The organism is Streptomyces sp. NPDC001508 (genome assembly GCF_040298665.1).
GTDB lineage: Bacteria > Actinomycetota > Actinomycetes > Streptomycetales > Streptomycetaceae > Streptomyces.
Genome location: NZ_JBEPAP010000029.1, coordinates 1 through 105,602 on the forward strand (window position 1 = coordinate 1; position 105,602 = coordinate 105,602).

Sequence of the window (105,602 nt, forward strand, 5' to 3'; positions counted from 1 at the left end):
CACGTGCCCGCACAGCGCGGTGAAGCAGGAAGCCACCGGAAGAGTCAGACGACCCAGGCCGGAATCCCTGGACTTTAGGCCAGGGAGCACGTCAAGAGGTTCCCCTCTCGCCTATGTCCACGGCCAGGTGCCTCCAGCACCGACCGGCGAGGCACCTCCCTGTTCAACACCTACGACGGACTGGGCCGCAAGACCGAGCTGCGCGAAGGCTTTGCCACCGGCAATCTCCGGGGTCAAGTGGACCTACGGCACCGTCACCAACTCGCCGAGTCCACCCGCTTCGCCAACGGCCAGGCGTACACCACCGTGGTGACCGCCTACGACAAGCTGTACCGGCCCACCAGGACAGCGACGGTGATCCCGGCGTCCGAGGGCGCGCTGGCCGGCACCTACCGGTCCGGCACCACCTACAAGCCCTCAGGTCTGGTTGCGTCGCCAAGCTACTCCGCGGCTGGTTCGCTGCCGGGCGGATCGATCAACTACACCTATGAGGACCAGACCCTCCGGCCGATCTCGGTCTTCGGCCAGGGCATGACCTCGACCGCCACCTACAGCCACACGAGTGAACCCCTCGTCTACACCTTCGGCCTGACCAGTGGCGGCAAGAAAGCACAGGTCACCAACGCCTACGAGTTCGGTACCCAGCGGCTGTCGACCACACGCGTCGACCGCGAGAAACAGGCCGACGTCGACCAGAACGTCACCTTCCGCTACGACGAGGCCGGCAACGTCCTTTCCCTGCGCGACGTCTCTGGCACCGGCACCGACAACCAGTGCTTCACCTACGACTACCTGCGCCGGCTGACAGAAGCATGGACCCAGGGCGACCAGACCTGCGCGGACTTCCCGTCAGCAGCCAAGCTCGGCGGCCCCGTCCCTTACTGGCAGTCGTACACCTATGACAAGGCCGGCAACCGGCTGACCGACACCCGGCACGACATCGGAGGCGACACCGCCAAGGACATAGCGCACACCTACGAGTACCCCACCCCAGGCGCGCCCAAGGCTCACCAGCTGACTTCGCTCACCACCGAGGGACCTGCGGGCACCAGCCGGACCGACTACCTCTACGACGCGACCGGCAACACCACCGACCGCGGCACGCAGCACCTGGACTGGGACGCCGAGGGGCTCCTGGCCAAGGTCACCGAACCCGTCGACGGCAAGCCGGACAAGGTCACCGAGTACCTGTAAGAAGCGAACGGCAACCGGCTCACCGACCGCACGGGCGACCGGACAGTCCTGCACCTCGGGCACACCGACGTCACCCTCGACAAGGGCACGACCAAGGCGAAGGCGACCCGCTACATCGACCTTGGCAGCGGCCACCAGGCCGTCCGCGCCGACGACAACAGCTTCTCCTTCACCCTCGCCGACCACCACGGCACCGGCCTGCCAGCCGTCGCCGCCACCCACCTGGCCCTCACCCGGCGCCGGGTCACGCCCTTCGGTGAGACCCGCGGCACGGCACCGGCCGCCTGGCCCGGAACCAGGGGCTTCGTCGGCGGTATCGACGAGACCAAGGACACCGGCTTCACTCATCTGGGTGCCCGCGAGTACGACCCCCAGACCGGTCGGTCCCTGTCCGTCGACCCGGAGATGGACCTGGCCGACCCTCAGCAGATGAACAGGCGATCCTGTGGAAAGCGCGGACGGCGAAGACATGGAACGAGGCTGCTTCGCGGATGGCTCATGGCGTGGGCAAGTCCCTCATGAGCCGCTGGACCCGTTGGGGCGCGGACGGCACAGGGGAGCGCGTGGTGGAGGCGTTGGCGGAGGTTCAGGGGATTCAGACGGTTCCGGTGCCCGAGCCATCGAAAGAGGCGCCGTTGCCTGAGAAGCTGGTCGAGGGTGTGGTCGACCCCCGCTTGTTCCACACGGGCGATGGCGATGTTGAGGATGGTGAAAGACGCGATGGAACCGGCGCGTCGAGTACCACCATGAGTTGGCAGGCGGCGATGACAGTGAGCGCGATACCGGAGTGCCCCGTCCGGTCGGTCGCTCCTCGCGCTTCGCGTCCCCCGCAGTCGCCGTGTGATGCGCCCCCTGTGCCGGAATCCCCGCCTCCCCTTGTCTGTTGGAGAAATCCAGATGGTTACCTCGCACTGGAGGGCCGCCCCCGCTCAGGCGGCCTCCCTTCGCCGGCGCGGCGCCGTACTCGAAAGCGCGATCCTCGACGCCGCCCTGGAGCAGCTCAGCACCGTCGGCTGGAACGGCCTCACGATGGAGGGGGTCGCGGCCGGTGCTCAGACCGGCAAGGCCGCGGTCTACCGTCGCTGGCCGTCCAAGGAGGACCTCGTCGCCGACGCCCTGCAGGCCGGTCTGCCGCGGATGGACGAGGCCCCCGACCTCGGGAGCGTGCGCGAGGATCTGCTGGCCCTGTGCCTCCAGGCACGCGACGCGATGTTCTCCCGCCCTGGCTTCGCATTGCGCTCGGTGATTCACGAATGCGACACGATGCAGGCGGAGCGCTTCCACAGTGTGATCACCGGGGGCGTTGTGGAACCGGCGATCAAGCTGCTGCACGAGATCATCACCCGCGGAATCGCGCGCGGAGAGGTGCGCCCCGACGCAGTGAACAGCTATGTCTGCGACGCCATCCCGGCGATGATGATGTACCGCACCAAGATGTGCGCCAGTGAATGGCCCGATCGTGACATCCAAGAGATGATCGACCAGTTGATGCTGCCGCTGCTCCGGCCCGAGGGAACCTGACTGCGGGGTGTGGCCGCACCCCGGCCGGAGTGGCGGGCCGGGGTGTCGCCGGGGGATCCGGGCGGCGTACGCTAAGGGCGCCATGCCGTACGAACCGCCTACTCACACCGTCGAGCGCTCCCTCCGCGCCACGACCGGAGCGAAGGTCATTGCCGGTGTCGACGAGGTGGGGCGCGGCGCGTGGGCCGGGCCCGTCACCGTCTGTGCGGCCGTCACCGGACTTCGCCGGCCCCCCGAAGGTCTCACCGACTCCAAGCTGCTCACCGTCAGACGGCGCACAGCGCTGGCCGAGACGCTGCGGACCTGGGTGACCTCCTACGCCCTGGGGCACTCCTCCCCGCAGGAGATCGACGAATTGGGGATGACGGCGGCCTTGCGGCTCGCGGCCGGGCGCGCCCTGGAGGACCTTCCGGTCCGCCCCGACGCGGTGATCCTCGACGGGAAGTACGACTACCTCGGTACGCCCTGGAAGGTACGTACGGTGATCAAGGGCGACCGTTCCTGCGTGGCGGTGGCGGCGGCCTCGGTGATCGCCAAGGTTCAGCGCGACAAAATGATGGCCGAACTGGGTATCGACCATGCAGACTTCGGTTTTGCGGCCAACGCGGGGTATCCGTCCCCCGTGCACAAGGCCGCACTGGAGGAGCGGGGCCCCACCCCGTACCACCGGTTGTCGTGGGCGTATCTTGATGCGCTGCCCCAGTGGCGGCACCTCAAGAAGGTCCGCAGTTGGGCGGATGGAAGCGTTCCGGAGATCGAGGGCCAGCTCGGCTTCGACTTCTGACGCTTCCACTCGCACTGTTGTGCCACCCGGTCGTGCGTGCCAGACCGGCGTTTGATAAATATCAGCTCATGCCTCTCATTCCCGAGGAGCCTCAGATTCACGAGAGTGCCCAGGGTCCCCGCGCCACGCCGTCCAGCGGCCGCACCGCGCCGACCCCCCGTCCCGTACCCGGCCCCCGCCCCGCGGCTCCGTCGCGTCCCGGTCGCCCAGGCCCTCTCCGGCCCGCGCCGCCGACGCAACGTACGCCGCGTGACGCGGCCGCAAGCAAGCCGGGCCCGTCGGGTCCGGCCGCCTCCGCCGCCTCGGCGGCGAACCCGCAGATCCAGCTGATTCCGGCCTCTGCCGAGGGAGCGCTCGATGCCGCCGACGAGGCGGTGGACCTGCTCCTGGAGTCGGGCCGCGCCCCCGGTGATGTGCTGGTGATCACCACCGGCCTGCCGCACCCGTGGGCCGAGCACGAACTGTCCTTCGGCGATCCCTCCTACTGGGCGCAGCACGATGCCGGCGACGACGTCTTCTACGCGGACGCCGCCGTCGCCTCCCGTGCGGCATCCCGTCCGGTGGTCGTGGTCGCGGTCAACGGCGGCCCTGGCACGGCTGCCGCCGCCGCCCTCCCGCTGGCCCATGCCCGGGCCGGTGCCCTGTTGATCGTCTGCGGTGACCCGCAGCAGATCAACGGGGTGCTGGGCACGGGCGTCTGAGCCGGGTCCGGTACCCAGCCGGAACACCAAGAGCGGCGAGGGCGTCGAAGGTACCGCTTCGGCGGCACATGCACGGTGGTGCCTTTGGTGTGTGCGGAAACCGGAGGACGGCCCTTTCTGCCGGGAAGGCGCCGCACCGGGACCGGGGATCGGACTGCGATGGCCCAGGTCCTGTAGCGACCCACTGCGGATCTCGTACCGGCGTCGGTCACAGGGGCCGGCGCGAGACCGGCTCCGCCGAGCACGGAGCCGATCTGCTCGGTCAGAGGACCGTACCGCTCAACGGGCCGCCGCGCGGCGCAATACCTCCGAAACGGCGCCGCCGGTGCGGGGTGCGGAGGGCGGGGCGTCCGCGGTGGCGAAGGGTTCCGGCGTCGAGTCCACGTTCGGGCGACGGCCGCCGCGGCCCTCGCCGAATACCTGCCAGCCGTCCCGGGTCAGCGTGATGTACGCCCCGCAGCGCAATCCGTGCAGGGTGCAGGCGTCACGCAGGCCCCACATCCATGCGCCGTCCTCCTCCGTCCAACGCGCGTCCCCCTCACGGCAGTAGAGCAGCACCGCCGTGCGCACGGGCGTGCGGCGCCGAAGGTCGTGCGGTATGACCCGGCGCAGTTGGGACAGCAGCGCATTGCGGAACATCCATCCGTCGGCCGGTACCGGGCGGCGGGTGAACGAGGCGCTCGCCAGCAGTCTTTCCTCGGGGTCGAGGACCGCGACGACCGCGGTCGTCACCTTGGGCCGGTGCCGGGTGTGCAGCCCGCTGACGACCTCACGGGGGTTGCGCAGCAGCGGGATCCCCGCGGCGGCCCATTCCGCGGGTTCAAGCAGGCGGCTGGTGGCAGCGGCGGACGCGGGCGTCGAGAAGGATGCCGCCGAGGACGGAGCGAATCCGAAGGTCACGTTTCTCCCTTCGGCTACGCGCCCACACTGCGGGCGGGGTCGGACGGGGGGACGCGCACCGCAGCAAAGCCCAACCGGATCACGGACGAACCGTGCGGGGAGCGGACTTCAATTCTTCCTGTCGAACTGGGATGCGGCAACGAGCAATTGGGGCCACCGACCCTTATCCAGGGATCTGTGGCTTATATCCCTACCCAGAGAGTCCTCCGACGATTCGTGGGACCGGCGGTCGTGCTGTTTTCGGACGCCGTGCGCCGAGCGTGCGCCGGTGCGGCGGGTATCAGCCCTGGACGGCCAGGACCAGCGGCAGCACTCCCCGCGCTCCCGCTCTCCTGAGAAGGCGGGCCGCGACCGCCGACGCCCCATCCGTCTCGGTGTAGTCGTCCACGACCAGGACCGGACCGCTCGCCGCCAGGAGTGCGCAGACCGGTGCGGGTGGAACGACCAGCGCGCCGTCCAGCGCGTGCCGCCGCTGCGCGCTGTTGCTGCGGGACAACCACGGCACTTCTCCCGCGTACCCCACCGACCTGGGCGGCGGCAGGCGACCGACCACCGCGATGCACGCGCCCAGGGAGTGGATCAACTGCGGCCGGGGGCGCGAGATGCAGTGGGTCTCGTCCACGATCAGCGGCCCGGTCGCGGCGGCCGGCTTGGGCAGGACCTGGTCGCGGACGTCCGGGTTGGTCAGGCGTTACGGGCTACAGAATCGGGAAGGCACTCACAATCCAGCGGAGATCGAGCCCTGACCTGCGCCGTCGCGTCGAACGAGGATGGTCGTGGCCCAGTGTTCCGCCCTAGCCGTCCTCGATCGGTGCGTGGCCGGTGGACCGCTTGTGAGCTGGTGTCACGCTGGGTGAAGTGGCTGATTGTCCTTGCCATCGGGTTCCATGGGGGCATGGACGATCTGGAGCTCCGCGCCGAAGCCGATGCCATCCTCGCTGAGCTCGTCGGCGCCCCCGGGGGTTCGGCGCGGTTGCGGGAGGACCAGTGGCAGGCGGTGGCGGCTCTGGTCGAGGAGCGTCGGCGTGCCCTGGTGGTGCAGCGCACCGGCTGGGGCAAGTCGGCGGTGTACTTCGTCGCCACCGCTCTGCTGCGTCGGCGTGGCTCGGGCCCGACGGTGATCGTCTCGCCGCTGCTGGCGCTGATGCGCAACCAGGTCGAGGCGGCGGCGCGAGCCGGTATCCGGGCGCGCACCATCAACTCGGCCAACCCGGAGGAGTGGGCCACCATCTATGAGGAGGTCGAGCGCGGCGAGACCGATGTTCTCCTGGTGAGCCCGGAACGTCTTAACTCTGTTGATTTTCGCGAGCAGATGCTGCCCAAGCTCGCGGCCACGACCGGCCTGCTGGTGGTCGACGAGGCGCACTGCATCTCGGACTGGGGCCATGACTTCCGGCCGGACTACCGCCGGCTGCGGGCGATGCTCGCCGAGCTTGCCCCCGGCGTGCCGGTGCTCGCCACCACCGCGACCGCCAACGCGCGCGTGACGGCGGATGTGGCCGAGCAGTTGGGTACCGGCGCTGGTGAGGCCCTGGTGCTGCGCGGACCGCTGGAGCGGGAAAGCCTGCGGCTGGGTGTGGTCCGGCTGCCGGACGCCGCGCACCGCCTCGCCTGGCTCGCCGAGCACCTCGACGAGTTGCCGGGCTCGGGCATCGTCTACACGCTGACGGTGGCCGCGGCCGAGGAGGCCACCGCTTTTCTGCGGCAGCGCGGCTTGAAGGTGGCCTCCTACACGGGGCGCACAGAGAACGCGGACCGGCTGCAGGCCGAGGTCGATTTGCTGGAGAACCGGGTCAAGGCACTGGTCGCGACCTCGGCGCTCGGGATGGGCTTCGACAAGCCGGACCTGGGCTTCGTGGTGCACCTCGGCTCGCCGTCGTCGCCGATCGCCTACTACCAGCAGGTGGGGCGCGCGGGTCGCGGGGTGGCCCACGCCGATGTGCTGCTGCTGCCGGGCCAGGAGGACGAGGCCATCTGGCGCTACTTCGCCGATACCGCCTTCCCGCCCGAGGCGCAGGTTCGCGAGACGCTTTCGGCCCTCGCCGGTGCGGGACGGCCGCTGTCCGTGCCGGCCCTGGAAGCGGCTGTGAATCTCCGGCGCACCCGTCTGGAGACCATGCTCAAGGTGCTGGACGTGGACGGAGCGGTCAAACGGGTGAAGGGCGGCTGGACGGCCACGGGAGCCGAGTGGGTGTACGACGCTGAGCGGTACGCCTGGGTGGCGCGGCAGCGCGCGGCCGAGCAGCAGGCCATGCGCGATTACGTGAGCACATCCCGCTGCCGGATGGAGTTCCTGCGCCGGCAGCTGGACGATGAGGGGGCGGCCCCATGCGGCCGCTGCGACAACTGCGCGGGAGCCTGGGCCGACTCCTCCGTCTCGGAGGAGACACTGACGGGGGCGGCGAAGGAGCTGGACCGCCCGGGGGCGGAGGTCGAGCCGCGCCGGATGTGGCCGACGGGGATGCCCGCGCTGGGCATCGACCTCAAGGGGCGCATCCCGGTGGGCGAACAGTGCTCCACCGGGCGTGCCCTGGGGCGGCTCTCGGACATCGGCTGGGGCAACCGGCTGCGCCCGCTGCTGGCGGTGAACGCGCCCGACGGTCCGGTGCCCGACGATGTCCTGCGGGCCGCGGTGGAGGTACTCACCGACTGGGCACGCTCTGCGGGCGGCTGGGCGCCGAATGTCCCGGATGCCTCTGCCCGGCCGGTGGGCGTCGTCGCCGTGCCGTCCCTGACCCGCTCACAACTGGTCGGCTCCCTCGCCCAAGGAATTGCGGCCGTCGGCCATCTCCCCTTCCTGGGCACACTGACGTACACCGGGCCGAGCGGCGCGCACGCGGCACGGCGCAGCAACTCCGCCCAACGCCTCAGGGCGCTGTACGGCACCTTCGCCGTCCCCGAGGAGCTGGCTGGTGCCCTGGCGCGCTCTCCAGGCCCCGTCCTGCTCGTGGACGACTACACCGACTCCGGCTGGACCCTCGCGGTCGCTGCCCGCCTGCTCCGCCGGGCAGGCAGCCAACAGGTTCTTCCGCTGGTCCTCGCTGCGGCAGGCTGAGCTCGGCAGAAAGCAGCGGGACGACGCTCAGGGCGCCGAGGGAGAAGCCGAGGTTGCGGGTCGACCGGACCACGGCCATGGTCCGGACCCGTTCCTTCCGGCCTGACGGTTCGTCGGTTTGAGGACGCAACTGCCGTCGCCGCCCGCACGGAACGAGGCGGCTTCCTCGGGCCCGGTCACCACCCGCCGTTCGGGCTGGGCGATGCCGGCTGCACCCGCTGTGCGGCGCAGCAGCGCCTTGTCCCGGAAGACCGGGGCTGCGTCGGGGCCGGCGCCGGGCAGTCCCCAGGCAGCGGCGAGCGCCGCGGCCGCCACCACTCCGTAGTTGCTGGCGGGGACCACGGCACGGATCCGTGACGGCCTGGGGATCACGGACACCAGCCGGGCGGTGTTGGTCTCGTCCTGGATGGGTGCGCAGACGACATCCGCGAGACAGCGCACCGCCCCGATTCGCTCCCGGATGTCTCTGACCGCGATCACCTCAGGTGTCTCGGCGGTTGAACACCGGACAGAGTGCGAGTCCGGAGAAGTCAGCCCTTCCGGGCTGACGAGCAGGACATCGACGGTGCCCGCCGCGATCCCCGTCTGGACGGCGTCCCCTCGGTGTTGGAGGAGTTGATGGTCCGGGCGTGGAGGCCGGACCGGGCAGCGGCGTCCACCTGGTTGCGCACCGGTTACGCATCAGCGCGAGGAGCGGCGAGACGATCACGGTGGGGCCGCTGCCCGGGCACGCGACAGGGGGGTCGCCAGGAAATAGACCGTGGCCTGCCCCATCCCGTGCGCTGGACGACAAGGGCTCTGCGGCGATCGGCGACCAGCGCCTCGATCGCCGGCCCCTGGTCCTCGCGCAGCCGGGCGGCGCCCGTGGCATCCCCGACCAGCCGGGCGGGGACGGTGTCGGCCTGTGCACGCAGATCCGTGTTGCTCGTGTGCTCCATGCGTCCCATCCAACCGGACACCGGCGACAGCGGGACGGCCCCTGTGGACAAGCGACGGCCCTACCGGCCGCGATTGTCGTGGCCCTGCCTTGACTTATCCACAGGCCCAAGCGGAACTTCAAGATCCGCGAGATCGTCGGCGCATGACGAATCACAGCGAATCGACCGGACCCGCAGAAAACCGCGACGTCGGCGACGTCACGGAACAAAAGGAACGCGACCGCCGCGCCGCCCACGAAGCGCAGGTCACCCTGCGCACCCCGGCCGAACTGGCCGACGCCCTGCCGTACCTGCTCGGATACCGCCCCGAGGACAGCATCGTGCTGGTGGCTCTCCACGACCGGGACGGACGCGGCCGGTTCGGCGGCCGGGCACGGCTCGGCATCCCCGCGAGCAGGGAGGACTGGGCGTCGGCCGCCCGGCAACTGGCCCACGGCCTGGTGGCCGGCAGCGAACGCCGGGGATCCCGGCCCGCGCAGATCGTCGCCTACGTCTGCCAGGAACCGGCGAAGGGGGAGACCGGCCGCGAGGTCATGCAACGACTACGGCCGCTCGCCCAACTGCTGCGCACCGAATGCGGCACCCTGGACGTACCCGTCATCGAGGCCCTGTGCATTTCGGACGGCCGTTTCTGGTCGTACTGCTGCCCGGACGTGGGCTGCTGCCCGGACGACGGAACACCCATGGGCCTGCCCGGCACCTCCGTGCTGGCCGCCGCCGCGACCTACGCCGGCCTCCAAGTGCGCGGGACGCTGCGCGAGCTGCGGGCCCGGTTGCTGCCCTGGGAGACCTCCGCCGCACTGGAACAGGAGATCGCCCTGGACACGGCGGGCACCGCCCTGGTGCCCCGGCTTCTCGACGACAAGGCCCGCGCCGACGTGGCGGAGGAAACACTGCGCCTGGCCGAGCACATGCTCACCAGGTTCGCGGCGGCGGCCCCGGTGCCCGGCACACTCCCGGCGGATCTGCGCGACGACGCACTGCTCACCCATGACGAAGCGGCGCAGCTGATCCTCGGCCTCCAGGACCGCACCACCCGTGACCGGGCCGCCGCATGGATGGAGGGCGACGACGCCGGCCCCGCCCTGCGTCTGTGGCGCGCCCTGGCACGCCGCTGCGTCGGACCGTACGGCGAACACGCCGCCGCGCCGCTCACCCTCGCGGGCTGGGTCGCCTGGTCCACCGGCGACGACCTGGAGGCCAGGGAAGCGCTGGCCATGGCCCTCGGCGCTGACCCCGACTACCTGTTCGCACGTCTGCTGCACCAAGCCTGCAACGAGGGTCTGGACCCGGAGGCGGTCCGCCGCTGTCTGCGTGCGGAGCGCGCCGACCGCGCGGAGGCACAAACCGAAGCGACAGAGGCGACGGGCCGCAGGAAGACGGCATCGGCAGCAGGCGGGGACTCCTCGGAGCCCGGGTCGCGCCGTCGGCGCCGTGTACGCGTCCGGGCGGGCGCCGATGGCAACGCCCGTCCGGTACGGGCGGAGGGGCGTCGTTCGAGGCTCGCCCCCCGGCGCGCCTCCCGGGGTGAGGGCTCCACACGCCCCGGCGTGCCGGCTGCGGGCGAAACACATGCCCGAGCTGCGGACAGGCACGACACGGGACGCGCATCCGCCAGGGGCCCACGGTCCGGTGGCGATGGCCCCGCGGAGGACTCGTGAGCGGTGGCGGCGGGCCCGATGCAGGCCGACGGCGACAGACACCTGGGAGAGCGCGCCCCGAGGGGGCTGCGGGCCGCGGGTCACCGTGTTCCCTACAGCGCGGCCGCCAAGGATTCGCCATGATCCAGAAGTCTGCGGACGGCCGGCAGCGGGGAGGGTGACCTCGCGCGATGCCATCACGACGCTATTCGGACGAAGAAACGGAAACCGCTCGCCCGTCGGGGACCGGAGCCGAACGGATCGGCCGGCGATGTGGTCGGCGAAGGGAGTGTTTATCGTCAGGCAGACGACTATGATCGCGGCATGCCCTACGACCCGTCAGCGTTTCCGCCCTTCGCCGTCACCGTGGACCTGGTCGTGCTGACCGTGCGCCGCCACGCCCTGTGTGCGCTGGCGGTGCGCAGGGGCGAGGCACCGTTCCAGGGGCGATGGGCACTGCCCGGCGGCTTCGTCAGGGCCGACGAGGATCTCGCGCAGGCCGCGGCGCGCGAGTTGGCCGAGGAGACGGGACTGTGCGCCCTTGACCCGGCCGCCCCGGCCCAGGACAACGGCGCCCACCTCGAACAGCTCGCGACGTACGGCGATCCCAAGCGGGACCCGCGCATGCGTGTGGTCAGCGTCGCTCACCTGGCGCTCGCCCCCGACCTGCCCGCCCCCCGCGCGGGCGGCGACGCGAGCAACGCGCGCTGGGCTCCGGTGGAAGAACTGCTGCAGCAGGGCGGGTACGACCGCGCCGGCGAACCCCTGGCACCGCTCGCCTTCGATCACGCCCAGATCCTGGCCGACGGGGTGGAACGGGCCCGTTCCAAGATCGAGTACTCGTCCCTGGCGACCGCGTTCTGCACGCCCGAGTTCACCGTCGGCGAGCTGCGCCGTGTCTACGAAGCGGTGTGGGGAGTGGCCCTCGACCCACGCAACTTCCACCGCAAGGTGACCGGAACCCCCGGATTCCTCGTCCCCACCGGAGGCACGACCACACGCCAGGGCGGCCGTCCCGCCCAGCTCTTCCGAGCTGGCGGTGCCACGCTGCTCAACCCTCCGATGCTGCGTCCGGAGGTCTGAGCGGACAGGGCCGGACGGTGCGAACAGGCCTCCCTTCCCGCACCCCGCGCCGGCGGCCTGGCCGGGGAATCGTCGACAGAAACATCAGGAGGAAGACCCTCAGGACTGGGCAGACAGGGTGATACCCGAAAAAAAGGACCTGGCACGCTATCTTGCTGCAGGTGATCCAGGCCTTCGGACTGACCAGCAACCCCCGCAAGGCGCACCCGCCCGCCGTCAACGATGTCTCCTTCGAGGCGCACGCGGGCCGTGTCACGGCACTCCTGGGTGCGCCCCGCGCCGGCAAGACAACGGCGCTCAGACTGATGCTCGAACTCCAACGGGGCCGTGGGATCACCCACTTCAGAGGGCGACCGCTGCACCGGATCGCCCACCCGTCGCGCGAGGTGGGTGTCCTCCTCGGTGACGTCCCGGGGCATCCGGCGCGCTCGGTCCGCGGGCATCTGCGCATGCTGTGCGCCGCGGCGGGGGTCCCGGCCCGGCGCGCCGACGAGGTTCTCGAAGTCGTCGGCCTCGTCAGCCTGCGTGAGGAGCGCCTGGGCACGCTCTCGCGCGGCATGGACCGCCGGCTCGGACTGGCCTGCGCCCTGCTGCCCGACCCGCACACCCTGGTGCTGGACGCCCCCGTGGACGGGCTGTCCGCGCGTGAAGCCCGTTGGCTGCACGGCATGCTCCGGGCGCATGCGACCCAGGGCGGCACGGTCCTGTTCACCACCGCCGAACCCAAGGAGGCGGCACGCAACGCGGACCGGGTCGTCACGCTCGAACAGGGCAGACTCGTCGCCGACCAGGAGGCCGTGGAGTTCGCCCGCACACGGCTGCGTCCCCGCGTCGCGGTCCGTACCCCGCACGCCGCCCGCCTCGCCGCCCTGCTCACCAAGGAGGCCCGCACCGACCGGCGGTCCGTCGAGATCGTTCGGGAGGAGGGCAATCGTCTTTCCGTGTACGGCAGTACGACCGCGGACATCGGTGACATCGCCTTCCGGCACGGCGTCCTCGTCCACCAACTCGCGGACGAGGTGGGCGACATGGGGCCGGGCGCCGGAACTCGTCCGCTCGACGGGGAGCAGCCGGTCGACGGGTGGAATGTGCCGGGCGGGCCGAAGCCCGCGCACAAAACGCCGGCCGGCGGACAAGGGCAGAGCCAAGGGAGTCCGGAAGGAGTACGGCTGCGACCGGGTCGCGGCCTGTCCGTCCTGAGGCGACAGCGGGCGGCTCATGAATCGCCCTTGGTGACGGAGGGCCCGGGCGATCCTGAGGCACCGCTTCCGGTGGGCACGCCGTCGGCAGCGCCATCCGGTGACCTGCCCGGCACGCCTCCCGCCGAGGGCGCACCGACCCCCGCCGACGGACACCCCCTGGAATCCGACGGCCACACGCCCGGTGGCGGCCCGGAACCGACCGGGCCCACGCCAGGGGCCGAGACCCCGGCCCCATCCTCCGCTCAGACCCCGGACGCCGCACCCACCTCACCCGGCCCCACCACCGGCCCCGCGGCGCCGGCCACCGGCCGCGTACCCGTCGCTCGCCCCGGGGCCGGACCCTCGCGCCGCGGCACCGGATCGCTCACCCCCGGCTCCCTGTCCCTCCTCCCTCCCCTCATCTCCGTCCGCCCCGCCCCCAGCCCCCTCCGCCCTCTGCGCTACGAACTGCGCCGCGCCGTCGGGATCGGCACGGGCTTTTTCACCTGCGGTGTCGTGCTCGTCGTCTCCGCGGTCACGGCCGTTCTGCTCGCCCGCATCGGTCACACCCCGCAGGCGCGCCTGTTCGCCGCATGGCCCCGAGAGGTGCCCCTGCCGCCCGCGGCGCTCGGAGCGGGACTGCTCGGCGCACTGGCCTTCGGGGACGAGTTCCGCCACCCCGCCCTGGCGGCGGACCGCGGTTCCGTGCCCCGTCGGCTGGGCCTGCTCACCGCGAAACTGCTCGTCTCCGGGGCCACGGCGCTGATGCTGGCCTTCCTCACCGTGGGCTGCGATGCCGAAGTGCTCTATGTCGTCTACGGGCGGGAGCTCGCGGAAGTTCCCGCCGACTGGCTTTCGCTGAGTGCGAGTTGGTTCGGACTGGTGGTCGGGTGCGCCTGGGCCGGGGTGCTGGCGGCGGGCGTCTTCCGGTCCACGACGGCCGGGCTCGCCGCGGTGCTCGCCGTACCGGTCGTGGTCGTTCCCGTCGTGCAGAAGATGGTGGGAGGCCCGGCCGTACGGACCGCGGCGGGTTTTCCGCTCCGGATGCGGGAGATCTTCCTGCTCCAGTGGCCCTTCGGCGGAGAGCGGTACGCGGCCGTGGTGGCCCGCGTGCTGGTCCAACCCGTGGGCGGCGCGCTGGCGTTGTCGCTGACCGCCCTGCTCTGTGCGTATCTGCTCACGACGCTGCGCAGCAGGGTCAGATGACGACCGTCCGCGCGCTTCCGATCCGGCTGTGTGCACAACTCCCCCGGAGCGCGCCCATTTCTTTCCGATAAGGCGTCAATTGCGACGGGGTGAGCGATCACCCTTTCGTGTGCTTTTCACCAAAGACCTCAAGGCAGTTGGAGCCAGCGCCGACAAAGGATCCGTGAGTACCCTTGCGCACACCATGATGACCGCCGCCCGCTCCACCGACTCAGGTCTGGTCGGCCCGGGCGAACTCGACCGCTACCCCTACGCCGAGGGCCCCGGCGCCGACCGGCTCGGAACACCCGCCTGGGAGGGCGCGGACCCCGACCTGGGCCGGGTGGGACGGCGCGCCGCGGGCAGCCGCGGCCGCGGCCTGCACGGCCAACTCGTCCAGCAGTTGGGCCAGATGATCGTTTCGGGCGACCTGGGCGCGGACCGCCCGCTCGTGCCCGAGGAGATCGGCCAACGCTTCGAGGTGTCCCGTACCGTCGTCCGCGAGTCCCTCCGTGTCCTGGAGGCCAAGGGCCTGGTCAGCGCCCGCCCGAACGTCGGCACGCGTGTGCGTCCCGTCAGTGACTGGAACCTCCTGGATCCGGACATCATCGAATGGCGCGCATTCGGGCCGCAGCGCGACGACCAGCGCCGCGAACTGAGTGAGCTGCGCTGGACGATCGAGCCGCTCGCCGCGCGCCTCGCCGCGGGGCACGGCCGTGAGGACATCCAGCAGCGCCTTTCCGACATGGTGGAGATCATGAGCCACGCCATGGGACAGGGCGACGCCCTCACCTTCTCCCGTGCCGACGCCGAGTTCCACACCCTGCTCATCCAGATCGCGGGCAACCGCATGCTGGAGCACCTGTCGGGCATCGTGTCGGCCGCGCTCCAGGTCTCCGGCGGCCCGGTCACCGGCTGTGACCGGCCGAACGATGCCTCCCTGGCCCAGCACGCGCGCATCGTCGACGCACTCGGCACCGGTGACGGCGCCGCGGCCGAGGCGGCGATGCGTCAACTGCTCACCGTCCACCCCGAGGTGGAGCGTGTGGTGCCCGCGCCGCGCGAGCACTGACCGCGGACCGCGGGCGCCGCGGTCGCAGACGCACCGCCCCGTGAGGGCTGTGCCGGGCCCGGGAGCCGTCGCTCGCCGGACCCCGCCGGACCCCTCCGGGCCCACCTCGGTCCGGAGGGGTTCGGTGGGGCTCGGCGACGGCGTGATGCGGTCCGATGGCGGCGGCGGTGCCGGCCGATGCCGTCGGCAGCCACGTCTGACCGTATCTGACCGTTTTTGGGCACTTACGGGGTGTGACTCGGGCCACGAAGATTGGGCGTAACGCTCGGGGGATCAGCGCGATGACCTAAGAGGTGACAGCCGCGGAGGGAATACGGACGCCATGTAAGGCGCTGATCCTCTCCCGGCGTCCGCCCGCGCCGTCGGCCCATCCCCAGGCCGGTGGTCGGCTCCAGTCCGTCGTGGACGGGGCCGGAAGCCGTTTTCCAACGTTCCGAGAGGTTGTTCGTGTCGGCCAGCACATCCCGTACGCTCCCGCCGGAGATCGCCGAGTCCGTCTCTGTCATGGCGCTCATTGAGCGGGGAAAGGCTGAGGGGCAGATCGCCGGCGACGACGTGCGTCGGGCCTTCGAAGCTGACCAGATTCCGGCCACTCAGTGGAAGAACGTACTGCGCAGCCTCAACCAGATCCTCGAGGAAGAGGGTGTGACGCTGATGGTCAGTGCCGCGGAGCCCAAGCGCACCCGAAAGAGCGTCGCAGCAAAGAGTCCGGCCAAGCGCACTGCCACCAAGACGGTCGCGGCGAAGACGGTGACCACCAGGAAGGCCACCGCCACCACACCCGCACCGGCCGTGCCTGCTGAGCCCGTCGCCGTCGACCCGGCCGAGGAAGTCGCGCCCGCGAAGAAGGCAGCAGCAAAGAAGGCGACCACCAAGAAGACGGTCGCCAAGAAGGCCGTGACCAAGAAGACGGCGGCCAAGAAGACCACCGCCAAGAAGGACGACGTCGAGCTGCTCGAAGAAGAGGTGCTCGAAGACGCCAAGGGCGCAGAGGAGCCCGAGGGCGCCGAGAGCGCCGGCTTCGTCCTGTCCGACGAGGACGAGGACGATGCGCCCGCGCAGCAGGTCGCCGCCGCCGGTGCCACCGCCGACCCGGTCAAGGACTACCTCAAGCAGATCGGCAAGGTCCCCCTGCTCAACGCCGAGCAGGAGGTCGAGCTGGCCAAGCGTATCGAGGCAGGCCTGTTCGCCGAGGACAAGCTGGCCAACGCCGACAAACTGGCCCCCAAGCTCAAGCGCGAGCTGGAGATCATCGCCGAGGACGGCCGCCGCGCCAAGAACCACCTCCTGGAGGCCAACCTCCGTCTGGTGGTCTCCCTGGCCAAGCGCTACACCGGCCGCGGCATGCTGTTCCTGGACCTCATCCAGGAAGGCAACCTGGGCCTGATCCGCGCGGTCGAGAAGTTCGACTACACCAAGGGCTACAAGTTCTCCACGTACGCCACCTGGTGGATCCGCCAGGCGATCACCCGCGCCATGGCCGACCAGGCCCGCACCATCCGCATCCCGGTGCACATGGTCGAGGTCATCAACAAGCTCGCGCGCGTGCAGCGTCAGATGCTCCAGGACCTGGGCCGCGAGCCCACCCCGGAGGAACTGGCCAAGGAACTCGACATGACCCCGGAGAAGGTCATCGAGGTCCAGAAGTACGGCCGCGAGCCCATCTCGCTGCACACCCCGCTGGGCGAGGACGGCGACAGCGAGTTCGGCGACCTCATCGAGGACTCCGAGGCCGTCGTCCCGGCCGACGCGGTCAGCTTCACGCTCTTGCAGGAGCAGCTGCACTCCGTCCTCGACACCTTGTCCGAGCGTGAGGCGGGGGTCGTCTCGATGCGCTTCGGTCTCACCGACGGTCAGCCGAAGACCCTTGACGAGATCGGCAAGGTGTACGGCGTGACGCGTGAGCGCATCCGTCAGATCGAGTCCAAGACGATGTCGAAGCTGCGTCACCCCTCGCGTTCGCAGGTCCTTCGTGACTACCTCGACTAGCTAGTCCCGCGACCGCGTAGAGCGGCCTCGATCGACCTCTGGTCGTACGACGTCAGGTCGCGAGCGATCGAGGTCTGGTGGCGGTGCTACGACGTCGAAGGCCTGGCCCCCCGCAGTTGGGCGCCGGGCCTTCGTGCTGCGGGTTGCCGTGCTCTGGATGACTCTGGGTTTCCCATAGGCACTCAGAGTGAGGAGCGTGCATGCGACGCCCTATCGCGCGAGCACTGATCCGGCCGCTGGTCCTGGCGGCTGCCGCGACCGCAATACCGCTGACCGCCGCGGCCCCCGCGGCCGCCGGCAGCGTTGTCGTCGGCGGCTTTCCCGTCGATGTCTCCCAGAGCCCCTGGACGGTCGCGCTGTCCAGCCGTGACCGGTTCGGGGGTACGCGGGCGGGGCAGTTCTGCGGTGGCGTGGCGATCGGCCGGACCACCGTGCTGACCGCTGCCCACTGCGTGACCGAGGAGGTTCTCGGGACGGCGCCGAACGAGACGCGCGACCTCAAGGTCATCGCCGGTCGTACCGATCTCCTGTCGACCGAGGGGAAGGAGATCGCCGTACGCGAGGTCCGTATCAATCCGCGCTATGACGCGGCGACCAACGCCGGCGATTTCGCGGTGCTCACCCTCGCCGCGTCCCTGCCGCAGAGCGACGTCATCGGCATGGCGGCAGTCGGCGACCCGGCCTACGCGCCGGGCACGAGCGCCACGGTGTACGGATGGGGCGACACGACGGGCGCCGGGGACTACCCGCGGCAGCTGCGGGCGGCACGCGTGCGCGTGCTGCCGGACACCCAGTGCGAGCGAGCCTATCCCGGCGGTGTCGACGGAGCGTATCGCGCGGAATCCATGCTGTGCGCCGGACAGACCCAGGGCGGCCCCGACGCCTGCCAGGGCGACAGCGGAGGGCCGCTGGTCGCCGAGGGGCGGCTCATCGGGCTCGTGTCATGGGGGAGTGGCTGCGGGCGGGCAGGGAGCCCCGGTGTCTACACCCGGGTCTCCGAAGTCGTCAGAACGGGCGCGAGCGGCCCCGGCGCGAGGACGCCGCACCCGGGCGTCTGACGCCCTGGACCGGCTTGCTGGAGGACACGACGACGGGCGGCCGCTCCAAGAGGAGCGGCCGCCCGTTCACCGGCTCATGCCGGGACTGGCTCGTCGTGGATGCGAGACCTCAGTGCTCTTCTTCGGAGGCGGATGCCGGAGCGGACGTCAGCCGCTCCGTCTCGTCCTGTATCTCAGCGGCGATCTTCTTGAGTTCCGGCTCGAACTTGCGGCCGTGGTGGGCGCAGAAGAGCAGTTCTCCGCCGCTCAGCAGGACGACGCGCAGGTATGCCTGGGCGCCGCAGCGGTCGCAGCGATCGGCGGCCGTCAGCGGGCTCGCGGGGGTCAGAACAGTAGTCACGTCGCCTCTTCTCTAGCTCGACGAGCTGTCGTACCAGGGTCAACATCCAACCAGCCCGAAAACGTTCCCGCTCGTGGCTCTTCCTGGAAAAAATCTCTCCGGGGCGGCTGTCTGCTGCCGGTTGGCGGCGAATGTGCCGTATTGCGTGTCTATGTGTCTTACGGGTTCGCGCTGTCTATCGGGTTTCGGTCCCCCGGCTGGCTTGCCGGTTGTGAATGAGGACGTGCCCGGAGCCTAAATGGTTCATGCCTCGAAGGGAACGTGATATGTACTTCACTCCATAGAGGGATCGAACACCCATACGACTGTGGACTAGTGTGACTTCAGACGAGGGTGGCGTTACAACGGCTCTACCAGGCCTCGGTACCCTCTTGGCGGCGACCGAAGCCGCGCCCTTACCCAAAAGGGCTCAACTGAAATTCAGCGAGGAGCGAACCGCGTGACCGCCGACACGTCCGTGCCGTCCACTGCGCTGCTGGCAGGAGCAGACCGGGACGGCTCCAACTACACCGCGCGGCACCTGCTCGTCCTCGAAGGTCTTGAGGCCGTACGCAAGCGTCCCGGTATGTACATCGGCTCGACCGACAGCCGCGGTCTGATGCACTGCCTGTGGGAGATCATCGACAACGCCGTGGACGAGGCCCTCGGCGGGTACTGCGACCACATCGACGTGATCCTCCACGACGACGGCTCCGTGGAGGTGCGGGACAACGGCCGCGGCATCCCCGTGGACGTCGAGCCCAAGACCGGTCTGTCCGGCGTCGAGGTCGTCATGACCAAGCTGCACGCCGGCGGCAAGTTCGGCGGGGGCTCGTACGCGGCCTCCGGCGGTCTGCACGGCGTCGGCGCATCCGTGGTCAACGCGCTGTCCGCCCGCCTCGACGTCGAGGTGGACCGTGGCGGGCACACCCACGCGATCAGCTTCCGGCGCGGCGTCCCGGGCGCCTTCGCGGCGAACGGCCCGAGTGCCAAGTTCGAGGCCAAGAGCGGCCTGCGCAAGACGAAGAAGATCCCCAAGACCCGCAACGGCACGCGCGTGCGGTACTGGGCCGACCGGCAGATCTTCCTCAAGGACGCCAAACTCGCCCTGGAGACCCTGCACCAGCGGGCCCGGCAGACCGCATTCCTGGTGCCCGGCCTGACCATCGTCGTGCGCGACGAATTCGGTCTCGGCGAGGGCGGCAGCAAGGGCGAGGAGTCCTTCCGCTTCGACGGCGGCATCAGCGAGTTCTGCGAGTACCTGGCCACCGACAAGCCGGTCTGTGACATCCTCCGCTTCGCCGGTCAGGGCACCTTCAAGGAAACCGTGCCCGTGCTCGACGAGCACGGACAGATGACCCCGACGGAGGTCACCCGCGAGCTGGGCGTGGACGTCGCACTGCGCTGGGGGACCGGCTACGACACGACCCTGAGGTCGTTCGTCAACATCATCGCCACCCCGAAGGGCGGCACCCACGTCGCCGGCTTCGAGGGGGCCGTCACCAAGACGCTGAACGAGGTGCTGCGCACCAAAAAGCTGCTGCGTGTCGCCGAGGACGACGTCGTCAAGGACGACGCCCTGGAGGGGCTGACCGCGGTCGTCACCGTGCGCCTGGCCGAGCCGCAGTTCGAGGGCCAGACCAAGGAGGTCCTCGGCACCTCCGCGGCCCGCCGCATCGTGAACAACGTGGTCTCCAAGGAACTCAAGGCGTTCCTGACCTCCACGAAGCGGGACGCCGCGGCGCAGGCCCGGGTGGTCCTGGAGAAGGCGGTCGCCGCCGCCCGTACGCGGATCGCGGCCCGCCAGCACAAGGACGCACAGCGCCGCAAGACGGCCCTGGAGTCCTCGTCCCTGCCCGCCAAGCTCGCCGACTGCCGCAGCGACGACGTGGAGCGCAGCGAGCTGTTCATCGTCGAGGGAGACTCCGCGCTCGGCACCGCGAAGCTCGCCCGGAACTCCGAGTTCCAGGCGCTGCTCCCGATCCGCGGAAAGATCCTCAACGTCCAGAAGTCGTCCGTCACCGACATGCTGAAGAACGCCGAGTGCGGTGCGATCATCCAGGTCATAGGAGCGGGATCGGGCCGGACCTTCGATCTCGACGCGGCCCGCTACGGCAAGATCATCATGATGACGGACGCCGACGTCGACGGCTCCCACATCCGCTGCCTGCTGCTGACGCTGTTCCAGCGCTACATGCGGCCCATGGTGGAGGCCGGCCGGGTGTTCGCGGCGGTGCCGCCGCTGCACCGCATCGAACTCGTCCAGCCGAAGAAGGGCCAGGACAAGTACGTCTACACCTACTCGGACCGTGAGCTGCGCGACAAGCTCATGGAGTTCCAGAGCAAGGGCGTGCGGTACAAGGACTCCATCCAGCGCTACAAGGGTCTGGGCGAGATGGACGCCGATCAGCTGGCCGAGACGACGATGGACCCGCGCCACCGCACCCTGCGCCGGATCAACCTGTCCGACCTGGACGCCGCCGAGCAGGTCTTCGATCTGCTGATGGGCAACGAAGTCGCCCCCCGCAAGGAGTTCATCTCCAGCTCGGCGGCCACACTGGACCGCTCGCGGATCGACGCCTAGCGACCGCGCCGGACCACGGTGCGGCCCCCGCAGGGCCGCGGCGAACCCGGCAGTGGTCGGCACGGGCCGGGCCTCGGCCCCGTTACCGCCGTGGCGTGGGCCGCACCAACGCATCCCGGGATAGGGCACAGCGGACCTGTGGTCCCCGCGGTCGCTGTGCCGCGGGCCGGGACACCTTGGGCTCGGGCAGGTCAACGGTCGGGCACCGGCACGGTCGCCGGTGCCCGTACGCCGGCCCACCGTGTCCCCGGACCGGACGTCACAGTCGCTGGTGCTGGTGCTGGTGCTGGTGCTGGTGCTGGTGCTGGTGCCCGCACGCCGACACCGCCGTCTCACCGAGCCGGGCTGTCCCGGGCGGCCGTGGCGACGGCCGCAGGACGGCCGCACCCCCGCGTCTCCGCGTGCCCGGCCGAGTGACCAGGGTGCGGGCCTGGTTCTCCACCCGTGGGTGGAGGTCGGCCCGCCTGCGGATCCACCCGTGATCCACCCCGGCTCCGATTCGCTGACCTGCGCATTTCCGTAGCGTCGTAGGCGTCGGCAGCACCCGCAGTCGACATCCCCCTTCCGCTCACGGAGGCTTTGATGTCCGGGCTGGTCAACGCGTTGGTGATCGTGGCCGTGGTCGCGCTGGTGCTGGTGCGGCAGTTCCGCGCCCGCGCCATCGACACCGACCGGCGCTGGTGGGTCCTGCCCGTGATCCTGGCGGTTGTCGCACTGCGCGAGCCCGGCATCATCGACGCCCACCATCGCACCGAGTCCATCGCACTGCTCGGCACCGAACTGCTCATAGGCCTGGCGATGGGCGCCGGCTGGGCCTGGACGACACGGGTGTGGACCGAGTCGGACGGCGTCGTGTGGACCAAGAGCACCAGGGCGAGCGTGGCCGTCTGGGTGGTCGGCATAGCGCTGCGCGCCGGCCTCTTCGGTCTCGGCAAGGCGCTCGGTGTCCATCAGGGCAGTTCGGCCCTGCTTCTCGCGTTGGCCGGCACGCTTGTCGTCCGCTCCGGAATCCTGGTCTGGCGTGCGCGGTCCCTCACCGCGGCGACCGGGCGCGGCGCGGCGTACGGTGACGCCATGCGCCGGTCGGCGTGGAAGGAGGGCGTGTGACGGAGAACGCCTGGACACGCTGGCCCTCGCGCGAGGCTCTGGGCCGCGAGGGAATCACCCGGCCGAGACGCCTGCTCGCCTGGTCGGTACGGGTGGTGGCGATCGGTGCGCTGGCGTGGGGTGCCTTTGACGCCAACCACGTCCATGGCTGGGGCACGGCAGCGGCGGTGGGCGGGATCCTTCTGACCGCGGTGCTGTCCTGGGGCTTCTACCGCACCACCTACGACCACCGGCTATGGCCGTCCCTCGGGCTGATCGTTCTGCTCCTGGGCATGGCCGCGCTCGCTCAGGCGACGGGCTTCCAGACACCGGCGCTCGTCGTGTGGTGCGGCTGTGCCATCGGTGCGCTGGAGCGGCTCCCGCTGGGAGCGGCGCTGCCCGTGGCCGCGGTCGCCCTCGCCTCGTTCTCCGTGATCAACAACGATGTCTGGCTGACCACCGCCGCCATCGTGACGGGCATGGCCCTCGCGGGATACGTCATGCGTCTGGACGCCGAGGCACGCGGCGGCGCCCAGCGCCTGCTCGCTCAGGAGCGTGCCGCCCGGGCCGCCGAGGCGGAGTCGGCGGCGTTCGCGGAGCGGGCCAGGATCGCCCGGGAGATCCACGACGTCCTCGCACACAGTCTCTCGGCCCAACTGGTGCACCTGGAGGCGGCCCGGCTGCTGATCGAACGGGACGCGGACCGGGAGCAGATCCTCGAACGGGTGGTGGCGGCGCGCGGCATGGCCCGGGAGGGGCTCGCGGAGACCCGGCAGGCGCTGTCCGCGCTGCGCGGCGAGATGACCCCGCTGGAGGACTTCCTGAGCGATCTGGCCAAAGGGAGCGACGGGGCCGAGGTCACCGTCACGGGCCATCGCAGGCCGCTGCCCGTCGAGGCGGCACAGGCCGTGCGCCGGGTCGCGCAGGAGGCGTTGACGAACGTCCGCAAGCACGCGCACGGAGCCACGATCCGCGTGCTGCTGGAGTACGGCGAGCACGAGGTGAGGCTGGACGTCAGGGACTCGGGCGGTATGCCGGGCGAACTCACCAAGGCCGGCGGCGGGTACGGTCTGCTGGGTATGCGGGAGCGCGCCGAACTGCTGGGCGGCTCGCTGGAGGCCGGGCCGGACAAGGAGGGGTTCGCGGTGACATTGAAGGTGCCGGTATGACGGAGGAGGCAGGGAGGAAGCCCGCGCGGGTGGTCGTGGTCGACGACCAGACCGTCGTCCGCGAAGGCATTGTGATGCTGCTCGGACTGCTGCCCGGCATCGAGGTCGTCGGGGCGGCGGGCGACGGGGAGCAGGCGGTCAAGCTGGTCGCCGAACTCGCGCCGGACGTGGTCCTGATGGATCTGCGGATGCCGCGCTGCGACGGGGTGGAGGCCACCCGCCGTATCCGCGCGGAGTACCCGGGGACCCAGGTCGTCGTGCTCACCACCTTCGCGGACGACGACTCGCTGTTCCCCGCGCTGCGCGCGGGAGCACGGGGCTATCTCACCAAGGACGCGGGCGGCGACGAGATCGTGCGCGCGGTGGAGAGCGTGCTGTCCGGGGACGCGGGGCTGTCGCCGAGCGTCCAACGGCGGTTGCTGGAGCGGCTGTCGCAGCCGGAACCGCAGCCGACGCGCATCGAGCCGCCCGACGGGCTGACCGCGCGGGAGACCGAGGTCCTGGTGCTGATCGCGGAGGGGCTCAGCAACCAGGAGATCGCCCGCAGACTGCATGTCTCCACCGCCACGGTGAAGACCCACATCAACAACCTCTTCGCCAAGACCGGGGTCAAGGACCGTGCCCAGGCGGTGCGTTACGCGTACGGGAAGGGGCTGGTGCGACCAACAGCGGACTGAGTCACCTGATGGGGTGAAGAGCGGAGGGAAGAAGAGTCGGGGATCTTCCCGGTCTGTCCATCCTTGGGCATGCAGTCAAGCAACGGTCGTCCCGGCGGGGACAGGGGCGGTCCAGAGAGTTCGTCCGAGCACCACGAAGCGGCGCACACGACGTCTCGTGAGGTGAGGTACGACGATCCCTGGTACGACGCGCTCGCCTCCGGCTGGGGCGAGTCGGACGGCATGGGCGCGCCCGCGACCTCCGTGCCGGCGGCGCGGGAGCCGAGCAAAGCGGCTGCCGTTCGCACCGGCGACATCTACCTGGAGGTGCAGCGCAGCGCGGCTTTCCAGGAAGTGCGCGGCAGCTACCGCAGGTTCGTGGTGCCAGGAGTCATGGTCTTCTTCGCCTGGTACGTGGGCTATGTGATCGCCGCGACGACCGCGCCCGGTTTCATGGCCAGGCCCGTGGCCGGCGCGCTGAACGTGGCCATGCTCGCCGGACTGGGACAGTTTCTGACCACCTTCCTGCTCACCTGGGCCTATGCCCGGCACGCGCGGCTGCGCAGGGACCGGGCCGCGCTGGAACTGCGATGGGACACACAGGAGTTGGCACGCGGTGCGCAGGGCGGTGCATCGTGACGGGGCAGCATCAGACGCTGGCGTTCGTGCTGTTCAGCGCCTTCGTGGCCGTCACGCTGGGGATCACGACGTGGGTGAGCCGCAGGCGGCACGGCTCCGCGGAGGAGTTCTACGCCGGCGGGCGGCTCTTCTCCCCCATGGAGAATGGTTTTGCCATCGCGGGGGACTACATGTCGGCTGCATCGTTCCTGGGCGTCACAGGGCTCATCGCGCTGTTCGGCTATGACGGGCTCCTGTACGCGGTGGGCTTCCTCGTGGCATGGCTGGTGGTGCTGTTCCTGGTGGCCGAACTGGTCCGCAACTGCGGACGGTTCACGCTGGCCGACGTCGTGGCCGCGCGGATGAACGAGCGTCCGGTGCGGATCGCCGCGGGAACCTCCTCGGTCACCGTCTCCGTTCTGTATCTGGTGGCGCAGATGGTGGGGGCGGGCAGCCTGGTGGCGCTGCTGCTCGGGCGGACGGGTGCCGCCGCGCAGGCGTGGACGGTGATCGGCGTCGGCGCGCTCATGGTGATCTATGTGTCGTTGGGAGGGATGCGGGCCACGACCTGGATTCAGATCGTGAAGGCGGTCCTGCTGCTCGGCGGGACCATCGCGCTGACCGTGCTGGTGCTGCTGCGCTTCCACGGCGATCTCGACCGGCTGCTGGTCACGGCCGCGGAGCGCAGCGGGCACGGGGACGCGTTCCTGGCGCCGGGCCTGAGGTACGGCGGGGACTGGACCGCCCGGTTCGACTTCATCAGCCTGGGGCTCGCACTGGTCCTGGGCACGGCCGGGCTGCCGCACATCCTGTCCCGCTTCTACACGGTGCCGACCGCGCGGGCGGCCCGTCGCTCGGTGGTGTGGTCGATCGGGCTGATCGGCGGCTTCTATCTGATGACGTTGGTCCTCGGGTTCGGGGCGGCCGCGATCGTCGGACCGGAGGCCGTGCGCGACTCGAACGCGGCGGGGAACACGGCGGTTCCGCTGCTCGCCCTCGATCTCGGCGGCGGCGCGGACTCCACCGGTGGGGCGGTGCTGTTCGCGATCGTGGCGGCCGTCGCCTTCGCCACGATCCTCGCGGTCGTCGCCGGGATCACGCTGGCCTCCTCGGCGTCCGTGGCCCACGACCTGTACGCCTCGCTGCGGCGGGGGCGCGGCCCGGCGCGCAGCGAAGTGACCGTGGCGCGGTTCGCGGCGGTCGGCATCGGCGTGATCGCCATCGCGCTCGGCCTGCTGGCCCGCGATCTCAACGTGGCCTTCCTGGTGGGCCTCGCCTTCGCCGTGGCCGCGTCCGCGAACCTGCCGGTGCTGCTGTACTCGCTGTTCTGGCGCGGCTTCACGACGCGCGGCGCGGTGTGGGCCGTATACGGCGGGCTGGTTCCGGCGTTGGGGCTGGTCGTGCTGTCTCCGGTGGTGTCGGGCAGTCCCGGGTCGCTGTTCCCTGCCGTCGACTTCCAGTACTTTCCGCTGGAGAACCCCGGCATCGTCTCCATCCCGCTGGGCTTCCTCGCGGGCTGGCTCGGCACCGTCACCTCGGACGAGGTACCGGACGAGGCCAAGTACGCCGAGACCGAGGTGCGGTCGCTGACCGGGGCGGGAGCCGTGTAGGAGCGGCGGCCTGCTGCGCGTACGCAGAGCCGTTGCGGTGCGCGGGCGGGGCGGGGGCCGTCAGGGTGCCACCCAGGCGTACCGGTGCTCGGGCCGTCCCGTGTCGCCGTACTTCAGGGACAGGCGCAACCGGCCCGCCTGTTCCAGATGGCGCAGATAGCGCTGCGCGGTGGAGCGGCTCAGGCCCGTCTCGGCGGCCACCTCGTACGCGGACAGCGGATGGTCGGCGCGGTGCAGCACACCGCAGATGAGGTCGGTGGTGGGCTCCGAGTGGCCGCTCGGCAGACCGGGCGAACTCGGCGCGGGGGCGGTGCGCAGCGCGCCGAAGATCCGGTCGACCTGCTCCTGGCCCGTCAGGCCCCGCCCGCCGACCCGGTCGACGGTGCGACGCAGGGCCGCGTACGAGTCCAGGCGGGTGCGCAGCGCGGTGAACGTGAACGGTTTGACCAGATAGTGCAGCGCGCCCAGGCGCATCGCCTTCTGCACGGTCGTGACATCGCTGGCCGCTGTGATCATGATGACGTCGGTGCCATGGCCCTCTTCGCGCATCCGGTGGACCAGTTCCAGCCCCGTCCGGTCGGGCAGGTAGTGGTCGAGCAGCACCAGATCGATGGCTCCGCGTTCCACGGCGGCCAGGGCCTGGGCAGCACTGTGCGCGCGGGCGGCCACCCGGAAGCCGGGAACCTTTCCCACGTACTTGGCGTTGATCTCGGCGACACGGAAGTCGTCGTCCACCACCAGGACGTCGATCATGGGGCCTCAACTCCTCAAGGCCAGGCGGGCGTCAAGCCCTTGTTTCGGCTTCGCAGTTGTAGCGCGAGCAAAACGAGCACAAAAGGCTCCTGCGAGCAAAAGAACGGCTTGCGCTCAGAAGACTGCTGCTGTGGCAGGGGACCCCTCTACGGTCCCGGGCCATGAGCGCAGACACCAGCCCCGCCATAGAGCTGCGGGGCGCGAGCAAGATCTTCAGGACCCCGTCAGGGGGTCTGCACACGGCTGTCCGGGGTCTGGACCTCACCATCGGGCGCGGTGAGTTCGTCGCCGTCGTCGGACCGACCGGCTGTGGCAAGTCCACCACGCTGACGCTGGTCAGTGGCCTGGAGGAGCCCACAGAGGGCGATGTGCTGGTGGCCGGGGAGCCGGTCTCCGGCGTCGGCGACAAGGTCGGCTTCGTCTTCCAGCAGGACGCGACCTTTCCCTGGCGGACGGTCCTGTCCAACGTCATGGCGGGCCCGCGCTTTCGCGGCGTACCGAAGGCGGAGGCCAAGCAGAAGGCCCGCGAGTGGCTGGCCCGGGTCGGTCTCACCGCCTTCGAGGACCGCTACCCGCACCAGCTCTCCGGCGGCCAGCGCAAGCGCGTCGCGCTCGCGGCGACCTTCGTCAACGACCCCGAGATCCTGCTCATGGACGAGCCGTTCTCGGCGCTCGACGTGCAGACCCGGGCGCTGATGTCGGACGAACTCCTGGAGCTGTGGGAGGGCACGGGCGCCTCGGTCGTCTTCGTCACCCATGACCTGGAGGAGTCCATCGCGCTGGCCGACAAGGTCGTCGTGATGACCGCGGGGCCGGCGACCGTGAAGCAGGTCTTCGACATCGACCTGCCCCGGCCGCGCAAGGTCGAGTCGGTGCGCCTGGAGCCGCGGTTCATCGAGATCTACCGCGAGATCTGGGAGTCCCTCGGCGAAGAGGTCCGTATCACCCGCGAGAGGGGTGCCGCTCATGCCGTATGACGTCCTCAGCGCCCCCGTCGTCGACACGGGCAGGACCACGGACCGCACACGGAGCCGGGCCAGAGCCGCGCGCAGACGCAGGACCGTCGTCATGGGCGGCCGGGCGCTGCTCCTGGTCGCCGTGCTCGGTCTGTGGGAGTGGCTGTCGCGGGCGAAGGTCATCGATCCGTTCAACTTCTCGATGCCGTCGAAGATCTGGGACCAGATCTACACCTGGGTCACCCATGGCACGGCCCTCGGCTCTCTGGGCGAGCAGGTCTGGTACACGCTGTACGAGGCGCTGCTGGGCTGGGTCATCGGTGTCGTCGCCGGTGTCGTCCTCGGTATCGCGCTAGGGCGGATCACCTTCCTCGCCGATGTCCTTGGTCCATACATCAAGGTGCTCAACTCCATACCCAGGATCGTCCTCGCCCCGATCTTCGTGATCTGGTTCGGTCTCGGCCCCGCCTCCAAGGTCGCGTCCGCCGTGGTGCTCGTGTTCTTCCCGGTCTTCTTCAACGCCTTCCAGGGCGCTCGTGAGGTCGACCGCAACCTGGTCGCCAACGCCCGCATTCTGGGCGCCGGCGACCGGAGGGTGACCCTTCAGGTCGTCATCCCGTCCGCCACCTCATGGATCTTCACCAGCCTCCACGTCAGCTTCGGCTTCGCCCTGATCGGCGCCATCGTCGGCGAGTACATCGGCGCCACCAAGGGCATCGGCCTGCTCGTCGCGCAGTCGCAGGGCACCTTCAACTCGGCCGGTGTGTACGCCGCGATGGTCATCCTCGCCGTCGTCGCCCTCGTCGCCGAGGGGCTGCTGACCTTCGCGGAACGGCGCATCTTCCGCTGGAAGCCGGCCGACTCCGAGCACTGACGCCCCCGAGCCACCTCCTGTCCCCGCACCGCATTCCCACAAGGACGTGAACCGTCATGCGCAAGACCGTCAGACTCGCGGCGCTCTCCGCCGCCGGCCTGCTCGCCCTCTCCTCGCTCACCGCCTGTGCCGACGAAGCGGCCGGCAGGGCCGCCGGCAGCGGCAGCGGAGGCGGCGGCAAGGGGGAGCAGGTCAAGATCATGGTCGGCGGCCTGGACAAGGTCATCTACCTGCCCGCGATGCTCACCCAGCGGCTCGGCCACTTCGACGCCGAGGGACTGAATGTCCAGCTCCTGAGCGAGCCCGCCGGGGTCCAGGCCGAGACCGCGCTCGTCGCCGGCCAGGTCCAGGGGACGGTCGGCTTCTACGACCACACGCTCGACCTCCAGGTGAAAGGCAAGTCGGTCGAGTCCGTCGTGCAGTTCTCGCACGCGCCCGGCGAGGTGGAGATCGTCTCCGGCAAGGCGGCCGGCGACATCACCTCGCCCAAGGACTTCAAGGGCAAGAAGCTCGGCGTGACCGGGCTCGGTTCCTCCACCGACTTCCTCACCAAGTACCTCGCCGTCAAGAACGGGGTGGACGTCCATGAGTTCACGCCCGTCGCAGTGGGCGCCGGCCCGACGTTCATCTCCGCGCTCGAACAGGGCTCCATCGACGGCGGTATGACGACCGACCCGACCGTGGCGACGATCCTGGACAAGAAGGCCGGAAAGATCCTCCTCGACATGCGCACCCCAGAGGGCTCCCAGGAAGCGCTCGGCGGCCCGTACCCATCGTCAAGTCTGTACATGCAGACGGACTGGGTGAACAGCCACAAGGACACCGTCCAGAAGTTGGTCAATGCATTCGTCAAGACGCTCATGTGGATGTCCACGCACAGCGCCGACGAGATCGCGGCCAAGATGCCCGCCGACTACTCCCAGGGCAACAAAGCCCTCTACGCGGAGGCGATCAAGAGCACGCTGCCGATGTTCACGGACGACGGCGTGATGCCGCAGAACGGCCCGGAGACCGTTGAGAAGGTCCTCAAGTCGTTCAACCCCAACATCAAGAACGCCAAGGTCGACCTGAGCAAGACCTACACGACGGAATTCGTCGAGAAGGCCGCGCAGTCGGCCGGCTGACGCCAGGCCCGGGGGCCGTCAGGTGCGGGTCGCCCGCACGTAACGGTGTTCGGGGCGGCCCGCGTCGCCGTACGTGAGGGTCAGCCAGCCGCGGTGGGGGAGTGCCGCTTGGGCGGCTCCGGCTCGGACGGCGCGGACAGCGCCGCGCGCCTGCGCATTGCCTGGACGACCGCGAGGCCGGTCTCATCGGGCAGACAGTGGTCAAGGAGGACCATGTCGAGCCGCGGCAGCGTCTCCATACGGCGCAGCGCCTCGGCCGCGTGGTGCGCCTCGCCGGCCACGCGGAAGCCGGGCACCTCTCCACGGAGGCGGCGTTGACCCGGGCGACCCGGGTCTCACATCGTCCACGACCAGGACCCCCATCATCGGGCTTCCTCCTCGGTGGCGGTCTGCGCGGGCGCCGTCAGCGCCGGTGCGGGCTCCGGCTCCGGCCCCGGCTCCGGCTCGGCCAGGGACTCGGGCAGTACGACCGTGAACTCCGCGCCCCCGCCGCCCGTTTCGCCCACCGTCGCGCTCCCGCCCTGCCGCTCGGCGAACCTGCGCACCAGGGACAGCCCGAGACCGCGTTTGCCGTGCGCGGGCGGCTCCTTGGTCGACCACCCCTCGGTGAAGACCAGCTCGCGCTGCTCCACCGGGACACCGGGTCCCGTGTCGCGCACCCTGAGCACGGCCGTGCGCCCCTCGGCGCGCAGTTCGACCTCCACGCGCGCGTGCGGGGTTCCGGCGACGGCGTCGAGGGCGTTGTCGACCAGGTTGCCCACGACCGTGACCAGGCCCCTCGGCTCGATCAGCCGGTCCGGGAGCCGGGTGCGGTCCGAGACCCACAGGGCGACCCCGCGCTCGGCCGCGACCGTCGCCTTGCCGACCAGCAGAGCGGCGAGCAGCGGGTCCTGGATCTTCTCGGTGACCTGCTCCGCGGTGACCCGGTGATCGCCGACGACCTCCCCGACGAACTCCGCCGCGTCGTCGTACATCTCCAGTTCGAGCAGGCCGAGGAGGGTGTGCATGCGGTTGGCGTGCTCGTGGTCCTGGGCGCGCAGGGCGTCGATCAGTCCCCGTGTGGAGTCGAGTTCGCGGCCGAGCTGCTCCAGCTCGGTGCGGTCGCGCAGGGTGGCCACCGCGCCGCCGTCACCGGTGGGCATCCGGTTGGCGACCAGGACCCGCTGACCGCGGACGGTGAGCAGATCGGTCCCGGTCACCCGGCCGGCCAGGACATCGGTCGTGCGTCCCTCGCCCAGCGCGTCGTCCGGGGTCTGTCCGACGGACTCGTCGCCGATGCCGAGCAGGCGCCGCGCCTCGTCGTTGAGCAGACGTATACGGCCGGTGCGGTCGAGGGCGACGACGCCCTCCCGGATGCCGTGCAGCATCGCCTCACGCTCCGCGAGCAGGGCCGAGATGTCGGAGAAGGCCAGGTCCCGGGTCTGCCGCTGCACCCGCCGGGAGATCAGCCAGGCGGCCAGTGAGCCGACCGCGAGGGCACCGCCGGCGTAGGCGAGCAGCCCCGGGATCGCGCTGAGCAGCCGGGCCCGCACGCTGTCGTAGGCGATGCCCACCGACACGGCCCCGATGATCCGGTGGTCGGCGTCGTACAGCGGCACCTTGCCGCGCGCGGAGCGGCCCAGGGTGCCGTTGTCGATCTCCATGACCTGCTGTCCGGCCAGGGCCGCGCTCGGGTCGGTGGAGACGAGCCGGCCGATCTCCGCGCGCGTGGTGTGCGACCAGCGCACGCCGCGCAGGTTCATCACCACGATGTACTCGGCGTTCGTGGCGTGCCGGATCCGCTCGGCCTCCAGCTGCACCGGGCCGTCGATGGACGGCCGCGTGTGCTGGACGCCCTCGGCGATCTGCGGATCCTGCGCCGTGGTCTCCGCGATCGCCAGGGCGCGGCGCATCGCCTCCTCGTCGAGCTGCTTGCTCAACGGGGCCAGGAACAGGCCGGTGGCGAGCACCGCGACCCCGGCGGCGATCGTCACCTGCATCAGCAGAACCTGCGAGAACACTCGCCGCGGCAGGCCGAGACGCAGACGGCGTGCGGGGGAAGTGGGGCTCATGCCCATGACGGTACGTGGGCGGGCGGACCGATCCGTAGGGGGTCGGGGCGCGGATCTCTTGACCGATTCCTGGCGAACGGAGCGGTCGGTTCCCGGCGCAACGGCGTCGGCCGGTTCTCGGTGGATCGGGGCGGGCGGCTCGCCGACCGACGGGCCGGCTCCCGGCGGGTGACGGGGTCAGCCCGCCAGGGTCGCGGCCGTCAGTTCGCGCACGGACACCACGTCCATCCGCGCCGGAGTGCCCAGCACCGAGGCGCCGCAACTCTCCGGGCGCGGCGGCAGCGAGGCCCCCCGGGCCACGATGACGCGCCAGCGGCGGCCGTCGGCATGGGCCACGGTCACCTCCCAGCGGGGCGCCGCACCGTCGGTGCGCACGACGCTCAGCGTGCCCGCCGCGTACTCGCCCGCCGCCGTGCGCACGGCCAGTTCGGCCGCCTGCCCGGGCTTGTCCCAGGCCGAGTTCCCGCGGCACCCCTGTACGACGACCCGCCCCTCCCGGACGCCCTGGAGGACCTCCTTGACGGTGTGCGCCTCGGCCCGTCCGTACGCGTAGCCGTACGGCAGGACGAGCACCGTCGGCGAGAAGCGATGTCCACCCAAATGGGTGACCTCCCACACCCCCGGTACGCCGGAGGCGGTGAGTTCGGCCGCGAGGGGCCGGCCGAGCAGCGCGCAGCAGCGGTCGCGCTTGCCGTTGGTGCAGACGAGCGCGAGCGGGCCCGCCTCGTACGCGCGAGCCCCGAGCGCCGTGTCGAACGTGCGGTGGTCGCCCGCGCCGAGGGCCGCGTAGTCGAGGTCGAGGAGCGTGCGGGGATCGCGGGTGGTGGCGGCCCGCAGCCACACCTTTCCCGGAACGGTGTGGGCGGCGTACACCCGGCGCTCGGCGCGGGTCCCGGGGTCGGCGTGGCGTCCCGGGCGCCGGATGAGCGCGATCCGTACGCCGGTGCCTTCGGCGGCGCTTTCCAGGGCGCGGCCGAGCGCGCGGTCCAGATGGCTCGACGTGAGCGCCTTGGCACCCCAAGGGCCGGGCTGCTCCAGCAGCAGCCATGTCGTCGCCGTGGCCGCCGTACCGGAGATGGGCTCATCAAGGTTCCGGGAGACGGTTGCGCACCTACTCACAGAGGTGAGCCTAACCTGACTTTGGGCGGGGCGATTTCCGGCCCGGTCGTTTCCTGCCCGTGTTCTACCGCGGCGCAGGTTGCGGCGGTCGCGGGCCCACGTAGTGGCCGCTGGGGCGCATCCGCAGCGGACGCTCGTCGTACTCCTCCAGGGCGTGCGCGATCCAGCCCGCCGTCCGGGCGACGGCGAAGACCGTCTCGCCCGCGGTCGCGGGCATGCCGCAGGCGACGGTGAGCACCGCGAGGGCCAGGTCGACGTTGGCGTGCAGCGGGGTGTGCCGGGCCGTGGTGGCGACGATGTCGCGGGCCGCGAGGAGGGCGGGTTCCGCGCGCGGGACGCGCTCCAGAAGGGCGAACAGGGCACGCGCGCGTGGGTCCTCGCCCGGGTAGAGCCGGTGGCCGAGTCCGGGAATGCGGCGGCCGGCGCGGAGTTCGGCCGCGATCACCGGAACGGCGCTGCCCTCGTCCAGTACGTCGAGCAGCAGCCGGTGGGCCAGTCCGCTGGCGGCGCCGTGCAACGGGCCCTCGATCACGCCCAGTCCGGCCGAGACGGCCGCGTACACATGGGCCCGGGCCGACGCGGCGACCCGCACCGCGAGCGTCGAGGCGGCCAGGTCGTGGTCGACCAGCAGGGCAAGGGCCGTATCCAGGGCCCGCAGTGACGCCTCGTCGGGCTCACGGCCGGTCAGCCGGCCCCACAGGCGCAGGGCGAGCGGGCCCTCGTCCCGGGCGTGCGGGCGGGGCGGCAGGGCGGCGACGAGCGTCGGGATGAGGATCCGCGCCGTCGCGAGCACGGCCTCCTCGGACAGGTCGAAGCGCAGCGGGTCCTCGGTGGCGGCGGCGACCGCCGCGACCCGCAGCCGGTCGGTGGGCTCGGCGTGCTCGGGCAGGGCGGTCACCGCCCGCTGGGCTACGGCAGCCGTGGCCTCGGGGGCGGTGAACGTGACGCCCGGGCTCAGCCGCCCGGTCCACAGCCACTCGGCGACCTCTTCGTAGGACTGGCGCTCGGCGAGTTCCGCGGCGTCGACACCGCGGAAGTAGTACCGGTCACCGTCGATCAGCGTGATGCGGGTGCGGACGGACAGCTCCGCGCCGACGGCCTGGGCGACCTGGCTCTCCCGCCTGTGGCGCCCGGCGAGGGCGGTCACCTCCGCGGCGTCGAAGGTGCTGCCCCGGCCGCCGGGCTGGCGTCGGCTGCTGAGCTGACCGCGGCTCACGTACGCGTACACGGTCTCCGGTTTCACGCCGAGCAGTTCGGCGGTCTCCTTGGTGCTCAGCCTCCGCTCGGGGCCGCGGGGAACGGGTTCTTGATCGCGCATGGGGGTCACCGTAGTCGCCTTGGTGGCGTATGGATTGGAGATTGATCCAATCAATATTGACAGAGAAAGAGTCAAGCATGGACAGTCGGATCAAGTCCAGGGAGGAAAACATGTCCATCAACAGGTCCGCATCCACCCTTGTCGATGTGCCGCGCGGGCTCGCGGGCGTCGTCGTCACCGACACCGAGATCGGCGACGTCCGGGGGGCCGAGGGCTTCTACCACTACCGCCAGTACTCGGCCGTCGAACTCGCGCGGACCCGCGGCTTCGAGGACGTCTGGCATCTCCTCGCCTACGGCGGGCTCCCGGACGCGGGGCGCCGCGCTGCCTTCCTCGCCGAGACCGCCGCGTCGCGCCGGCTGCCCGCCGAGGTCCGCGCCGCCCTGCCCGCCGTCGCCGCCGCGAGCCGCGCCTCGGGTCCGCTGGCCGGCGCGCGCACCGCCCTGTCGCTGCTCGGCGCGGCCCAGGGCTTCCGGCCCGTGTACGACCTCGACGCCGACCGGCGCCGCGCGGATGCCGTGGCCGCCTGCGCGGCCGTACCGACCCTGCTCACCGCGCTGTACCGGCTCGGGCGGGGGCAGGAGCCGGTGGAGCCGCGCGAGGACCTCTCGTACGCGGCCAACTACCTGTACATGATGACCGGAGAGGAACCGGACGAGCGGCGGGCCCGGGCCGTCGAGCAATATCTGATCTCAACCATTGACCATGGATTCAATGCATCAACCTTCACCGCACGGGTCATCGCGTCCACCGGCGCGGATGTGGCGGCATGCCTCGTCGGTGCTCTGGGGGCGCTGTCCGGTCCGCTGCACGGCGGTGCGCCCAGCCGTGCCCTGGACACCCTGGACGCGATCGGCACGCCCGACCGGATCGACGGCTGGATCCGCGAACGCGTCCTGGCCGGTGACCGCATCATGGGCTTCGGCCATGCGATCTACCGCACGGAGGACCCCCGTTCACGGATGCTCCGTGAGATCGCCGAGGACTTCGGCGGCCCACGCGTCTCCTTCGCCGTCGAGGTGGAGCGCCGGGTCGAGGCGATCCTCGCCGAGCTGAAGCCCGGCCGCGAACTGCACACGAACGTCGAGTTCTACGCGGGCGTGGTCATGGAACTGTGCGGGCTGCCGCGCGAGATGTCCACGCCCACGTTCGCGGCGGCGCGCGTGGTCGGCTGGAGCGCCAACATCCTCGAACAGGCCGCCGACTCGAAGATCATCCGGCCGGTGGCCCGGTACGTCGGGCCGCCCCCGCCCGCGGCGGTCCCGGCGTTGGTCTGAGGAAAGCCCAGCTCGCTGCCGTAGAGCGGCATCGAGCTGGGCCCGCGCGGGGCGCGGTTCATCCGCGGATCACGGTGCGCTCGACTCGGCGGCGGCGTCCACCGTGACCGGAAGGCCGCGCCTAGGCGTCCGGAATGTCGGCCTTCGCGCGCACCAGTGTCTCGCGGCTGATCACCACGATCCGCTCGTAGTCGGCGCGTGCGGCGTCCGACGGCAGCTCGGCGTCGAGTGCGTCGGTGCGGTCCGTACCGATCACCGCGAAGTTCCCGTCCTGCAGTTCAAAGATGTCCGGGCAGGTCTGCCCGTTAACGCTCCCTCTTTCGCGAGGTGACGCACCAATGCGGCGCACGATCTTCAAGTCGATCCCGGTCCTTGCTTGAATCGGTCATGGGTTTTCCTCGTGCCGGGCGCCGGGGCATGGGTGTGTCCGGGGCGGCAACGATGTCTGGGCCTGCTGTGACGGCGGGTGTGCACGTGGCAGGCGGGGACAACCTAGCCTGCGGAGATCGCGCTTGGGGCCGGGACTTGTGTGTCTGAGCGAGTGATTCGTTTTTGCGGCCCCCACTCGTCTCGGGGGCGGCCACCCGTCCCTGCGAAGGGCACTCGTTCCTACGGAGGGCCACCCGTCCATGCGAAGGGCGCTCGTTCCTGTGGCGGGCCGCTCGCCTCTGCTGCGGTCACTTGTCTCTGCGAAGGGCGCTCGTTCCTGTGGTGGGCCGCTCGCCTCTGCTGCGGTCACTCGTCTCTGCTGCGGTCACTCGTCTCTGCGGAGACCGCTCCTCTCTGTGGAGACCGCTTGTCTCTGCGGAGACACCGCTTGTCTCTGTGGAGCCCGTTCCTTCGTGCGGGCCTCATTCCTCGGCGGGGCGGTCGCCCACCACCCACCACTCGTCCGTGTCGGCCTCGTCCAGCTCCGCCAGCAACTCGTCGGTCATCTTGCCGATCTCGGCCTCCTCCGAGCCGTCCCGCAGGCTCGCCCGGTGGTGGCGCGTGGCCTCCCAGTAGGCGCGGGCCGTCGGGCTCTGGAACAGCACACGGACGTAGCCGCGCAGTTCGGCCCGGGTGAGCAGGCCGATCCGATAGCCGTGCAGGGCGTGCACGTACAGGGCGTTGGCGAAGAGGTACTGCTTCTGCACGCGCGGCGGTACGTCGCCCTCGTAGGCGTCGAGCACGGGAAGCAGGTCCTGGTCCTTCATCGCCGCGAGCAGGAGCTGCCGGTGATCGCGCTGATACTCGATGCGGTCCGTGCGCCGGGACGCCTGCCGGCGCTGGTCGTCCAGGGCGTCCAGCCGCCGCAGGATCTCGGCGTTCGTGCGGACGACCGCCTCCAGGGCGCGGCGGTACGCCAGGAGGGACGCCGCGGTGCCGGTGATCGAAAGTGCGAGGACCGCGGCGACTGAGCCCGGCCCCCAGTTCCCCGTCTTCTGTGTGGCCATGTCAACCCCCGAATCAGGCGGCCATCCGCCGGTCGTCGGGGTGCGGGTCGACTGGAGGGGACCGGCGAGCGGTGGGCGGCGCTAGCCGTCTCCCAGAGTGTGCCGAGCGGCTCTGATCGGCGGGGAGGCGGAGAGGCGGCGCACGGAGGGAAGCGAGGGTCGCACACTCCGGCGCCTGCACATCGTCTGCCCCGCCGCGACTGCTAACAACCGTTCACTTCCCGGTGTTCTGCCTGCTCGTATCCTGGGTCGGCATGCCATCCCCGTCCGTGCGCCGGGCCGTGAGCCCGGTGCACACGTTCGCGTCAGAGAGGTCGCACAGTGGGGCACCGCCGCGGTCCGCAGCAGATCCCGGTCGTCGTCATCGCCGGATTCCTGGGCTCCGGGAAGACCACGCTGCTCAATCATCTTCTGCACCACAGCGGCGGGAGCCGCATCGGGGCGATCGTCAACGACTTCGGCGCCGTCGAGATCGACGCGATGGCCGTGGCGGGCGCGCTCGGGGACTCCACGGTCTCGCTGGGCAACGGCTGTCTGTGCTGCGCCGTCGACGCGAGCGAACTCGACGAGTACCTGGCCCGGCTCGCCGCACCGGCTGTGGGCATCGATGTCATCGTCATCGAGGCCAGTGGGCTCGCCGAACCCCAGGAACTCGTCCGGATGGTGCTCGCCAGCGAGCATCCGGGGATCGTCTACGGCGGGCTGGTCGAGGTGGTCGACGCCGCCGAGTTCGACGCCACCCGCGCCCGGCACCCGGAGATCGACCGGCACCTGGCCCTCGCCGACCTGGTCGTGGTCAACAAGCTCGACCGGGCCGAGGACGGCGCGCGGGTGCTCGGTCTCGTCGGCTCGCTCACCGACCGCGCCGCCGTCGTGCCCGCCGCCTACGGCCGCATCGATCCCGAGTTCCTCTTCGACCGCAGGCCGGCCGAGGAGCGCGTCGGGCAGCTGTCCTTCGACGACCTGCACCGGCACGGCGAGGACGAGCACGCGGGTCATCTGCACACCGGCTACGACAGCCTGTCCTACGTCTCCGAAGTCCCCCTCGATCCGCGCCGGTTGATGCGGTTCCTCGACGGCAGGACCGAGGGGCTGTACCGGATCAAGGGGTATGTCGACTTCGGGGCGTACGACACCGTCAACCGGTACGCCGTGCACGCCGTCGGGCGGTTCCTGCGCTTCTACCCCGAGCCGTGGACGGGGGAGCGGCTGACCCAGCTCGTCCTCATCGGCTCCGGCATCGACACGGGCGCCCTGCGCGGGGAGCTGAAGGCCTGCGAGAGCGACGCCCCGCACCCCGACGAACACGGCATGTGGGGCGTCCTGCGCTATGTGGCGACCCCGGAGGAGCAGAACGCCGTACGGCGGACTGCCGATGAGCCGGACCCCGAGGACCCGCCGCCGTCCTTGGAGCCCACCGAGCCCTCCGGGACGCCCGCGCAGCCATAGGCGTTTCCCGGGCGTCAGACGTGCCCGAGCCGCCCGAGGTGTGCGCCGAGCCGTCCCGGGACATCGGCCCAGCCGGTCGAGCAGCCCGTTCCGCCGATCCGGAGGACCGCCTCACCCTCCGGGACGCTCGCCCAGCCGTAAGGCGTGCCCCCAGGCGTCAGGCGTCCCCGCTCAGCTGTCCGGCGTGCCAGCCCGGCCGTTCGGGCTGCTCGCCGAGCCCTCCGGCGTGCCAGCCCAGCCGCCCGAAGTGTGCGCCGAGCCCTCCGGCGTCCCCGCTCAGCCGTCCGGGCCGCTCGCCATGCCGTCAGATGTGTCGGCTAAGCCGTTCGAGCAGCCCCGGCCGCCCCTGGGGGCCGGGGCGTCCGCCCCGCCGACCGAGGCCGTCCGCCCCGCCACCCGAGGCGTCCGTCCCGCCGACCCCGTTTCGGCCGTGGTGGTGAGCGAGGAGGCCGGCTAGTAGACGGGGCCCGCCACCACCGACACCGTCTTCGGGAGTGACACACCCGAGCCGTCGCGACGCGGATCCAGTTCCGGCAGGTCCACCGGCGCGCCGTTCTTCTGCGCCGCCTGCGCCGGAACGGCGCCGGCCCAGGCCAGGGACAGGCAGTCCTCGCCCTTCAGGAACCGCTGGCAGCGCACGCCGCCGGTGGCCCGCCCCTTGCGCGGGTACTGGTCGAACGGGGTCAGTTTGGCGGTCGTCTGCACCGAGTCGTCCAGCGTGCCGCGCGAGCCCGCCACCGTGAAGACCACCGCGTCCACGGCCGGGTCGACGGCGGTGAAGGAGATCACCTTGGCGCCCTCGGCGAGCTTGACGCCCGCCATACCGCCCGCCGCGCGGCCCTGCGGGCGGACCTGGGATGCCTGGTAGCGCAGCAGCTGCGCGTCGTCCGTGATGAACACCAGGTCCTCCTCGCCGGTGCGCAGCTCCATCGCGCCGACGATCCGGTCGCCCTCCTTGAGCGCGATGACCTCCAACTCGTCCTTGTTGGACGGGTAGTCGGGCACCACCCGCTTGACCACACCCTGCTCGGTGCCGAGCGCAAGTCCGGGGGACGACTCGTCGAGCGTGGTCAGACAGACCACCGTCTCCTCGTCCTCCAGGGTGACGAACTCCGCGATGGGCGCCCCTCCCGCGAGGTTCGGCGCCGCCGTCGTCTCCGGCAGCTGCGGCAGGTCGACCACGTTGACCCGCAGCAGGCGCCCGGCGGACGTCACCACACCCACCTCGCCGCGCGCCGTCGCCGGGACCGCCGAGACGATCACGTCGTGCTTGACGCGCTTGGCGCCGGCCTCCATCGGGAAGGGCTCGCCGTTCGCGGTGCGGGCCAGCAGACCGGTCGAGGACAGCAGTACCCGGCACGGGTCGTCGGCCACCTGCAGCGGCACCGCCGCGACCGGGGCCGCGCCCGCCTCCAGCAGCAGCGTGCGGCGCGGGGTGGCGAACTTCCTGGAGACCGCGGCGAGTTCGGCGGAGACCAGCTTGCGCAGTTCGGCGTCCGACTCCAGGATCCGGGTCAGCTCCGCGATCTCCGCGTTGAGCCGCTCCTTCTCCGCCTCCAGTTCGATCCGGTCGTACTTGGTCAGACGACGCAGGGGCGTGTCCAGGATGTACTGCGTCTGGATCTCCGACAGCGAGAAGCGCCGCATCAGCCGCTCCTTCGCCTGCGCGCTGTTCTCGCTGGAGCGGATGAGGCGGATGACCTCGTCGATGTCGACCAGCGCGGTGAGCAGACCCTCCACGAGGTGCAGCCGGTCGCGTCGCTTGCCCCGGCGGAACTCCGAGCGGCGGCGCACCACGTCGAAGCGGTGGTCCAGGTAGACCTCAAGGAGTTCCTTCAGGCCCAGCGTGAGGGGCTGGCCGTCGACCAGCGCCACGTTGTTGATGCCGAAGGACTCCTCCATCGGCGTCAGCTTGTAGAGCTGCTCCAGGACCGCCTCGGGCACAAAGCCGTTCTTGATCTCGATGACCAGGCGCAGACCGTGCTCCCGGTCCGTGAGGTCCTTGACGTCGGCGATGCCCTGGAGCTTCTTCGAGCCGACCAGGTCCTTGATCTTGGAGATCACCTTCTCCGGTCCGACGGCGAAGGGCAGTTCCGTGACGACGAGGCCCTTGCGGCGTGCGGTCACCGTCTCCGCGGTCACCGTGGCGCGGATCTTGAACGTGCCCCGGCCGGTCTCGTAGGCGTCGCGGATCCCGGAGAGGCCGACGATCCGGCCGCCGGTGGGCAGGTCGGGGCCCGGCACGTGCTTGATCAGGGCGTCCAGGTCGGCGTTCGGGTGCCGGATGAGGTGCCGGGCGGCCGCGATCACCTCGCCGAGGTTGTGCGGCGGCATGTTCGTGGCCATGCCGACGGCGATCCCCGACGCGCCGTTCACCAGCAGGTTCGGGAACGCGGCGGGCAGCGCCGCCGGCTCCTGCTCCTGCCCGTCGTAGTTCGGGGCGAAGTCGACCGTGTCCTCGTCGATCGAGTCGGTCATCAGGCCGGCGGCCTCGGCCATCCGGCATTCCGTGTACCGCATGGCGGCCGGCGGGTCGTCGTTGCCCAGCGACCCGAAGTTGCCGTGGCCGTCGACCAGCGGCACGCGCATCGAGAAGGGCTGCGCCATGCGCACCAGGGCGTCGTAGATGGACGCGTCTCCGTGCGGGTGGAGCTTGCCCATGACGTCACCGACGACGCGCGCGCACTTCACATAGCCGCGGTCGGGGCGCAGGCCCATCTCGCTCATCTGGTACACGATGCGGCGGTGCACCGGCTTGAGGCCGTCGCGGGCGTCCGGCAGGGCACGGGAGTAGATGACCGAGTACGCGTACTCAAGGTAGGAGCCCTGCATCTCGTCCACGACGTCGATGTCGAGGATTCTCTCCTCGAACGGTTCGTCGGGCGGCGGGGTCTTCGTGCTGCGGCGGGCCATCGCTGCCGGCTCCTCCTGTGTTCGGTCGCTCGCCTACGGGGCGTTCGTGCGGAAGCGTGAACGTGATCTGATGCGGACCATTGTGGACCGCGACACTGACAACCCGGGCAAGGCCCCGGTATCGGCGGCCCGCCCCGGCGCCGCGGCTGCCGCGGGGGGCCGCCCCGTGGCACGACCCCCGCAGGCTACGCGATCCGCTGTGGGCGTACGTCCCGCGGGAACTTCGCCCAGGGCGCGCACGCTTGCATACAGTGGCAGGACTGGCAGGAAAACCGCGGTTCAACGACCGCATCCGCGATCGAAGGGACGTACATGCCCATGGGTCACACGGCCACAGCCGAGGCAGGCTCCGGGGGCCTGACAGCGACCGAGCACCGCCTGGCCAACGGGCTGCGCGTGGTGCTCTCCGAGGACCATCTGACCCCGGTCGCGGCGGTCTGCCTCTGGTACGACGTCGGCTCCCGCCACGAAGTCAAGGGACGCACCGGTCTGGCTCACCTCTTCGAGCACCTGATGTTCCAGGGCTCCGCACAGGTGCAGGGCAACGGGCACTTCGAGCTGGTGCAGGGCGCCGGAGGGTCGCTGAACGGCACCACCAGCTTCGAGCGGACCAACTACTTCGAGACCATGCCCGCCCACCAGCTGGAGCTGGCCCTGTGGCTGGAGGCCGACCGCATGGGCTCGCTGCTGGCCGCGCTGGACGACGAGTCCATGGAGAACCAGCGGGACGTCGTCAAGAACGAGCGCCGCCAGCGCTACGACAACGTGCCCTACGGCACCGCCTTCGAGCGGCTGACCGCCCTCGCCTACCCCGAGGGCCACCCGTACCACCACACGCCGATCGGTTCGATGGCGGACCTGGACGCGGCAACCCTGGAGGACGCGCGTACGTTCTTCCGCACCTACTATGCGCCGAACAACGCCGTACTCTCCGTGGTCGGCGACATCGACCCGCGGCAGACGCTCGCCTGGATCGAGAAGTACTTCGGTTCGATCCCGTCCCACGACGGCAAGCCCGAGCCCCGCGACGGCTCGCTGCCCCAGACCATCGGGGAGCAGCTGCGCGAGGTCGTCGTGGAGGAGGTTCCGGCCCGCGCCCTGATGGCCGCCTACCGGCTGCCGCAGGACGGCACGCGCGCGTGCGACGCGGCCGACCTGGCGCTCACGGTCCTCGGCGGCGGCGAGTCCTCCCGCCTGTACAACCGGCTGGTGCGGCGGGACCGTACGGCGGTGGCGGCCGGGTTCGGCCTGCTGCGGCTGGCCGGCGCGCCCTCCCTGGGCTGGCTGGACGTGAAGACCTCCGGTGATGTCGAGGTGCCGGTCATCGAGGCCGCCATCGACGAGGAGCTGGCCCGGTTCGCCGAGGAGGGCCCCACGTCCGAGGAAATGGAGCGCGCCCAGGCGCAGTTGGAGCGCGAGTGGCTGGACCGGCTCGGCACGGTCGCGGGCCGCGCCGACGAACTGTGCCGCTACGCCGTCCTGTTCGGTGACCCGCAGCTCGCCCTCACCGCCGTGCAGCGGGTCCTGGAGGTGACCGCCGAGGAGGTCAAGGCCGTCGCCCAGGAACGGCTGCGTCCGGACAACCGCGCGGTGCTCGTCTACGAGCCGCTCTCCGCCGAGTCCGCGGAGCAGACCGAGGACGTGGACGTCCCCGAGGACCCCGAGTCCGAAGCCACCGTCGAAGCCGGCGACGACACCGGCGACAACAACGAGGAGGCGGCCAAGTGACCGATCTCGCCGCGATGGAGTTCCACCCGCAGCCCCGCGCGGGCGAGGCGAAGCCGTGGGCGTTCCCGGCCCCCGAGCGCGGCACGCTGGACAACGGCCTGACCGTCCTGCGCTGCCACCGGCCCGGCCAGCAGGTCGTCGCCGTCGAGGTGCTGCTGTCCGCGCCGCTGGACGCCGAGCCGTCCGGTCTCGACGGCGTGGCCACGATCATGGCGCGGGCCTTCTCCGAGGGCACCGACCGGCACTCCGCAGAGGAGTTCGCCGCCGAACTGGAGCGGGCGGGCGCCACGCTGGACTCGCACGCCGACCACCCGGGCGTCCGGCTGAGCCTGGAGGTCCCGGTTTCCCGCCTGGCCAAGGGTCTCGGGCTGCTGTCCGACGCGCTGCGCGCGCCGGCGTTCGCCGACAGCGAGGTGGAGCGGCTGGTCCGCAACCGCCTCGACGAGATCCCGCACGAGCTGGCCAATCCGTCCCGCCGCGCCGCCAAGGAACTCTCCAAGGAGCTGTTCCCGGCGGCCTCGCGCATGTCGCGTCCGCGCCAGGGCACCGAGGAGACCGTCGCCAAGATCGACGCGGCGGCGGTGCGCGCCTTCTACGAGCGGCATGTGCGGCCCGCGACGGCCACCGCCGTGGTCGTCGGCGATCTGACCGGCATCGATCTGGACGCGCTGCTCGGCGAGTCCCTGGGGGTGTGGACCGGTGCCGCGTCCCAGCCGCGGCCGGTGCCGTCGGTGAGCGCCGACGACCGCGGGCGGGTGGTCATCGTGGACCGTCCCGGCGCCGTCCAGACGCAGCTGCTCATCGGCCGTGTCGGCGCCGACCGGCACGACCGGGTCTGGCCCGCCCAGGTGCTCGGCACGTACTGCCTCGGCGGCACCCTCACCTCCCGGCTGGACCGCGTCCTGCGGGAGGAGAAGGGCTACACCTACGGAGTGCGTGCCTTCGGCCAGGTCCTCAGGTCCGCCCCCGACGGCACGGGCGCCTCGCTGCTCGCCATCAGCGGCTCCGTGGACACCCCGAACACCGGTCCCGCGCTGGCCGACCTGTGGACGGTGCTGCGCACGCTGGCCGAGGAGGGGCTCACCGACGCCGAGCGCGACGTCGCCGTGCAGAACCTCGTCGGGGTGGCGCCGCTGAAGTACGAGACGGCGGCGGCCGTGGCGAGCACGCTCGCCGACCAGGTGGAGCAGCACCTGCCGGACGACTACCAGGCGGCCCTGTACCGGCAGCTGGCCGCCACGGGCACCGTGGAGGCCACCGCCGCGGTGGTGAACGCGTTCCCGGTGGACCGGCTGGTGACGGTCCTGGTGGGCGACGCCGCGCAGATCAAGGAGCCGGCCGAGGCGCTCGGCATCGGCGAGGTGCACGTGGTGTCCGCGGAGTAGTCCGCGGCCCGGTACACGCGCGTGGGGCCCTGACGACCGGTCGTCAGGGCCCCACGCGCGTGAACCGGGATGCCCGAATTGCGGCGGAGGTTGCCTGTCTGCCCTGTGGGATGCGCTACAAACACCCGGTTCGGTTTGGGGATGGAAAGTTGTCCCCTTTAGCGTCGTCCGGGCTGTTCGTCGGGCAGTGCGCCGCGCCCGCGGCACCGGACAGCCATCGCCGAGTCCCCGTACGGCGCGAGCCAGGGGGAGCCGGGGACCCAAGTCCCAGAGGTGAATCGGGCGTCCGCGCGGCACGCGGCCTCCCGTAGGAGACCTTCCTGCTCCGAGCCTTCTTCCAGGGCCTGAACGGCCTGGAGGGACCCCCACCGCTGACCCGGTAGGCGAGAAGGAAGGAAAGGACCAGTCACTCCATGGCGTTCACCCGCGCCACCGGGAAGCATCGTCGTTCCGGCCGGACGCACCGCACCACCGCCCGCGCCGCGGGCGTCGCGACCCTCGCCGCCACCGGCGTCATGGGCACCCTCGCGGCCGGCCCGGCGCACGCAGCCGGGACCGCAGCGGAGCAGACCGGCCTCACCCCCGTCGTCGGCATCGGCGACTTGGTCGCCGAGCAGATCGGCGCCCAGGCCGCCGCGCAGCGGCAGGCCGCCGAGGAGAAGGCGGCCGAGCAGGCCGCGCGCGAGGCGGCGGCGCGGCGGGCCGCGAAGGAACGCGCGGCCGAGGTCCGGGCCGCCCGCGAGGCCGAGCGCAGCCGGCTGAACGCCTTCGTCGCGCCGATCGCGCACTCCTACGTCTCCACCGGCTACCGGACCGGCGGCTCCCTGTGGTCCTCCGGCACCCACACCGGCATCGATTTCCACGCCGCCGCCGGCACCGCCGTCCACGCGGTGGGCTCCGGCACCGTCGTGTCGGCCGGCTGGGGCGGCGCGTACGGCTACGAGGTGGTGATCCGGATGGCCGACGGCATGTACACCCAGTACGGCCATCTGTCGTCCGTCGGTGTCTCGGTGGGCGAGCGGGTCACTCCGGGGCGGCAGCTCGGGCTGTCCGGCTCTACGGGCAACACGACCGGTCCGCACCTGCACTTCGAGGCGCGGACGACCCCGGAGTACGGCTCCGACGTCGATCCCGTCGCCTATCTTCGCCGGCACGGCGTGAACGTCTGACGGCCGGCGGCGCGTGGGTGCCGCGGCCCCGGCTCGCGAGCCGGGGTTTTCGTCGTTTCGGAAGTCCCGATGTCCAAAAAATATCCATGGATTCGGCCCGCCATCGGAAATTCCGGCTCATTGCCATAGAGTCACGGAACACACGTCAATCGTCGGCGTTTCACGGGGATTAAGGCGGAGGTCGGGCATGCGTATTCCGGCGCACTCGGTGTGCACGGCGATCCGGGACGACATCGTCGCTGGTGTCCACGGGCGCGGCAGCCGGCTCACCGAGGAACTGCTCGCGCGCCGCTACGGCGTCTCGCGCGTCCCCGTCCGCGAGGCCCTGCGCACCCTGGAGGCGGAGGGGTTCGTGGTGACGCGGCGGCACGCGGGCGCGTGCGTGGCCGAACCCACCGCGCAGGAGGCCGCCGACCTGCTGGAGATGCGCCTGCTCCTGGAACCGCTGGGCGCCTCCCGGGCCGCCCAGCGGCGCACGGAGGCCCACCTCAAGGTGCTGCGCGGCCTGGTCAGGCTGGGGCAGGAGCGGGCCAGGAGGGGCGACAGCGAGGATCTGCGCTCCCTCGGCGGCTGGTTCCATGTGACGCTCGCCCAGGCCACCGGCAGCCACGCCCTGACCTCGATGCTCACCCAGCTCCGGCACAAGATCGCCTGGATGTACGCGGTGGAGTCGCCCGCCGGCCCCGTCGAGTCCTGGGCGGAGCACGGCGCCGTCGTGGACGCGGTGGCGCGCGGCGACGCGGAGCGCGCGCGGGCGGTCATGGCCCTGCACACCGAGCGCGCGACGCCCGCGCACCGGCTGCGGTTCGCCCCGGGCGGTGGCCGCGCCGAGCGCGTGAGGAATTCGCAACATGCCGTAAACATGCCGGGGCTGCGAAATTAACACGGGCGCCCTATACAGAGAGGGAAATCCGGGAGAACGGGTTCTTTCGCTGCCCCTTTATGTCGTGCCCCGGTTTAATGGCCGGCCGTCGGGCGTGGGTCGGCCATGAATTCCTTCGGCCGGCCGTGAAAACGCGGAAGCCGCGTCGCCTTTTCCGGGCGACGCGGCTTCGGGAACCGGCTCAGACGGTCTCGGGCAGCTCTTCCAGTCCCTCGGCGACCAGCTTCGCCAGCCGGTCCAGGGCGGCGTCCGCGCCCTCGGCGTCGGAGGTGAGGACGATCTCCTCGCCCCCCTGGGCGCCCAGGCCGAGAACGGCCAGCATGGAGGCCGCGTTGACCGGGGTGCCCCCGGCCTTGGCGATCGTCACCGGGACGCCTGCGGCCGTGGCGGCTCGGACGAAGATGGAGGCGGGACGGGCGTGGAGGCCCTCGGCCCAGCCGACGTTGACGCGGCGCTCAGCCATGTGTTGCTGCCCTTCGGGTTCAGGTTGTCTAGACCAGTTTTCCATACGGTGAAGCGAACCCGGAGCGGGCCTGTCACCCGCTCCGGCGTGTCGTCGGACCGCGGCCTCGGCCCGACTCCGTCCCCCACAGACTGCCTTGCGGCGTTGTCATTGGCGAGCCGTACTCTGGGGCCCATGCACACCCCGGCGGATCAACACGACCGGCACGAGTACCCCGCCCACTGGGAGGCGGACGTGGTACTGCGCGACGGCGGCACCGCGCGCATCCGGCCCATCACCGTCGATGACGCCGACCGCCTGGTCAGCTTCTACGAGCAGGTCTCCAACGAGTCGAAGTACTACCGCTTCTTCGCGCCGTACCCCCGCCTGTCCGCCAAGGACGTTCACCGCTTCACGCACCACGACTTCGTGGACCGGGTGGGACTCGCGGCCACCATAGGCGGCGAGTTCATCGCCACCGTGCGCTACGACCGCATCGGCGCCGACGGCACGCCCGCCCCCGGCCCCGCGGACGAGGCCGAGGTCGCCTTCCTGGTGCAGGACGCGCACCAGGGGCGCGGCGTCGCCTCCGCCCTCCTGGAGCACATCGCCGCCGTCGCCCGCGAGCGCGGCATCCGTCGCTTCGCCGCCGAGGTGCTGCCCGCCAACACCAAGATGATCAAGGTGTTCACGGACGCCGGCTACACCCAGAAGCGCAGCTTCGAATACGGCGTCGTACGCCTGGAGTTGGACCTGGAACCCACCGACCGCTCGCTCGCCGTGCAGCGCGCGCGGGAGCAGCGCGCCGAGGCACGGTCGGTGCGCCGGCTGCTCGCACCCCGCTCCGTCGCGGTCCTCGGCGTGGGCCGCACGCCCCGCGGCGTCGGCCGCGGCGTCCTCGGCAACATCCGGGACGCCGGATTCACCGGCGGCCTGTACGCCGTCAACACGGCCTTCCCCGAGGAGCTGAAGCAGGTCGACGGCGTACCCGCGTACCGCTCGGTCGGCGACATCGCGGGCCCCGTGGACCTCGCGGTCGTCGCCGTCCCGGCCGAACAGGTCACCGAGGCGGTCACCGACTGCGGCGAACACGGCGTGCAGGGCCTCGTGGTGCTCTCCGCCGGATACGCGGAGAGCGGGCCCGAGGGCCGCGAGCGGCAGCGCGCCCTCGTCCGGCACGCGCGCACGTACGGCATGCGGCTCGTCGGGCCGAACGCCTTCGGAGTCATCAACACCTCTCCCGAGGTGCGGCTCAACGCCTCGCTCGCGCCCGAGCTGCCGCGCCCCGGACGGATCGGCCTGTTCGCCCAGTCCGGGGCCATCGGCATCGCCCTGCTGTCCCGGCTGCACCGGCGCGGCGGAGGCGTCACCGGCGTCACCGGCGTGTCCACCTTCGTGTCGTCAGGCAACCGGGCGGACGTCTCCGGCAACGACCTCATGCAGTACTGGTACGACGACCCCGACACCGACGTCGTCCTCATGTACCTGGAGACCATCGGCAACCCGCGCAAGTTCACCCGGCTGGCGCGCCGCACGGCCGCGGCCAAGCCGCTGGTCGTGGTCCAGGGGGCCGGAACCGCGCCACAGGGCCACGCGGTCCGGGCCACCCGGCTGCCGCGCGCGACCGTCTCCGCGCTGCTGCGGCAGGCGGGAGTCGTCCGGGTCGACACGATCACCGAACTGGTCGACACGGGACTCCTCCTCGCGCGCCAGCCGCTGCCCGCCGGACCCCGGGTGGCGATCCTCGGGAACTCCGAGTCGCTGGGGCTGCTCACCTACGACCGGTGCCTGGCCGAGGGACTGCGCCCGGAGCGGCCGCTGGACCTGACGACCGGGGCCACGGCTCAGGACTTCCACCGGGCGCTGTCCCGGGCGCTCGCGGACGACACCTGCGACGCGGTCGTCGTCACGGCCATCCCGGCGATCGGGGAGGGCCCGCCCGGGGACGCGGAGCTGGCCGAGGCCCTGCGGTCCGCCGCCGCGGCGGCGCCCGCGAAGCCCGTGCTCGTCGTGCACGTCGAACTCGGCGGGATCGCCGAGGCGTTGTCGGCGGCGGCCGGCACGGCACCGCAGTCCGGGCCGTACGCCCCCGCGGACGACGCCCGGACCGCCCCGCCGGCCCCGGACCAGGAGCCGCCCGCCGCGCCGCGGGACCGGGAGAGCACCGCGCCCGAAGGGCCGCGCGAGGGCTCCCGCCTGATTCCCGCCTACCCCGCGGCCGAACGCGCCGTGCGGGCGCTGGCCGAAGCCGTCAAGTACGCGCAGTGGCGGCGCGAGGCGGCCGAGCCCGGGAAAGTGCCCGAGTACGAGGACATCGACGAGAAGGGGGCCGCCGAGCTGATCGACGGCCTGCTCACCCTCGGACAGGGCCTCACCCTCGGCAAGGAGCAGACCTGCGAACTGCTCGGACGGTACGGCATTCATGTGCGCCGCGCGCTCGCCGCCCCCACCCCCGACGCCGCCGCCGAGGCCGCCCGCTCCCTCGGCTACCCGGTCGTCCTCAAGGCGACCGCGCCGCATCTGCGGCACCGCGCCGACCTGGGCGGGGTACGCCTCGACCTGGCCGACGAGGAGCAACTGCGCCGCGCCTACACCGAGTTGACCGAGCTGTTCGGGAAGCCCGCCGAACTGCGCCCGGTGGTGCAGGCGATGGCACCCCGGGGCGTCGACACCGTCGTACGGGCCGTGATCGACCCGGCGGCCGGGGCCGTGCTCTCCTTCGGACTGGCCGGGGCCGCCTCGCAGCTGCTCGGCGACACGGCGCACCGGCTGATCCCGGTGACCGACCGGGACGCGACCTCGCTGGTACGCGCCATCCGGACCGCACCGCTGCTGTTCGGCTGGCGCGGCTCCGCGCCGGTCGACACGCCCGCGCTCGAGGAGCTGCTGCTGCGCGTCTCCCGGCTGGTCGACGACCACCCCGAGGTGGTGGCGGTCACCCTGGAGCCGGTGGTCGTCGCCCCGCACGGGGTGAGCGTCCTCGACGCCACGGTGGGGCTCGCGCCCCCGCCGGCCCGCGACGACCTCGGCCCCCGGACACTCCCCGCCTACTGATGCGCCCCCGCACCCGCACGCCGACCCCGCGCCCCGACCCACCCGATCCCGGCCCGCCGATTCGGCCCTTCGCGTGCCGGCCCCGGCACGGCGGACCGGCTTTCTCGTCGGGCCGCCGCGCCGGTTCGGCCCTCGTGTGCCCGGCCCGCCCTGCCGGTTCGGCCCTCGCGTCCGGAGCCGCTCTGGCGGACCGGGTTTCTTGTCGGGGACGCCTCGCCGGTCAGGCCCTCGCGTCCGGAGCTGCCGTGCCGGTTCGGCCCTCGCGCTCGGAGCCGCCCTGCCGGTTGGGCTCTCCTGTGCCCGCCCCGGCCCGCCTCGCCGGTTAGGCCCTCGCGTCCGGAGCCGCCCTGGCGGTTCGGTCCTTGCGCGCTCCTAGCCGCCCCGGCGGACCGGCTTTCCCGTGTTAGGGGCCGGCTTGCTGGGCCGGTCCTTCCGTGGTCGTAGTCGGCCGTCGGGGCGGTGCCGGCGACCGGGGCGGAGCCTGTGGGTCCACGGACTAGGATGGACGCCATGGCCAAGACCAGTACGACGACCCAGGGGCTGCGTGCGGCGATCGAGCGCAGCGGCTACTACCCGGCCCTCGTGGCCGAGGCGGTGGAGGCCGCCGTGGGCGGCGAGCCCATGCGGTCGTACCTGGTCCACCAGGAGACGACGTTCGACCAGAACGAGGTCCGCCGGCATGTGACCGTGCTGGTCCTCACCGGCACCCGCTTCATCGTCAGCCACACCGACGAGCAGGCCGCCGACAGCACCTCCCCGACGCCGTACGCCACCACGTCCACGGAGTCCGTGAAGCTCGGCCGGATCTCGTCCGTGGTGGTCAGCCGTGTCGTTGCCAACCCGGAGCAGTACACGCCGGGCACGCCGCCCCGCGAGGTCGTGCTGACCATCGGCTGGGGCGCCGTCTCCCGCATCGACCTGGAGCCCGCCGCCTGCGGCGACCCGAACTGCGAGGCCGACCACGGCTATACGGGCAGTTCGACGGCGGACGACCTCAGCCTGCGCGTCAGCGAGGCCGGGGACGGCCCGGAGACGGTGCGCCAGGCGCTCGCCTTCGCCCAGGCCATCTCCGAGGCGACCGCGGACGTCACGCGCTGATGGTGCAGACCGCAGCCTGGGACCCGCACCCGGAACCGCTCGCCCTCGACACCGCGCCGCCGCCCCAGTACGGCAGCGGCTCGCTCGCCGACCTGCTGCCCACCCTGGCCGCCGGGATGGGCGTACCGGGCATGACCGCGGCGATCCCGGAACTGACCGCCGCCGACCGCACCTGTGTCTTCCTGATCGACGGACTCGGCTGGGAGCAGCTGGCCGCCCATCCAGCCGAGGCGCCCTTCCTGACCTCGCTGCTCGGCAGCTCGCGCGGCGGCACCGGCCGCCCGATCACCAGCGGCTACCCGGCGACCACCGCGACCTCCCTCGCCTCCGTCGGCACCGGTCTGCCGCCGGGCGCGCACGGCCTGCCCGGCTACACCGTGCGCAATCCGGCCACCGGCGAGCTGATGAACCAGCTGCGCTGGCAGCCGTGGACCCCGCCGACCGACTGGCAGCCGTACCCCACTGTCTTCCAGCTCGCCCAGGACGCGGGCGTGCACGCCGCCCAGGTCTCCTCCCCGGCCTTCGAGAGCACCCCGCTGACCAAGGTCGCGCTCAGCGGCGGCACGTTCTACGGGCGGCTCAGCGGCGAGGACCGCATGGACCTCGCGGCCCAGCAACTGGCCGCCGCCGACCGGGCCCTGGTGTACACGTACTACGCCGAACTGGACGGTGCGGGGCACCGCTACGGCGTCGCCTCCGACACCTGGCGCGGCCAGCTCATGTACGTCGACCGGCTCGCGCAGCGCCTCGCCGAGCAACTGCCGCCGCGCAGCGCGCTCTACGTCACCGCCGACCACGGCATGATCGACGTGCCCTTCGACGAAGATCACCGCATCGACTTCGACGAGGACTGGGAGCTGCGGGCCGGCGTCGCTCTGCTGGGCGGCGAGGGGCGCGCGCGGCACGTCTACGCGCTGCCGGGCGCCGAGGACGACGTCCTGACGTGCTGGCGCGAGGTGCTGGGGGAGCGGTTCTGGGTGGCCTCGCGGGACGAGGCGATCGCCGCGGGCTGGTTCGGGCCGCCCGGCGCGTGCGACGACCGGGTGTACGCGCGCCTGGGCGATGTGCTGGCGGCGGCGCACGACGACGTGCTGATCATCGCCTCCGAGCGGGAGCCGAAGGAGTCGGCGATGGTCGGCAACCACGGTTCGATGACCCCTGCCGAGCAGTTGGTCCCGCTGCTCGAAGTACGCTCCTGACGCCCCGACCGCCCCCTTTGCGCACGCCGTCGTCCACCGCACCGTTCAGCACGCTTCAGCATCCTTCAGTACCCTTCAGCACCGTTCAGCATCGTCCTGTGCCGCCCTCCTCGAAAGGTCCTCGACTCCCCATGCCCGAGCTGGTGTTCTTCTCCGGGACTATGGATTGCGGCAAAAGCACTTTGGCGCTCCAGATCGGACACAATCGTTCGGCTCGGGGGCTCAAGGGCGTCATCTTCACGCGTGACGACCGGGCCGGTGAGGGGAAGCTGTCCTCGCGGCTGGGGCTGGTGACGGAGGCTGTCGAGGCGGCCGAGGGCATGGACATGTACGCCTACCTCGTCGACCAGTTGTCCCGGGGCGGCAAGGCCGATTACGTGATCGTGGACGAGGCACAGTTCCTGGCGCCGGAACAGATCGATCAACTGGCGCGGGTCGTGGACGATCTCGGGCTCGATGTCTTCGCGTTCGGGATCACCACGGACTTCCGTACCAAGCTGTTCCCGGGTTCGCAGCGGCTGATCGAGCTGGCCGACCGGATCGAGACGCTCCAGGTCGAGGCGCTGTGCTGGTGCGGAGCCAGGGCGACGCACAACGCGCGCACGGTGGGCGGCGAGATGGTGGTCGAGGGCGCGCAGGTGGTCGTCGGCGATGTGAACCGTGCCGAGACGGAGATCGGGTACGAGGTCCTGTGCCGCCGCCATCACCTCCGCCGCATGACCGCGGCGACCACCCGCGCCGGAGCGCTGTCCCCCGATGTCCTGCCCGTGACCTCGGCCTGATCAAGACCCGGGGCGGACACCCGGATCCACACCCGTTGGGTCAGCCCACGTTCTTCGGTCGCTTCGGCCCCCCTCGGCGGTGTCGTCGGCGGCGATGCCGATACACAGGCCGCCGTGGGCCGGGCACAGGGGAGTCGGCCGGCGACGGCACTGTCATGGGCGCCGTCCCGGTCACATCCGCCGGTCAGCCAGAGCTGTGGCATACGGACGGGGCGAACGACGCCCCAGCCGACCGGTGCACCGGGCCTGTCGGACCCATCGAGGAGCGACCCCCAGCCGTCCCGGCGCCGACATCGGTACGGGAGCGGTCACGCTCACCCGGGCCGTGTTCGACCCTCACCCGGGCCGTGTTCGACCGGTGCCCGCCTGGAATCCGTACGGACGCCGCTGCCCGGTGTGTGCCTGTGCCTCGACGCCGCCGGAGCCGGGCGTCATATGCGGCCACCTCGCCGCCCGGGCCGCGCTTCGCCGGGAGTGCCAGATGACCACACCCCGCATCTGGGGCCGGTCGGCGGGACCACCGTTGCCGAGTACCCGAGTCGCACATCAGCGGGCTGACCCCGTCGGACGGGCGGCGCCTGGGGTTCGCAGGTCAGTGGGGGCTCTGGATCACCCAGAACCTGGCCCCTTCGGGGTCCGCCACGGCGGCCACCCGCCCGCGGTCGCTGTCGTGGGCCGGCTCGCGCACCCGGCCGCCGAGTTCGACGATTCGGTGCAGTGTCGCGTCCGTGTCGGCCACCTCGAAGTACGTCCGCCAGTGCGGGCCGCGGTCCCGCGGCAGCCCGTGCCCAACGCCGTGCACACCGGCCACCGGACGGCCGTCGAGGCGCAGGGTGACGTAGTCGAAGTCGGCGGAGACGACCGGCTCCTGCCCGTAACCGAACACCGTCGTGTAGAACTTGACGACGCTCGCGGTCTCGAAGGTGACGAGTTCGTTCCAGGCCGGGGTGCCGGGCACCCCGGTGACGGCCGCACCGAGGTGGGCGCCGCCCTGCCAGATCCCGAACACGGCCCCCGACGGGTCCGAGGCGATCGCCATCCGCCCGGCGTCGGCCGCGTCCAGCGGGCCGACTCCCACCGTGCCGCCGCACAGCCGTACCGTTTCGGCAGTGCGGTCCGCGTCGTCCGAGGCGAGGTAGGGGGTCCAGGCGACGGGCAGCGGCCGCCCCGGCGGCAGCTGACCGATCCCGGCCACCTCCCGCCCGTCGAGCAGGGCCCGCACATAGGGACCGAGATGCTGCGGACCGGACCGGAACTCCCAGCCGAACAGCGCCCCGTAGAACTCCTGCGTCGCCGCCAGCGTGCGCACCATGAGACTCACCCAGCAGGGCGTGCCGGGCGTGCGCCGGCGCATACCGCCGTTGGGACCGGCCGATCCCCGTGACTCGGTCATCGTCACCCTCTCCCCGGCCCCTCGCGGTGGCCGTGTCGCTTCCGCTCCGCGGAACCGGTGCGCCGCGGCGGCGCGCACGCTCCGTGCCGCCGCTCGCACCCGAGGGGCGGCACACACGCGGCCACGGCGCCGTCCGGCGGCGCACCGCCGAGAGTTCGCCGGGTCCGCCGCGCCCCACCCGATTCCCGACGACCGCGGGGCGCCCCACCGCCGCACAGCATGTGCCTGGTCCCGTACGCCACGTGACCGAGCCTGTCCGGCGGAGCAGAGTAGCCGGACCTGGACGACGCGGCCACCCCTGGCGTATGGATGGGGCCATGGAAGCCATCATCACCGCATCCCGACTGGCGCACGACCTGACCACGGACGCCCCACCCGTACTGCTCGACGTCCGCTGGCAGCTGAGCGTGCCGGCGGCGAGCGGGGCACCGGCCTTTGACGGCCGGGCCGAGTACGCGGCCGGGCACATCCCCGGCGCGGTCTTCGTCGACCTCGACCGGGAACTGGCTTCGCCGCCCGGGGAGCGCGGCCGGCATCCGCTGCCCGACCTGGCCGAGTTCGGCGCCGCGATGCGCCGGGCCGGCGTGTCGGCGGGCCGGCCGGTCGTCGTGTACGACGGCGGCCTGGGCTGGGCGGCGGCCCGCGCCTGGTGGCTGCTGCGCTGGACGGGCCACCCGGACGTGAGAGTCCTGGACGGCGGACTTGCCGCCTGGCAGGGCCCGCTGTCGGCCGAGACCCCCGAGCCGGCCGAGGGCGACTTCCGGCCGGTGCCGCGGGAGACGGGACTGCTCGACGCGGCCGGGGCCGCCGCGCTGGCCCGCTCCGGGGTGCTGTTCGACGCCCGGGCGGGGGAGCGGTACCGGGGTGACGTGGAGCCGATCGACCCGGTCGGCGGCCATATCCCGGGTGCTGTGTCGGCGCCGACGAACGAGAACGTGGACCCGGACGGGCGGTTCCTGTCCGCGGACGAGCTGAAGGCCCGGTTCGCCTCCCTCGGCGCCCTGGACGGGACGCGGGTCGGCGTGTACTGCGGCTCCGGTGTCTCGGCGGCCCACCAGGTGCTGGCCCTCGCGGTCGCGGGCATCCCGGCGGCGCTGTACGTGGGTTCGTGGTCCGAGTGGTCCGCGGATCCGTCCCGTCCGGTCGCCGTGGGGCCCGACCCGCAGTGACGACCTGAAGAAGCCCGACAGCCCAGGGACCCGAGGGGGCCCGACAGCCCAAGGAGAGGGCCCGGAAGTCCGGGCCCCCTCCTCATGGGGCGTACGACCCTGTTACTCCTGCTTCTTGCGGCGCGTGCCGAAGACGATCTCGTCCCAGCTGGGGACCGCCGCCCGGCGGCCCGGGCGGACGCCGTCGGCCTCGGCCTGGCGGTCGGTGGCCCCGACGAGACGGTCGCGGTGGCTGCCGACCGAGCGCGGCATGAGGACGTCCGCGTAGGCGGAACCGGCCGAGGCCGCCGGGGCGGGAGGCTCCTCCGCGGCGGGTTCGGCGACGGGCTCCTCCTCGGGCTCCGCGGGGCGCTCCGGCACCACCATGTCGCCCCGGAAGCTCGGCACCGCCTCCAGCAGGCTGGTCAGCGAGTCGCGCTCGCCCGCGCTCTCCTCGACGGGCTCGGACGTCTGGGCCGGCAGGCTCGGCCGCTCCCGGTCGAGGGTGCGGTCCAGCGGGCGGTCGCGCGGCAGGCGGGCGATGCGCGGCACGAACGGAAAGCTCGGCTCCGGTACGGCGAGATCGTCGGACTCGCCGATCAGCGAGCGCGCCTCGTCGTCGACGGCCTGGACGAGCCGTCGCGGCGGGTCGTACGTCCAGCTCGCCGAGTGCGGCTCGCTCGCCACCCGGTAGACCAGCAGCACCTCCCAGGTGCCGTCGTCGCGGCGCCACGAGTCCCACTGCACGGTGTCCTTCTCGGCGCCGCGCAGCAGCAGCCGCTCCTGGACGGCCTCGCCGAGCAGCGGGCCGGAGTTCTCGCCGGGGCGGCGGACCGGGGTCTTGCGGGCCCGCTCCGCCATGAAGGCGCGCTCCGCGAGCACGGGACCCTCGAACCGGCGTACGCGGTCGACGGGGATGCCGGCGAGCTGCGCGACCTCTTCCGCGGTCGCGCCTGCCCGTATCCGCGCCTGGATGTCGCGGGGGCGGAGATGGCTCTCCACCTCGATCTCGATCTGGCCGAGGCGCGGACGGTCGCCGCGCACGGCGGCGCGCAGCCGTTCGTCGATCGGAAGCGTGTACTCCGTGGAGTCGGCAGCCTTGAGCACCAGCCGTGTGCCGTCATTGGAGACGGCCACGACACGCAGTTCGGGCATGGGAACCTCCCGGGTGGTGCCTGCCGACGTCACCTGCGTCGCTGCTTCCGCTAGTCGAGTGTGGCCTGCCCGGGTGCAGCCTGCCACAACCTTGCCGAGTTGCCCGGCGTGTCGGGCGCAGACCCTGGATCGCCGTTATGGCACGGTTACCTATTCGCAACGCTAAGTGACCAACTCCGTCACCCTGTGCAACTAGCCCCCTCCCGGCGGTCCAGCAAGGCCCCGGACACCCTGGCGGGAGGCCGGCCCAGGGCTCGCAACAGTACTCCATTTGGGCCACGTGCGTGGATTGGCGCGCCGTCCAACTTCCGGCAAGGAGGGGGAGTCGGTCGTCCGCAACCCGGATTTCATGGGCGTGACCGTGGCGAACTTCACGCAATCCACAGAAACGGAACTATCGGTTTCGCCCGTACGTCACCTTCTCGTGCAGTCGGTCGATCACGTACGCGAAAGGCAGGAAGGGTCCGGGATGCGCGAAATGCCCGATATGGGCGGTGAGTCGAGCGGGCGGGACGGGGGCGCAGAACCGCGGCGCAGGCGCATCGACCTGAGCGTCCCGCAGGTCGCGGGCAGCGCCGTGGCCGCGGTCGTGGCCGCCAAACTCGCCTCCTACTTCGGCGTCTACGGCACCATCCTCGGGGCCGGCGTCGTCAGCGTCGTGGCCACCTGCGGCGGCAGCCTCTTCCAGCACTTCTTCTCGCGGACCGGCGAACAGATCCGCGGCGCGGCGGTCGCCGCCAAGCCCGAGGACCAAGCACCGCCGGCGCCCGGCGAGTTCACCGAGGGCACGGTCTACCGCGCGCGGATCCGCGGCGGGCGGCGCCCGGTGCTCGCCGCCGCCCTCGTGTTCGGACTCGCCCTGGCCGGCATCACGACGTACGAACTGGTCTCCGGCAACAGCTTCGGCGGCGGCACGGGCACGACGATCAGCGACGCGGTCCGCGGCTCGACCTCCTCGAAGTCCCGCGGCGACTCCTCACCCTCGTCCCCGGCGATGCCCGCCTCGCCCTCGTCCCGCTCGGCCACCCACCCGGCGGGCACCGGCGGTTCGACGGGGAGCGACGGCGAACCGAGCGGCGGCCCGACGCCCACACCGAGCGGCTCCCCGCAGGGGCGACAGGACGGCCGTACGGACTCGACGCCGGTGATCACCCCCACGCCCAGCGGCTCCGCTACGACCCCAGCACCCTCCGCAAGTAGTCGTTCTGGAACCGCCGTTCCGGATCCAGTCGGTTCCGCAACGCCGTGAACTCACCGAAGCGCGGGTAGGCGTCGGCGAAGTAGGCGGCGTCCCGGGTGTGCACCTTGCCCCAGTGCGGGCGGCCCCCGTGCGCGGTGAAGATCCGCTCGGCGGCGGTGAAGTACGCCTGGTACGGCGTGCCCCGGAACATGTGGACTGCGATGTACGCGCTGTCCCGGCCCGAGGCGGTGGACAGGGTGATGTCGTCGGCCGGGGCCGTGCGCACCTCGACCGGGAAGCTGATCCGGAGGCCGGAGCGGTCGACCGTCGACTTCAGTTCGCGCAGCGTGTCCACCAGGGCCGCCCGCGGAACGGCGTACTCCATCTCCACGAACCGCACCCGGCGCGGGGAGGTGAAGACCTTGTAGGGAATGTCCGTGTAGACGCGCGAGGACAGCGCCCTGCTGGAGATCCGGGCGATGGCCGGGACGGTCGCGGGCGCTGCCCGGCCGACCCACTGGGCCACCTGGAACACCCCGTTGGAGAGGAACTCGTCCTCGAACCAGCCCGCCACCTGCCCCACCGGCCGCTCCGGGCCCGCGCTGCGGTTGTTGCGCTTGGTGTTGGTGTTGCCGGTGTGCGGAAACCAGTAGAACTCGAAGTGCTCGTTCTCCGCCCAGAGTTGATCGAATTCGGCCAGCACCCGGTCGAGCGGCATCGGCTCCTCGCGGGCCGTCAGCAGGAAGACCGGCTCCACGGCGAAGGTGATCGCGGTGACGACGCCGAGGGCGCCCAGACCGATCCGGGCGGCCGCGAATACCTCCGGGTTCTCCTTCTCGGAGCAGGAGAGCACCGAGCCGTCCGCCGTGACCAGCTCAAGTCCCTTGATCTGGGCGGCTATGGAGGCCGAGTCCCGGCCGGTGCCGTGGGTGCCGGTGCTGGTGGCCCCGGAGACGGTCTGCTCCATGATGTCGCCCATGTTGGTGAGCGACAGCCCCTCGCGCGCGAGGGCCATGTTGAGCCTCTTGAGCGGGGTGCCCGCCTCAACGGTGACGGTCATGGCGTCCCGGTCGATCCTGCGGATGCCGGTCAACAGTTGAGGGCGGATCAACACACCGTCGGTGGCGGCGACGGCGGTGAAGGAGTGCCCGGTGCCGACCGCCTTGACCCGCAGGCCGTCCTCGGCGGCCTGCCGCACGGCCGACGCCAGCTCCTCCACCGAGGCCGGCATCACCTCCCGCGCGGGGCGGGCGACGACATTGCCTCCCCAGTTACGCCACGTGCCGTTCTTTCCGCTCGCTGTGCTGCTCAACGACGCCTCCGCGACCCGTGGCCGGCCTGCTGAGCCGGCGGTACCCGAGGAAACCGACCACGACCGCGACGGCCCCGGACACGGCCGGAACCCCGTACCCGGCGCGCGCACCGGCCGTGTCGATCACCCAGCCGGCCACGGAGGAGCCGAGCGCGACCCCGACCGCGAGGCCGGTGCTCACCCAGGTCATGCCCTCGGTGAGCTTCGCGCGAGGTACGTGCTCTTCGATGAGGGACATCGTCGTGATCATCGTCGGCGCGATGGACAGGCCCGCAACGAACAGCGCCACGGCCAGAAGCGACAGGTTTCCGACCAGTAGGAGGGGGATCATACTCACGGCCATCGCGCATACGCCCAGCAGCCACCGGCGTTCCGCGGCCCCGGAGAAGCGCAGCAGCCCGAACACCACCCCGGCCACGCAGGAGCCCGCCGCGTACAGCGCCAGGACGACGCTCGCGGCGGCCTTGTGGCCGCGCTCGTCGGCGAAGGCGACCGTGACCACGTCGACCGCCCCGAAGATCGCTCCCGTGGCGACGAACGTGGCCACCAGCACCTGGAGGCCGGGTGCGCGCAGCGCGCTGCCGCCGCCGTGGTGCCCGCGCGGGTGCGGCTCGGGCTCGGTGGCGCGCTGGGCGGTCAGCCAGAAGACGCCCGCGGCCAGGAAGCAGGAGGCCAGCAGCGGTCCCGCCTCGGGAAACCAGGCGGTGGACAGGCCGATGGAGATGATCGGCCCGAAGATGAAGCAGGCCTCGTCGATCACCGACTCGAACGAGTAGGCGGTGTGCAGTTGCGGGGTGCCCCGGTACAGGGCCGCCCACCGGGCCCGGATCATCGCGCCCAGGCTGGGCACCGAGCCGATCCCGGCGGCGCACACGAACAACACCCAGTCCGGCCACGAGAAGTACGCGGCGCACAGCAGCCCGGCGGACGCGACGAGCGCGACCAGGGTCGCGGGGCGCAGCACCCTGCGCTGCCCGTACTGGTCGACCAGCCGGGAGATCTGCGGACCGATCGCCGCGGCCGACAGCGCGATGGTGGCCGACAGCGCACCCGCGAGCCCGTACCGCCCGGTCAGCTGGGAGACCATCGTGACCACGCCGATGCCCATCATCGACAGCGGCATCCGGCCGAGGAAACCCGCGGCGGAGAACGCCCTGGTGCCGGGCGCAGCGAACAGAGCGCGGTAGGGGCTGGGCACAGGGGTCTCCGAATACGGTGCGGCGGGCGGCCCGGCCGACGGCGGGTACGGGACACGCGTCGGCTCGGTAAGGCGTGAAGACAACTGATACAGCTTACGAGTTAGGTCACCCTGATGCACTGGCAAAGTCGCGGGAAATCCGCCCGGAACCGCACTCGTCACCCCGCTGTTTCCCGGCCGTCAGTGCCGGGTGGCAGGATCGAGGCATGCCAGACGCGCTCGATGCCAGCCCCTACGACGCCCTGCTCCTGCTCTCCTTCGGCGGCCCCGAAGGGCCGGACGACGTGGTCCCGTTCCTGGAGAACGTGACACGGGGCCGCGGCATCCCCAAGGAACGCCTCAAGGAAGTCGGCCGACACTACTTCCTGTTCGGCGGGGTCAGCCCCATCAACGACCAGAACCGCGCCCTGCTCGCCGCCCTGCGCGAGGACTTCACCGAGCACGGCCTGGACCTGCCGGTCTACTGGGGCAACCGCAACTGGGCGCCGTACCTGACGGACACCCTGCGCGAACTGGTCGCCGACGGGCACCGCCGCGTCCTGGTCCTCGCCACCAGCGCCTACGCCTCCTACTCGGGCTGCAGGCAGTACCGCGAGAACCTGGCCGACGCGCTGGCCGCCCTGAAGGCGGACGGCCTCGACCTGCCGAGGATCGACAAGCTGCGGCACTACTTCAACCACCCCGGCTTCGTCGAACCCATGATCGACGGCGTGCTGGACGCCCTCGCCGACCTCCCCGAGGGCGTCCGCGACGGCGCCCACATCGCCTTCACCACCCACTCCGTCCCCACCTCCGCCGCCGACACCTCGGGCCCCGAGGAGGCCCACGGCGAGGGCGGCGCCTACGTCGAGCAGCACCTGGACGTGGCCCAGCTGATCGCCGACGCCGTCCGCGCGCGCACCGGCGTCGACCACCCGTGGCGGCTCGTCTACCAGTCCCGCTCCGGCGCCCCGCACATCCCATGGCTGGAGCCCGACATCTGCGACCACCTGGAGGAGCGGCACGCCGCCGGGGTCCCCGCCGTCGTCATGGCCCCCATCGGCTTCGTCTCCGACCACATGGAAGTCCTCTACGACCTCGACACGGAGGCGAAGGCCAAGGCGGAGGAGCTGGGCCTGCCGGTGCGCCGGTCGGCCACGGTCGGCGCCGACCCGCGGTTCGCCGCCGCGATCCGCGAGCTGGTCCTGGAGCGCGCCGCCACGGAGAGCGGGCGGGCCATCACTCCGTGCGCCCTGGGCGCGCTCGGCGCGAGCCATGACGTCTGCCCGGTCGGCTGCTGCCCGGCCCGCGCGCCCAAGCCGGCCGCCGCGGGCGCCGACAGCCCCTACGCATGAGGAGCCCCGTGACCGAGACCCTGCACCCGCAGTACCCGGACCTGCTCGCACTCGCCCGCGAGGCCGCCCGCCGCGCCGGCGAGCTGCTGCGGGACGGCCGCCCGGCCGACCTCGCGGTGGCGCGGACCAAGTCCAGCCCGATTGATGTCGTCACCGAGATGGACATAGCGGCCGAGAAGCTGATCACCGGCCTGATCGCCGACCACCGCCCGGACGACGGCTTCCTGGGCGAGGAGGGCGCCTCCAGCGGGGGCACGAGCGGCATCCGCTGGGTGATCGACCCGCTCGACGGCACGGTCAACTACCTGTACGGGCTGCCGACCTGGTCCGTGTCCATCGCGGCCGAGCAGGACGGCGAGACCGTCGTCGCCGTGGTGGCCGCCCCGATGCGCGGTGAGACGTACCACGCGGTGCGCGGCGGCGGTGCCTGGGCGACCGGCGCCTGGGAGGGCGAGCGCGCGCTGTCCTGCCGCACCTCCGCGCCCCTGGAGCAGGCCCTGGTGTCGACCGGCTTCAACTACGTGACGGAGGTCCGCACCCACCAGGCCGAGGTGGCCGCCCGGCTGATCCCGCTGCTGCGCGACATCCGGCGCGGCGGCTCGGCCGCCGTCGACCTGTGCGACCTGGCCGCGGGCCGTCTCGACGGCTACTACGAGCGCGGACTGAACGCCTGGGACGTAGCCGCGGGCGACCTGATCGCCCGGGAGGCGGGCGCCCTGACCGGTGGACGCCTCGGAGAACGTCCCTCCAGCGATCTGACGGTCGCGGCCACCCCCGGCGTCTTCGAGCCCCTCCAGCGCCTCCTGGAAGACTTCGGAGCCTGGCACGACTGAGCACCACACCACCCGCCGGGCGGGGCGGCCCCAGGACCCACCACCCAGGCTCCCCGGCCAACGGCAGGGCTTGCACCCGGGGCCTTTGGACGCGGTGGATGTCTGTGGCGGTGACCCCCTCGTAGCCACGGGCCTGCCGACCGAGGACAGGCTGCTGCTGGTCGCGGTGCACGGTGACGCGGCCCTGACCGAGCTGGTGCCCCGGTTCGCGGGAGGCGGTCTCGTCGGCCGTGGCGGTACCACGGAACGCGTGCTGCGCCAGCCCTGGGGTGGCGGCGGCCCCGGCCGATCCAGGCCCTGTTCCCGAGCCCGCCCTGCCGACGGCGGTGCCTCTGCCCGGTCCCGGCGGCCGATGGACAGACCCCTGCCCGTGCCCGCGCGGCCGGCGGCAAGGTTCCCGGCCGCGGGCCGGTGGCGCGGGCCGTCCCGGTCCGGCTGTCCGCACGCGTCGGCCCGCAGGGAGCCGAAGGAGCGCCGCCCCGCAGGCGAGCGACCAGACACGACAGAACCCCGGCGCTGGATTCGCCGGGGTTCTGTCGCTGCGCTACGGGCTGTCAGACGCTGGTCGCGCCGACCTCCACACCGTGTTCGGCGGCGAGGCGGCGCAGGTCGTCGAGCTCGGCCTGCTCCACCTCCACGAGGAAGTCGTCGCCCTCGTCGCGAGCCCGGGACAGGTCGGACTCGGTCGCCTTTATGCGCTGCAGAAGTCCTGCGGTGAATGCGTCCATGCTGCGCCCCCTCGTCCTGGGTCGTGGGTCGGTGGCACGGGGGTGTGCCGTTGGGAAGGGGCGATCACGTCTCTTGCAGGTGCCCAGCGCAGCCCGTGCTGGGCGGCGACGGTGCCGGACACCCACGCCCGCTCTGCGGGAAGCGGACCGCGACGTACCACATGGTGGTACGGCACATGCAGAGCGTGATCGCGGGGTGTAAAGCGGTCCTCCCCCCGCTCCCCGCCATGGAAACCTCAACCGCGGGAGAAAATCTGGCATTCCCGCTCCAGCGCCCCGTTCCGTCCGGTCCGGGCACCCGTCTTACAGCCGACTTATGGCCGAAAAGGGCAGGATGGAGTCACACCCCACGAGGATTCCCACCCGTGCGCCCACGGTTGCGCTACGCGAGTGGACACAGGAAGGACATACGACGTGCGCGTACTCGTCGTCGAGGACGAGCAACTGCTCGCGGATGCGGTGGCCACCGGGCTGCGCCGGGAGGCCATGGCCGTCGACGTCGTGTACGACGGTGCGGCAGCCCTCGAGCGCATCGGCGTCAACGACTACGACGTGGTCGTCCTCGACCGCGACCTCCCGCTCGTGCACGGCGACGACGTCTGCCGCAGGATCGTCGAGCTGGGCATGCCCACGCGCGTGCTGATGCTCACCGCGTCCGGCGATGTCAGCGACCGCGTCGAGGGACTGGAGATCGGGGCCGACGACTATCTGCCCAAGCCCTTCGCGTTCAGCGAGCTGATCGCACGCGTGCGTGCCCTCGGCCGGCGCACCAGTGTGCCCCTGCCGCCCGTCCTGGAGCGGGCCGGGATCAAGCTCGACCCGAACCGCCGCGAGGTCTTCCGGGACGGCAAGGAGGTCCAGCTCGCGCCGAAGGAGTTCGCCGTGTTGGAGGTGCTGATGCGCAGCGAGGGTGCCGTGGTCTCCGCGGAGCAGCTTCTGGAGAAGGCATGGGACGAGAACACGGACCCGTTCACCAACGTCGTGCGGGTGACGGTCATGACCCTGCGCCGCAAGCTGGGCGAGCCGCCCGTCATCGTGACCGTCCCCGGCTCCGGCTATCGGATCTGATGCAACGTGGCGACGACACCCGCGCCCCCGCAGGCGCCCCCGAAGCCCACCTGGGACCCGCGGCCCCAGCCGCCGTTCCCCTGGCTGCGCCCGACCATCCGGATACGTCTGACGCTGCTGTACGGCGGCATGTTCCTGATCGCCGGCATCCTGCTGCTGTCGATCATCTATCTGCTGGCCGCGCAGGCGATCAACACGGGCAACCAGCCGCTGTTCAAGATCGTCAGCTTCTCGTCGCTCAAGGTCTCCAGCGAGAACTGCCCGGCGATCAACACCACCGACTTCAACCAGGCGATCAGCCAGTGCGCCGACCACCAGCGCCAGGTCGCCCTGGACAATCTGCTCAGCCGCTCGCTGCTGGCCCTGCTGGGCCTCGCCGTGATCGCCTTCGCGTTCGGTTACGCGATGGCCGGCCGTGTGCTGTCGCCGCTCGGCCGGATCACCCGTACCGCGCGGGCGGTGGCGGGCTCGGACCTGTCCCGGCGGATCGAACTGGACGGCCCGGACGACGAACTGAAGGAGCTGGCCGACACCTTCGACGACATGCTGGAGCGATTGCAGCGGGCGTTCACGGCCCAGCAGCGCTTCGTCGGGAACGCCTCGCACGAGCTGCGCACCCCGCTGGCGATCAACCGCACGCTCCTGGAAGTGCAGTTGTCCGACCCGAACGCGCCGGTGGAGCTGCAACAGCTGGGCAAGACGCTGCTGGCCACCAACGAGCGCAGCGAGCAGCTCGTGGAGGGACTGCTGCTGCTCGCCCGCAGCGACAACCAGATCGTCGAGCGCAAGCCCGTGGACCTTGCCGAGGTCGCCTCCCAGGCCATCGACCAGGTGCACGCGGAGGCGGAGGCCAAGGGTGTGCGGATCACGGGCGAGTGCGGGCCCGCGGTGGTCCAGGGCAACGGCGTCCTGCTGGAGCGGATCGCCCTGAACCTGGTGCAGAACGCCGTGCGGTACAACGTGGCCGAGGACGGCTGGGTCGAGGTCACCACCGACGTCCGGCACGGCCAGGCGGTGCTGTCCGTCTCGAACACCGGCCCGGTGGTGCCGGCGTACGAGATCGACAACCTCTTCGAGCCCTTCAGGAGGCTCCGTACGGAGCGCACGGGCAGTGACAAGGGGGTCGGCCTCGGCCTGTCCATAGTCCGGTCTGTGACGCGCGCGCACGGCGGACACATCTCGGCACAACCGCGTGAGGGGGGCGGGCTCGTGATGCGGGTTACGCTGCCGATGTGACGCGCTCTCGACGGGGATCTCGGCCGCAGCGCGGACGATCTTGATCGAGCCGGCCGACACACGCGGGGATGTTCGCTTTGCGCGGAATTTCTGGGTGGGTCGAAGCGGCTTCTCCTGTGTGATCGATCACATGGGCGGATTTCCGGCCATCTACGCTCCGTGATCGCAAACCCAGGCGAAAAGCCGGAAAAGTCCTGGTTTTCAAGGGTCTTGATCACGGGAAGTACTCGGTGAGACGCCTTTGAGGTGCGGCATCCGGACCGTGTACGGTCCCCATCGCCATCCAAGCCGATCACTCTTGAGGAGTCCGGTTGGGTGTCGATTGAGTAACAGACCTTGATGTGAGGCAAAATCTCCGCCTCGGGTCGGGCACAAGTCCGGCCTCTCACGCGTTACGTGCGCTGGAGACACCGCAGACACCCAGAGGGGGAGAGCGACATGGCAACCGATTACGACACTCCACGCAAGACCGACGACGACGTCGACTCGGACAGTCTTGAAGAACTGAAGGCCCGGCGGAACGACAAGTCGACCGCCGCGGTCGACGTCGACGAGTTCGAGGCCGCGGAAGGCCTGGAGCTGCCCGGCGCCGACCTTTCGAACGAGGAACTGGCGGTCCGGGTGCTGCCCAAGCAGCAGGACGAGTTCACATGCATGAGCTGCTTCCTGGTGCACCACCGCAGCCAGCTGGCCCGCGAGAAGAACGGTCAGCCCATCTGCCGCGACTGCGACTGAGGGTGGGTCGGCCGTGACTGGCTCGACCCCTCCTCGGAAGCGCCGCTTCCCCCTGCGGGGAGCGGACCATGGGCCGCGGGACGGCTCACACGGCGCGCGTGATGTCGAGCGGGGCTCATCCGGTGCGGGAGCCTCGCTCGAACCGGCCGTCGACCGGGGCGACCGCCCGGCGCCGACGGAACAGCCGGCGACCGTCGCACCGACGGAGGCGGTCCCCGGTCGAACGCGGCGCAGAGCATGGGAAAGGGCCGTGGTCGTCCGTGGCAGGGCCCGGGACCTGGCCCGGGACGGCGCCCGCAAGGGTGGCAGCCGCGCCAGGGCGGGCCTGGCGTACCTCGCCGACCGGATCATCGACATGGCCCCGCGGATCCCCGTGCGGGACCTCGCGACGCTGCGCCGGCAGTTCCCGGGCCTCGGGCCCGAGCAGATCGCGGACAGGCTCGTGGCGGGCGCGGCCCACGGAACCTCGACCGTCGGGGCCGGGGTGGGTGCGGCGGCGATGCTCCCGGTGCCGCCCGCGATGCCGACCGAACTGGCCGCGGAGATCACCGGGGTTGCGGCGATCGAGCTGAAGCTGATCGCCGAACTGCACGAGGTCTACGGCCTACGGCCACCGGGCGGCCTGATGGCCCGCAGCACCGCGTATCTGTCCTCCTGGTCGGGGGAGCGCGGGATCGACGTGATGAGGCCGTCGACGATCAACACGGCCCTCGGGGGCCATATGAAGCGCGAACTGCGCCAGCAGATCATGAAGCGGATGCTGCGGGACCTGCCCAACCTGATGCCGTTCATGGTCGGGGCCGCCGTCGGGGCGGTCATGAACCGGCGGGACGCCAAGAAGCTGGCCGCGCGGATCCGCGCCGATCTGCGCAAGGTCCAGGTTCCCTGGGACCAACTTCCCGAGCTGCCCCCACTGGAGCCTCCCGCCCAACCGCTGACACCGGGGGACCTCACCGGCGAACCGGGGCGCTGACGCAGCGCCCCACCGGGCTGTCGAGCGGCCGGGACGACCGGGGCGGTGACACAGCGCCCCACCGGGCCGGGACGGCCGGGACGATCAGGCCGTCGCGCGGCTGCGGGCCGCCTCGATCGCCGCAGCCAGCTGCTCCGGGGCCCGGGTCGACAGATACAGATACGGGGTGGGGTCGGCCGGGTCGGTGACCTCGACGCGGAGCGCCTGCGGGATGTAGGCGCGCAGCAGGAGGAAGGCGCGGGTGTCGGCCTTGTAGGTGCGCCAGGCGCGGGCCTCCTCCGGATCCAGGATCTCCATCGTGCCGAGCGCCGTGACCGGGATCTTCGCCTCGCCCGCGATCAGCTGGTCGCCCACGACACGGATGCGCAGCGAGCCGTAGGCGCTGGCCACGACCGCGGCGGCGGCCGTGCCGCCGGCCAGCCCGCCCAGCATCGGCAGCGTGCCGAAGGGGAGCAGGATCAGAGCCAGCGCGACGCCGACCAGAAAGCTGATCAGCCACCACGACCGGGGGGCGGTGAGGCGTTCGTCGTACGGGGTGCCGGAGTCCTCCATGCCCCCAGCTTGGCACGCCCTGCACCCACACCCCGAACCAGGGCACCCGGCCGAGGCGGTGGCCGCGACGGCCGCCGGGACCAACCGGGATCCGGGGCACCCCCGGCTTCGTCAGCCCCGTCCTCGACGACCCGTACCCGGTCGGTCTCGTCCACCTGGTGCCGCGCGCCGCCGACGAGGGCGACGCGCCGGCCCGCCGACGAGGGCGACGCGCCGGCCCGCCGACGAGGGCGACGCGCCGGCCCGCCGACGAGGGCGACGCGCCGGCCGCCGACACCCTGCCGTGGCCGGACGTGGGGCGGGTGACGGGGTGGGCGGACGGGTAAGGTCTGCGGCTGTGAGTGGTAGTTCCGCGGCTCTTCAGCCCCCTGCCGACGCCGTGACACCGGTGCGGCATCCCGATGCGCCCGCGCCCGGCGAACTGCTCGGTTCGCATTACGAGCAGTGTTTCGCCTGTGGCCACGACCAGCCGCACGGGCTGCGCCTGGAGGCGCGGGCGGGTGAAGGCGTCACCCTGACCGCCGAGTTCACCGTGCAACCCGCCCACCAGGGCGCCCCCGGCCTCGCGCACGGCGGTGTGCTGGCCACCGCCTTGGACGAGACGCTGGGCTCGCTGAACTGGCTGCTGCGGACGGTCGCGGTGACGGGCCGGCTGGAGACCGACTTCGTGCGGCCGGTGCCGGTCGGCACGACGCTGCACCTGGCCGCCGAGGTGACCGCGGTCGCCGGGCGGAAGATCTACTCCAGCGTGGTCGGACGCATCGCAGGCCCCGACGGCCCCGTGGCCGTCCGCGCCGACGCGCTGTTCATCGAGGTCAAGGTCGACCACTTCGTCGACAACGGCCGCGAGGAGGAGATCCAGGCCGCCCTGAGCGACCCGGACCAGGTCCGGCGCGCCCGCGCCTTCGAGGTGAACCCGTGAGCGCCCCGCACCCCGAGCCCCCGGCGGGCTCCGTCCCCCCGGGGCCGCGTGCCCCCGTGGACGTGCTGATCCGGCGCGTCGACCCCGACGTACCGCTTCCGGCGTACGCGCTTCCCGGTGACGCCGGGGCCGATCTGCGGACCACGCGGAGTTGCGAACTGAGGCCGGGCGAGCGGATCGTGCTGCCCACGGGAGTGTCGATCGCCCTCCCGGACGGGTACGCGGCCTTCGTGCACCCCCGGTCCGGTCTGGCCGCCCGCTGCGGTGTCGCCCTCGTGAATGCCCCGGGGACGGTTGATGCCGGGTACCGTGGGGAGATCAAGGTGATCGTGGTGAATCTCGACCCGCGCGAGTCCGTACGGTTCGAGCGCTTCGACCGGATTGCCCAACTGGTCGTCCAGCAGGTCGAGAGGGTCCGCTTCCAGGAGGTCGCGGAGCTTCCCGGCTCGGCGCGGGCCGAGGGGGGCTTCGGGTCCACCGGGGGCCATGCCGCCGTGGGCGGCGAGAGCGGCACAAGCGGCCAGGTCGCCGAGGGCGGCCAGGCGGGTGGGAATCGATACGCTTCGGTCGTATCCGACCGGGAAGGACAGTGACGTGTTCGGACGTCGCAAGAAGAAGGGTGCCGCCGAGGACGCGGCCGGCGAGGCCGAGCAGGTCGTCGACAGCGTCGACACCGAGGCGGACGAGGATGAGGCAGGCGAGCCGGAGCGGCTGCGGCTCGAACCGGAGCCCCGGCCCGAAGGGCCTTGGGACGCCTCCGAGGTGCGTGACCCGGCCGAGGGCCGGGTGGATCTCGGCGGGCTGTTCGTGCCGGGCGTGGACGGCATGGAGTTGCGGGTCGAGGTCGCGGGCGACGCGATCGTCGCGGCGACCGTCGTGCTGCGCGACAGCGCGGTCCAGTTGCAGGCATTCGCCGCGCCCAAGCGCGAGGGTATCTGGGGCGAGGTCCGCGAGGAGATCGCGACCGGCATCACCCAGCAGGGTGGCATCGTCGACGAGGTCGAGGGCCCCCTGGGCTGGGAACTGCGCGCCCAGGTGCCGGTGCAACTGCCGGACGGCACCGGCGGCTTCCAGGTCGTGCGGTTCATCGGCGTGGACGGCCCGCGCTGGTTCCTGCGCGGTGTGATCTCGGGCCAGGGCGCGGTGCAGCCGCAGGCCGCCGGGCTGCTTGAGCAGATCTTCCGGGACACGGTCGTGGTCCGCGGCGAGGGTCCGATGGCCCCCCGCGACCCGATCGTCCTGAAGCTGCCGAACGACGCCCAGATGGTCCCCGAGGGCGTGCAGCAGGAGGAGTCCTCGCGCTTCTCCGGCGGCATGGGCCAACTGCAGCGCGGGCCGGAGATCACCGAGGTCCGCTGAGCGCTCCGCTGGACATGCCGCGATGTGCCGTCGGTCGGCTGCGGCACCGTCGTGGCCGGTCGCTCCCCCAAGTTCTCGGCTTCGCTCGAACAGGGGGAACCCCATCGCGGCGGAGCCGCATAGCGACACAGCCCCGCGCCCCTTCGGTGCGCTGTCAGCGGTGAACGCGACAAGGGCCGTACCCCTGGGGGTGCGGTCCTTCTGCTGTGCTTCTTGTTGCTGTGCGTCGTATCCCCTCCTCGTGATCGTGGCCGCCCTGGCCCTGGGCGTGTTCGCGGCCCCGCCGCCCAGTTCCTCGCCTGGGAGACCCACCCACGGTGACAACCCGAACTGAACCGAACCCCTTGGACGGCCGGGCGTCGGCCAGCCATACTGACGCCCGGTCCTGGGGGGGAGTGTGGATGAACGTTCAGGTGGTCACCGAGACGATGGTGCGTGTCGAGGACGTGCACCGGTCGTACGGGCACGGAGCCGCCGCCGTGCACGCCCTGCGTGGGGTGTCCTTCGAGATCCCGCGCGGCGAACTGGTCGCCCTCAAGGGGCGCTCGGGATCCGGCAAGACGACCCTGCTGAACGTCGTCGGCGGGCTCGACGCGCCCGACCGGGGCCGGATCACCGTGGACGGCCGGGATCTCGCCGCCCTGGACGAGAACGGCCTGCTGGAACTGCGGCGCGACCGGATCGGCTTTGTCTTCCAGTCCTTCGGGCTCGTCCCGATCCTCTCCGCGACGGAGAACGTCGGCGTGCCGATGCGGCTGCGCCGGGCCGATCCGCGCGAGCGCGAGGAACGCGTCGAGCTGCTGCTCTCCCTGGTGGGCCTCGCCGACCACGCCGCCCAGCGCCCCGGCGAGCTGTCCGGCGGCCAGCAGCAGCGCGTCGCCATCGCCCGCGCCCTCGCCAACCGCCCCGCGCTCCTCATCGCCGACGAGCCCACCGGGCAGCTGGACGCCGAGACCGGTCACGCCGTGATGGAGCTGCTGCGGGCCGTCGTCCACAGCGAGCGGGTCACCGCACTGGTCGCCACGCACGACACCACCCTGCTGGACCTGGCCGACCGGGTGCTGGAGCTGAGCGACGGCAAGATCACCGAACACTGACACCCCTGGGCTCCGCTCCACCAACGGACAACCGCAGACCCCGGCCAGGGCGGACGCCTGCCGCCCCTGCTGAGCAACGGGCGGCGGCCGACTTGCCAGCGGGCAGCGGGTGGAGGCGGCTCGGCTTGGCTACCGGTGGTGGCTGATCCGGCTCGGGAATCGGCGACGGACGGTGGCTGACGCGGCCTGGTAACCGATATGGGCCGCCCCAGTTCGGCAACCGGCGGCGGCTGGCCTGGTGTGGGAATCGGCGATGGGCGGCGGCTGAGGCGGTCTGGCAGCGGACAACCGCAGCCCCAGCCCGGTGGGCGCCTGCCGCCCCGGCTGGGCAACGGGCGGCCCGTCGGCGGGCAGCGGGTGGCGGCGGACGCGGTGTGGCAAGGGGTAACCGCTGCCCTGGCCAGGTGGGTGCCTGCCAATCCGCTGTCCACTGCAGCTCCAGGCGGCAAGGGGCGCGCCGTGCTGTGACGAGCGTCTGTCGGCACGGTTCGGTGAGCGGGGGTGGGTGGTCGGTTCGGCGTGGTTTGGCTTATCAGGGTTGCGTCAAAGTTGCCTGGCCCTCGACCGGCCGTCCCTTTCGTCGCGTTTGCGGGTCGTAGGGTCGACGCTGCGTAGGCGGCGGTGACGGGAAGACAATAGGGCCATGGCACGTGGAAAGCTCCGGATCTACCTCGGCGCGGCACCGGGCGTGGGCAAGACCTACGCGATGCTGTCCGAGGCCCACCGGCGCGTGGAGCGGGGCACCGACTGCGTCGTCGCCTTCGTGGAGCACCACGACCGGCCGCGCACCGAGGTGATGCTGCACGGCCTGGAGCAGGTCCCGCGCCGGGAGCTGGAGTACCGCGGCGGGCGCTTCACCGAGATGGACGTGGACGCGGTACTGGCCCGTAGCCCCCAGGTCGCCCTGGTGGACGAGCTGGCCCACACCAACATCCCGGGCTCGCGCAACACCAAGCGCTGGCAGGACGTGGAGGAGCTGCTGGCGGCCGGCATCGACGTGGTCTCCACGGTCAACATCCAGCACCTGGAGTCACTGGGCGACGTGGTCGAGTCGATCACCGGCGTACGGCAGCAGGAGACCGTCCCGGACGAGGTGGTGCGCCGCGCCGACCAGATCGAGCTGGTCGACATGTCGCCGCAGGCGCTGCGCCGGCGCATGGCGCACGGCAACATCTACCAGCCCGACAAGGTGGACGCGGCCCTGTCCAACTACTTCCGGCCCGGGAACCTGACCGCCCTGCGGGAGCTGGCGCTGCTGTGGGTGGCCGACCGGGTCGACGAGTATCTGAAGCAGTACCGCAGCGAGCACCGGGTCTCCGCGATCTGGGGCTCGCGCGAGCGGATCGTGGTGGGCCTGACCGGCGGCCCCGAGGGACGCACCCTGATCCGCCGGGCGGCGCGGCTCGCGGAGAAGGGCGCAGGCGGCGAGGTGCTGGCCGTCTACATAGCCCGCAGCGACGGCCTGTCCGCGGCCTCACCGAAGGAACTGGCCGTCCAGCGCGCCCTCGTCGAGGACCTGGGCGGCACCTTCCATCACGTCGTCGGCGAGGACATACCCGCCGCGCTGCTGGACTTCGCGCGCGGCGTCAACGCCACCCAGATCGTCCTCGGCTCCTCGCGCCGCAAGAGCTGGCAGTACGTCTTCGGGCCCGGCGTCGGCGCCACCGTCGCCCGCGAGTCGGGCCCCGACCTCGACGTGCACATCGTCACCCACGAGGAGATCGCCAAGGGCCGTGGGCTGCCCGTCGCCCGGGGCGCCCGGCTCGGCCGGACCCGGATCGTCTCCGGGTGGGCGGTCGGGCTGCTCGGTCCGGTCGCCATGGCGCTGTGCCTGAACGCCGTGGACCTCGGACTCGCCAACGACATGCTGCTGTTCCTGGCGCTGACGGTGGCGGCGGCCCTGCTCGGCGGGCTGCTGCCCGCCCTGGCCTCCGCGGCCTTCGGCTCGCTGCTGCTGAACTACTTCTACACGCCCCCGCTGCACCGGCTGACCATCGCCGACCCCCACAACATCGTCGCCATCGCGATCTTCGTCGGGGTCGCGGTGTCCGTGGCCTCGGTGGTGGACCTGGCGGCCCGGCGCACCCACCAGGCGGCCCGGCTGCGCGCCGAGTCCGAGATCCTGTCGTTCCTCGCTGGCAACGTGCTGCGCGGCGAGACCGGCCTTGAGGACCTGCTGGAGCGGGTCCGGGAGACATTCGGCATGGAGTCCGCCGCCCTGCTGGAGCGGGCCGGCGACGTCGAGCCGTGGACCTGCGCGGGCCGCGCCGGGTTCGGACCGCCGCTCCGGCGGCCCGAGGACGCCGACGTAGACGTGCCGGTCGGGGACCACATGGCGCTCGCGCTGACCGGCCGCGTGCTGCCCGCCGAGGACCGCCGGGTGCTGGCCGCGTTCGCCGCGCAGGCCGCCGTGGTGCTGGACCGCCGGCGCCTCCAGGAAGAGGCCGACCGGGCCCGTACGCTGGCCGAGGGCAACCGGATCCGCACCGCGCTGCTGGCCGCGGTCAGCCACGATCTGCGTACCCCGCTGGCCGGGATCAAGGCCGCGGTCACCTCGCTCAGGTCCGACGACGTGGACTGGTCCGAACAGGACCGGGCCGAGCTGCTCGAAGGCATCGAGGAGGGCGCCGACCGCCTCGACCACCTGGTCGGCAACCTGCTCGACATGTCCCGGCTGCAGACCGGCACGGTCGTCGCGATCGTCCGCGAGGCAGACCTCGACGAGGTGGTCCCGATGGCGCTGGTCGGCGTCCCCGAGGACAGCGTGGAGCTGGACATCCGCGAGACCCTGCCGATGGTCGCCGTCGACCCCGGGCTGCTCGAACGGGCGATGGCCAACCTGGTGGAGAACGCCGTCAAGTACAGTCCGCCCGACCGGCGTGTCATGGTGTCCGCCAGTGCCATCGCCGACCGGGTGGAGGTGCGGGTCGTGGACCGTGGTCCTGGCATCCCCGACGAGGCGAAGGACCGGATATTCGAGCCGTTCCAGCGCTACGGGGACGCGCCGCGCGGCGCCGGGGTGGGGCTCGGCCTCGCGGTCGCGCGCGGCTTCGCCGAGGCGATGGGCGGCACGCTGAACGCCGAGGACACGCCCGGGGGCGGCCTCACCATGGTCCTCAGCCTGCGGGCGGCAGGATCGCGTCCCGAGCCCCTTCGCACCGGAGAGGGCGCAGCAGAACCGGAAAGGAAGGCCTCATGACCCGGGTGCTCGTGATCGACGACGAGCCGCAGATCGTGCGCGCCCTCGTGATCAACCTCAGGGCGCGCAAGTACGAGGTCGACGCGGCCCCCGACGGCAGGACCGCCCTCGAACTCGCCGCCTCCCGCCACCCGGACGTGGTGGTCCTCGACCTGGGCCTGCCCGACATGGACGGCGTCGAGGTGATCAGGGGCCTGCGCGGCTGGACCCGGGTGCCGATCCTGGTCCTGTCGGCCAGGCACTCCTCCGACGAGAAGGTCGAGGCGCTGGACGCGGGCGCCGACGACTATGTGACCAAGCCGTTCGGCATGGACGAGCTGCTGGCCCGGCTGCGGGCCGCGGTGCGCCGGGCCGAGCCCGTCGGTCCCGGGGAGGACGACGTGACGACGGTGGAGACCGAGGGGTTCACCGTCGACCTGGCCGCGAAGAAGGTCAACCGGGGCGGCAGGGACGTACGGCTGACCCCCACGGAGTGGCATCTGCTGGAGGTGCTGGTCCGCAACACCGGGCGGCTGGTCAGCCAGAAGCAGCTGCTGCAGGAGGTGTGGGGCCCCTCGTACGGGACGGAGACCAACTACCTGCGCGTGTACATGGCGCAGTTGCGCAGGAAGCTGGAGGCGGACCCCTCGCACCCGAAGCACTTCATCACCGAACCGGGGATGGGTTACCGCTTCGAGCGCTGAACGCTCCGCTGGGAACAGGGCCCCCAGCGCGGCGGGGCCGTATGCCGATATGGTCCCGCGCCCCTTCAGGGCGCTGCGCTGCCCACCGTGGGGCTTCGCCCGGCCCAGCGGTACGTCGGTGTCGGTGGGCCCCGGTAGGCTTCTGATATGAGTGCTGTTCCGCGTTCCGAGAAGCCGGTGGGCCGGTTCCGGCGCATGCTCGGCCGGCTCTCCTCGTCCCAGGAGGACCTGGAGTCCGAGGAGCTGCGGGAGGACACCGAGACGGCCGGCTGTATACGGATCGGCGACTGCCAGGACCGGCAGATCGTCACGGTAACTGGTACCTTGCGCACGGTGACGCTGCGCCCGCGCGCCGGAGTCCCGGCCCTGGAGGCCGAGCTGTTCGACGGTTCCGCCGCGTTGGACGTGGTGTGGCTGGGCAGGCGCTCCATCGTGGGCATAGAACCGGGGCGCAGGCTGATCGCATCGGGCCGGATCTCGATGAGCCGGGGCCGCCGGGTGCTGTTCAACCCGAAGTACGAACTGAGACCCCTCGGACGGGAGTAGCCGGTGACGTCACTCGACAAGCCGACCGAAGACACCACTCAGCACGACGACGCCCGGGCGGTGACCGAGGCCGCGCTCTTCGAGGCGTTCGGTGGTGTCAGAGGCATGGTCGAGACGGTCCTGCCCGGACTCCTCTTCGTCACGATCTACACCATCAACAAGGACCTGCACTGGTCCGCGATCGCCGCGCTGGCCGTGTCGCTGGTCCTGCTCGTGGTGCGGCTGGCCATGAAGGACACCGTCAAGCACGCCTTCAGCGGTGTCTTCGGTGTGGCCTTCGGCGTGGTGTTCGCGATGTTCACGGGCAACGCCAAGGACTTCTACCTCCCCGGCATGCTCTACACCCTGGGCCTGTCCCTGGCGTACATCGTCACGACGCTCGCCGGTGTGCCCCTGATGGGACTGATCCTCGGCCCGGTCTTCAAGGAGAACCTGTCCTGGCGCACCCGCAACCCCGGCCGCAAGAAGGCGTACGCCAAGGCCAGTTGGGCATGGGGGCTGATCCTGCTCGGCAAGTGCATGATCCTCTTCCCGCTGTACTGGTGGGCGGACACCACCCAGCTCGGCTGGGTCCTGGTGACCTTGAAGATCCCGCCGTTCCTGCTCGCCGTCTGGCTCACCTGGGTCTTCCTCGCGAAGGCGCCCGCGCCGATCGACGTGTTCGCGGAGATGGAGGCCGAGGAGCGGGCCGAGGAGGAGCGAAAGGCCGCGGCGGCAGCCGCGGAGCGCGGCGAGGAGTCCACGGCCGGCCGACACCGCCGCGAGACATAGCGAAAGCCCTCCCGATACGGCGAGGAGGTGGCCGAAGTCCCTGACGGGGCGGGGTGTCGCCGAGCCCCCATGTGACGGGGGTGCAGCCGAAGTCCCTGACGGGGCGGGGTGTGGCCGAAGCCTTCGACGCGGCGGGGGTGCAGTCGAAGTCCCTGATGCGGCGGGGGTGTGGCCGAAACCCCTCGACGGGGTGCGGGTGTGGCCGAAGTTCCCGGTTCGGCGAAGGCGCGGCCGAAGTCCTCGATGCGACGGGGCGCAGTCGAAGTCTCCGGCACGGCGGGGGTGTGCCCGGAGTCCCCGGCACGGCGAGGGCTTGGGCGAAGCCCCCGACGCGGCGCAGTCGCAGTCGAAGTCCCTGGCGCGGCGGCGCGGCAGCCGAAGTCCCTGATGTGGCGGCGCGGCAGCCGAAGTCCTCGATGCGGCGAGGGTGTGGCTGAAGTGGCCGATGGACAGGGGGCACCCGGGGTCTTTCGGGTGCCCCCTGTGGTGTGCTCGGTCGGGTTCGGCCGTGCTCAGTCGTCGTCGCGGCGTACCGACAGCAGGTCCTCCAGTTGCTCCTCGCGGGCCTGGGCGGCCACGAAGAGCAGCTCGTCACCCGGCTCCAGGGAGTCCTCCTTGGAGGGGGCCAGCACGCGGGTGCCGCGGATGATGGTGACCAGCGAGGTGTCCTCGGGCCACTCCACATCCCCGACCTGGGTGCCGGCCAGGGCCGACTCCTCCGGCAGGGTCAGCTCGACCAGGTTCGCGTCGCCGTGGCTGAAGCGGAGCAGCCGTACCAGATCGCCGACGCTCACCGCCTCCTCGACCAGCGCGGACATCAGACGCGGGGTGGACACGGCGACGTCGACGCCCCAGGCCTCGTTGAACAGCCACTCGTTCTTCGGGTTGTTCACCCGGGCCACGACGCGCGGCACGCCGTACTCCGTCTTCGCCAGCAGGGACACGACCAGGTTGACCTTGTCGTCGCCCGTCGCGGCGATCACCACGTTGCAGCGCTGCAACGCGGCCTCGTCCAGGGACGTGATCTCGCAGGCGTCGGCCAGCAGCCACTCCGCCTGCGGGACCCGCTCGACCGAGATCGCGGTCGGCGCCTTGTCGATCAGCAGGACCTCGTGGCCGTTCTCCAGCAGCTCGCCCGCGATCGAGCGGCCGACCGCGCCGGCACCGGCAATGGCGACCCTCATCAGTGACCGACCTCCTCTTCGGGACCCTCGGCGAACGCCGCCTCGACCTTGTCGACGTCGTCCGTCCGCATCATCACGTGCACCAGGTCGCCCTCCTGCAACACCGTCTGCGAGGTGGGCAGGATCGCCTCGCCGAGACGGGTCAGGAACGCCACGCGGACCCCCGTCTCGTCCTGGAGCCTGCTGATCTTGTGCCCGACCCAGGCCGGGGAGGTGTGCACCTCGGCGAGCTGGACGCCACCGGTGGGGTCGCGCCACAGCGGTTCGGCACCCGAGGGCAGCAGCCGGCGCAGCATCTGGTCGGCCGTCCAGCGGACCGTGGCCACGGTGGGAATGCCCAGGCGCTGGTAGACCTCGGCGCGGCGAGGGTCGTAGATACGGGCCGCGACGTTCTCCACGCCGAACATCTCACGGGCCACCCGCGCCGAGATGATGTTCGAGTTGTCGCCGCTGGACACGGCGGCGAAGGCGCCGGCGTCCTCGATGCCGGCCTCCCGGAGGGTGTCCTGGTCGAAGCCGACCCCGGTGACCCGGCGGCCGCCGAATCCCGGGCCCAGCCGGCGGAAGGCCGTGGGGTCCTGGTCGATCACCGCGACCGTGTGCCCCTGCTGCTCCAGGGTCTGGGCGAGGGCGGAGCCCACTCTGCCGCAGCCCATGATGACGATGTGCACGACCGTCCTTCCGATGTCCAGAAAAGTGACTGCTCGACCCCATCGGGGTCAGCCCCCTCAGGGTCTCAGACCGACGCTCAAGCTACACACGCGCCGTCCGGGGTGGGCACCCCCCGCGCAAGCCCGCCCGCGGTCAGCGGCGCGTGATGCTGCGCACGCTCGGCAGCGTCAGGAATCCGAGGCCGACCAGCGAGGCGGCGGCGCCGACCAGCTCTGCGGTCGCGGACACGGAACCTCCGAGGTGCGGCGACAGGCGGGGTCAGCCGGCTGGGCACGGAGGACGCGCCGCCCACGGAATCCGAAGTTCCCTCCGCCCCGGAGTTCACTCATGAGGCAGATCTGGGACGGCAGGTGGGCGGTTGCCAGTTCGAAGCCTTACGATCCTCTGTCGTGTCCAAACTGACCGACGTGCCCAAACGGATCCTGATCGGGCGCGCGCTGCGCAGCGACCGGCTGGGTGAAACGCTCCTGCCGAAGCGGGTCGCGCTGCCCGTCTTCGCCTCCGACCCGCTGTCCTCCGTCGCCTACGCGCCGGGGGAGGTCCTGCTGGTCCTGTCCATCGCGGGCGTGTCGGCCTACCACTTCAGCCCCTGGATCGCGCTCGCGGTCGTCGTGCTGATGTTCACGGTGGTCGCCTCCTACCGGCAGAACGTGCACGCCTACCCGAGCGGCGGCGGCGACTACGAGGTCGCCACCACCAACCTCGGCCCCAAGGCGGGCCTCACGGTCGCCAGTGCGCTGCTCGTCGACTACGTCCTGACCGTCGCCGTGTCCATCTCCTCCGGCATCGAGAACCTCGGCTCCGCGATCCCCTTCGTGGTCGAGCACAAGGTGCTGTGCGCGGTCGCCGTGATCGTGCTGCTGACCCTGATGAACCTGCGCGGGGTGAAGGAGTCCGGCACGCTGTTCGCGATCCCGACGTACGTCTTCGTCGCGGGCGTGTTCATCATGATCGTGTGGGGTGCGTTCCGGGGCCTGGTCCTCGGTGACACGATGCGCGCGCCGACCGCCGACTACCACATCAAGGCCGAGCACCAGGGCCTCGCCGGCTTCGCGCTCATCTTCCTGCTGCTGCGCGCCTTCTCGTCCGGCTGTGCCGCGCTGACCGGCGTCGAGGCCATCTCCAACGGTGTCCCGGCCTTCCGCAAGCCCAAGTCGAAGAACGCGGCGACCACCCTGGCCATGATGGGCCTGCTCGCCGTGACGATGTTCTGCGGCATCATCGCCCTCGCCATGACCACCAAGGTCCGTATGGCCGAGAACCCCGCCGCCGACCTGCTCCACAACGGCGTGGCGCTCGGCTCCGGCTATGTCCAGAACCCGGTGATCTCGCAGGTCGCCGAGGCGGTCTTCGGCAAGGGCAGCTTCCTGTTCGTCGTACTCGCCGCGGCCACCGCGCTGGTACTGTTCCTGGCCGCCAACACGGCCTACAACGGCTTCCCGCTGCTCGGCTCGATCCTCGCCCAGGACCGCTATCTGCCGCGCCAGCTGCACACCCGCGGCGACCGGCTGGCCTTCTCCAACGGCATCGTGCTGCTCGCGGGCGCCGCCGCCCTGCTGGTCGTCGTCTACGGGGCCGACTCGACCCGGCTGATCCAGCTGTACATCGTCGGCGTGTTCGTGTCCTTCACGCTCAGCCAGACCGGCATGGTCCGGCACTGGAACCGGCACCTCGCGGTGGAGCGGGACCCGGCCCGGCGCAGCCATATGATCCGCTCCCGGGCGATCAACACCTTCGGCGCCTTCTTCACCGGCCTGGTGCTGGTCGTCGTCCTCGTCACCAAGTTCACCCACGGCGCCTGGGTCGCCCTGCTCGGCATGGTGATCTTCTACGCGACGATGACCGCGATCCGTAGGCACTACGACCGTGTCGCCGAGGAGATCGCGGCCCCCGAGGGCCCGAGCGACGACAGCGTACGGCCGTCCCGGGTCCACTCGATCGTCCTGATCTCCAAGATCCACCGGCCCACGCTGCGCGCGCTGGCCTACGCCAGGCTGATGCGCTCGGACACCCTGGAGGCACTCACCGTCAACGTCGACCCGGCGGAGACGAAGGTGCTGCGCGAGGAGTGGGAGCGGCGCGGCATAGAGGTGCCGCTGAAGGTGCTCGACTCGCCCTACCGGGAAATCACCCGGCCGATCATCGAGTACGTCAAGAGCCTGCGCAAGGAGTCGCCGCGCGACGCGATCTCCGTGATCATTCCCGAGTATGTGGTCGGCCACTGGTACGAGCATCTGCTGCACAACCAGAGCGCCCTGCGTCTCAAGGGGCGGCTGCTGTTCACGCCCGGTGTCATGGTGACCTCCGTGCCCTACCAGCTCCAGTCCTCCGAGGCGGCCAGGAACCGGGCCCGCAAACGGCAGGAGTGGAACGCGCCCGGCGCGGTGCGGCGCGGCCCGGCGGAGCAACGGCCGAAGGAACCGAGCACCGGAAACTGAACGCGAGCCTCCGACACGGCGCCCTCCGGGCTCGCAGGGCCGGTGTCGGGGCTGGGGGGCGAGGCGAGGGCGCGGTGCCGGGGCTGAGGGCGAGGGGCGCGGTGCCGGGGCTCAGTACCGGGGAGCACGGCCTCGGGGCTGAGGGCTTGAGGGCTTGAGGGCTTGAGGGCTGGGAAGCCCGGTGCAGAGGCTGAGCGCTGGGGAAGCCCGGTGCCGGGCTGAACGCTGGGGAGGTGTGCGTCGGGGCTGTGTGGGGGTGGTCTGGCGTCGGTGGCTGAGGGTGGGGGCTGAGGGGCGCTGTGCCGACGGGTTAGGGAGGTGTGCGTCGGGGCTGTGCGGGGATGGGCCCGGCGTCGGTGGCGGGAGGGTTGTGGGAGCCCGGTGCCGGGACTGGGGCGGTGTGGGAGCACGTAGACTGGTGGGCTGTCGTCGGCCCCGAGCGGGCCGTTCCCCCTTCCCTCGATCTGGAGTCACCCCGCCATGCAGGCAGAACCGAAGAAGTCGCAGGCGGGGTCCCTCGTGGGGGAGGAGTACGAGGTCGAGATCGGCCCCGTCGCACACGGCGGCCACTGCATCGCCCGTACTGCCGAGGGCCAGGTGCTGTTCGTCCGGCACGCGCTGCCCGGCGAGCGGGTGGTGGCCCGGGTGACCGAGGGCGAGGAGGGCGCCCGCTTCCTGCGCGCGGACGCGGTGCAGGTCCTGGAGGCCGCCAAGGACCGCGTCGAGGCGCCCTGCCCCTACGCCGGACCGGGCCGCTGCGGCGGCTGCGACTGGCAGCACGCCAAGCCGGGCGCCCAGCGACGGCTGAAGGGCGAGGTCGTTGCCGAGCAGCTGCGGCGCCTCGCGGGCCTCACCCCCGAGGAGGCCGGCTGGGACGGCACGGTGATGCCGGCCGAGGGCGACAAGCTCCCGGCGGGCGAGGTGCCCCGGTGGCGCACCCGCGTGCAGTACGCGGTCGACGCCGAGGGGCACGCAGGGCTGCGCCGGCACCGCTCGCACGAGGTGGAGCGGATCGACCACTGCATGATCGCGGCCGAGGGCGTCGACGAACTCGGCGTCGAGAAGCGCGACTGGACCGGCATGGCGTCGGTCGAGGCGATCGCGGCGACGGGCTCGGGGGACCGCCAGGTGATCCTCACGCCGCGTCCCGGCGCCAGGCTGCCCCTGGTGGAGCTGGACAAGCCGGTCTCGGTGCTCAGGATCGACGAGAAGTCCGGCGGCGTGCACCGCGTCCACGGCCGCCCCTTCGTCCGTGAACGCGCGGACGGCCGCACCTACCGGGTGGGCAACGGCGGCTTCTGGCAGGTCCACCCGAAGGCGGCGGACACCCTCGTGACCGCGGTCATGCAGGGCCTGCTGCCGCGCAAGGGCGAGATGGCCCTCGACCTGTACTGCGGTGCCGGCCTCTTCGCCGGCGCCCTCGCCGACCGGCTCGGCGAGAAGGGCGCGGTGCTCGGCATCGAGTCCGGCAAGCGGGCCGTCGAGGACGCCCGCCACAACCTCGCGGACTTCCCGCGCGTGCGCATCGAACAGGGCAAGGTCGAGTCCGTCCTGCCGCGCACGGGGATCACCGAGGTGGACCTCGTCGTCCTCGACCCGCCCCGCGCGGGCGCGGGCCGTGCGACGGTGACCCACCTGGCCTCCCTCACCCCCCGCCGCATCGCCTACGTCGCCTGCGATCCGGCGGCCCTGGCAAGGGACTTGGGCTATTTCCGCGAAACCGGATACCGGGTCCGGACACTCCGGGCGTTCGACCTGTTCCCGATGACGCATCATGTGGAGTGTGTCGCCATCCTCGAACCGGCCGCGAAGGGCTCCTGACCTGCGGTTTTGTCCGTGCGCATTATGTGCGGTGCGGGCGTTACGGGCAATATCTTGACGCTGAAATGACGCTCGTGACGCTCATTTGACGCTCGTTCTGATGGGGTGTCAGGTGTGTTGCGTCGCTGGTCAGCTGGCCTGGGGAAGTCCGCGAGGCAGGGGTGCCGGAGATTTCTGGTGTCAAACAGTCATGCTCAGTTCGGCCAGAGGTCGTACGCCTCCCCGCCGAGCCGGCCACCGCCGATCACAACCTCGGCGCCCTCCTCCCTGCTGGCGGGCGGGAGAGCGGACCGACAGCGGTGAAGTCGCGCCCCCATCTCGGTCAGCTGTGACATCGATGTCATGTTTCGGCCAATGATCGCCTCCATGGAGTCATTGCGTGAAGATCCCTTGAAGGCGGGATCATTCCTGGGCGACGCTGGGGCGCGTTCGTGTCCGATCGCCAACTCCGGTCACAGCAAGGAGACTCCATGGGCCTGGCCATCCGTGCCTCGCTGGTCGCTGTTGCTCTCGTCGGGGCCGTCGCCGCGCCCGCGGGCGCGGCCTCCCAGGATCAACCACGTTCCGAAGCAAAGCCGTTGGCCGCGCAGTCCACCGCGGTGAGCGGGACGGGCGGTCTCAGTGTCGCCGCCAAAGCCGCGAGCGGGACCGAAGAGGTACTGAAGGCCGACACCGCCGCCGCGGTCGCCGCCGCCAACGTGTGCGGATCGGGCTACACCATCTCGGTGAGCGCCGCGCGGTACGGCACCTACGGCACCGCGTACACGTGGTGGAACGGCACCTACAGCGGTAGCAACACCCTGTACGACCGGCCCATCTGCGCCGTGTTCTTCAACGACACCGGCATCACGCACTACATGGGCGTCCGGCTCAAGGACAACTACACCGCCACCGCGGACACCGAGGACTTCGGCGCCTTCTCCCAGTACGCCGGTCCCGTCTACCAGAGCAAGGGTTACTGCGGCCAGGCGTACTCCTACATGGAGGACGCCACCGGCAAGGTCCTGGTCGACAACTACCTCAGCGTCGGAACATGCAACTGACGCACCTCCCGTCCCGCCCGCTCCGCCCCGGCCCGGCCACACCGTGGAAGGGCCGGGGCATGTCCGGCCTCGCCGTACTGCTCCTGACAACCGGTTGCGGCGCCGGGGAGGACAACGCCCGCCCCCCTGAGACGCCGACCGCGGTGGTCTCTCCGTCGGCGCGGCCGGACACGCCGTCTGCCGTCGCCACCTCCGGGGAACCGGCGGAGGACGCCGAGCCGACGCCCTCCTTCTCGCAGGACGGCGCCACCAAGGTGCTCTTCTACGGCAACCTGAAGGTGTCCGCCACCCCGGAGGCCGACGGCGTGCAGACCACGGTCACCGTGCGCAACGACACCAAGGACAGCGCCAACTACTACATCGAGATCAGCGTCGGGAACGGCGTCGACTGGGTAGCCTCGAACACCTACCGCCTGACCGATGTGCCTGCCCATGGCAGCGACAGCCAGACCAGCACTGTTGGCGGCGTCCATCTCGGGCCCATTCCGCAGCACCCGAAGATTTACGTCGACCGGATGGAGCAGTACTGAATCGGGACGCGGCGTCTACCGGCCCGAGGAGGCGCTGTCAAGAAAGATCCACCATAGCCGCATCGTCCTGCTCGACTGCACGCTGATCCGCACCCGGCGCCGCACCGGTGGGCACAACCGCCGCAACTACAGCGGCTAATACAAGGCCCATGGGCTGTACTTCCTTCTGCTCACCGACGAGAGCGGTCGGCCGCTTACTGTGGATTTCCGAGGCCTGTTCGGGGTGTGACATTTGGCTGAGCCCGGATCCACCGGCTTGATTCCGGGTGATCGTTTCGGCTTTGGACTTTGCCGTGCTCTGGGTGCCGACTCCCTCCACAACAAGTGGACGCCGGTACTCGACCTGCTGACCCTCGCTTCGGCACCCTCCATAGGACTCGGCACGGGCCTGATCGCCGGCCTGTACCCGTCCTGGCGATCCAGTCGCATCCAGCCTGTCGAAGTACTGCGGCGCTGAAGCCACTTCACCACCCGGAGTCCGACCCGATCACAGCGTCGTTCCGGCGCCCGCACCGAAAGGAACACAGCATGGCGGATGAAAAGGTTCTCGAAGCCCAGAAGTGGGTCAACTCGACCTACGGCAGCGTCTCCGGCTACGAAAAGTGCCCAGAAAACGGTCAGACCGGCTGGTCCACGATGTATGCGCTCACGATGGGGCTCCAGAAGGAACTCGGCATCAGCCCCGTGGTGGCCAACTTCGGTGACGGGACCTTAGCCAAACTCGCTGCACTCGGTGAACTCAGCAGCGGGTGGGCAAAGAACGAGAACATCGTAAAGATCATCCGGTACGGGCTCTTCTGCAAGGGCTATACCGGCGGCTACAACGACACCGGCTACTATGACCCTGACATCGAGCTTGCGGTCAAGAAGATGCAGGGAGACATGGGCCTGTCCCAGTCCGGCACTCTTCAAGCCAAGGTGTTCAAGGCGCTCCTGAACATGGACGCCTATGTGCTCACCGCAGGCGGTTCAGAGGAAGTCCGGTCCATTCAGCAGTGGCTCAATGGACGGTACTGGACGAAGAAGACCGTCGACATCGGCCCGGCCGACGGTCACTACTCCCGCAACGTCCAGCAGAACCTGATGAAGGCTATTCAGCTGGAGATCGGCATCGCCGAGACGGATGCTACCGGCAACTTCGGCCCCGGAACGCAGGCGGGACTCAAGTCCAAGGCCATCGTCTCCGAGGGCTCTTCCGGCATCTTCGTCCAGCTGTTCTCCGCGGCATGTGTCTTCAACCAGCCGATCGTCACCGTCAACGCGGATGGTGACACCGTGCAGACCAACACCGTCTTCAAAACGACGTTCGACAGCAACCTGACCACGTTCGTCACCATATTCCAGCGGTTCGCCGAGCTCGCGGCCAATGGCCGAGGCGACTACGCGACGTGGGCCCAGCTCCTGGTGTCGATGGGCGACCCGGACAGACCTGTCACGGCGTCCGACACTGCCTACACCATTACCGCGTCACGTGCCGCGAAAATGTACAGCGATGGCTATCTATACGTCGGCAGGTACCTGAACGAGGCATCAGCCGGCGGCGGATCGAAGATGCTCGAGGAAGGTGAACTCGCCAACATCTTCGACGGCGGCCTGCGCGTGTTCCCGATCTTCCAGGACAACGGCAGAACGCTGGACGAGTACTACTGGGGCAACGGCTACGCCCACGCACAGAAGGCCCACAACCAGGCCGTGCACTTCGGGTTCAACCGAGGCACCATCATCTACTTCGCTGTCGACTACGACGCCACAGACGCAGACATGCCCCAGATCCTCGAGTACTTCCGGGGCGTCGCGTCCGGCCTCGGCAGCATGGGCAAACGATACGTGCACGGCGTCTACGGCTCCCGACACGTCTGCGCGGAAGTCACCAAGGAGACCTATGCCCGGTACTCGTTCGTCTCTGGCATGTCCTGGGGCTTCTCCGGCAACCTCGGCTACCCCCTGCCAGCGAACTGGTCGTTCAACCAGATCAAGGAGTACCAGGTCACCAACGGAACGGACACGTTCTGGCTGGACCGAGACGCGCACCGCATCGGCTCCGACCCCGCGCAAAGCAGCGTCAACAGGCCGTCGTCGCCGGCGGACGAGTTCGTCAACTACGTCCAGTCCATTTATGACTTGGCCGAGGCGTACGGCAAGGGCAATCCGAACCAGCTCGTCATGGAGTACCTCCGCAGCGACGCCTACAACGACGCTCAGTGGGGGGCGATGATCGGGAAGGCGGACGCCGGCTTTGTCGCATATGCGAACAACCGCAACATGAGTATCTGGTCGGAGTTCAAGGACCCCTTCACCGCCCAGGATCTCGGCGTGGAGCACCTGATGGCCACGGCGAACGGCCAGTTCGTCAAGCCCAACCCCACAGGAGACATCAGCCTCGGCGACGTCGCCGGCTGGGGCGGCGACCTGATGACTCTGTACGGCGAGTGGCGCCGTGACCACGACTCCTACGCCTCCGGCTCCACCTACATCAACGAGAAGATGGGCAAGATCGGGGTCGTGTCCACCTTCGGTTTCACCGACCTGGTCGAGGACGCCGACGGGTACCTCATTGCCCAGGCGGTGCGTGGCGGGAAAACCATTGTCGAAGCGGTCCGGGACCACTATCAGGGCAGCGGAGGTCTCACCCGGTTCCGGGACTACGTCAACCAGCGGTTCGGCGGCACCATCAGTGAGGCCGCCGGCCAGGCGAAGAAGATCCTCACCGACGAGCCCACCAGCGCGGACGGCGCGATCCTGGTAGGCGGGCGCATCGCCCTCATTCAGAAGTTCGGCGGTGTCCCCACGCTTATGCCCCACCTGCTCCCGGCTGACGAGCTGAACGCCTGGTGCAATGCCTTCGGCGACAACCTCGTGCAGCATGCCTCCACAGAGACACTGCGGCGGGCCCAGTACCGAGCCAATCAGCAGAAGCTTCTCAGTGGGAAGTAGCGTCAGCAGGCATGTCACTCTTCGCGCTATTCGGCCCGCCCGTCATCACTCTCCTGCTGTTCATCGTCGGCGTGTTTCCGTACGCGCTGTGGGTCAGCCGGAGAAAGCCCTCACGGGCAGCCCGGCTGGCGGCCATCAGCACCTCGGTAGCACTTGCTGCCTACGGGGCCGGCACCTACTACGGCCTCGCTTACACCAACCCACTCGACCTCTGCGCAACAAAGACCGCCAGCGGCTCCTATATGGACAGCGGACGGGACTACAGCCTGACCTCAGCAGAGGTCCACGGCTTCCCCCCGTCCATCACTTGCCACTGGAGCAGCGGTTACAGCACCAACGACGTGTCGTTCTGGACTACCCCCCTGCTCTGCGCAGGTCTGGCCTGCGCCGCCGTCTGCTTCACCTTGATACTCATCCATCGTTCCAAGCACAGAAGGGCGTCTCATGACCACAAGCTTGACGCGTAGGCGGGCTATCGGCCTCGGACTGGGAACTGGCGCGGCGATAGCGCTCACCTCCTCCATCCCCGCGCAGGCAGCTTCGGCTAGCGTCAAGGAGCGCACTTGGAGCAAGCCCAAGTCACAAAACGACTGGCCCATCCTCGATAGCGCGCCGAAGCACCGAGTCGAAGGCACCAACGTCGAGGTATCTCTGGCGAAGGGCGATGTCGCGACAGTCCTGCTGTACGTCGCCCGCCGGTACGCTTACGAAATCGACATGCTCAGAGCCGGCGATCTCAAGGGATACACGAACCGCCCCCAGGTCGCCGCGGCCTTCGAGTCGAACTACCTGTCCGGCACGGCCCTAGCGATCCGTCCCCTGTACTACCCCCTCGGCGCAGACGTGAAGAACACGGGCATGGGCGAGGCTGACCGGACCGTCGTGGCAGACATCCTTGCCGACTGCGAGGGCGTCGTCGCGTGGGGCGGCGAGCTCAAGCCCGTGAAGCAGTCACACTTCGAGATTGCCGTCCGTCCCGGAGATCCTCGTCTGAAGGCTCTCGCCGACCGAATCCTCGACTGGCACGAGACGCCTGGACGGGGGGCCGGGGCCATCGACGCCTTTGAACCGGCACGGATCAGGCGCTCCAAGAAGGCCGCGAAGACCAGGTAGCCGCGCGGCTTCCGTGCTACAGAGCGGGGCTTTGTGGCACGGAAGCGGAGGGTCGACAGTCGCTTCAGAGAGGCGTATGAGACCAGTGCCGGTGTTCCCTGAACCGCCTTGGGTTCGGTAGAGATCTCAGGTTGTGGTGGTGACTTGGAGTTTGTCAATTCCCTCGCAGCGTGGAGACGATCTATGCGGCCAGTCCCTCGGCAAGGGTGGCCCTGAACCGCTCCGGGTCAGGTGGAGGCTCAATTCCATGTAAGGATTGAGTCATGGCACGCCCCTCCCGTTACCCGCTTGAGCTGCGCCGTCGTGCGGTGCGCATGGTCGCCGAAGTGCGCGACGACTACCCGAACGAGACGGCCGTCCTGCAGGCGGTCGCGGACAAGCTCGGTATCGGTTCCCGCGAGACGCTGCGGAACTGGGTGAAGCAGCACGAGATCGACGCGGGGCAGCGTCCGGGGACGACGACGGAGGAGTCTGCCCAGCTCAAGGCTCTGAAGAAGGAGAACGCCGAGCTGAAGCGGGCCAACGAGTCCTGTACGGCGTCACCGACGACGACTCGTACCCCGATCCCGCGACCATCTACGACGACTTCGCGGTCAACCGGTTCGCCTTCGGTGAGGGCAGCCTGACGGTCCCGGCCGACAGTCCGCGCCTGCGCGGCGCGCAGATGGCGATCTGGTCCGACAGTGACAACTCCGTCGCGCCGGAGCAGGTGTTCGCCCGCATCAGGGCCCCGCTGCGGGCTCTGGCCCAGATCACCTGGGGTTCGCCCAAGCCGGCCGCCACCTACAGCCGGTTCCGCGGCCTGACCGGCAAGACCGGCTCCCCGCCGGCCGGGTACCTGACCTCGCAGGGCATTACGCCTGGAGCACGGCCGCCAGCGCGTCCAGCGACGCCAGGTGGTCGGGGCCCAGGGGAGTGAGTACGGCGCTGGTGACGCCCGCGTCGAACAAGTCCGCCAGCCTGGACCGGGCCTGCTGCGGCGTGCCCGCCACGGCGAGTTGGCGGACCCATTCGTCGGGCAGGGAGCGGGTGAACTCCTGGGGGTCGGCGCAGCGCGAGCGCAGGGACACCAGGTCGTCGTGGAAGGGCAGCGGGGCGATGTGCGGCCGCCAGTCCGGCTCTACGACGACGTCCAGGGCGGGGCGGACGGCCGCCAGCGCGACGGCGGGGTCGTCGTCGATCGCCGCGATGTTGTAGGCGGCCAGGCGGCCAGGCGGTGCGGGCGGGTTGGGGCGATGTGCTTGAGGGCTTCTCGTACGTAGGCGGGTGTCACCGGTTCCGCGAGGAGGGTGCCGTCGGCCACGTCGCCGGACACGGCCAGGGATCTGGGGCCGCGCACGCCGGCCAGGACGGCGGGGACCGCGGCCGGTACGGCGCTCTCGTGGAGACGCAGAGGGTCGATGCGTACGTACTGTCCGTCGTGGTGGACGGGTCGGCCGCTCAGCAGCGCCTTGAGGACGGTGATGTATTCGCTCAGGAGGGTGAGGGGGCTCTTGGGCCATGCGCCGACGCCGCGCAGCCAGGCCGGCATGCCGTGGCCGACGGCGATGTCGATGCGGTGGGGATGCAGTTGGGCGAGGCCCGCGATGTCCATCGCGGCGAAGGCCACGTTGCGGGCGGCGGCCGGCAGCAGTCCGACGCCGACGCGGATCCGGGTCGTGGCGGCGAGGACGGTGGCCGCCTGGGTCAGTCCTCCCCGGTAGCCGAGGTCCTCCGCCACCCACAGCTCGTCGAAGCCGTGTGTCTCCGCGCGTCGGGCGAACGGGACGATGTCCGGTGCCGGAATGTCGCGCGGCATGATGACGCCGATCGCGCCTTCGTGTTTCGTCATGGTGCTCTCATCCCCAGCGGTTCGGGTTCCATGAACTTGAGGCCCGAAGCATGGCCGTGGCCGGTGCGGGTCGGTCTGCGCACGGCTGAGGTACTCGGGCGGAGTTGAGTAGCTGCGCTCTGGGCGGTGGTGCGGGCTTGCGGAAACGCTGGGGGCATGGGTCAAGGAATGCGGAAACCACTTCCCCAGCTGCTGTCGGTTCTCGTGCTCGCCGGGGTGTCGTCGGCGGTGTGGGCGGCCTGGCTGGGCTGGGACCAGGCTCGTGATGTGCGAGCCGACGGGACGGAGACCGGGCCGTACGAGGCATGGCAGGTGATCGGCCTGGTGCTGACCCTGCTGGCGGCGGTGTGCTGGGCGGCGTCCCGGCGGCACATCGTCGGTGCGGTGCTCGGCACCACGGCGGGGCTCACCGCCGCCGCCTACTACGACTGGTCGGACGACGCCAGTGGGCTGTTCATGATCGGGGTGGGGCTGGTCACGATGGGGAGCCTGGCGGCGACGGCGGTGGTTTCGGCGGTGATCACCTCAGCGAAACAGGAGGCATGACGGGCTCCCGCCTGGACCTCGTGTCCCCTTGGGGTGATCGACGGGCGTAAGGGGCCCGTCAAGGGTGCGGTGGGTGCCGTATGGGGGTCGTCAACGCGGGGTCGGATTCGGTCGATGGCGCGGTTTCCTCTATCTGTCCGATTCTGTCGCACCTCACTCCAGGAGTTCGCGATGGCCGATGTGGCCTTCGTCGTCACCACGATCGCGGTGTTCGCGTTGGTGGCCCTTGTCGCCCGGGGGGTGACGAAGCTGTGACCGCCGAGAACGTCGTTGGACTGGTCGTGGCCGTCGCCCTGCTGGGTTATCTCGTCCTCGCCCTGATCTTCCCGGAGAGGTTCTGAGCCGCGCCATGGGTTCCCAACTCGCCGCTGTCCTGCAGCTGCTGGCGCTGATAGGCGCGCTTGCGCTGGTCCATGTCCCCCTGGGCACCTACATGGCCCGGGTCTACTCCTCCGACAGGCATCTGCGTGTCGAGAAGTGGATCTACAAGGGGATCGGTGCCCACCCCGACACCCAGATGCGCTGGCCGGCGTATCTGCGGAGCCTGCTGGCCTTCTCCGCGGTCGGTGTCCTGTTCCTGTATCTGCTGCAGCGTCTCCAGGGTGTGCTGCCCGGTTCGCTCGGTTTCTCCTCCGTCAGCCCGGCGCAGTCGTTCAACACGGCCGCCTCTTTCGTGGCGAACACGAACTGGCAGTCGTACTACGGCGAGCAGACGATGGGCCATGTCGTGCAGACCGCGGGTCTCGCGGTGCAGAACTTCGTCTCCGCCGCCGTGGGCATCGCTGTCGCGGTGGCGCTGGTGCGGGGCTTCGCCCGTGCCCGCACCGGCGAGCTGGGCAACTTCTGGGCCGATCTGGTGCGGGGCACGGTGCGTGTCCTGGTACCGATCGCCGCGGTGGCCGCGGTGGTGCTGGTCGCCTGCGGGGCGGTCCAGAACTTCTCCGGCATTCACGAGGTCGGCCAGTTCATGGGCGGCTCCCAGCAGTGGAACGGGGGTGCGGTCGCCTCCCAGGAGGTGATCAAGGAACTGGGCACCAACGGCGGCGGCTACTTCAACGCCAACAGTGCGCACCCCTTCGAGAACCCCACCCCGTTCACCAACCTCTTCGAGATCTTCCTCATCCTGGTGATCCCGTTCTCGCTGACCCGTACGTTCGGTGTGATGGTCGGTTCGGTGCGGCAGGGGTACGCGATCCTCGCCACGATGGGCACCATCTGGGTCGGCTTCGTCGCGCTGATGATGTGGACGGAGTTCGCGCATCACGGTCCGGCGCTTCAGGCGGCGGGCGCGTCGCTGGAGGGCAAGGAGGTCAGGTTCGGGGTCGGCGGTTCGTCGATCTTCGCGGTGTCGACCACTTTGACGTCGACCGGCGCGGTGGACTCGTTCCATTCCTCGTTCACCGGCCTCGGCGGCGGCATCACCATGCTGGGCATGATGCTGGGCGAGATCGCGCCCGGTGGTGTCGGTTCCGGGCTGTACGGCATGCTGGTCATGGCGGTGATCGCGGTGTTCATCGCGGGTCTGATGGTCGGCCGTACCCCGGAGTATCTGGGCAAGAAGATCGGCTCGCGTGAGATCAAGCTGGCGGCCGTCTATATCCTGATCACTCCGGCCCTGGTGCTGGTCTTCTCGGCGGCGTCCATGGCGCTGCCGACGCCGCCGCACTCGATGCTCAACCCGGGCGCGCACGGGTTCTCCGAGGTTCTGTACGCCTTCACCTCCGCCGCGAACAACAACGGCTCCGCCTTCGCCGGTCTGAACGCGAACACGGACTGGTTCAACACCATGACCGGGCTCGCGATGCTGCTCGGCCGTTTCCTGCCGATGGTGTTCGTGCTGGCGCTGGCCGGTTCGCTCGCCGGGCAGCAGCCCGTCCCGGTCACCGCGGGCACCCTGCGCACCGAGAAGCCCCTGTTCACGGGTCTGCTGGTGGGCGCGATCCTGATCATCACCGGTCTGACGTACTTCCCGGCCCTGGCGCTGGGTCCGCTGGCCGAGGGGCTGGCGTGATGACCGCCCGCCGAGACGTGAAGACCACCCGCCGGGACATGAAGACCACCCGTCGAGACGTGATGACCACTCGTACAGAGAAGCATGAGGGCTCGATGTCCACTGTCACTCCGACCCGGGCGCCGCACAGCGACGTACCCACCGGGCACAAGCCCGCCGAAGGACGTGTCGGCGCCGGCCTCTTCGATCCCCGGCAGCTCGTCAGGTCCCTGCCGGACGCCTTCCGCAAGCTGGATCCACGGGTGATGGCCAAGTCTCCGGTGATGTTCGTGGTGTGGATCGGCTCCGTGCTGACCACCGTGTTCTCCTTCACAGATCCCGGGGACTGGTTCGGCTGGGCGATCAGCGTCTGGCTGTGGCTGACCGTGGTATTCGCCAATCTCGCGGAGGCGGTCGCGGAGGGCCGGGGCAAGGCGCAGGCGGACACCCTGCGCAAGGCCAAGACCGACACGGTCGCCCGCAGGCTGAGCGCGGGCCGCGAGGAGCGGGTGCCGGGCACCGGCCTGAAGATCGGTGACCTGGTGGTGTGCGAGGCCGGCGACGTCATCCCCGGCGACGGGGATGTGGTCGAGGGTGTCGCCTCGGTCGACGAGTCGGCGATCACGGGCGAGTCGGCTCCGGTGATCCGTGAGTCGGGCGGCGACCGGTCGGCGGTCACGGGCGGTACGAAGGTGCTGTCCGACCGCATCGTCGTCAAGATCACGACGAGACCGGGCGAGACCTTCATCGACCGGATGATCAACCTGGTCGAAGGCGCTGCCCGGCAGAAGACGCCGAACGAGATCGCGCTGAACATCCTGCTGGCGTCGCTGACGATCGTGTTCCTGCTGGCGTGTGCGACGCTGCCGCCGTTCGCCTCCTACGCGGGCACACATCTGTCGATGGTGGTGCTGGTGGCGCTGCTGGTGTGTCTGATCCCGACGACCATCGGTGCCCTGCTGTCCGCGATCGGCATCGCGGGCATGGACCGGCTGGTGCAGCGCAATGTGCTGGCCATGTCGGGTCGTGCGGTCGAGGCCGCCGGTGATGTCTCCACGCTGCTGCTGGACAAGACCGGCACCATCACCCTCGGCAACCGGCAGGCCGCCGAGTTCGTGCCGGTGCACGGCACCACCGCGGCCGAACTCGCCGACGCCGCCCAGCTCTCCTCGCTGGCCGACGAGACACCGGAGGGCCGCTCCATCGTCGTACTGGCGAAGGAGAAGTACGGCCTGCGGGAGCGCCACCAGGGAGAGCTGGCCGGGGCCGAGTGGATCGCGTTCACCGCGCAGACCCGGATGTCGGGTGTGGACGTCGACGGCCGGATGATCCGCAAGGGTGCGGCCGGCTCGGTCACCGCCTGGGTCGAAGGGCGCGGCGGCACGGTCGCCGAGGACGCGGGGGAGATCGCCGACCGGATAGCCGAGGCCGGCGGTACGCCGCTGCTGGTGGCGGTCCACGACGGCGAGGGCGCCCGCGTCCTCGGTGTCATCCACCTCAAGGACGTGGTCAAGGAGGGGATGCGGGAGCGGTTCGAGGAACTGCGCCGCATGGGCATCAAGACCGTCATGATCACGGGTGACAACCCGCTGACCGCGCGGGCCATCGCCGAGGAGGCCGGGGTGGACGACTTCCTCGCGGAGGCCACGCCCGAGGACAAGATGGCGCTGATCAAGCGGGAGCAGGCGGGCGGAAAGCTGGTCGCGATGACCGGTGACGGCACCAATGACGCCCCGGCCCTCGCGCAGGCGGACGTCGGGGTGGCGATGAACACCGGTACGTCGGCCGCCAAGGAGGCCGGCAACATGGTCGACCTCGACTCCAACCCGACCAAGCTCATCGAGATCGTCGAGATCGGCAAGCAACTCCTCATCACCCGGGGCGCGTTGACGACGTTCTCCATCGCCAACGACGTCGCGAAGTACTTCGCGATCATCCCGGCGCTGTTCGCGGCGGTCTACCCGGGCCTGGACAGGCTGAACATCATGGGCCTGTCCTCGCCGGACTCCGCGATCCTGTCCGCGGTCGTCTTCAACGCGCTGATCATCATCGCCCTGGTGCCGCTGTCCCTGAAGGGCGTGCGGTACCGGCCGGTCAGCGCCGACAAGATGCTGCGGCGCAACCTCACGGTCTACGGCATCGGCGGGCTGATCGCCCCCTTCATCGGCATCAAGATCATCGACCTGCTCCTCTCCCTCATCCCCGGAATCGGCTGATCGCCATGAACAACTCGGTTACGAACACGGCCCGGTTGCTCGGGGCGGGCCTGCGCGCCCTCCTTGTGCTGACCCTGGTGACCGGCGTCATCTATCCGCTCGTCGTCACGGGTGTGGCCCAGGCGCTGTTCCACGACAAGGCGAACGGCTCGGAGGTCACGGCGGACGGCAGGGTCGTCGGCTCGTCCCTGATCGGGCAGTCGTACCACCTGCCGCTGGAGAAGGGCCGGCAGACCCCGGACGCGGACCTGAAGTGGTTCCAGGGCCGCCCGGCCAACGGGCTCGGCACCAACAGCCTCAACACGCAGTACAAGCTGATCCTGTCCGGCGCGACCAACCTCTCCGCCGACAGCAAGGTACTGATCCAGCAGGTGAAGGACGCCAAGGCCGCGGTCGTCAAGGACAACTCGGTGCCCGGCTACACCGTCAACGCCTCCGAGGTGCCCGCCGACGCCGTCACCTCCTCCGGCTCCGGCCTGGACCCGGACATCTCCCCGGCCTACGCCGAACTCCAGGTCCACCGGGTCGCCGCCAAGAACGGCCTCCCGGTCGCCCAGGTCGACAAGCTCGTCGAGGACCACACCAGCGGCCGCACCCTCGGCTTCATCGGCGAACCCCGGGTGAACGTCCTCGAACTCAACGTTGCACTCAAGGACCTTGTGGCGAAGCACTGATGGGGTTACGCGACACACACGGGAGCCGACGGCTGGGGGAGCGCCCCGGGCCGTCGGCTCCCGCTGTCCTGAAGCCGGCCGCCTTGCGTCCGGTGCTCACCCCGGCCGCCTCACCGGCCGCCGCGGGACTGCCGGCGCCGTGCCGACCGCCGGCCTGGCCGCGGTCGTCACGGCCCGGGCGGTTCGCGCCCGGCCCGGTCCGTGGCGTCGGCGTGCTGCGCGGTGGCTGCACGCGGCCCCTGACGGCCGGCCCGCTGCTGCGCGGTCCCCTCGGCGGGGACCTGACGGGCGGCCGCGATCTGCCCCGCGCCGGGGTGCGCGCCGCCGGATGCCGGCCGGCGTCCAGAGCGCGGGGGCGACTGCCCGGCCCGGCGACGACAGGAAAGGCACACGCCCATGACCAGGGTGCTGGTGGCGGAGGACGACCCACAGCTCGTACGGGCCCTCGTCATCAATCTGGAAGCACGCCACTACGGCGTGGACGCCGCCCCCGACGGGACCACGGCCCTGCGGCTCGCCGCCGCGCGTCAGCCCGATGTGGTGCTGCTGGACCTCGGCCTGCCCGACATGGACGGCGTGGACGTCATCAGGGCTTTGCGTGGCTGGACCCGGGTGCCGATCCTGGTCCTGTCCGCGCGGCAGGCCTCCGAGGAGAAGGTCGCCGCGCTCGACGCCGGCGCCGACGACTATGTGACCAAGCCGTTCGGCATGGACGAGTTGCTGGCCCGGCTGCGGGCCGCCGCCCGCCGTACCGAGGACACGCCGTTCGTGCGCGATACGACCCTCGTCGAGACGGAGCACTTCAGCATCGACCTGCTCGCCAAGCGGGCCGTACGGGACGGGCGGGACGTGCGGCTGACGCCGACCGAGTGGCAGCTGCTGGAGATCCTGGTGACGCACCCCGGCCGGCTGGTCACGCAGAAGCATCTCCTCCAGGAGGTCTGGGGCCTCTCGCAGCGCAACAAGACCAATTATCTACGGGTGTACATGGCGCAGTTGCGCCGGAAACTGGAGGCGGACCCCTCCCACCCGCGCTATCTGATCACCGAGCCCGGCATGGGCTATCGCTTCGAGGGATGACAGGGCCCGCGACAGGCTTCGTCAGTCCCGCGGGGTGAAGAGCAGGTTCCGGGTCCTGGGCGGCCGGGGCGCGTACGAGGGCACGAGGGTGCCGTCGTGCTCGGTGATCCAGTGGGAGTCGTAGCCGAGCGGTTCGAACTCGGCGAGGAGCGGAGTCAGGGGCGCGTCCACCAGCGCCTCCAGGATCACCGTCGGCCGGTCGCGCTTCAGTACCTGCCGGGCCCCGCGCAGCACCGACATCTCATGGCCCTCCACATCGATCTTGACGAGGTCCAGCCTGGCGTCGGCGAACACCTCGTCCAGCGCGCGGAGCCGGATGCGCTTGAGCTGCGCGTCGGCGGCGGCGTGCTCCAGCGTGGAGCCGGTCGACAGGAGGTTCCCGGAGAAGCGGACGCTGATGTCGGCCCAGCCCGGCTCGCTGGACACGCCCGCCTGGTAGAGCCGCACGTTCTGGACGTTGTTCGAGCGGAGGTTCACCGAGAGCCGGGCGTGGACCATGTCCACCGGCTCGAAGGAGTGGACCTTCGCCTTCGGGTTGGCGAGCGCGGCGATCAGCGAGAAGTATCCGACGTGTGCGCCGACATCGGCGATCGTCGTACTGTTCGCCGCCAGCCGGGACCAGGTGGCGAGGCTGCCCGGTTCGTAGCCGAACCGCCCGTTCCACAGGGTGTCCAGGGCGACCGCGTCGTCGTTCACGCAGAACATGATGAACGGCGCGCAGTACGGGGAGTCGATCTCGACATATCCCCGGTAAGGGTGTTTCTTGCGGTGAGTACGGATGATGTCGCCCGTGGAGACCGGCCGGACGGATGGTGCGTGGGCCAGCATGCGGGCATTGGCTTCTTGGAGCTGGGCGATACGCATTGCGCGATGGTAACGCCTTGGCCGGGAGCTTTCGCCGGCTGGGCAGAAGACAAAAAGGCCGGCTCGGGTACGGATGCGAGCCGGCCTTTACCGGTGAACCAGGGAATTCGCCTCGAATTAACCCGGCGCTCAGACTGTCTGGCGCGGTCGGCCGTGGAGCGTCAGGCAGAAGAGCCGTGTGGTGAGTCCCCGGGGGAGCCCACCTCGCAGCGGTTGAGGCCCCTGCCCGGCGGGGTCCCTGTGCGGCGTCCGGCATACGGACGCCGACGGCCTGCCCGAGATGGGCGTGCTGCTCGGTGTCGAGGTCCACTCATGCCCCCGCCGTCGCGTCCGGCGTGCATCGCTCGTGGAACTCACCCATGGAATCCCACCCCTTCGTCCCCGTGAACCCTGTGGCGGGCCCGGGCGGACTTTTTCGCGGGAATTCCTCGGGTGTCTCCCCGAACTCCGCGCTCGGAATTACGGCCGTTCTCCAATGCACGGAAGGCGACTGATCGATTCTCGTCCTGAAGGCCCGTCAGTTTCCCTGGCCATGCTCATGTGAGCCCTGTACGCGCCCCCCGCTGTGCGGCGAAGATGCGCCGTGCGGTGGGACGACGGTCGACCCCTCGCCTCTCTCCCGCCTTCACCTCCCACGAAAGGCAGGTCGGTCGCCGTGCTGCTGCGGTTCCCCACAACCGTGCCCGAAGCCCAGGAGTGCCTGGCGGAGGAGGCCGTCCCGATCGGCGGTGCGACCCTGGTGTGGGCCACCTGGCAACGCGACGGCTTCCCCCAACAGGCCATGTCTCTGCACGAGTTGCCGGAGGCCAACGTCATCGGGCGGGAATCCCTCGGCGGCGCCGTGGTGCTGAACCGGGTGGACGGGCGGGTGCCGGACGTACTGCGCCTGGCCGCCGCCACCATCGGCACCGGCGCCGTGCGCCGGACGGCGACCGTCGGCGGCAACATCGTCGGCAGCGCCCTGCGGTGCCTGCTGCCCGCGGCCCTCGTCCTGGACGCCCGCGCCCGGGTCCTGGACGCCGACGGCATCCAGGAGACCGACCTGGCCGAGGTCACCGCCAAACGCCCACTGCTGCTCAGCCTTCACTGGCGGGCCCCGCTCGCCAGCGCCTACCGCAAGCTGCCCGGCGAGGCCGGCGGGCCGCCGCCACTGGTCGTCGCGGCGGCGCTGCACGCGGACGCGGACGGCCGTGACCGGCTCAGGGTCGCTGTCCGCGACGGCTACGACGTGCTCAGCGGCAGCGCGGCGTGCGCGGCCGACACCGACGCCGAGCAGGTGCTGCGCGCACTGCGGCGACAGGAGTTCGGCGACCTCCCGGACGAGGCGTGGACCACGATCGCCGACCAGGTTGCCGACCTCCTGAGCCGAGACTGACGCCCCCTACGGCGTACGCAGGCGCTCCGCTTTGACGGCCGCGATGAAGGCGGTCCAGCCGTGGGTGGGGAACAGGAGCGTGGGGCCGTGCGGGGTTTTGCTGTCCCGTACGGGGACGACGGCGGCGTGGTCGTCGGAGACCTCGACACATTCGCCGCCGTCCTGGTTGCTGTAGCTGCTCTTGCGCCAACTCATCAGCCGCTCAACTGCCCTTCCTTGACGGCGGCGACGAAGGTGGCCCAGCCGTCCGCGGGGAAGTGGAGCGTGGGGCTGTGCGGGGTTTTGCTGTCCCGTACAGGGACGAGGGCGGTGTGGTCGTCACGCACCTCGACGCATTCGCCGCCGTCAGAGTTGCTGTAGCTGCTCTTGCGCCAGGTCATCAGTTACTCAACCGCCCTTCCTTTACCGCCGTGACAAAGGTGGACCAGCCGTCGGTCGGGAACAGCAGGACAGGGCCGTGCGGGGTTTTGCTGTCCCGCACGGGGACGAGGGCGGTGTGGTCGTCGGAGACTTCGACGTAGGCGCCGCCATCAGGGTTGCTGTAGCTGCTTTTGCGCCAGTTCATCAGCTGCTCAACCGCCCATCCTTGACGGCGGCGACGAAGGTGGTCCAGCCGTCCGCGGGGAACAGGAGGGCAGGGCCGTGCGGGTCCTTGGTGTCGCGTACGGGGACGACAGCGTCGAAGTCGTCGGAGACCTCGACGCAAGCTCCGCCATCCTGGTTGCTGTAGCTGCTCTTGCGCCAGGAGGCGGTGGTCAGGTCGATGGGTCGCACGTCGCTTCCTCCAACATTCGCAGGATGAACTTGCGCGACTCCGCTGGGGTGAGCGCCAGGTCGCGCACCGCATCGTACGTCTTCTGCAATCGGACAACGGGGCCCGATTCCTCGATGAGTTCGCCGCGGTATCCATTCTCGGTATACGCGACGGTCCTTCCTTCGGGAAGTAGCAGGTACCACATGTCGGCGCTCACGAGACCGTGCAGTCCTGCGTTCTGCAGAAGCACCTGGATCGTCACGTTCGGGCGCTCCGCGGCTTCGATGAGGTGCTCCAACTGCTCTCGCCACTCTCCGGCATCACGCAACGGCGTGCGCAGCACCGCCTCCGACAGGATCGTCCGGAACGGCGGCGCATCCTCCCCCTCCAGCAACTCCCGCCGTCCCATCCGGGCCTCGACCTGCTGGTCGAGTTCCCTTCCCAGGAGGCCGCCCGCCGCCAGCACCTCCCGCGCGTACCCCGGCGTCTGCAACAGCCCCGGCAGCACACTCACCGCGAAGTGCCACAGGCTCACCGCCTCCGCTTCCAGCGTCATATACCGCCGATACCGCTCCCGGAACTGCGTATGGTCGCCCGCGGCCAGCTCCCACAGGGCCAGCAGCAAGCCCGGTGTTCCGTAGTGCTGGTCCAGGGCCTGGGCGACCTCGGGGCTGCCCAGGGTCTCGCCCTTCTCCATCTTCCCGAACAACGACCAGTCCCAGCCGAGCCGTTCGCCGAGCTGCCGCAGGCTCGCCCCGCTGTCGGTCCGCAGGGTGCGCAGTTCTTCCGCGAACCGCTGTCGTGGTTCCTGGCTGCGGCCGGTGATGGCACGTCGTTGCGGCATGCCGCCTCCTCGGAGGTGTGCGCGTGGTCCATGTGGAAGATGTGGAACCAGCTCCGTACGACGGGGAAGCAGGGCCCGTCCACGGCGTGACCGGTCGTCTCCCGGGCGCATTCTCGTGACACCCGGGCTACGCAGCGTAATCCAGGCTGCGTAGCCGCTTTGGGGATTCACCGGAACCGTACCGACAAGGACGACTCATGACCCCGCCAAAGATCCAGGAAGCACTCGACGCCCGTGACGCCCTCGCCGCCGCCCTGAGCCGGGCCGGCATCCAGTTGCCCGCGATGGACGTCCGCACCCCGTGGGCCGACGAACGCGAGGGCGAGGCACGGTACGCGCTCGTCCACCTCGGGGTCTGCTCCGCGCCCGTCGCGTTGATGATCGCGGACGTGATCCTCAGGGGGATCGCCTCATGACCGATGAGGAGGCCCCTGGCATCGGAGAGGCGGTCCACGACCCGGATCGGGACCGCTCCGGGCGGGTCACGGGGCGCGCGGGGCCGTATCTGCGGATCAGTCCGTTCGCCGGTGGCCGCCCCTGGGACGCGGACCCGGAGCGGCTTCGGCGGCTGAGCCGGGACGAACTGCTGCGGATGCCGGTCGCGGAGGCCAACGCCCGGAGCAGACAGGGGATATGCGCGCGGTCAGGACGCCTTGTGTTGCCGCCTGATCGGTTCTCCGACCCGGTGCATATGGGTCAGGGCCTCGCGGTACGACCGGAGCAGCCCGGTCTCGTGGTAGGGCACGCCGATCTCCGCGCAGTACGCGCGCACGATGACCTGGGCCCGTCGCAGATGGGGCGTGGGCATGCTCGGGAAGAGATGGTGCTCGATCTGGTAGTTGAGGCCGCCGAGCAGCACGTCGGTGAGCGGGCCGCCGGTCACGTTGCGGGAGGTGAGCACCTGGCGGCGCAGGAAGTCGGGCCGTTCGTCTCCGCTGAAGGTGGGCATGCCCTTGTGGTTGGGTGCGAAGGTGCAGCCGAGGTACACGCCGAAGAGGCACTGGTGCACGGCGAGGAACGCCACCGCCTTGCCGGGTGAGAGCACCAGGAACAGCGCGGACAGATAGCCCGCGATGTGCAGGAAGAGCAGGGCGCCCTCCAGGAGGCGGTTCTTCATGGACGGCGAGCGCAGTGCCCGCGCGCTCGCCACATGCAGGTTGAAGCCCTCAAGCGTCAGCAACGGGAAGAACAGGAAGGCCTGGTGGCCGCCGATGAGCCGGGCCAGGCCGCGGCTGTGCCGGGCCTGCTCGGTGGACCACACCAGGATGTCGGGGGCGACGTCGGGGTCCAGTTCCTCGTGGTTGGGGTTGGCGTGGTGGCGGGTGTGCTTGTTCATCCACCAGCCGTAGCTCATGCCGATGCCGAGGTTGCCGAAGAGGCGGCCCCACAGTTCGCTCGGCCGGCGCCGCCGGAAGACCTGCCGGTGCGCCAAGTCATGGGCGACGAGGGCGACCTGACCGAACATCAGCGCCATGAAGGCGGCGACCGCGAGCTGCCACCAGGTGTCGCCGAGCGCGAAGAAGATCCCCCAGCCCGTCGCCAGCAGCGCGATCACCAGGCCGAGCCGCGCCGTGTAGTAGCCGGGCCGCCGGTCCAGCAGGCCCGCGGCCGTGATCCGCTGGGAGAGCCTGGCGAAGTCGCTGCCCGCCGCGGAGCCGGAGCCGGGCGTCCGGCGGGCGGCGGCGGGCGTTCCGGCCGCGACGGAGGTGTCCGTGGAGATCGTCATGCTGTCGAGTCTCGGGATGCGGGACCGGCCGGGACAGCCTGCCAGGCACCCGAAGCGGCCGGGGGCTGTCCCCAGCAACCCCAGGGTGCTGCCACCACCTCGGAGCGCCGACCTGGGCCTTTCCCGTATCTCGAACTCGCCCTGCCGCAGGACACATTGGTGATCAGAACGTGGGTTAATGTGCTCGCGTCGGCACACGCGAGCGAGTAGGACCGAACGATGAGCGACAGACTGACCGGCGGCATGGCCCCCTTCAACTCCTCGGTGGCGCACCCCGCGCGTGTCTACAACGCGTGGCTCGGTGGCAAGGACAACTACCCGGCGGACGAGGAGGCGGCCCGCCTCGCGGCGACCGCGAACCCGCAGATCATCCCGGCCGTCCGGGCCAATCGCGCGTTCCTCGGCCGGGCCGTCCGCGAGCTGAGCCGCGCCGGGATCCGGCAGTTCCTCGACATCGGCACCGGCATCCCCGCCGCCGACAACACCCATGAGGTGGCGCAGCGGGCCGACGCGGGCGCGCGGGTCGTCTACGTCGACAACGACCCGGTCGTGCTCGCCCATGCCCAGGCCCTGCTGGTCAGCACACCGGAGGGCGCCACCGACTACCTCCAGGCGGACCTGCGGGACGTCGACCGCATCCTCGCGGGAGCGCGCGACACCCTCGACCTGTCCCGGCCGGTGGGGCTGATGCTGGTGGCGATCCTCCAGTACATCCCGGACGCGGAGGACCCGTACGGGATCGCGCGGCGGCTGGTGGACGCCCTCCCGGCCGGCAGCTACCTGGTCCTGTCGCACCCGGCCTCGGACATCGGCGCCGACGAGGTCTCGGAGTCCATGCGCGTCTACAACGAGCGGGCCGCCGAACAGGCGGCGGCGCGCACGCATGCGCAGGTGTCCCGGTTCTTCGAGGGCACGCGGATTCTGGACCCCGGGGTGGTCGAGCTGCCGCGGTGGCGCCCCGACGCCGACACCGTCTCGGAGGGCGGCCCGCTGCCGATGTGGTGCGGCGTGGGCTACAAGGAAGGGTGAGCTGAGGTAGCGCCCGCAGGGGCGCGCCCGCACGGCCGACCTGGGACGCACCGCGGTGCCGAGCGGTTGTGAAAGCGCAGCGGCGCGGTCCCCCGGCCGACCTGCCGCAGCCGTCCTGCCCCGGCCGACCTGCCGCAGCCGTCCTGCTCCGGCTGTCTTGCCCCGGCTGTCTTGCCCCGGCCGTCTTGCCCCGGCCGTCCTGCTCCGGCCGTCTTGCCCCGGCCGTCTTGCCCCGGCCGGGCCGGTCGCGCCGGAACGCGCGCAGGGGCTGGACGCCGTCCCCGACGAGGGGCCAGGCGCCCTCGCCCGTCGTGCCGGCGGCGCCGGGCGTACCCGCGTCGCCGCGCGACCCGCGGCCGCCGGCCGGCGGGCACGGCGAGACGGCCGAGCCGAACACGGCTCCGCTGCCCCCGGGGTGGTGGTGTTCCGGCCGGTGCGCCATCCGTGGCAGCACCCGTCTTCCGGGCCGTACGCCCGGTATGCGTGAGTGCTTCCGTGCGGGGGCAACCACCAGGAAGGATGAGGGTCGAACCTGATGGCGGCAGGCCGCGGGCGGGGGAGAGCCTGGAGGTCCGGCGGACCGGTCGCGTCACCTGTGACAGGCGGGCTCCGTGACGGTGTCGGGTTCGGGAGGGATGGAGCCGTGACCCAGTTCGACGACGAACGCCTGGTCGACCTCGCCGCACGGCTGGCGCGGGACGATCCCCGCTTCGCCCGCGCCCTCGGATCCGGGCGTCCCGCGCGACCCCGCGAGTACCGGCGTACCGGCGCCTGGTGGGGGCTGGCCACCGGTGGCGCCGCGCTCGCCCTGGGCGTCATCCTGCCGCACGGGCTGCTGATCGCGGCCGGCCTCGTCGTCATGGGCATCGCCGTGCAGCTCCTCGACCCCGACCGGGCCCGGCGGCGGTCCGGGTCGTCGCGATGAGGTTCCCGCGCGCCGACGTGGACGCCCTGGACGTTCTCCTGAGGGCCCGTTCCGGGATGCGATAGACTCCTTTACCGAGCGCTTACGCTCTGTTGAGCGTAAGCATGCTCAGTCGTTGGTGGTCGCCGGTTCCCGGCTGATGTGATGGGGGCGTGACATGGACCGAGTCGTCCGCGCTCGTGCCGCCGTCCGTGCCCGCGTCGGCAACACCGCCCGCGACAGCGTTCCTGATACCGACAGCGCCGCCCTGAGCGACCACCGCTCCCGCTGACGCCCCGGATCCACCGCCGATCCGGCCCTCTCCCACCGCGGGATCCGCCCTACGGCACCCGCACTCACCGCCCGGCACCCCTCCCACCGTGGGACGACATCGAGCCGCCGGGCCGGCCAACGGACATGCGCATGCGCAACGGCACGGACGACCCGTCCGACGCCCGGCACCCGCGAAGGCACAGACGCCGCCACCGAACCGATCGACGGAGGTCAGACGCCCGTGCACGACACCACCGCCATGCTCATCGAACTCGGGGCGATCATTCTCGTCCTGGGCCTGCTGGGCCGCATCGCCGGGCGGATGGGCTTCTCGCCCATACCTCTGTATCTGCTCGCCGGGCTCGCCTTCGGACATGGCGGCATCCTGCCCCTGACGGCCAGTCAGGACTTCGTCGCCACCGGCGCCGAGATCGGTGTGATCCTGCTGCTGCTCATGCTCGGCCTGGAGTACAGCGCCTCCGAACTCGTCACCACCTTGCAGACCCAGTTCCCCTCGGGGGCCGTCGACTTCGTCCTCAACGCGGTCCCCGGCGCCCTGGCGGCGCTGCTGCTCGGCTGGGGCCCGGTCGCCGCCGTGGCGCTCGCCGGGGTGACCTGGATCTCCTCGTCCGGGGTGATCGCCAAGGTGCTCGGCGACCTGCGCAGGATCGGCAACCGGGAGACCCCCGTCGTCCTCGGGGTGCTCGTCCTCGAAGACCTGGCCATGGCGGTCTACCTGCCGATCCTCACCGCCCTGCTCGCCGGGGTGAGCCTGGCCGGCGGCACCGTCACCCTGCTGATCTCGCTGGGCACGGTCGGCGCCGTCCTGTACGTGGCGCTGCGGCACGGCCGCCTGGTCAGCCGCGCGGTCTCCTCCGACAACGCCGAGATGCTGTTGCTGGTGGTGCTGGGGCTGACCCTGCTGATCGCCGGAGTCGCACAGCAACTCCAAGTCTCCGCCGCGGTCGGCGCGTTCCTCGTCGGTA

Annotated in this window: 94 protein-coding genes and 4 pseudogenes; 67 read left to right on the top strand and 31 right to left on the bottom strand. The window is 70.9% G+C overall.

Annotated elements, in window-relative coordinates; genetic code table 11:
- The first annotated feature begins 237 nt into the window (after positions 1–237).
- From ABT245_RS24570 to ABT245_RS24585, 4 genes are all read left to right on the top strand, one after another.
- Entirely contained in the window at positions 238–1,194 is a 957-nt protein-coding gene (locus ABT245_RS24570; RefSeq protein WP_351736985.1) for a hypothetical protein, read from the top strand.
- Between the two features lie 897 nt (positions 1,195–2,091).
- The gene (locus ABT245_RS24575) at positions 2,092–2,715 is read left to right on the top strand and encodes a TetR/AcrR family transcriptional regulator (RefSeq protein WP_351737156.1); all 624 of its coding nucleotides are present in this window, start codon (positions 2,092–2,094) and stop codon (positions 2,713–2,715) included.
- Between the two features lie 82 nt (positions 2,716–2,797).
- Positions 2,798–3,499 (top strand): ribonuclease HII, encoded by a 702-nt coding sequence (rnhB, locus tag ABT245_RS24580; RefSeq protein WP_351736986.1) that lies wholly within the window; start codon positions 2,798–2,800, stop codon positions 3,497–3,499.
- Positions 3,500–3,567: 68 nt separating this feature from the next.
- Positions 3,568–4,200 carry a hypothetical protein gene (locus ABT245_RS24585; protein ID WP_351736987.1) on the top strand — a complete coding sequence of 211 codons (633 nt, stop codon included), beginning with the start codon at positions 3,568–3,570 and terminating at the stop codon, positions 4,198–4,200.
- A 279-nt stretch (positions 4,201–4,479) separates the two neighbouring features.
- Here the strand turns inward: ABT245_RS24585 and ABT245_RS24590 are convergent, their stop codons facing one another.
- Positions 4,480–5,100 (bottom strand): hypothetical protein, encoded by a 621-nt coding sequence (locus ABT245_RS24590; RefSeq protein WP_351736988.1) that lies wholly within the window; start codon positions 5,098–5,100, stop codon positions 4,480–4,482.
- Between the two features lie 280 nt (positions 5,101–5,380).
- Positions 5,381–5,701: pseudogene (locus tag ABT245_RS24595) on the bottom strand (recombinase RecQ); the annotation flags it as partial.
- Positions 5,702–5,995: 294 nt separating this feature from the next.
- On the opposite strand from ABT245_RS24595, the gene ABT245_RS24600 reads away from it, so the two are divergent.
- On the top strand, positions 5,996–8,155 hold the full coding sequence (locus tag ABT245_RS24600; RefSeq protein ID WP_351736990.1) for a RecQ family ATP-dependent DNA helicase: 2,160 nt from the start codon (positions 5,996–5,998) through the stop codon (positions 8,153–8,155).
- 27 nt (positions 8,156–8,182) lie between these two features.
- Here ABT245_RS24600 and ABT245_RS24605 read toward each other — a convergent pair whose 3' ends face one another.
- Both ABT245_RS24605 and ABT245_RS24610 read right to left on the bottom strand, forming a co-directional pair.
- On the bottom strand, positions 8,183–8,635 hold the full coding sequence (locus ABT245_RS24605; protein WP_351737160.1) for an ATP-grasp domain-containing protein: 453 nt from the start codon (positions 8,633–8,635) through the stop codon (positions 8,183–8,185).
- A gap of 39 nt (positions 8,636–8,674) precedes the next feature.
- Positions 8,675–9,093: pseudogene (locus tag ABT245_RS24610) on the bottom strand (recombinase RecQ); the annotation flags it as partial.
- Positions 9,094–9,236: 143 nt separating this feature from the next.
- Between ABT245_RS24610 and ABT245_RS24615 the strand changes: the two are divergent.
- The 6 genes from ABT245_RS24615 to ABT245_RS24640 all read left to right on the top strand — a co-directional run bounded on the left by ABT245_RS24615 (position 9,237) and on the right by ABT245_RS24640 (position 18,301).
- The gene (locus ABT245_RS24615; RefSeq protein ID WP_351736992.1) at positions 9,237–10,754 is read left to right on the top strand and encodes a DUF4192 domain-containing protein; all 1,518 of its coding nucleotides are present in this window, start codon (positions 9,237–9,239) and stop codon (positions 10,752–10,754) included.
- 303 nt (positions 10,755–11,057) lie between these two features.
- On the top strand, positions 11,058–11,816 hold the full coding sequence (locus tag ABT245_RS24620) for an NUDIX hydrolase (protein WP_351736994.1): 759 nt from the start codon (positions 11,058–11,060) through the stop codon (positions 11,814–11,816).
- A gap of 161 nt (positions 11,817–11,977) precedes the next feature.
- Positions 11,978–14,203: an ABC transporter ATP-binding protein gene (locus ABT245_RS24625; protein WP_351736996.1), complete on the top strand. Its 2,226-nt coding sequence runs from the start codon at positions 11,978–11,980 to the stop codon at positions 14,201–14,203.
- Positions 14,204–14,366: 163 nt separating this feature from the next.
- Positions 14,367–15,254 (top strand): FadR/GntR family transcriptional regulator, encoded by an 888-nt coding sequence (locus tag ABT245_RS24630; RefSeq protein WP_351736998.1) that lies wholly within the window; start codon positions 14,367–14,369, stop codon positions 15,252–15,254.
- 447 nt (positions 15,255–15,701) lie between these two features.
- The gene (locus ABT245_RS24635; protein ID WP_351737000.1) at positions 15,702–17,243 is read left to right on the top strand and encodes an RNA polymerase sigma factor; all 1,542 of its coding nucleotides are present in this window, start codon (positions 15,702–15,704) and stop codon (positions 17,241–17,243) included.
- 200 nt (positions 17,244–17,443) lie between these two features.
- Positions 17,444–18,301, top strand: a complete 858-nt coding sequence (locus tag ABT245_RS24640; protein ID WP_351737002.1) for a serine protease — start codon at positions 17,444–17,446, stop codon at positions 18,299–18,301.
- 109 nt (positions 18,302–18,410) lie between these two features.
- Here ABT245_RS24640 and ABT245_RS24645 read toward each other — a convergent pair whose 3' ends face one another.
- Positions 18,411–18,641 (bottom strand): DUF7455 domain-containing protein, encoded by a 231-nt coding sequence (locus ABT245_RS24645; RefSeq protein ID WP_095750797.1) that lies wholly within the window; start codon positions 18,639–18,641, stop codon positions 18,411–18,413.
- Positions 18,642–19,080: 439 nt separating this feature from the next.
- On the opposite strand from ABT245_RS24645, the gene ABT245_RS24650 reads away from it, so the two are divergent.
- From ABT245_RS24650 to ABT245_RS24675, 6 genes are all read left to right on the top strand, one after another.
- Positions 19,081–21,204, top strand: a complete 2,124-nt coding sequence (locus ABT245_RS24650; protein ID WP_351737004.1) for a DNA gyrase/topoisomerase IV subunit B — start codon at positions 19,081–19,083, stop codon at positions 21,202–21,204.
- A gap of 582 nt (positions 21,205–21,786) precedes the next feature.
- The gene (locus tag ABT245_RS24655; RefSeq protein WP_351737006.1) at positions 21,787–22,311 is read left to right on the top strand and encodes a DUF1453 domain-containing protein; all 525 of its coding nucleotides are present in this window, start codon (positions 21,787–21,789) and stop codon (positions 22,309–22,311) included.
- Entirely contained in the window at positions 22,308–23,459 is a 1,152-nt protein-coding gene (locus ABT245_RS24660; protein ID WP_351737008.1) for a sensor histidine kinase, read from the top strand. Before ABT245_RS24655 ends, ABT245_RS24660 begins: the two co-directional genes overlap by 4 nt.
- The gene (locus tag ABT245_RS24665) at positions 23,456–24,136 is read left to right on the top strand and encodes a response regulator (protein WP_351737010.1); all 681 of its coding nucleotides are present in this window, start codon (positions 23,456–23,458) and stop codon (positions 24,134–24,136) included. The genes ABT245_RS24660 and ABT245_RS24665 overlap by 4 nt, the downstream gene beginning before the upstream one ends.
- A gap of 69 nt (positions 24,137–24,205) precedes the next feature.
- Entirely contained in the window at positions 24,206–24,754 is a 549-nt protein-coding gene (locus tag ABT245_RS24670) for a DUF485 domain-containing protein (RefSeq protein ID WP_351737012.1), read from the top strand.
- The gene (locus ABT245_RS24675; protein WP_351737014.1) at positions 24,751–26,343 is read left to right on the top strand and encodes a monocarboxylic acid transporter; all 1,593 of its coding nucleotides are present in this window, start codon (positions 24,751–24,753) and stop codon (positions 26,341–26,343) included. The genes ABT245_RS24670 and ABT245_RS24675 overlap by 4 nt, the downstream gene beginning before the upstream one ends.
- Before the next feature lie 60 nt (positions 26,344–26,403).
- On the opposite strand, the gene ABT245_RS24680 is transcribed toward ABT245_RS24675, so the two are convergent.
- Positions 26,404–27,096: a response regulator gene (locus ABT245_RS24680; protein WP_351737016.1), complete on the bottom strand. Its 693-nt coding sequence runs from the start codon at positions 27,094–27,096 to the stop codon at positions 26,404–26,406.
- A 161-nt stretch (positions 27,097–27,257) separates the two neighbouring features.
- Between ABT245_RS24680 and ABT245_RS24685 the strand changes: the two genes are divergently transcribed.
- The 3 genes from ABT245_RS24685 to ABT245_RS24695 are packed head-to-tail and all read left to right on the top strand — an operon-like array spanning position 27,258 to position 30,050.
- Positions 27,258–28,073: an ABC transporter ATP-binding protein gene (locus ABT245_RS24685; RefSeq protein WP_351737018.1), complete on the top strand. Its 816-nt coding sequence runs from the start codon at positions 27,258–27,260 to the stop codon at positions 28,071–28,073.
- Entirely contained in the window at positions 28,063–28,926 is an 864-nt protein-coding gene (locus ABT245_RS24690; protein WP_351737020.1) for an ABC transporter permease, read from the top strand. The genes ABT245_RS24685 and ABT245_RS24690 overlap by 11 nt, the downstream gene beginning before the upstream one ends.
- 56 nt (positions 28,927–28,982) lie before the next feature.
- Positions 28,983–30,050 (top strand): ABC transporter substrate-binding protein, encoded by a 1,068-nt coding sequence (locus ABT245_RS24695; RefSeq protein ID WP_351737022.1) that lies wholly within the window; start codon positions 28,983–28,985, stop codon positions 30,048–30,050.
- A gap of 146 nt (positions 30,051–30,196) precedes the next feature.
- Here ABT245_RS24695 and ABT245_RS46165 read toward each other — a convergent pair.
- The 4 genes and pseudogenes from ABT245_RS46165 to ABT245_RS24715 all read right to left on the bottom strand — a co-directional run.
- A pseudogene (locus tag ABT245_RS46165) lies at positions 30,197–30,416 on the bottom strand (response regulator); the annotation flags it as partial.
- Positions 30,413–32,101, bottom strand: a complete 1,689-nt coding sequence (locus tag ABT245_RS24705; RefSeq protein ID WP_351737024.1) for an ATP-binding protein — start codon at positions 32,099–32,101, stop codon at positions 30,413–30,415. The pseudogene ABT245_RS46165 and the gene ABT245_RS24705, both read right to left, overlap by 4 nt.
- Before the next feature lie 177 nt (positions 32,102–32,278).
- The gene (locus ABT245_RS24710) at positions 32,279–33,220 is read right to left on the bottom strand and encodes a ferredoxin family protein (protein ID WP_351737026.1); all 942 of its coding nucleotides are present in this window, start codon (positions 33,218–33,220) and stop codon (positions 32,279–32,281) included.
- Positions 33,221–33,284: 64 nt separating this feature from the next.
- On the bottom strand, positions 33,285–34,538 hold the full coding sequence (locus tag ABT245_RS24715; RefSeq protein WP_351737028.1) for a citrate/2-methylcitrate synthase: 1,254 nt from the start codon (positions 34,536–34,538) through the stop codon (positions 33,285–33,287).
- Between the two features lie 110 nt (positions 34,539–34,648).
- On the opposite strand from ABT245_RS24715, the gene ABT245_RS24720 reads away from it, so the two are divergent.
- Positions 34,649–35,815, top strand: a complete 1,167-nt coding sequence (locus ABT245_RS24720) for a citrate synthase/methylcitrate synthase (RefSeq protein ID WP_351737030.1) — start codon at positions 34,649–34,651, stop codon at positions 35,813–35,815.
- Between the two features lie 121 nt (positions 35,816–35,936).
- On the opposite strand, the gene ABT245_RS24725 is transcribed toward ABT245_RS24720, so the two are convergent.
- Together ABT245_RS24725 and ABT245_RS24730 are read right to left on the bottom strand one after the other, a co-directional pair.
- Positions 35,937–36,173 (bottom strand): hypothetical protein, encoded by a 237-nt coding sequence (locus ABT245_RS24725; protein ID WP_351737032.1) that lies wholly within the window; start codon positions 36,171–36,173, stop codon positions 35,937–35,939.
- Between the two features lie 493 nt (positions 36,174–36,666).
- Complete coding sequence (locus ABT245_RS24730; RefSeq protein WP_351737034.1) at positions 36,667–37,251, bottom strand: DUF6082 family protein; 585 nt, start codon at positions 37,249–37,251, stop codon at positions 36,667–36,669.
- Positions 37,252–37,572: 321 nt separating this feature from the next.
- On the opposite strand from ABT245_RS24730, the gene ABT245_RS24735 reads away from it, so the two are divergent.
- Both ABT245_RS24735 and ABT245_RS24740 read left to right on the top strand, forming a co-directional pair.
- Positions 37,573–38,700 carry a CobW family GTP-binding protein gene (locus ABT245_RS24735; protein WP_351737036.1) on the top strand — a complete coding sequence of 376 codons (1,128 nt, stop codon included), beginning with the start codon at positions 37,573–37,575 and terminating at the stop codon, positions 38,698–38,700.
- 184 nt (positions 38,701–38,884) lie between these two features.
- Positions 38,885–39,157: a hypothetical protein gene (locus ABT245_RS24740; protein ID WP_351737038.1), complete on the top strand. Its 273-nt coding sequence runs from the start codon at positions 38,885–38,887 to the stop codon at positions 39,155–39,157.
- Here ABT245_RS24740 and ABT245_RS24745 read toward each other — a convergent pair.
- Positions 39,154–41,613 carry a DNA gyrase/topoisomerase IV subunit A gene (locus tag ABT245_RS24745; protein WP_351737040.1) on the bottom strand — a complete coding sequence of 820 codons (2,460 nt, stop codon included), beginning with the start codon at positions 41,611–41,613 and terminating at the stop codon, positions 39,154–39,156. The two genes, ABT245_RS24740 and ABT245_RS24745, sit on opposite strands and share 4 nt — an antisense overlap.
- Positions 41,614–41,925: 312 nt before the next feature.
- On the opposite strand from ABT245_RS24745, the gene ABT245_RS24750 reads away from it, so the two are divergent.
- The 4 genes from ABT245_RS24750 to ABT245_RS24765 all read left to right on the top strand — a co-directional run bounded on the left by ABT245_RS24750 (position 41,926) and on the right by ABT245_RS24765 (position 46,778).
- Positions 41,926–43,341 carry a M16 family metallopeptidase gene (locus tag ABT245_RS24750; protein WP_351737042.1) on the top strand — a complete coding sequence of 472 codons (1,416 nt, stop codon included), beginning with the start codon at positions 41,926–41,928 and terminating at the stop codon, positions 43,339–43,341.
- A complete protein-coding gene (locus ABT245_RS24755) occupies positions 43,338–44,726 on the top strand; it encodes a M16 family metallopeptidase (protein ID WP_351737044.1) in 1,389 nt (462 codons plus the stop codon). The genes ABT245_RS24750 and ABT245_RS24755 overlap by 4 nt, the downstream gene beginning before the upstream one ends.
- Before the next feature lie 413 nt (positions 44,727–45,139).
- Positions 45,140–45,895, top strand: coding sequence for a M23 family metallopeptidase (locus tag ABT245_RS24760; RefSeq protein WP_351737046.1), 756 nt, complete (start codon positions 45,140–45,142; stop codon positions 45,893–45,895).
- A 187-nt stretch (positions 45,896–46,082) separates the two neighbouring features.
- On the top strand, positions 46,083–46,778 hold the full coding sequence (locus ABT245_RS24765) for a GntR family transcriptional regulator (RefSeq protein WP_351737048.1): 696 nt from the start codon (positions 46,083–46,085) through the stop codon (positions 46,776–46,778).
- Between the two features lie 181 nt (positions 46,779–46,959).
- Here ABT245_RS24765 and ABT245_RS24770 read toward each other — a convergent pair whose 3' ends face one another.
- Positions 46,960–47,241, bottom strand: coding sequence for an HPr family phosphocarrier protein (locus ABT245_RS24770; protein WP_351737050.1), 282 nt, complete (start codon positions 47,239–47,241; stop codon positions 46,960–46,962).
- Positions 47,242–47,415: 174 nt separating this feature from the next.
- Between ABT245_RS24770 and ABT245_RS24775 the strand changes: the two genes are divergently transcribed.
- The 4 genes from ABT245_RS24775 to ABT245_RS24790 all read left to right on the top strand — a co-directional run bounded on the left by ABT245_RS24775 (position 47,416) and on the right by ABT245_RS24790 (position 53,353).
- Positions 47,416–50,274 (top strand): bifunctional acetate--CoA ligase family protein/GNAT family N-acetyltransferase, encoded by a 2,859-nt coding sequence (locus tag ABT245_RS24775; RefSeq protein ID WP_351737052.1) that lies wholly within the window; start codon positions 47,416–47,418, stop codon positions 50,272–50,274.
- Positions 50,275–50,775: 501 nt separating this feature from the next.
- Positions 50,776–51,372 carry a DUF5998 family protein gene (locus ABT245_RS24780; RefSeq protein WP_351737054.1) on the top strand — a complete coding sequence of 199 codons (597 nt, stop codon included), beginning with the start codon at positions 50,776–50,778 and terminating at the stop codon, positions 51,370–51,372.
- Positions 51,372–52,571, top strand: a complete 1,200-nt coding sequence (locus ABT245_RS24785) for an alkaline phosphatase family protein (RefSeq protein ID WP_351737056.1) — start codon at positions 51,372–51,374, stop codon at positions 52,569–52,571. The genes ABT245_RS24780 and ABT245_RS24785 overlap by 1 nt, the downstream gene beginning before the upstream one ends.
- A gap of 131 nt (positions 52,572–52,702) precedes the next feature.
- A complete protein-coding gene (locus tag ABT245_RS24790) occupies positions 52,703–53,353 on the top strand; it encodes a thymidine kinase (protein ID WP_351737058.1) in 651 nt (216 codons plus the stop codon).
- A gap of 592 nt (positions 53,354–53,945) precedes the next feature.
- Here ABT245_RS24790 and ABT245_RS24795 read toward each other — a convergent pair.
- Positions 53,946–54,746 (bottom strand): VOC family protein, encoded by an 801-nt coding sequence (locus ABT245_RS24795; RefSeq protein WP_351737060.1) that lies wholly within the window; start codon positions 54,744–54,746, stop codon positions 53,946–53,948.
- Between the two features lie 317 nt (positions 54,747–55,063).
- Between ABT245_RS24795 and ABT245_RS24800 the strand changes: the two genes are divergently transcribed.
- Entirely contained in the window at positions 55,064–55,915 is an 852-nt protein-coding gene (locus ABT245_RS24800; protein WP_351737062.1) for a sulfurtransferase, read from the top strand.
- A gap of 102 nt (positions 55,916–56,017) precedes the next feature.
- On the opposite strand, the gene sepH is transcribed toward ABT245_RS24800, so the two are convergent.
- Positions 56,018–57,049, bottom strand: coding sequence for a septation protein SepH (gene sepH / locus ABT245_RS24805; RefSeq protein ID WP_351737064.1), 1,032 nt, complete (start codon positions 57,047–57,049; stop codon positions 56,018–56,020).
- Positions 57,050–57,518: 469 nt separating this feature from the next.
- Between sepH and ABT245_RS24810 the strand changes: the two genes are divergently transcribed.
- Complete coding sequence (locus ABT245_RS24810; protein WP_502982181.1) at positions 57,519–58,298, top strand: hypothetical protein; 780 nt, start codon at positions 57,519–57,521, stop codon at positions 58,296–58,298.
- Here ABT245_RS24810 and ABT245_RS24815 read toward each other — a convergent pair.
- Complete coding sequence (locus ABT245_RS24815; protein ID WP_351737066.1) at positions 58,222–59,541, bottom strand: D-arabinono-1,4-lactone oxidase; 1,320 nt, start codon at positions 59,539–59,541, stop codon at positions 58,222–58,224. The two genes, ABT245_RS24810 and ABT245_RS24815, sit on opposite strands and share 77 nt — an antisense overlap.
- Positions 59,501–60,739: an MFS transporter gene (locus ABT245_RS24820; RefSeq protein ID WP_351737068.1), complete on the bottom strand. Its 1,239-nt coding sequence runs from the start codon at positions 60,737–60,739 to the stop codon at positions 59,501–59,503. Before ABT245_RS24820 ends, ABT245_RS24815 begins: the two co-directional genes overlap by 41 nt.
- Positions 60,740–60,945: 206 nt before the next feature.
- On the opposite strand from ABT245_RS24820, the gene ABT245_RS24825 reads away from it, so the two are divergent.
- Complete coding sequence (locus ABT245_RS24825) at positions 60,946–62,073, top strand: ferrochelatase (RefSeq protein WP_351737070.1); 1,128 nt, start codon at positions 60,946–60,948, stop codon at positions 62,071–62,073.
- Positions 62,070–62,906, top strand: a complete 837-nt coding sequence (locus tag ABT245_RS24830; RefSeq protein WP_502982182.1) for an inositol monophosphatase family protein — start codon at positions 62,070–62,072, stop codon at positions 62,904–62,906. The genes ABT245_RS24825 and ABT245_RS24830 overlap by 4 nt, the downstream gene beginning before the upstream one ends.
- 554 nt (positions 62,907–63,460) lie before the next feature.
- Here ABT245_RS24830 and ABT245_RS24835 read toward each other — a convergent pair.
- Complete coding sequence (locus ABT245_RS24835) at positions 63,461–63,634, bottom strand: hypothetical protein (protein WP_351737074.1); 174 nt, start codon at positions 63,632–63,634, stop codon at positions 63,461–63,463.
- Between the two features lie 414 nt (positions 63,635–64,048).
- Between ABT245_RS24835 and ABT245_RS24840 the strand changes: the two genes are divergently transcribed.
- From ABT245_RS24840 to ABT245_RS24855, 4 genes are all read left to right on the top strand, one after another.
- Positions 64,049–64,702: a response regulator transcription factor gene (locus ABT245_RS24840; RefSeq protein WP_007387794.1), complete on the top strand. Its 654-nt coding sequence runs from the start codon at positions 64,049–64,051 to the stop codon at positions 64,700–64,702.
- A gap of 6 nt (positions 64,703–64,708) precedes the next feature.
- Positions 64,709–65,938, top strand: coding sequence for a sensor histidine kinase (locus ABT245_RS24845; RefSeq protein WP_351737076.1), 1,230 nt, complete (start codon positions 64,709–64,711; stop codon positions 65,936–65,938).
- 438 nt (positions 65,939–66,376) lie between these two features.
- A complete protein-coding gene (locus ABT245_RS24850) occupies positions 66,377–66,673 on the top strand; it encodes a DUF4193 domain-containing protein (protein WP_351348258.1) in 297 nt (98 codons plus the stop codon).
- A gap of 13 nt (positions 66,674–66,686) precedes the next feature.
- The gene (locus ABT245_RS24855) at positions 66,687–67,646 is read left to right on the top strand and encodes a hypothetical protein (protein WP_351737078.1); all 960 of its coding nucleotides are present in this window, start codon (positions 66,687–66,689) and stop codon (positions 67,644–67,646) included.
- 84 nt (positions 67,647–67,730) lie between these two features.
- On the opposite strand, the gene ABT245_RS24860 is transcribed toward ABT245_RS24855, so the two are convergent.
- Entirely contained in the window at positions 67,731–68,198 is a 468-nt protein-coding gene (locus tag ABT245_RS24860) for a DUF3093 domain-containing protein (protein ID WP_351737080.1), read from the bottom strand.
- A gap of 337 nt (positions 68,199–68,535) precedes the next feature.
- Here ABT245_RS24860 and ABT245_RS24870 point away from each other — a divergent pair, with 337 nt between their 5' ends.
- The 8 genes from ABT245_RS24870 to ABT245_RS24905 all read left to right on the top strand — a co-directional run bounded on the left by ABT245_RS24870 (position 68,536) and on the right by ABT245_RS24905 (position 76,775).
- The gene (locus tag ABT245_RS24870; RefSeq protein WP_351737082.1) at positions 68,536–69,120 is read left to right on the top strand and encodes a PaaI family thioesterase; all 585 of its coding nucleotides are present in this window, start codon (positions 68,536–68,538) and stop codon (positions 69,118–69,120) included.
- Between the two features lie 56 nt (positions 69,121–69,176).
- Positions 69,177–69,713, top strand: a complete 537-nt coding sequence (dut, locus tag ABT245_RS24875; RefSeq protein WP_502982183.1) for a dUTP diphosphatase — start codon at positions 69,177–69,179, stop codon at positions 69,711–69,713.
- A 1-nt stretch (position 69,714) separates the two neighbouring features.
- Positions 69,715–70,479: a DUF3710 domain-containing protein gene (locus tag ABT245_RS24880; RefSeq protein ID WP_351737086.1), complete on the top strand. Its 765-nt coding sequence runs from the start codon at positions 69,715–69,717 to the stop codon at positions 70,477–70,479.
- A 401-nt stretch (positions 70,480–70,880) separates the two neighbouring features.
- Positions 70,881–71,576 carry an ABC transporter ATP-binding protein gene (locus ABT245_RS24885; RefSeq protein WP_351737088.1) on the top strand — a complete coding sequence of 232 codons (696 nt, stop codon included), beginning with the start codon at positions 70,881–70,883 and terminating at the stop codon, positions 71,574–71,576.
- A 643-nt stretch (positions 71,577–72,219) separates the two neighbouring features.
- Positions 72,220–74,775, top strand: coding sequence for a sensor histidine kinase (locus ABT245_RS24890; protein WP_351737090.1), 2,556 nt, complete (start codon positions 72,220–72,222; stop codon positions 74,773–74,775).
- Positions 74,772–75,458, top strand: coding sequence for a response regulator (locus ABT245_RS24895; RefSeq protein WP_351737092.1), 687 nt, complete (start codon positions 74,772–74,774; stop codon positions 75,456–75,458). The genes ABT245_RS24890 and ABT245_RS24895 overlap by 4 nt, the downstream gene beginning before the upstream one ends.
- A 147-nt stretch (positions 75,459–75,605) precedes the next feature.
- Positions 75,606–76,004, top strand: coding sequence for an OB-fold nucleic acid binding domain-containing protein (locus tag ABT245_RS24900; protein WP_351737094.1), 399 nt, complete (start codon positions 75,606–75,608; stop codon positions 76,002–76,004).
- Between the two features lie 3 nt (positions 76,005–76,007).
- Complete coding sequence (locus ABT245_RS24905) at positions 76,008–76,775, top strand: DUF3159 domain-containing protein (protein ID WP_351737096.1); 768 nt, start codon at positions 76,008–76,010, stop codon at positions 76,773–76,775.
- A gap of 512 nt (positions 76,776–77,287) precedes the next feature.
- On the opposite strand, the gene ABT245_RS24910 is transcribed toward ABT245_RS24905, so the two are convergent.
- Both ABT245_RS24910 and ABT245_RS24915 read right to left on the bottom strand, forming a co-directional pair.
- Entirely contained in the window at positions 77,288–77,959 is a 672-nt protein-coding gene (locus ABT245_RS24910) for a potassium channel family protein (protein WP_351737098.1), read from the bottom strand.
- On the bottom strand, positions 77,959–78,630 hold the full coding sequence (locus ABT245_RS24915) for a potassium channel family protein (RefSeq protein WP_351737100.1): 672 nt from the start codon (positions 78,628–78,630) through the stop codon (positions 77,959–77,961). Before ABT245_RS24915 ends, ABT245_RS24910 begins: the two co-directional genes overlap by 1 nt.
- Positions 78,631–79,020: 390 nt before the next feature.
- On the opposite strand from ABT245_RS24915, the gene ABT245_RS24920 reads away from it, so the two are divergent.
- The 8 genes and pseudogenes from ABT245_RS24920 to ABT245_RS24960 all read left to right on the top strand — a co-directional run.
- Positions 79,021–81,069 carry an APC family permease gene (locus ABT245_RS24920; RefSeq protein ID WP_351737102.1) on the top strand — a complete coding sequence of 683 codons (2,049 nt, stop codon included), beginning with the start codon at positions 79,021–79,023 and terminating at the stop codon, positions 81,067–81,069.
- A 480-nt stretch (positions 81,070–81,549) separates the two neighbouring features.
- Positions 81,550–82,890, top strand: a complete 1,341-nt coding sequence (locus ABT245_RS24925; RefSeq protein WP_351737104.1) for a class I SAM-dependent RNA methyltransferase — start codon at positions 81,550–81,552, stop codon at positions 82,888–82,890.
- Positions 82,891–83,360: 470 nt separating this feature from the next.
- Entirely contained in the window at positions 83,361–83,933 is a 573-nt protein-coding gene (locus ABT245_RS24930; RefSeq protein ID WP_351737106.1) for a hypothetical protein, read from the top strand.
- Positions 83,924–84,463: a hypothetical protein gene (locus ABT245_RS24935; protein WP_351737108.1), complete on the top strand. Its 540-nt coding sequence runs from the start codon at positions 83,924–83,926 to the stop codon at positions 84,461–84,463. Before ABT245_RS24930 ends, ABT245_RS24935 begins: the two co-directional genes overlap by 10 nt.
- A gap of 528 nt (positions 84,464–84,991) precedes the next feature.
- Positions 84,992–87,397, top strand: coding sequence for a glycoside hydrolase domain-containing protein (locus ABT245_RS24945; RefSeq protein WP_351737110.1), 2,406 nt, complete (start codon positions 84,992–84,994; stop codon positions 87,395–87,397).
- A gap of 11 nt (positions 87,398–87,408) precedes the next feature.
- A complete protein-coding gene (locus ABT245_RS24950) occupies positions 87,409–87,864 on the top strand; it encodes a hypothetical protein (protein WP_351737112.1) in 456 nt (151 codons plus the stop codon).
- Positions 87,842–88,510 carry a hypothetical protein gene (locus ABT245_RS24955; protein ID WP_351737114.1) on the top strand — a complete coding sequence of 223 codons (669 nt, stop codon included), beginning with the start codon at positions 87,842–87,844 and terminating at the stop codon, positions 88,508–88,510. Before ABT245_RS24950 ends, ABT245_RS24955 begins: the two co-directional genes overlap by 23 nt.
- A 263-nt stretch (positions 88,511–88,773) precedes the next feature.
- Positions 88,774–89,034 (top strand): annotated as a pseudogene (locus tag ABT245_RS24960) (transposase); the annotation flags it as partial.
- A gap of 330 nt (positions 89,035–89,364) precedes the next feature.
- On the opposite strand, the gene ABT245_RS24965 reads toward ABT245_RS24960, so the two are convergent.
- Entirely contained in the window at positions 89,365–89,580 is a 216-nt protein-coding gene (locus ABT245_RS24965; RefSeq protein ID WP_351737116.1) for a hypothetical protein, read from the bottom strand.
- A gap of 50 nt (positions 89,581–89,630) precedes the next feature.
- The gene (locus ABT245_RS24970; protein WP_351737118.1) at positions 89,631–90,341 is read right to left on the bottom strand and encodes an LLM class flavin-dependent oxidoreductase; all 711 of its coding nucleotides are present in this window, start codon (positions 90,339–90,341) and stop codon (positions 89,631–89,633) included.
- 156 nt (positions 90,342–90,497) lie between these two features.
- Here ABT245_RS24970 and ABT245_RS24975 point away from each other — a divergent pair, with 156 nt between their 5' ends.
- The 7 genes from ABT245_RS24975 to ABT245_RS25005 all read left to right on the top strand — a co-directional run bounded on the left by ABT245_RS24975 (position 90,498) and on the right by ABT245_RS25005 (position 96,847).
- Positions 90,498–90,887, top strand: a complete 390-nt coding sequence (locus tag ABT245_RS24975; protein ID WP_351737120.1) for a hypothetical protein — start codon at positions 90,498–90,500, stop codon at positions 90,885–90,887.
- A 114-nt stretch (positions 90,888–91,001) separates the two neighbouring features.
- The gene (locus ABT245_RS24980) at positions 91,002–91,142 is read left to right on the top strand and encodes a hypothetical protein (protein WP_351737122.1); all 141 of its coding nucleotides are present in this window, start codon (positions 91,002–91,004) and stop codon (positions 91,140–91,142) included.
- Positions 91,139–91,228 carry a K(+)-transporting ATPase subunit F gene (gene kdpF, locus ABT245_RS24985; RefSeq protein WP_009326374.1) on the top strand — a complete coding sequence of 30 codons (90 nt, stop codon included), beginning with the start codon at positions 91,139–91,141 and terminating at the stop codon, positions 91,226–91,228. The genes ABT245_RS24980 and kdpF overlap by 4 nt, the downstream gene beginning before the upstream one ends.
- Positions 91,229–91,236: 8 nt before the next feature.
- Positions 91,237–92,898, top strand: coding sequence for a potassium-transporting ATPase subunit KdpA (gene kdpA / locus ABT245_RS24990; RefSeq protein WP_351737124.1), 1,662 nt, complete (start codon positions 91,237–91,239; stop codon positions 92,896–92,898).
- Between the two features lie 95 nt (positions 92,899–92,993).
- Entirely contained in the window at positions 92,994–95,093 is a 2,100-nt protein-coding gene (kdpB, locus tag ABT245_RS24995; RefSeq protein WP_351737126.1) for a potassium-transporting ATPase subunit KdpB, read from the top strand.
- A gap of 5 nt (positions 95,094–95,098) precedes the next feature.
- Entirely contained in the window at positions 95,099–95,767 is a 669-nt protein-coding gene (locus ABT245_RS25000; protein WP_351737128.1) for a potassium-transporting ATPase subunit C, read from the top strand.
- A gap of 396 nt (positions 95,768–96,163) precedes the next feature.
- Complete coding sequence (locus ABT245_RS25005) at positions 96,164–96,847, top strand: response regulator (protein WP_351737130.1); 684 nt, start codon at positions 96,164–96,166, stop codon at positions 96,845–96,847.
- Positions 96,848–96,868: 21 nt separating this feature from the next.
- Here the strand turns inward: ABT245_RS25005 and ABT245_RS25010 are convergent, their stop codons facing one another.
- A complete protein-coding gene (locus tag ABT245_RS25010; protein ID WP_351737132.1) occupies positions 96,869–97,711 on the bottom strand; it encodes an FkbM family methyltransferase in 843 nt (280 codons plus the stop codon).
- A 655-nt stretch (positions 97,712–98,366) separates the two neighbouring features.
- Between ABT245_RS25010 and ABT245_RS25015 the strand changes: the two genes are divergently transcribed.
- Positions 98,367–99,086 (top strand): FAD binding domain-containing protein, encoded by a 720-nt coding sequence (locus tag ABT245_RS25015; RefSeq protein WP_351737134.1) that lies wholly within the window; start codon positions 98,367–98,369, stop codon positions 99,084–99,086.
- A 6-nt stretch (positions 99,087–99,092) separates the two neighbouring features.
- Here ABT245_RS25015 and ABT245_RS25020 read toward each other — a convergent pair whose 3' ends face one another.
- Genes ABT245_RS25020 through ABT245_RS25040 form a run of 5 tightly spaced genes read right to left on the bottom strand, consistent with a single transcriptional unit; the run spans position 99,093 to position 100,684 of the window.
- Positions 99,093–99,281 (bottom strand): DUF397 domain-containing protein, encoded by a 189-nt coding sequence (locus ABT245_RS25020; protein ID WP_351737136.1) that lies wholly within the window; start codon positions 99,279–99,281, stop codon positions 99,093–99,095.
- Positions 99,281–99,466, bottom strand: coding sequence for a DUF397 domain-containing protein (locus tag ABT245_RS25025; protein ID WP_351737138.1), 186 nt, complete (start codon positions 99,464–99,466; stop codon positions 99,281–99,283). Before ABT245_RS25025 ends, ABT245_RS25020 begins: the two co-directional genes overlap by 1 nt.
- Positions 99,466–99,651 (bottom strand): DUF397 domain-containing protein, encoded by a 186-nt coding sequence (locus tag ABT245_RS25030; RefSeq protein WP_351737140.1) that lies wholly within the window; start codon positions 99,649–99,651, stop codon positions 99,466–99,468. The genes ABT245_RS25025 and ABT245_RS25030 overlap by 1 nt, the downstream gene beginning before the upstream one ends.
- The gene (locus tag ABT245_RS25035; protein WP_351737142.1) at positions 99,651–99,860 is read right to left on the bottom strand and encodes a DUF397 domain-containing protein; all 210 of its coding nucleotides are present in this window, start codon (positions 99,858–99,860) and stop codon (positions 99,651–99,653) included. The genes ABT245_RS25030 and ABT245_RS25035 overlap by 1 nt, the downstream gene beginning before the upstream one ends.
- The gene (locus tag ABT245_RS25040; RefSeq protein WP_351737144.1) at positions 99,842–100,684 is read right to left on the bottom strand and encodes a helix-turn-helix domain-containing protein; all 843 of its coding nucleotides are present in this window, start codon (positions 100,682–100,684) and stop codon (positions 99,842–99,844) included. Before ABT245_RS25040 ends, ABT245_RS25035 begins: the two co-directional genes overlap by 19 nt.
- Before the next feature lie 197 nt (positions 100,685–100,881).
- On the opposite strand from ABT245_RS25040, the gene ABT245_RS25045 reads away from it, so the two are divergent.
- Positions 100,882–101,100, top strand: coding sequence for a hypothetical protein (locus ABT245_RS25045; RefSeq protein ID WP_351737146.1), 219 nt, complete (start codon positions 100,882–100,884; stop codon positions 101,098–101,100).
- A 227-nt stretch (positions 101,101–101,327) separates the two neighbouring features.
- Here the strand turns inward: ABT245_RS25045 and ABT245_RS25050 are convergent, their stop codons facing one another.
- A complete protein-coding gene (locus ABT245_RS25050; protein ID WP_351737148.1) occupies positions 101,328–102,410 on the bottom strand; it encodes a fatty acid desaturase family protein in 1,083 nt (360 codons plus the stop codon).
- A gap of 219 nt (positions 102,411–102,629) precedes the next feature.
- Between ABT245_RS25050 and ABT245_RS25055 the strand changes: the two genes are divergently transcribed.
- The 3 genes from ABT245_RS25055 to ABT245_RS25065 form a co-directional block, all read left to right on the top strand.
- Entirely contained in the window at positions 102,630–103,439 is an 810-nt protein-coding gene (locus ABT245_RS25055) for an SAM-dependent methyltransferase (protein WP_351737150.1), read from the top strand.
- A 643-nt stretch (positions 103,440–104,082) separates the two neighbouring features.
- Complete coding sequence (locus tag ABT245_RS25060; RefSeq protein ID WP_351737152.1) at positions 104,083–104,364, top strand: DUF3040 domain-containing protein; 282 nt, start codon at positions 104,083–104,085, stop codon at positions 104,362–104,364.
- A gap of 493 nt (positions 104,365–104,857) precedes the next feature.
- Positions 104,858–105,602, top strand: a 745-nt coding sequence (locus ABT245_RS25065; protein WP_351737154.1) for a cation:proton antiporter, incomplete at its 3' end; no start/stop codon positions are given.

What these genes read in the sequence shown, in the direction of transcription:
- ABT245_RS24775 (WP_351737052.1), top strand. Translation starts at nt 47,416, where the DNA reads ATGCACACCCCGGCGGATCAACACGACCGGCACGAGTACCCCGCCCAC.
- ABT245_RS24830 (WP_502982182.1), top strand. Translation starts at nt 62,070, where the DNA reads ATGAGGAGCCCCGTGACCGAGACCCTGCACCCGCAGTACCCGGACCTG.
- kdpA (WP_351737124.1), top strand. Translation starts at nt 91,237, where the DNA reads ATGGGTTCCCAACTCGCCGCTGTCCTGCAGCTGCTGGCGCTGATAGGC.
- ABT245_RS24825 (WP_351737070.1), top strand. Translation starts at nt 60,946, where the DNA reads ATGCCAGACGCGCTCGATGCCAGCCCCTACGACGCCCTGCTCCTGCTC.
- ABT245_RS24690 (WP_351737020.1), top strand. Translation starts at nt 28,063, where the DNA reads ATGCCGTATGACGTCCTCAGCGCCCCCGTCGTCGACACGGGCAGGACC.
- ABT245_RS24885 (WP_351737088.1), top strand. Translation starts at nt 70,881, where the DNA reads ATGAACGTTCAGGTGGTCACCGAGACGATGGTGCGTGTCGAGGACGTG.
- ABT245_RS24860 (WP_351737080.1), bottom strand. Translation starts at nt 68,198, where the DNA reads ATGGAGGACTCCGGCACCCCGTACGACGAACGCCTCACCGCCCCCCGG.
- ABT245_RS24950 (WP_351737112.1), top strand. Translation starts at nt 87,409, where the DNA reads ATGTCACTCTTCGCGCTATTCGGCCCGCCCGTCATCACTCTCCTGCTG.
- ABT245_RS24900 (WP_351737094.1), top strand. Translation starts at nt 75,606, where the DNA reads ATGAGTGCTGTTCCGCGTTCCGAGAAGCCGGTGGGCCGGTTCCGGCGC.
- ABT245_RS24935 (WP_351737108.1), top strand. Translation starts at nt 83,924, where the DNA reads ATGCAACTGACGCACCTCCCGTCCCGCCCGCTCCGCCCCGGCCCGGCC.
- ABT245_RS24620 (WP_351736994.1), top strand. Translation starts at nt 11,058, where the DNA reads ATGCCCTACGACCCGTCAGCGTTTCCGCCCTTCGCCGTCACCGTGGAC.
- ABT245_RS24720 (WP_351737030.1), top strand. Translation starts at nt 34,649, where the DNA reads ATGTCCATCAACAGGTCCGCATCCACCCTTGTCGATGTGCCGCGCGGG.
- ABT245_RS24685 (WP_351737018.1), top strand. Translation starts at nt 27,258, where the DNA reads ATGAGCGCAGACACCAGCCCCGCCATAGAGCTGCGGGGCGCGAGCAAG.
- ABT245_RS24575 (WP_351737156.1), top strand. Translation starts at nt 2,092, where the DNA reads ATGGTTACCTCGCACTGGAGGGCCGCCCCCGCTCAGGCGGCCTCCCTT.
- ABT245_RS24715 (WP_351737028.1), bottom strand. Translation starts at nt 34,538, where the DNA reads ATGCGCGATCAAGAACCCGTTCCCCGCGGCCCCGAGCGGAGGCTGAGC.
- ABT245_RS24800 (WP_351737062.1), top strand. Translation starts at nt 55,064, where the DNA reads ATGGAAGCCATCATCACCGCATCCCGACTGGCGCACGACCTGACCACG.
- ABT245_RS24670 (WP_351737012.1), top strand. Translation starts at nt 24,206, where the DNA reads ATGCAGTCAAGCAACGGTCGTCCCGGCGGGGACAGGGGCGGTCCAGAG.
- ABT245_RS24680 (WP_351737016.1), bottom strand. Translation starts at nt 27,096, where the DNA reads ATGATCGACGTCCTGGTGGTGGACGACGACTTCCGTGTCGCCGAGATC.
- ABT245_RS24790 (WP_351737058.1), top strand. Translation starts at nt 52,703, where the DNA reads ATGCCCGAGCTGGTGTTCTTCTCCGGGACTATGGATTGCGGCAAAAGC.
- ABT245_RS24930 (WP_351737106.1), top strand. Translation starts at nt 83,361, where the DNA reads ATGGGCCTGGCCATCCGTGCCTCGCTGGTCGCTGTTGCTCTCGTCGGG.
- ABT245_RS24835 (WP_351737074.1), bottom strand. Translation starts at nt 63,634, where the DNA reads ATGGACGCATTCACCGCAGGACTTCTGCAGCGCATAAAGGCGACCGAG.
- ABT245_RS24925 (WP_351737104.1), top strand. Translation starts at nt 81,550, where the DNA reads ATGCAGGCAGAACCGAAGAAGTCGCAGGCGGGGTCCCTCGTGGGGGAG.
- ABT245_RS24615 (WP_351736992.1), top strand. Translation starts at nt 9,237, where the DNA reads ATGACGAATCACAGCGAATCGACCGGACCCGCAGAAAACCGCGACGTC.
- ABT245_RS25040 (WP_351737144.1), bottom strand. Translation starts at nt 100,684, where the DNA reads ATGCCGCAACGACGTGCCATCACCGGCCGCAGCCAGGAACCACGACAG.
- sepH (WP_351737064.1), bottom strand. Translation starts at nt 57,049, where the DNA reads ATGCCCGAACTGCGTGTCGTGGCCGTCTCCAATGACGGCACACGGCTG.
- ABT245_RS24655 (WP_351737006.1), top strand. Translation starts at nt 21,787, where the DNA reads ATGTCCGGGCTGGTCAACGCGTTGGTGATCGTGGCCGTGGTCGCGCTG.
- ABT245_RS24705 (WP_351737024.1), bottom strand. Translation starts at nt 32,101, where the DNA reads ATGAGCCCCACTTCCCCCGCACGCCGTCTGCGTCTCGGCCTGCCGCGG.
- ABT245_RS24695 (WP_351737022.1), top strand. Translation starts at nt 28,983, where the DNA reads ATGCGCAAGACCGTCAGACTCGCGGCGCTCTCCGCCGCCGGCCTGCTC.
- ABT245_RS24765 (WP_351737048.1), top strand. Translation starts at nt 46,083, where the DNA reads ATGCGTATTCCGGCGCACTCGGTGTGCACGGCGATCCGGGACGACATC.
- ABT245_RS25055 (WP_351737150.1), top strand. Translation starts at nt 102,630, where the DNA reads ATGAGCGACAGACTGACCGGCGGCATGGCCCCCTTCAACTCCTCGGTG.
- ABT245_RS24780 (WP_351737054.1), top strand. Translation starts at nt 50,776, where the DNA reads ATGGACGCCATGGCCAAGACCAGTACGACGACCCAGGGGCTGCGTGCG.
- ABT245_RS24890 (WP_351737090.1), top strand. Translation starts at nt 72,220, where the DNA reads ATGGCACGTGGAAAGCTCCGGATCTACCTCGGCGCGGCACCGGGCGTG.
- ABT245_RS24955 (WP_351737114.1), top strand. Translation starts at nt 87,842, where the DNA reads ATGACCACAAGCTTGACGCGTAGGCGGGCTATCGGCCTCGGACTGGGA.
- ABT245_RS24760 (WP_351737046.1), top strand. Translation starts at nt 45,140, where the DNA reads ATGGCGTTCACCCGCGCCACCGGGAAGCATCGTCGTTCCGGCCGGACG.
- ABT245_RS24810 (WP_502982181.1), top strand. Translation starts at nt 57,519, where the DNA reads ATGCGCGAAATGCCCGATATGGGCGGTGAGTCGAGCGGGCGGGACGGG.
- ABT245_RS25030 (WP_351737140.1), bottom strand. Translation starts at nt 99,651, where the DNA reads ATGAACTGGCGCAAAAGCAGCTACAGCAACCCTGATGGCGGCGCCTAC.
- ABT245_RS25010 (WP_351737132.1), bottom strand. Translation starts at nt 97,711, where the DNA reads ATGCGTATCGCCCAGCTCCAAGAAGCCAATGCCCGCATGCTGGCCCAC.
- ABT245_RS25025 (WP_351737138.1), bottom strand. Translation starts at nt 99,466, where the DNA reads ATGACCTGGCGCAAGAGCAGCTACAGCAACTCTGACGGCGGCGAATGC.
- ABT245_RS24945 (WP_351737110.1), top strand. Translation starts at nt 84,992, where the DNA reads ATGGCGGATGAAAAGGTTCTCGAAGCCCAGAAGTGGGTCAACTCGACC.
- ABT245_RS24970 (WP_351737118.1), bottom strand. Translation starts at nt 90,341, where the DNA reads ATGACGAAACACGAAGGCGCGATCGGCGTCATCATGCCGCGCGACATT.
- ABT245_RS24850 (WP_351348258.1), top strand. Translation starts at nt 66,377, where the DNA reads ATGGCAACCGATTACGACACTCCACGCAAGACCGACGACGACGTCGAC.
- ABT245_RS25045 (WP_351737146.1), top strand. Translation starts at nt 100,882, where the DNA reads ATGACCCCGCCAAAGATCCAGGAAGCACTCGACGCCCGTGACGCCCTC.
- ABT245_RS25005 (WP_351737130.1), top strand. Translation starts at nt 96,164, where the DNA reads ATGACCAGGGTGCTGGTGGCGGAGGACGACCCACAGCTCGTACGGGCC.
- ABT245_RS25050 (WP_351737148.1), bottom strand. Translation starts at nt 102,410, where the DNA reads ATGACGATCTCCACGGACACCTCCGTCGCGGCCGGAACGCCCGCCGCC.
- ABT245_RS24600 (WP_351736990.1), top strand. Translation starts at nt 5,996, where the DNA reads ATGGACGATCTGGAGCTCCGCGCCGAAGCCGATGCCATCCTCGCTGAG.
- ABT245_RS24730 (WP_351737034.1), bottom strand. Translation starts at nt 37,251, where the DNA reads ATGGCCACACAGAAGACGGGGAACTGGGGGCCGGGCTCAGTCGCCGCG.
- ABT245_RS25000 (WP_351737128.1), top strand. Translation starts at nt 95,099, where the DNA reads ATGAACAACTCGGTTACGAACACGGCCCGGTTGCTCGGGGCGGGCCTG.
- ABT245_RS24640 (WP_351737002.1), top strand. Translation starts at nt 17,444, where the DNA reads ATGCGACGCCCTATCGCGCGAGCACTGATCCGGCCGCTGGTCCTGGCG.
- ABT245_RS24895 (WP_351737092.1), top strand. Translation starts at nt 74,772, where the DNA reads ATGACCCGGGTGCTCGTGATCGACGACGAGCCGCAGATCGTGCGCGCC.
- ABT245_RS24795 (WP_351737060.1), bottom strand. Translation starts at nt 54,746, where the DNA reads ATGACCGAGTCACGGGGATCGGCCGGTCCCAACGGCGGTATGCGCCGG.
- ABT245_RS24980 (WP_351737122.1), top strand. Translation starts at nt 91,002, where the DNA reads ATGGCGCGGTTTCCTCTATCTGTCCGATTCTGTCGCACCTCACTCCAG.
- ABT245_RS24910 (WP_351737098.1), bottom strand. Translation starts at nt 77,959, where the DNA reads ATGAGGGTCGCCATTGCCGGTGCCGGCGCGGTCGGCCGCTCGATCGCG.
- ABT245_RS24975 (WP_351737120.1), top strand. Translation starts at nt 90,498, where the DNA reads ATGGGTCAAGGAATGCGGAAACCACTTCCCCAGCTGCTGTCGGTTCTC.
- rnhB (WP_351736986.1), top strand. Translation starts at nt 2,798, where the DNA reads ATGCCGTACGAACCGCCTACTCACACCGTCGAGCGCTCCCTCCGCGCC.
- ABT245_RS24665 (WP_351737010.1), top strand. Translation starts at nt 23,456, where the DNA reads ATGACGGAGGAGGCAGGGAGGAAGCCCGCGCGGGTGGTCGTGGTCGAC.
- ABT245_RS24750 (WP_351737042.1), top strand. Translation starts at nt 41,926, where the DNA reads ATGCCCATGGGTCACACGGCCACAGCCGAGGCAGGCTCCGGGGGCCTG.
- ABT245_RS24785 (WP_351737056.1), top strand. Translation starts at nt 51,372, where the DNA reads ATGGTGCAGACCGCAGCCTGGGACCCGCACCCGGAACCGCTCGCCCTC.
- ABT245_RS24585 (WP_351736987.1), top strand. Translation starts at nt 3,568, where the DNA reads ATGCCTCTCATTCCCGAGGAGCCTCAGATTCACGAGAGTGCCCAGGGT.
- ABT245_RS24770 (WP_351737050.1), bottom strand. Translation starts at nt 47,241, where the DNA reads ATGGCTGAGCGCCGCGTCAACGTCGGCTGGGCCGAGGGCCTCCACGCC.
- kdpB (WP_351737126.1), top strand. Translation starts at nt 92,994, where the DNA reads ATGTCCACTGTCACTCCGACCCGGGCGCCGCACAGCGACGTACCCACC.
- ABT245_RS25020 (WP_351737136.1), bottom strand. Translation starts at nt 99,281, where the DNA reads ATGAGTTGGCGCAAGAGCAGCTACAGCAACCAGGACGGCGGCGAATGT.
- ABT245_RS24745 (WP_351737040.1), bottom strand. Translation starts at nt 41,613, where the DNA reads ATGGCCCGCCGCAGCACGAAGACCCCGCCGCCCGACGAACCGTTCGAG.